The 112,645-nt window shown below is 72.2% G+C and carries 103 protein-coding genes, 1 tRNA gene, 2 pseudogenes and 1 riboswitch (2 of these 107 running past the window's edge); of the genes and pseudogenes, 52 read left to right on the forward strand and 54 right to left on the reverse strand.

From position 1 onward, the window contains the following. Positions 1-483, reverse strand: partial view of a hypothetical protein gene (locus AB0B40_RS06480; RefSeq protein ID WP_362263271.1) — the start only. The gene continues 864 nt to the left of window position 1, outside the view; the window shows 483 of its 1,347 coding nt (coding positions 1-483); it begins with the start codon at positions 481-483; the stop codon falls past the left edge of the window. Positions 484-707: 224 nt separating this feature from the next. Further along, on the reverse strand, positions 708-1,064 hold the full coding sequence (locus tag AB0B40_RS06485; protein ID WP_345060785.1) for an ArsR family transcriptional regulator: 357 nt from the start codon (positions 1,062-1,064) through the stop codon (positions 708-710). A gap of 136 nt (positions 1,065-1,200) precedes the next feature. On the opposite strand from AB0B40_RS06485, the pseudogene AB0B40_RS06490 reads away from it, so the two are divergent. Then, a pseudogene (locus AB0B40_RS06490) lies at positions 1,201-1,368 on the forward strand (MFS transporter); the annotation flags it as partial. 302 nt (positions 1,369-1,670) lie between these two features. Here AB0B40_RS06490 and AB0B40_RS06495 read toward each other — a convergent pair. After that, positions 1,671-2,786 carry a Ku protein gene (locus AB0B40_RS06495; protein ID WP_362263273.1) on the reverse strand — a complete coding sequence of 372 codons (1,116 nt, stop codon included), beginning with the start codon at positions 2,784-2,786 and terminating at the stop codon, positions 1,671-1,673. 53 nt (positions 2,787-2,839) lie between these two features. Here AB0B40_RS06495 and ligD point away from each other — a divergent pair, with 53 nt between their 5' ends. Next, positions 2,840-3,727: a non-homologous end-joining DNA ligase gene (ligD, locus tag AB0B40_RS06500; RefSeq protein WP_362263276.1), complete on the forward strand. Its 888-nt coding sequence runs from the start codon at positions 2,840-2,842 to the stop codon at positions 3,725-3,727. Positions 3,728-3,879: 152 nt separating this feature from the next. Here the strand turns inward: ligD and AB0B40_RS06505 are convergent, their stop codons facing one another. Beyond that, entirely contained in the window at positions 3,880-4,689 is an 810-nt protein-coding gene (locus tag AB0B40_RS06505; protein ID WP_362263279.1) for a nuclease-related domain-containing protein, read from the reverse strand. 100 nt (positions 4,690-4,789) lie between these two features. Here AB0B40_RS06505 and AB0B40_RS06510 point away from each other — a divergent pair, with 100 nt between their 5' ends. The 5 genes from AB0B40_RS06510 to AB0B40_RS06530 all read left to right on the forward strand — a co-directional run bounded on the left by AB0B40_RS06510 (position 4,790) and on the right by AB0B40_RS06530 (position 10,546). Then, positions 4,790-5,296: a protein phosphatase gene (locus tag AB0B40_RS06510; RefSeq protein ID WP_345060744.1), complete on the forward strand. Its 507-nt coding sequence runs from the start codon at positions 4,790-4,792 to the stop codon at positions 5,294-5,296. Between the two features lie 133 nt (positions 5,297-5,429). Continuing rightward, the gene (locus AB0B40_RS06515) at positions 5,430-6,188 is read left to right on the forward strand and encodes a hypothetical protein (RefSeq protein WP_345060745.1); all 759 of its coding nucleotides are present in this window, start codon (positions 5,430-5,432) and stop codon (positions 6,186-6,188) included. Further along, on the forward strand, positions 6,185-7,429 hold the full coding sequence (locus tag AB0B40_RS06520; RefSeq protein ID WP_362263282.1) for a HAMP domain-containing sensor histidine kinase: 1,245 nt from the start codon (positions 6,185-6,187) through the stop codon (positions 7,427-7,429). Before AB0B40_RS06515 ends, AB0B40_RS06520 begins: the two co-directional genes overlap by 4 nt. A 262-nt stretch (positions 7,430-7,691) precedes the next feature. After that, positions 7,692-9,053: an FtsW/RodA/SpoVE family cell cycle protein gene (locus AB0B40_RS06525; protein ID WP_345060748.1), complete on the forward strand. Its 1,362-nt coding sequence runs from the start codon at positions 7,692-7,694 to the stop codon at positions 9,051-9,053. After that, complete coding sequence (locus AB0B40_RS06530; protein ID WP_345060750.1) at positions 9,050-10,546, forward strand: penicillin-binding transpeptidase domain-containing protein; 1,497 nt, start codon at positions 9,050-9,052, stop codon at positions 10,544-10,546. Before AB0B40_RS06525 ends, AB0B40_RS06530 begins: the two co-directional genes overlap by 4 nt. Before the next feature lie 18 nt (positions 10,547-10,564). Here AB0B40_RS06530 and AB0B40_RS06535 read toward each other — a convergent pair whose 3' ends face one another. Further along, complete coding sequence (locus tag AB0B40_RS06535; protein WP_362263408.1) at positions 10,565-11,455, reverse strand: hypothetical protein; 891 nt, start codon at positions 11,453-11,455, stop codon at positions 10,565-10,567. A gap of 122 nt (positions 11,456-11,577) precedes the next feature. On the opposite strand from AB0B40_RS06535, the gene AB0B40_RS06540 reads away from it, so the two are divergent. Then, the gene (locus tag AB0B40_RS06540) at positions 11,578-11,853 is read left to right on the forward strand and encodes a hypothetical protein (RefSeq protein WP_345060752.1); all 276 of its coding nucleotides are present in this window, start codon (positions 11,578-11,580) and stop codon (positions 11,851-11,853) included. An 81-nt stretch (positions 11,854-11,934) separates the two neighbouring features. On the opposite strand, the gene AB0B40_RS06545 is transcribed toward AB0B40_RS06540, so the two are convergent. Beyond that, complete coding sequence (locus tag AB0B40_RS06545; RefSeq protein WP_362263286.1) at positions 11,935-13,956, reverse strand: S9 family peptidase; 2,022 nt, start codon at positions 13,954-13,956, stop codon at positions 11,935-11,937. Positions 13,957-14,129: 173 nt separating this feature from the next. Between AB0B40_RS06545 and AB0B40_RS06550 the strand changes: the two genes are divergently transcribed. The 4 genes from AB0B40_RS06550 (at position 14,130) to AB0B40_RS06565 (ending at position 17,288) form a co-directional block, all read left to right on the forward strand. Beyond that, complete coding sequence (locus AB0B40_RS06550) at positions 14,130-15,068, forward strand: diiron oxygenase (RefSeq protein ID WP_362263289.1); 939 nt, start codon at positions 14,130-14,132, stop codon at positions 15,066-15,068. Positions 15,069-15,151: 83 nt separating this feature from the next. Next, a complete protein-coding gene (locus AB0B40_RS06555; protein ID WP_345060758.1) occupies positions 15,152-15,802 on the forward strand; it encodes a TetR/AcrR family transcriptional regulator in 651 nt (216 codons plus the stop codon). A 10-nt stretch (positions 15,803-15,812) separates the two neighbouring features. Next, positions 15,813-16,115 carry a hypothetical protein gene (locus AB0B40_RS06560; RefSeq protein WP_345060760.1) on the forward strand — a complete coding sequence of 101 codons (303 nt, stop codon included), beginning with the start codon at positions 15,813-15,815 and terminating at the stop codon, positions 16,113-16,115. Positions 16,116-16,226: 111 nt separating this feature from the next. Further along, entirely contained in the window at positions 16,227-17,288 is a 1,062-nt protein-coding gene (locus AB0B40_RS06565; RefSeq protein ID WP_345060762.1) for a C40 family peptidase, read from the forward strand. Here the strand turns inward: AB0B40_RS06565 and AB0B40_RS06570 are convergent. The 5 genes from AB0B40_RS06570 to AB0B40_RS06590 are packed head-to-tail and all read right to left on the reverse strand — an operon-like array spanning position 17,261 to position 22,902. Then, the gene (locus tag AB0B40_RS06570; protein ID WP_345060764.1) at positions 17,261-18,514 is read right to left on the reverse strand and encodes a styrene monooxygenase/indole monooxygenase family protein; all 1,254 of its coding nucleotides are present in this window, start codon (positions 18,512-18,514) and stop codon (positions 17,261-17,263) included. The two genes, AB0B40_RS06565 and AB0B40_RS06570, sit on opposite strands and share 28 nt — an antisense overlap. A 24-nt stretch (positions 18,515-18,538) precedes the next feature. Next, positions 18,539-19,186 carry an ATP/GTP-binding protein gene (locus AB0B40_RS06575; protein WP_345060766.1) on the reverse strand — a complete coding sequence of 216 codons (648 nt, stop codon included), beginning with the start codon at positions 19,184-19,186 and terminating at the stop codon, positions 18,539-18,541. Beyond that, a complete protein-coding gene (locus AB0B40_RS06580; RefSeq protein WP_345060768.1) occupies positions 19,167-19,574 on the reverse strand; it encodes a DUF742 domain-containing protein in 408 nt (135 codons plus the stop codon). Before AB0B40_RS06580 ends, AB0B40_RS06575 begins: the two co-directional genes overlap by 20 nt. Next, positions 19,571-20,068 (reverse strand): roadblock/LC7 domain-containing protein, encoded by a 498-nt coding sequence (locus AB0B40_RS06585; RefSeq protein WP_362263294.1) that lies wholly within the window; start codon positions 20,066-20,068, stop codon positions 19,571-19,573. Before AB0B40_RS06585 ends, AB0B40_RS06580 begins: the two co-directional genes overlap by 4 nt. After that, on the reverse strand, positions 20,065-22,902 hold the full coding sequence (locus AB0B40_RS06590; protein WP_362263297.1) for a nitrate- and nitrite sensing domain-containing protein: 2,838 nt from the start codon (positions 22,900-22,902) through the stop codon (positions 20,065-20,067). The genes AB0B40_RS06585 and AB0B40_RS06590 overlap by 4 nt, the downstream gene beginning before the upstream one ends. A 385-nt stretch (positions 22,903-23,287) precedes the next feature. On the opposite strand from AB0B40_RS06590, the gene AB0B40_RS06595 reads away from it, so the two are divergent. Beyond that, on the forward strand, positions 23,288-24,076 hold the full coding sequence (locus AB0B40_RS06595; RefSeq protein WP_345060773.1) for a protein phosphatase 2C domain-containing protein: 789 nt from the start codon (positions 23,288-23,290) through the stop codon (positions 24,074-24,076). 3 nt (positions 24,077-24,079) lie between these two features. Here the strand turns inward: AB0B40_RS06595 and AB0B40_RS06600 are convergent, their stop codons facing one another. Beyond that, the gene (locus AB0B40_RS06600) at positions 24,080-24,571 is read right to left on the reverse strand and encodes a MarR family transcriptional regulator (protein ID WP_345060775.1); all 492 of its coding nucleotides are present in this window, start codon (positions 24,569-24,571) and stop codon (positions 24,080-24,082) included. Positions 24,572-24,810: 239 nt separating this feature from the next. On the opposite strand from AB0B40_RS06600, the gene AB0B40_RS06605 reads away from it, so the two are divergent. Together AB0B40_RS06605 and AB0B40_RS06610 are read left to right on the forward strand one after the other, a co-directional pair. Continuing rightward, on the forward strand, positions 24,811-25,653 hold the full coding sequence (locus AB0B40_RS06605) for a lysozyme (RefSeq protein WP_345060777.1): 843 nt from the start codon (positions 24,811-24,813) through the stop codon (positions 25,651-25,653). Positions 25,654-25,840: 187 nt separating this feature from the next. Further along, positions 25,841-28,198 carry a SpoIIE family protein phosphatase gene (locus tag AB0B40_RS06610; RefSeq protein ID WP_362263302.1) on the forward strand — a complete coding sequence of 786 codons (2,358 nt, stop codon included), beginning with the start codon at positions 25,841-25,843 and terminating at the stop codon, positions 28,196-28,198. 120 nt (positions 28,199-28,318) lie between these two features. On the opposite strand, the gene lon is transcribed toward AB0B40_RS06610, so the two are convergent. Next, complete coding sequence (gene lon, locus AB0B40_RS06615) at positions 28,319-30,748, reverse strand: endopeptidase La (protein WP_362263304.1); 2,430 nt, start codon at positions 30,746-30,748, stop codon at positions 28,319-28,321. Between the two features lie 242 nt (positions 30,749-30,990). Further along, positions 30,991-31,830, reverse strand: a complete 840-nt coding sequence (locus AB0B40_RS06620) for a rhomboid-like protein (protein ID WP_362263410.1) — start codon at positions 31,828-31,830, stop codon at positions 30,991-30,993. A 245-nt stretch (positions 31,831-32,075) separates the two neighbouring features. On the opposite strand from AB0B40_RS06620, the gene AB0B40_RS06625 reads away from it, so the two are divergent. The 4 genes from AB0B40_RS06625 to AB0B40_RS06640 all read left to right on the forward strand — a co-directional run bounded on the left by AB0B40_RS06625 (position 32,076) and on the right by AB0B40_RS06640 (position 38,853). Further along, positions 32,076-32,753 carry a spermidine synthase gene (locus AB0B40_RS06625; RefSeq protein WP_345053036.1) on the forward strand — a complete coding sequence of 226 codons (678 nt, stop codon included), beginning with the start codon at positions 32,076-32,078 and terminating at the stop codon, positions 32,751-32,753. Between the two features lie 112 nt (positions 32,754-32,865). Continuing rightward, positions 32,866-33,606: a response regulator transcription factor gene (locus tag AB0B40_RS06630; RefSeq protein WP_345053033.1), complete on the forward strand. Its 741-nt coding sequence runs from the start codon at positions 32,866-32,868 to the stop codon at positions 33,604-33,606. Beyond that, the gene (locus AB0B40_RS06635) at positions 33,603-34,727 is read left to right on the forward strand and encodes a HAMP domain-containing sensor histidine kinase (RefSeq protein ID WP_345053030.1); all 1,125 of its coding nucleotides are present in this window, start codon (positions 33,603-33,605) and stop codon (positions 34,725-34,727) included. The genes AB0B40_RS06630 and AB0B40_RS06635 overlap by 4 nt, the downstream gene beginning before the upstream one ends. Before the next feature lie 301 nt (positions 34,728-35,028). Next, the gene (locus AB0B40_RS06640; protein ID WP_362263309.1) at positions 35,029-38,853 is read left to right on the forward strand and encodes a multifunctional oxoglutarate decarboxylase/oxoglutarate dehydrogenase thiamine pyrophosphate-binding subunit/dihydrolipoyllysine-residue succinyltransferase subunit; all 3,825 of its coding nucleotides are present in this window, start codon (positions 35,029-35,031) and stop codon (positions 38,851-38,853) included. A gap of 144 nt (positions 38,854-38,997) precedes the next feature. Here the strand turns inward: AB0B40_RS06640 and fxsT are convergent, their stop codons facing one another. The 8 genes from fxsT to AB0B40_RS06680 all read right to left on the reverse strand — a co-directional run bounded on the left by fxsT (position 38,998) and on the right by AB0B40_RS06680 (position 51,972). Then, entirely contained in the window at positions 38,998-42,000 is a 3,003-nt protein-coding gene (fxsT, locus tag AB0B40_RS06645) for an FxSxx-COOH system tetratricopeptide repeat protein (protein ID WP_345053025.1), read from the reverse strand. 84 nt (positions 42,001-42,084) lie between these two features. After that, positions 42,085-43,317 carry an HEXXH motif-containing putative peptide modification protein gene (locus tag AB0B40_RS06650; protein ID WP_345053022.1) on the reverse strand — a complete coding sequence of 411 codons (1,233 nt, stop codon included), beginning with the start codon at positions 43,315-43,317 and terminating at the stop codon, positions 42,085-42,087. Between the two features lie 137 nt (positions 43,318-43,454). Then, positions 43,455-43,733, reverse strand: coding sequence for a hypothetical protein (locus AB0B40_RS06655; RefSeq protein ID WP_345053020.1), 279 nt, complete (start codon positions 43,731-43,733; stop codon positions 43,455-43,457). A 92-nt stretch (positions 43,734-43,825) separates the two neighbouring features. Further along, positions 43,826-47,137, reverse strand: a complete 3,312-nt coding sequence (locus tag AB0B40_RS06660) for an SAV_2336 N-terminal domain-related protein (protein ID WP_362263314.1) — start codon at positions 47,135-47,137, stop codon at positions 43,826-43,828. 7 nt (positions 47,138-47,144) lie between these two features. Continuing rightward, positions 47,145-48,158: a MoxR family ATPase gene (locus AB0B40_RS06665; protein ID WP_345053015.1), complete on the reverse strand. Its 1,014-nt coding sequence runs from the start codon at positions 48,156-48,158 to the stop codon at positions 47,145-47,147. Between the two features lie 185 nt (positions 48,159-48,343). After that, positions 48,344-51,124, reverse strand: coding sequence for a trypsin-like peptidase domain-containing protein (locus tag AB0B40_RS06670; RefSeq protein WP_362263317.1), 2,781 nt, complete (start codon positions 51,122-51,124; stop codon positions 48,344-48,346). Continuing rightward, complete coding sequence (locus tag AB0B40_RS06675; protein WP_362263320.1) at positions 51,121-51,510, reverse strand: CU044_2847 family protein; 390 nt, start codon at positions 51,508-51,510, stop codon at positions 51,121-51,123. The genes AB0B40_RS06670 and AB0B40_RS06675 overlap by 4 nt, the downstream gene beginning before the upstream one ends. Positions 51,511-51,792: 282 nt before the next feature. After that, the gene (locus AB0B40_RS06680) at positions 51,793-51,972 is read right to left on the reverse strand and encodes a DUF6104 family protein (RefSeq protein ID WP_003992906.1); all 180 of its coding nucleotides are present in this window, start codon (positions 51,970-51,972) and stop codon (positions 51,793-51,795) included. A 222-nt stretch (positions 51,973-52,194) separates the two neighbouring features. On the opposite strand from AB0B40_RS06680, the gene AB0B40_RS06685 reads away from it, so the two are divergent. Next, a complete protein-coding gene (locus AB0B40_RS06685; RefSeq protein WP_345059621.1) occupies positions 52,195-53,175 on the forward strand; it encodes a DUF4097 family beta strand repeat-containing protein in 981 nt (326 codons plus the stop codon). Position 53,176: 1 nt separating this feature from the next. Next, positions 53,177-54,208, forward strand: coding sequence for a helix-turn-helix transcriptional regulator (locus tag AB0B40_RS06690; RefSeq protein ID WP_345059623.1), 1,032 nt, complete (start codon positions 53,177-53,179; stop codon positions 54,206-54,208). A gap of 251 nt (positions 54,209-54,459) precedes the next feature. Here the strand turns inward: AB0B40_RS06690 and AB0B40_RS06695 are convergent, their stop codons facing one another. The 4 genes from AB0B40_RS06695 to AB0B40_RS06710 form a co-directional block, all read right to left on the reverse strand. Continuing rightward, complete coding sequence (locus tag AB0B40_RS06695) at positions 54,460-55,032, reverse strand: Clp protease N-terminal domain-containing protein (protein ID WP_345059625.1); 573 nt, start codon at positions 55,030-55,032, stop codon at positions 54,460-54,462. Further along, positions 55,032-55,241 (reverse strand): HTH domain-containing protein, encoded by a 210-nt coding sequence (locus tag AB0B40_RS06700; protein ID WP_030339104.1) that lies wholly within the window; start codon positions 55,239-55,241, stop codon positions 55,032-55,034. Before AB0B40_RS06700 ends, AB0B40_RS06695 begins: the two co-directional genes overlap by 1 nt. Positions 55,242-55,354: 113 nt before the next feature. Further along, entirely contained in the window at positions 55,355-56,320 is a 966-nt protein-coding gene (locus AB0B40_RS06705; protein WP_345059627.1) for a zinc-binding dehydrogenase, read from the reverse strand. A gap of 192 nt (positions 56,321-56,512) precedes the next feature. Further along, entirely contained in the window at positions 56,513-57,736 is a 1,224-nt protein-coding gene (locus AB0B40_RS06710; RefSeq protein WP_345059629.1) for an NADP-dependent malic enzyme, read from the reverse strand. Positions 57,737-58,280: 544 nt separating this feature from the next. Here AB0B40_RS06710 and AB0B40_RS06715 point away from each other — a divergent pair. The 3 genes from AB0B40_RS06715 to AB0B40_RS06725 are packed head-to-tail and all read left to right on the forward strand — an operon-like array spanning position 58,281 to position 61,018. Then, entirely contained in the window at positions 58,281-59,240 is a 960-nt protein-coding gene (locus AB0B40_RS06715; RefSeq protein ID WP_362263325.1) for an ABC transporter substrate-binding protein, read from the forward strand. Between the two features lie 39 nt (positions 59,241-59,279). Continuing rightward, a complete protein-coding gene (locus AB0B40_RS06720) occupies positions 59,280-60,215 on the forward strand; it encodes an amino acid ABC transporter permease (protein WP_345059633.1) in 936 nt (311 codons plus the stop codon). After that, positions 60,212-61,018 carry an amino acid ABC transporter ATP-binding protein gene (locus AB0B40_RS06725; RefSeq protein WP_345059635.1) on the forward strand — a complete coding sequence of 269 codons (807 nt, stop codon included), beginning with the start codon at positions 60,212-60,214 and terminating at the stop codon, positions 61,016-61,018. Before AB0B40_RS06720 ends, AB0B40_RS06725 begins: the two co-directional genes overlap by 4 nt. A 69-nt stretch (positions 61,019-61,087) precedes the next feature. On the opposite strand, the gene AB0B40_RS06730 is transcribed toward AB0B40_RS06725, so the two are convergent. Next, entirely contained in the window at positions 61,088-61,846 is a 759-nt protein-coding gene (locus tag AB0B40_RS06730) for a class I SAM-dependent methyltransferase (RefSeq protein ID WP_362263327.1), read from the reverse strand. A 99-nt stretch (positions 61,847-61,945) separates the two neighbouring features. Here AB0B40_RS06730 and AB0B40_RS06735 point away from each other — a divergent pair, with 99 nt between their 5' ends. Further along, entirely contained in the window at positions 61,946-62,575 is a 630-nt protein-coding gene (locus tag AB0B40_RS06735; protein WP_345059639.1) for a CGNR zinc finger domain-containing protein, read from the forward strand. On the opposite strand, the gene sodX is transcribed toward AB0B40_RS06735, so the two are convergent. After that, positions 62,479-62,913 carry a nickel-type superoxide dismutase maturation protease gene (gene sodX / locus AB0B40_RS06740; RefSeq protein WP_345059759.1) on the reverse strand — a complete coding sequence of 145 codons (435 nt, stop codon included), beginning with the start codon at positions 62,911-62,913 and terminating at the stop codon, positions 62,479-62,481. The genes AB0B40_RS06735 and sodX overlap by 97 nt on opposite strands. Positions 62,914-63,058: 145 nt before the next feature. Here sodX and sodN point away from each other — a divergent pair, with 145 nt between their 5' ends. Then, positions 63,059-63,454 (forward strand): superoxide dismutase, Ni, encoded by a 396-nt coding sequence (sodN, locus tag AB0B40_RS06745; RefSeq protein ID WP_345059641.1) that lies wholly within the window; start codon positions 63,059-63,061, stop codon positions 63,452-63,454. Between the two features lie 7 nt (positions 63,455-63,461). On the opposite strand, the pseudogene AB0B40_RS06750 reads toward sodN, so the two are convergent. Beyond that, positions 63,462-63,584 (reverse strand): annotated as a pseudogene (locus tag AB0B40_RS06750) (site-specific integrase); the annotation flags it as partial. Between the two features lie 7 nt (positions 63,585-63,591). Further along, the gene (locus AB0B40_RS06755) at positions 63,592-63,804 is read right to left on the reverse strand and encodes a hypothetical protein (RefSeq protein WP_345059644.1); all 213 of its coding nucleotides are present in this window, start codon (positions 63,802-63,804) and stop codon (positions 63,592-63,594) included. A 259-nt stretch (positions 63,805-64,063) separates the two neighbouring features. On the opposite strand from AB0B40_RS06755, the gene AB0B40_RS06760 reads away from it, so the two are divergent. From AB0B40_RS06760 to AB0B40_RS06775, 4 genes are all read left to right on the forward strand, one after another. After that, positions 64,064-66,625 (forward strand): tetratricopeptide repeat protein, encoded by a 2,562-nt coding sequence (locus tag AB0B40_RS06760; protein WP_362263331.1) that lies wholly within the window; start codon positions 64,064-64,066, stop codon positions 66,623-66,625. A gap of 18 nt (positions 66,626-66,643) precedes the next feature. Continuing rightward, positions 66,644-66,778 (forward strand): hypothetical protein, encoded by a 135-nt coding sequence (locus tag AB0B40_RS06765; RefSeq protein ID WP_345059765.1) that lies wholly within the window; start codon positions 66,644-66,646, stop codon positions 66,776-66,778. Positions 66,779-66,938: 160 nt separating this feature from the next. Continuing rightward, entirely contained in the window at positions 66,939-67,340 is a 402-nt protein-coding gene (locus AB0B40_RS06770; protein ID WP_345059648.1) for a helix-turn-helix transcriptional regulator, read from the forward strand. 34 nt (positions 67,341-67,374) lie between these two features. After that, on the forward strand, positions 67,375-67,791 hold the full coding sequence (locus tag AB0B40_RS06775; RefSeq protein WP_362263334.1) for a VOC family protein: 417 nt from the start codon (positions 67,375-67,377) through the stop codon (positions 67,789-67,791). Between the two features lie 125 nt (positions 67,792-67,916). On the opposite strand, the gene AB0B40_RS06780 is transcribed toward AB0B40_RS06775, so the two are convergent. From AB0B40_RS06780 to AB0B40_RS06800, 5 genes are all read right to left on the reverse strand, one after another. Then, positions 67,917-68,261 (reverse strand): DUF952 domain-containing protein, encoded by a 345-nt coding sequence (locus AB0B40_RS06780; protein WP_345059652.1) that lies wholly within the window; start codon positions 68,259-68,261, stop codon positions 67,917-67,919. Between the two features lie 9 nt (positions 68,262-68,270). Beyond that, positions 68,271-68,549: a hypothetical protein gene (locus AB0B40_RS06785; protein WP_345059654.1), complete on the reverse strand. Its 279-nt coding sequence runs from the start codon at positions 68,547-68,549 to the stop codon at positions 68,271-68,273. Positions 68,550-68,575: 26 nt separating this feature from the next. Next, the gene (locus AB0B40_RS06790; protein WP_345059656.1) at positions 68,576-69,160 is read right to left on the reverse strand and encodes a dihydrofolate reductase family protein; all 585 of its coding nucleotides are present in this window, start codon (positions 69,158-69,160) and stop codon (positions 68,576-68,578) included. A 249-nt stretch (positions 69,161-69,409) separates the two neighbouring features. Beyond that, positions 69,410-70,555, reverse strand: a complete 1,146-nt coding sequence (locus tag AB0B40_RS06795) for a family 2 encapsulin nanocompartment cargo protein polyprenyl transferase (protein ID WP_345059657.1) — start codon at positions 70,553-70,555, stop codon at positions 69,410-69,412. 112 nt (positions 70,556-70,667) lie between these two features. After that, a complete protein-coding gene (locus AB0B40_RS06800) occupies positions 70,668-72,074 on the reverse strand; it encodes a family 2B encapsulin nanocompartment shell protein (RefSeq protein WP_345059659.1) in 1,407 nt (468 codons plus the stop codon). Between the two features lie 295 nt (positions 72,075-72,369). Here AB0B40_RS06800 and AB0B40_RS06805 point away from each other — a divergent pair, with 295 nt between their 5' ends. Continuing rightward, positions 72,370-72,963, forward strand: coding sequence for an N-acetylmuramoyl-L-alanine amidase (locus AB0B40_RS06805; RefSeq protein WP_345059661.1), 594 nt, complete (start codon positions 72,370-72,372; stop codon positions 72,961-72,963). Positions 72,964-73,363: 400 nt separating this feature from the next. Then, a complete protein-coding gene (locus tag AB0B40_RS06810) occupies positions 73,364-74,308 on the forward strand; it encodes a pyridoxal-phosphate dependent enzyme (RefSeq protein WP_362263340.1) in 945 nt (314 codons plus the stop codon). Here the strand turns inward: AB0B40_RS06810 and AB0B40_RS06815 are convergent. Next, a complete protein-coding gene (locus AB0B40_RS06815) occupies positions 74,292-75,875 on the reverse strand; it encodes a Na+/H+ antiporter (protein WP_362263343.1) in 1,584 nt (527 codons plus the stop codon). The genes AB0B40_RS06810 and AB0B40_RS06815 overlap by 17 nt on opposite strands. A 60-nt stretch (positions 75,876-75,935) precedes the next feature. Here AB0B40_RS06815 and AB0B40_RS06820 point away from each other — a divergent pair, with 60 nt between their 5' ends. From AB0B40_RS06820 to AB0B40_RS06830, 3 genes are all read left to right on the forward strand, one after another. After that, a complete protein-coding gene (locus tag AB0B40_RS06820) occupies positions 75,936-76,196 on the forward strand; it encodes a UBP-type zinc finger domain-containing protein (RefSeq protein WP_345059667.1) in 261 nt (86 codons plus the stop codon). Positions 76,197-76,494: 298 nt separating this feature from the next. After that, entirely contained in the window at positions 76,495-76,911 is a 417-nt protein-coding gene (locus AB0B40_RS06825) for an anti-sigma regulatory factor (protein ID WP_345059669.1), read from the forward strand. A gap of 17 nt (positions 76,912-76,928) precedes the next feature. Continuing rightward, the gene (locus AB0B40_RS06830) at positions 76,929-78,077 is read left to right on the forward strand and encodes an RNA polymerase sigma factor SigF (protein ID WP_345059671.1); all 1,149 of its coding nucleotides are present in this window, start codon (positions 76,929-76,931) and stop codon (positions 78,075-78,077) included. 7 nt (positions 78,078-78,084) lie between these two features. On the opposite strand, the gene AB0B40_RS06835 is transcribed toward AB0B40_RS06830, so the two are convergent. Then, a complete protein-coding gene (locus AB0B40_RS06835) occupies positions 78,085-78,537 on the reverse strand; it encodes a hypothetical protein (RefSeq protein WP_362263347.1) in 453 nt (150 codons plus the stop codon). A 156-nt stretch (positions 78,538-78,693) separates the two neighbouring features. Between AB0B40_RS06835 and AB0B40_RS06840 the strand changes: the two genes are divergently transcribed. After that, positions 78,694-79,662: a diacylglycerol kinase family protein gene (locus AB0B40_RS06840; protein ID WP_345059675.1), complete on the forward strand. Its 969-nt coding sequence runs from the start codon at positions 78,694-78,696 to the stop codon at positions 79,660-79,662. 321 nt (positions 79,663-79,983) lie between these two features. Continuing rightward, positions 79,984-80,241, forward strand: coding sequence for a WhiB family transcriptional regulator (locus AB0B40_RS06845; RefSeq protein WP_003992873.1), 258 nt, complete (start codon positions 79,984-79,986; stop codon positions 80,239-80,241). 253 nt (positions 80,242-80,494) lie between these two features. Here the strand turns inward: AB0B40_RS06845 and AB0B40_RS06850 are convergent, their stop codons facing one another. Both AB0B40_RS06850 and AB0B40_RS06855 read right to left on the reverse strand, forming a co-directional pair. Further along, complete coding sequence (locus AB0B40_RS06850; RefSeq protein WP_345059761.1) at positions 80,495-81,961, reverse strand: PAS domain-containing sensor histidine kinase; 1,467 nt, start codon at positions 81,959-81,961, stop codon at positions 80,495-80,497. Between the two features lie 331 nt (positions 81,962-82,292). Continuing rightward, entirely contained in the window at positions 82,293-82,922 is a 630-nt protein-coding gene (locus AB0B40_RS06855; protein ID WP_362263350.1) for a TetR/AcrR family transcriptional regulator, read from the reverse strand. A 93-nt stretch (positions 82,923-83,015) separates the two neighbouring features. Here AB0B40_RS06855 and AB0B40_RS06860 point away from each other — a divergent pair, with 93 nt between their 5' ends. The 7 genes from AB0B40_RS06860 to AB0B40_RS06890 all read left to right on the forward strand — a co-directional run bounded on the left by AB0B40_RS06860 (position 83,016) and on the right by AB0B40_RS06890 (position 91,536). Further along, positions 83,016-83,768 (forward strand): SDR family oxidoreductase, encoded by a 753-nt coding sequence (locus AB0B40_RS06860; protein ID WP_345059680.1) that lies wholly within the window; start codon positions 83,016-83,018, stop codon positions 83,766-83,768. Positions 83,769-83,932: 164 nt separating this feature from the next. Continuing rightward, entirely contained in the window at positions 83,933-84,718 is a 786-nt protein-coding gene (nagB, locus tag AB0B40_RS06865; protein WP_345059682.1) for a glucosamine-6-phosphate deaminase, read from the forward strand. 206 nt (positions 84,719-84,924) lie between these two features. Next, a complete protein-coding gene (locus tag AB0B40_RS06870; RefSeq protein WP_345059684.1) occupies positions 84,925-85,686 on the forward strand; it encodes a GntR family transcriptional regulator in 762 nt (253 codons plus the stop codon). Between the two features lie 122 nt (positions 85,687-85,808). Then, complete coding sequence (locus AB0B40_RS06875; RefSeq protein ID WP_345059686.1) at positions 85,809-86,072, forward strand: DUF3311 domain-containing protein; 264 nt, start codon at positions 85,809-85,811, stop codon at positions 86,070-86,072. Next, positions 86,069-87,697: a monocarboxylate uptake permease MctP gene (gene mctP / locus AB0B40_RS06880; RefSeq protein ID WP_362263356.1), complete on the forward strand. Its 1,629-nt coding sequence runs from the start codon at positions 86,069-86,071 to the stop codon at positions 87,695-87,697. Before AB0B40_RS06875 ends, mctP begins: the two co-directional genes overlap by 4 nt. Before the next feature lie 176 nt (positions 87,698-87,873). Further along, positions 87,874-87,955, forward strand: a riboswitch (cobalamin riboswitch). A 145-nt stretch (positions 87,956-88,100) separates the two neighbouring features. Continuing rightward, positions 88,101-90,464: a ribonucleoside-diphosphate reductase subunit alpha gene (locus AB0B40_RS06885; RefSeq protein ID WP_345059690.1), complete on the forward strand. Its 2,364-nt coding sequence runs from the start codon at positions 88,101-88,103 to the stop codon at positions 90,462-90,464. 61 nt (positions 90,465-90,525) lie between these two features. After that, positions 90,526-91,536, forward strand: a complete 1,011-nt coding sequence (locus tag AB0B40_RS06890) for a ribonucleotide-diphosphate reductase subunit beta (protein WP_345059692.1) — start codon at positions 90,526-90,528, stop codon at positions 91,534-91,536. 56 nt (positions 91,537-91,592) lie between these two features. Here AB0B40_RS06890 and AB0B40_RS06895 read toward each other — a convergent pair whose 3' ends face one another. Then, complete coding sequence (locus tag AB0B40_RS06895; protein WP_345059694.1) at positions 91,593-91,820, reverse strand: hypothetical protein; 228 nt, start codon at positions 91,818-91,820, stop codon at positions 91,593-91,595. 93 nt (positions 91,821-91,913) lie between these two features. Between AB0B40_RS06895 and AB0B40_RS06900 the strand changes: the two genes are divergently transcribed. Further along, complete coding sequence (locus AB0B40_RS06900) at positions 91,914-92,876, forward strand: helix-turn-helix domain-containing protein (RefSeq protein WP_345059696.1); 963 nt, start codon at positions 91,914-91,916, stop codon at positions 92,874-92,876. 22 nt (positions 92,877-92,898) lie between these two features. Here the strand turns inward: AB0B40_RS06900 and AB0B40_RS06905 are convergent, their stop codons facing one another. From AB0B40_RS06905 to AB0B40_RS06950, 10 genes are all read right to left on the reverse strand, one after another. Further along, positions 92,899-94,278 (reverse strand): cytochrome P450, encoded by a 1,380-nt coding sequence (locus AB0B40_RS06905; protein WP_362263360.1) that lies wholly within the window; start codon positions 94,276-94,278, stop codon positions 92,899-92,901. Beyond that, positions 94,275-95,360 (reverse strand): epi-isozizaene synthase, encoded by a 1,086-nt coding sequence (cyc1, locus tag AB0B40_RS06910; RefSeq protein ID WP_362263363.1) that lies wholly within the window; start codon positions 95,358-95,360, stop codon positions 94,275-94,277. The genes AB0B40_RS06905 and cyc1 overlap by 4 nt, the downstream gene beginning before the upstream one ends. A 290-nt stretch (positions 95,361-95,650) precedes the next feature. Further along, positions 95,651-96,301 (reverse strand): peptide deformylase, encoded by a 651-nt coding sequence (def, locus tag AB0B40_RS06915; protein ID WP_345059703.1) that lies wholly within the window; start codon positions 96,299-96,301, stop codon positions 95,651-95,653. A 145-nt stretch (positions 96,302-96,446) separates the two neighbouring features. Next, positions 96,447-97,427, reverse strand: a complete 981-nt coding sequence (locus AB0B40_RS06920) for a hypothetical protein (RefSeq protein ID WP_345059705.1) — start codon at positions 97,425-97,427, stop codon at positions 96,447-96,449. A gap of 100 nt (positions 97,428-97,527) precedes the next feature. Beyond that, positions 97,528-98,808, reverse strand: a complete 1,281-nt coding sequence (locus AB0B40_RS06925) for an HD domain-containing protein (RefSeq protein WP_345059707.1) — start codon at positions 98,806-98,808, stop codon at positions 97,528-97,530. Then, complete coding sequence (locus AB0B40_RS06930; protein ID WP_362263367.1) at positions 98,805-100,109, reverse strand: HD-GYP domain-containing protein; 1,305 nt, start codon at positions 100,107-100,109, stop codon at positions 98,805-98,807. Before AB0B40_RS06930 ends, AB0B40_RS06925 begins: the two co-directional genes overlap by 4 nt. A 111-nt stretch (positions 100,110-100,220) precedes the next feature. After that, positions 100,221-100,532, reverse strand: coding sequence for a mycothiol system anti-sigma-R factor (gene rsrA / locus AB0B40_RS06935; RefSeq protein ID WP_345059711.1), 312 nt, complete (start codon positions 100,530-100,532; stop codon positions 100,221-100,223). Next, entirely contained in the window at positions 100,529-101,224 is a 696-nt protein-coding gene (locus AB0B40_RS06940; RefSeq protein ID WP_345059713.1) for a sigma-70 family RNA polymerase sigma factor, read from the reverse strand. The genes rsrA and AB0B40_RS06940 overlap by 4 nt, the downstream gene beginning before the upstream one ends. A gap of 255 nt (positions 101,225-101,479) precedes the next feature. Then, the gene (locus AB0B40_RS06945; RefSeq protein WP_345059715.1) at positions 101,480-102,109 is read right to left on the reverse strand and encodes an alpha/beta family hydrolase; all 630 of its coding nucleotides are present in this window, start codon (positions 102,107-102,109) and stop codon (positions 101,480-101,482) included. A 1-nt stretch (position 102,110) separates the two neighbouring features. After that, positions 102,111-102,926 (reverse strand): SOS response-associated peptidase, encoded by an 816-nt coding sequence (locus AB0B40_RS06950; RefSeq protein ID WP_345059717.1) that lies wholly within the window; start codon positions 102,924-102,926, stop codon positions 102,111-102,113. Positions 102,927-102,976: 50 nt separating this feature from the next. Between AB0B40_RS06950 and AB0B40_RS06955 the strand changes: the two genes are divergently transcribed. The 4 genes from AB0B40_RS06955 (at position 102,977) to AB0B40_RS06970 (ending at position 106,474) form a co-directional block, all read left to right on the forward strand. After that, a complete protein-coding gene (locus AB0B40_RS06955; RefSeq protein WP_345059719.1) occupies positions 102,977-103,699 on the forward strand; it encodes a M50 family metallopeptidase in 723 nt (240 codons plus the stop codon). A gap of 28 nt (positions 103,700-103,727) precedes the next feature. Further along, the gene (gene aroA, locus AB0B40_RS06960; protein WP_345059721.1) at positions 103,728-105,044 is read left to right on the forward strand and encodes a 3-phosphoshikimate 1-carboxyvinyltransferase; all 1,317 of its coding nucleotides are present in this window, start codon (positions 103,728-103,730) and stop codon (positions 105,042-105,044) included. An 11-nt stretch (positions 105,045-105,055) separates the two neighbouring features. Further along, on the forward strand, positions 105,056-106,066 hold the full coding sequence (gene rsgA / locus AB0B40_RS06965) for a ribosome small subunit-dependent GTPase A (protein ID WP_345059723.1): 1,011 nt from the start codon (positions 105,056-105,058) through the stop codon (positions 106,064-106,066). An 84-nt stretch (positions 106,067-106,150) separates the two neighbouring features. Continuing rightward, a complete protein-coding gene (locus AB0B40_RS06970; protein ID WP_345059725.1) occupies positions 106,151-106,474 on the forward strand; it encodes a multidrug efflux SMR transporter in 324 nt (107 codons plus the stop codon). Positions 106,475-106,610: 136 nt separating this feature from the next. On the opposite strand, the gene AB0B40_RS06975 is transcribed toward AB0B40_RS06970, so the two are convergent. Next, positions 106,611-107,216: a helix-turn-helix domain-containing protein gene (locus AB0B40_RS06975; RefSeq protein WP_345059727.1), complete on the reverse strand. Its 606-nt coding sequence runs from the start codon at positions 107,214-107,216 to the stop codon at positions 106,611-106,613. Between the two features lie 135 nt (positions 107,217-107,351). On the opposite strand from AB0B40_RS06975, the gene hisN reads away from it, so the two are divergent. After that, positions 107,352-108,152 (forward strand): histidinol-phosphatase, encoded by an 801-nt coding sequence (hisN, locus tag AB0B40_RS06980; protein ID WP_345059729.1) that lies wholly within the window; start codon positions 107,352-107,354, stop codon positions 108,150-108,152. 141 nt (positions 108,153-108,293) lie between these two features. Further along, positions 108,294-108,689 carry a CBS domain-containing protein gene (locus AB0B40_RS06985; RefSeq protein ID WP_345059731.1) on the forward strand — a complete coding sequence of 132 codons (396 nt, stop codon included), beginning with the start codon at positions 108,294-108,296 and terminating at the stop codon, positions 108,687-108,689. Between the two features lie 210 nt (positions 108,690-108,899). On the opposite strand, the gene AB0B40_RS06990 is transcribed toward AB0B40_RS06985, so the two are convergent. Continuing rightward, on the reverse strand, positions 108,900-110,354 hold the full coding sequence (locus tag AB0B40_RS06990) for a catalase (RefSeq protein ID WP_345059733.1): 1,455 nt from the start codon (positions 110,352-110,354) through the stop codon (positions 108,900-108,902). Between the two features lie 145 nt (positions 110,355-110,499). Between AB0B40_RS06990 and AB0B40_RS06995 the strand changes: the two genes are divergently transcribed. Beyond that, a complete protein-coding gene (locus tag AB0B40_RS06995) occupies positions 110,500-110,916 on the forward strand; it encodes a Fur family transcriptional regulator (RefSeq protein ID WP_345059735.1) in 417 nt (138 codons plus the stop codon). A 138-nt stretch (positions 110,917-111,054) separates the two neighbouring features. Here the strand turns inward: AB0B40_RS06995 and AB0B40_RS07000 are convergent. Further along, positions 111,055-111,128, reverse strand: a tRNA-Met gene (locus AB0B40_RS07000). Between the two features lie 155 nt (positions 111,129-111,283). Then, positions 111,284-112,645, reverse strand: the 3' portion of a protein-coding gene (locus AB0B40_RS07005; RefSeq protein ID WP_345059737.1) for a tetratricopeptide repeat protein. Its footprint extends 450 nt past the window's final position; 1,362 of the gene's 1,812 nt are visible here — the last part of the coding sequence; its start codon lies off the right edge, out of view — the gene reads right to left on this strand; it ends in the stop codon at positions 111,284-111,286.

Here is a 112,645-nt window from a genome sequence, read left to right on the forward strand (position 1 = left end):
GACGAGCGTGCCGTCGGGGCCGCCGGTGGCCTCCGCGGAGTACTCGATCGCGCCCTGGGCGCCCGCCGCGGCGCCCGCGGCGGCCCGTATCCTCAGCTGCACCTGGGCGCTGGAGCGGGTCGGCACGTCGCCGGTGTCGCACACGGCGACGGTGCCGGCCTCGTTCGGCGTGCAGTTGTCGGGCCAGGCCACCTCGGCGACCCCGGCGAGCCCGGAGACGTCGACGGTCAACCGCCCGTCGGTCACCGTGAAGTTGTCGTTGTCGTGGTACATGCCGAAGGCCAGCGATCTGTACTGTGCCGTGCCGCCGTCCGGGGCGACGGTGAGCGACTGCTCGTACGGCGCCTGGATCCACAGCTGATCGGTCTGCGTCTCGCCGTCGGCGAAGGCGACCCCGCTCCCGAGACCGGCGACGACGAGCGCCCCCACGACTCCGGCGCGTGTCCCGCCACGCAGCACACGCCTGATCAAGACAGAACTCATGACATCCCCAAGAACGATCCGAAACGGAACCCGTCGAAGTGACGAGCGCCGGGCTCCCGTTGGACGGTCCACGGGCAGGGAGGGTTGTAAGTGGAGGGGTGCGAGCCGTGTGGTTCTTACCGTCCTCTTGATGTGAGTGAGTCCGGCGCTCCGCGTCTCGTCTTGATGTGAGTGCGTCCGGCGCTCGGCGTCTCGTCGTCAACGGCCTTCGCGGTTGTGTCCGGTCAGTCCCCGGCCCGCGGTGTCCACGCGGCCACCAGGTCCAGCAGGCCGGGGAAGCGGGCGTTCAGGTCGGCCACCCGGACGTGGCTGCGGCGCTCCAGGCCGTACTGGCGCTGCCGGGTGATGCCCGCCTCGCGCAGCGCCCGGAAGTGATGGGTCAGTGAGGACTTGGGGCGGTCCAGGCCGAACCAGCCGCAGGTGTGGTCGAACTCCTCCGACTCCAGGAGCAGTTTGCGGACGATCCGCAGCCGCAGTGGGTCGCTGAGCGCGCCCAGCACCGTCTCCAGGCGCAGGTCGGAGACGGCCGGCTCGGGCAGCGGGTCGGGCAGACCGGCCGGTTCCGACAACACCTCGATCACGGCCGGGGCTTCCCCGGCGACTCCCCCGGCCCCCTGAGCCTCTTCGGTTCTCTGCCCGGTCAACTGCGGCACCCTCTCCCGGTGTCCGGCTTCCCACTCCTGTACGACTGCGATCGTACTAGGTGTCAGGTTGACGGTGCCGACGGGGCGGCTGGCCGAGGCCAACGCGGCGCTGGACGTGGGCGGTCACCTTCCCGCCGGGGTGCTTGCGGTCACTGCCGGTTACCTGAGCGACGGGGTGGGGCTGACGGCAGGAGCGGCGGTCTTCGGCGCGGTACTGGCGGCTCTGGCCGTGGCCGGGGGGCGGACTGGCGCTGCCGCGGGGACGCGGCCGGGCGGAGTCTGCCGAGTGACCGCCCGCTGCCGCGGCCGGGCTGCGGCCGGGTCGCGGTGGCCGGCCGGTCACCGGCGTCCGCCGGGTGCCAGCACGGCCACCGTGCCGCCGGCGCTGTGTCAGCGCGGCCGGCCGTAGCTCCCGGGGGCGCGGGGAACCGCGCGATCGGCCCCGGGAGCCCCGGCGGATCCGCAGACGCGGGGACCGGACCGACCGACACCCCGACAGCGCCCCTCCCCCATGCACGACGGCACGGTGACAGCCCACCCACCTCACGCCGACCGCTTGCGCGACGCGGCCTTCTTCGGCGTCGCCTTCTTCGCCGCCGCGCTCTTCGCCCCCGTGGTCCTCGTCCCCGTACCTTTCGCCGTCGCACTCTTCGCCGACGCACTCCTCTCCCCCGCCCCCTTCGCCGCCGTCGTCTTCCCGGTCTCCTCCTTCGCCCTGGACGTCGACTTTCGCGCGGGCGCGGCCTTCTTCGCCGCCGTCGTCTTCCTGGCGGACGTGGCCGTGGACTTCTTGCCCCCCGTCTCCTTCGGCGCGGTCCGGCTCCGGCGCAGTTGTCTGACCTCGGCCTCCTCGCCGGAGCCCGTGCGCGACTCGCCGGAGCCCGTGCGCGACTCCCGTGCCGCCCGCACGCTGTTCTCCAGCGCGGCCATCAGGTCCAGCACCTTGCCGCCGGCGGCGGGGGCCGGGCTCTCGGGCGGGGCCTCGCCGGACGCCTTGGCCGCGATGACCTCCTCCAGCGCCTCCCGGTACTCGTCGTGCAGGTCGTCGAGGTCGACCTCGCCGAGGGTGTCCATCAGGGCGTCCGCGAGGTCGAGTTCCTTGTCGCGGATGGTGACGTCGGTGCCGGGGGCCACGCCCTCCGGGGCCCGTACCTCGTCCGGCCACAGCAGGCCGTGCATGGCGATGGCCTCGCCGACCACCCGGAGCATGCCGAGGCGTTCCCGGCCGCGGAGCGCGTACTTGGCGATGGCGACCTTGTTGCTGCGTTTGAGGGCTTCGCGGAGCAGGGTGTACGGCTTGGCGGCGGGGGCTCCGCCGGCCGCGAGGTAGTACGCCGCACCCATCTGGAGGGGGTCGATCCGTTCGGCCGACACGAAGGCCACGATGTCGATGGTGCGGGCGGTCGGGATGGGCAGGTGGGAGAGGTCCTCGTCGGTGATCGGGATGATCGTGCCGTCGGCGTCCTCGTAGCCCTTGCCGATCTCGGACTGGCCGACCTCGCGCTCGTCCAGTTCGCACACCTTGCGGTAGCGGATGCGGCCGTTGTCCTCGGTGTGGATCTGACGGAAGGAGATCGCGTGGCTCTCGGTGGCGTTCACCAGCTTGATCGGGATGCTGACGAGACCGAAGGAGATGGCACCGTTCCATATCGATCGCACGTGCCGCACCCTCCCTTTCCCGAATTTTCCGTTTCGTCTGGGATTGTCATCCTATGACGCCTATCACAGAGGTGGAGGGGCGCCGGGTCGCGCTCAGCAATCTGGAGAAGGTGCTGTATCCGGAGACCGGCTTCACCAAAGGGGAGCTGCTGCACTACTACGCGACCGCCGCCGGGGCGCTGCTGCCGCATCTGCGCGACCGGGCGGTGTCCTTCCTGCGCTATCCGGACGGTCCGGACGGACAGCTGTTCTTCACCAAGAACGTCCCTCCGGGTACGCCCGACTGGGTCACGACCGCCGAGGTGCCGCGGTCGTCGGCGGACAGTCCGGCCCGGATGGTGGTGGTGCAGGATCTGCCGAGTCTCGTGTGGGCGGCGAACCTCGTCACCGAGTTCCACACCCACCAGTGGCTGGTGCGGACGCCGGACGAGGCGGACCGGCTGGTCTTCGACCTCGATCCGGGGCCGCCCGCGCACGTCGTGCACTGCTGCGAGGTCGCCCTGTGGCTGCGGGAGCGGCTCGCGGCGGACGGGATCGAGGCGTACCCGAAGACCGCCGGGTCGAAGGGGCTGCACCTGCTGGCGGCGGTGCGCGGGAGTTCCCCGGAAGAGACGTCCGAGTACGCCAAGGCGCTGGCGGTGGAGGCCGAGCGGGCCATGCCCCGGCTGGTGGTGCACCGGATGACCAAGAGCCTCAGGCCGGGGAAGGTGTTCGTCGACTGGAGCCAGAACGCGGGCCGCAAGACCACGGCCGCCCCGTACACCCTGCGTGCCCGCCGGGCTCCGCTGGTGTCCGCGCCGGTGACCTGGGAGGAGGTCGCCGCCTGCCGGAACCCGGCCCAGCTGGAGTTCCAGGCCGACGACATCGCCCCGCGCCTGCAGGACCTCGGCGACCTGATGGCCCCGCTGACGGACCCGGGCGCGGCCGTGCCCCTCCCCTGACCTACAGCCTTCGCGACCTGTCCGGGCGCCTGCAGCCCTCGCCACCCGTCCCGGGTACTCACAGCCCTCCCGGCCTGCCCCGGGTGACCTACAGCCCTCGCCGCCCGCCTGCCCCGGGTGACCTACAGCCCTCCCCACGTGTCCCGGGTGACCTACAGCCCTCCCCACGTGTTCCGGTCCCGCGCCATCCCGTGCAGCGCCTCCACGTCCGCCGGCTTGAGCACCCCGCCCAGCCGGGCCAGGCCCGCCAGCTCGGTGTCCCGCAGGATCCGCACCCCGCGCGGCTGCGCCGTCACGGTCACCTCGGCCGGGTCCACCAGGGCCAGCAGGGGGCGGACCTCGGCGGTCAGGGCGTAGGAGGCCCGGTCGGCGGCGGCACGCAGCCGGCGCAGCAGCGGCTCGGCCTCGCGGCGGCCCAGCGTGACCATCGGGTCGGCGACCAGGACCCGGGCCTTGCGGGCCTGGAGGGCGTGGACGGCGAACAGGCCACCGGGGCCGATCACCAGGTGGTGGATGCGGTCGCCGCCGGGCAGCGGGACGGAGTGCAGGGTGTGCCAGCCGGCGCCCTCCAGCCGGTCCAGCTCCTGGCCGACGGTCTGCTCGGCGGCCAGGGCGCGGCGGCGCGGGTCGGGGCGCAGCCGGCGGGCGGGGCCGGGGTCCCGCTCCAGGGCGACCAGCAGGGCCTCGCCGGGCCGGTTCGGGGCCAGGTCGTCGTCCGGGTGGAGGGTCAGCCGGGCCAGTTCGGCTGGGGTGGGGACGGGGGGCGGGCCCACGGTCACCTGGCCGGTGAGGAAGGGTTTCAGGGCGTTCAGTACGTCGTTGCCGTCGTCCTCGCCGAGCGCGAGCAGGTTGACCCGGCCCGTCTCCCGGTCGTACCAGGCGACATTGCTTCCGTCCTCGCGGCAGACGTACAGCCGCTCCCGGCCGTGCCGGTACGCCGGCACCACGCGCAGTCCGCTCATGCGCCATCACCCCTCGACCATGGGAACAGGCGGGGCGCTCCCGGGGCAAGACCGGTTACGGTGGAGGGCGGCCCGGTGAGGGGGAGTTGGGGAGGCGCCGTTGCGGACCCACGGAAAGCAGCCCGACGTACCGGCTCCGGAGAACCCCTGGAGCGAGATCCTGCCCGGCCTGTGGATGGGCGGGCACGAGTTCCGGGGCCGTTCCGGACGCCTGGAGCTCGCGGTCGTACGGGACGAGTTCGATGTGGTGCAGTCCCTGCTGCGGCTGCCGGGGTACGGGCCCGATCCAGGCGTGGAGCACCATGTGTGGCCGATTCCGGACGGGCCGCTGGACGGGACGCAGCTGGCCGGGGTGATCCGGCTGGCGCGCGCGGCGAACGAGGCGGTGGACGCCGGCCGCCGGGTGCTCGTGCGCTGTTACCACGGGTACAACCGTTCGGGGCTGGTCGTCGCGCACGCCCTGGTCCAGCGGGGCGACACGGCGGACCAGGCGATCCAGCTGATCCGGGCCCGGCGGTCGGCGTGGGCGCTGCACAACGAGCTCTTCGTGGAGTACCTGCGGGCGGGCCTGGCGACCGCCCGGCTACTGGAGGAGCTGGCCGAGTAGCCTCTCTCCCAGCCTTCGCGTCCGCCGTACGAAGCGCACAAAACGGATTTTCGTCGGAATCTGATAACACTTCCCTACGAACCCACGAATTAAGGTGTACGGGGCCCCACCGACCCCGACGCCCAGGAGTACCGTGCCAGCCCGTCGTCCCGCACGCACCGCCCTCGCCCTGGCCGCCGTCGCCCTGCTGTCGGCGACGGCGACGGCCTGCGGGGACACGGGCGGGCTGCGCGGCGCCGGGTCCACCCCGACCGCCGTCAGCCCCGCCAAGCTCTGGCCGGACCTCAGGCCGGCGTCCAGCCCGGCCTACCCGTACCAGGTGGCGACCCGGGAGGCCGTCAAGGGCGTCGCGGTCCCCGGTGACGACATCCGCAAGGTGGACCCGGTGGACGTCGTCGAGGCGGAGCTGAAGGCGCACCCCGACGACTACGGGTCCAAGGGGGCGTACCACGCGACCGAGCAGCGGATGAAGGAGTGCCGGCCGGGCGGGGACCGGGCCCGGTGCCCGCTGCTGAAGCCGTACTACCGGGACCTCACCGGGGACGGCCGGGCGGATCTGACGCTCGGTTTCCGGCTGTACCCGACCAACCAGACGGCGGTACGGGTCTACACCGTCGAGCGGCACCGGCTGGTGCAGGTGCTGGCCGACAACGACGCGATCACCGGGGTGGAGCTGGCCGGGCGGGCACTGATCGAACGCTCGCCCGCCGACATCTCCGGTTACGAGTACCGCACCACCTGGGTGTGGGATCCGGGCCAGCGCGCGATGGTGTTCTCCAGCGACGAGTACCTGCACGTCGGGGACGGCCGGCCCAGCAGGACACCGTCTCCCTCGGCCTCCCCCTCCGTCTCCCCGGGCCCCTCCGGCTCCGCCTCCCCGGGCGCGCGATGAGGCTCACGCTGCCCCACTGGGCCGGGGCCCTCGCCGTCAAGGCCGCCGCGTTCATCACGGTGATGTGCTGTGCGCTGGCCGCGCTGCTCGGTGTCCTGGTGCACGTGTCGGTGACCGACCAGACCGTCGGCCAGGCCCGCGACCTGGCACTGTCCCGGCTCGCGGACGCCACGCACGCGTACGAGGCCGGGGACACGCTGCTGCCGGGTGCCGCGGTGGACCCCGGGGGGCTGCCCGCGCCGCTGCGGTCGCTGGCGGCGGGCGGGCGCCGCGGCACGATGGTCGCCGTGCACCGGGGGCGCCCGACGATGTGGGCGGCGGGGCCGGTGGCCGGGCACCGGGCGCTCGCCGTGGAGGTCGACTACTCGCAGCAGTCGCGCACCATCACCGGTCTCGACCAGTCGATCCTGTGGTCCTCGGGGCTCGCGATCGGGGCGACCGTGCTGGTCGGCGTGTTCGCGGTGACCCGGGTGACCCGGCGGCTGCACGGCACGGCACGGGTGGCGCGCAGGATCAGCGCGGGCGACCTGGACGCCCGGGTGGACGACCCCCGCACCAAGGACCAGACCCGTCCGCAGGACGAGGTCGCCGCGGTGGCCGCCGCGCTGGACTCGATGGCCTCCTCGCTGCAGGGCAAGCTGCTGAGCGAGCAGCGGTTCACCGCGGACGTGGCGCACGAGCTGCGCACCCCGCTCACCGGTCTGCACGCGGCGGCCGAGCTGCTGCCGCCGGGCCGGCCGACGGAGCTGGTGCGGGACCGGGTGGCGGCGCTGCGCACCCTCACCGAGGACCTGCTGGAGATCTCCCGGCTGGACACCGGGCGGGAGAAGCCGGCGGTCGACACGGAGCGGCTGGGTGCCGTGGCCGAGCGGGTGGTACGGGCGTCGGGCACGGAGACGGACGTACGGATCGCGCGGGACGCGCGGGTGGAGACCGACCGGCGGCGGCTGGAGCGGGTGCTGGGGAACCTGGTGGCCAACGCGCACAAGCACGGGGCGCCTCCGGTGCTGCTGACCGTGGACGGGCCGGTGGTGACCGTGCGGGACCACGGGGGCGGATACCCGGACTACCTCCTCGCGCACGGGCCGCAGCGGTTCCGCACCGAGGGCGGGGCCAGGGGGCACGGACTCGGGCTGACCATCGCGCTGGGGCAGGCGGAGGTGCTGGGCGCCGCGCTGACCTTCTCCAACGCTGCGGACGGGGGCGCCGTCGCCACGCTGCGGCTGCCCGCGGCCGGTTAGCACCCGGGGCCGGCCAGCACTCGGGGCCGGTCGGCACCCGGCGCCGGTCAGCACCCGCGGCCGGTCAGCACCGCGGTCGGCCAGCACTCGGGGCCGGTCGGTACCCGGCGCCGGTCAGCGCCCGCGGCCGGTCGGCGCCCGGGCCTTCCGGGTGCCGCGGACCGTGGGTCCGCCATGATCGCTCGCGTGGTTGCCCGGGCCCCTTCGGGGCGCGCCCGGTGAACAAGGGACACAAGGCGCCCCATTTAGGTAGGTTCCGGGCATGACGAAGGCCGGAACCACCGTGGCGGCGGCCCCCGCTCCCCCACGCGCCGCGCGCCTGCCCCGGCGCCGGGGCGTCGAGCTGTCCCTGCTCGTGCTGGCCGTCCTGCTGTCGGTGTACGGCTACTGCGCGGTGGGGGTGGCACGGACCGGTACCGTCCCGCCCGGGGCCGCCGGCTACGGAGCCGGGCTCGGCGTGCTCGCCCTGTTCGCCCACATCGCGGTGCGGATCCGGGCGCCGTACGCCGATCCGCTGCCGCTGCCCATCGGTGTCCTGCTCAACGGCATCGGGCTGGTGCTGATCTACCGGCTGGACCTGGAGACGCCGGGCGACCAGGCGGCCCCCACCCAACTGGTGTGGTCCACGCTCGGGGTGGGCCTGTTCATCGGTGTCGTCCTCGTGCTGCGCGACCACCGGGTCCTCCAGCGGTACTCCTACGTCTGCGTGGTCGCCGCCCTCGTCCTGCTGGTGCTGCCGATCCTGTTCCCGGCGGTCAACGGCGCCCGGATCTGGATCCGGATCGCCGGGTTCTCGATCCAGCCCGGCGAGTTCGCGAAAGTGCTGCTCGCGGTGTTCTTCGCCGCCTACCTGGCGGCCAACCGCAGCGCCCTGTCGTACACCGGCCGCCGGCTGTGGCGGTTGCAGTTCCCGACCGGCCGGGTGCTCGGTCCGATCCTGACGATCTGGCTGGTGAGCGTGGGAGTGCTCGTGCTGGAGCGGGACCTCGGGACCTCGCTGCTGTTCTTCGGGCTGTTCGTGGTGCTGCTGTACGTCGCCACCGGGCGCACCGGCTGGATCGCGGTCGGGCTGCTGCTCGCGGTGCTCGGGGCCATGGCCGTCGGGCGGCTGGAGCCCCATGTGGGCGCGCGGATCGAGGACTGGCTGCACCCGTTCGCCACCATCGAGGCCGGTCAGGGCCCCAACCAGCTCTCCCAGTCCCTGTTCGCCTTCGCCGCCGGCGGGGTCCTGGGCACCGGGCTCGGGCTCGGGCACTCCATCCTGATCGGCTTCGCCGTCAAGTCGGACTTCATCCTGGCCACGGCCGGGGAGGAGCTGGGCCTCGCGGGCCTGGCGGCGATCGTGCTGCTGTACGCGCTGCTGGTGGAGCGGGGCTACCGGGCGGGCCTGGCGCTGCGCGAGCCGTTCGGCCGGCTCCTCGCGGTCGGGCTCGCCTCGATCGTGGCGCTGCAGGTGTTCGTGATCGCGGGCGGGGTGACCGGGCTGATCCCGCTGACCGGCATGGCGATGCCGTTCCTCGCCCAGGGCGGCTCCTCGGTGGTCACCAACTGGGCGATCGTGGCGCTGCTGGTCCGGGTGAGCGACTCCGCGCGCAGCCAGTACGACGGCCGGGAGGCACCATGACGGAGTACGGCGGGTTTCCCGAGGGCGGGCGGCCGATGGCGAAGTACATCCGGCACGCCTGCGTGTTCTGCGCGCTGCTGCTGGCGGCCCTGCTGGCCAACGCCATGCGCGTGCAGGTCGTGCAGTCCGGTGAGTACGACGGCAACCCGGCCAACCGCCGGGCCACCATCGCCCGTTACCAGCAGCCGCGCGGGAACATCCTGGTGGACGGCAGGCCGGTCACCTCGTCCGTGGACACCGGTGAGCAGCTGCGCTACGAACGCGCCTATCTGGACGGGCCGTTGTACGCGCCGGTCACCGGCTTCGCCTCGCAGACGTACGGCACCACGTTCCTGGAGCACACCGAGGACGGGGTGCTCTCCGGCACCGATCCGATGCTCGCGCCGCTGCCGCTGTGGAACGACGTGACGCGCGGGCGGGACCCCGGCGGTGACGTCGTCACCACCCTGAACGGGCGGGCGCAGGAGGCCGCGCACCGGGGGCTCGCCGGGCGCAAGGGGGCGGTGGCGGCGGTCGAGCCGGCCACGGGCCGCATCCTGGCGCTGGTGACCAGCCCGTCGTACGACCCGGCGGAGCTGTCCGGCAACAACGAGGCGGTGGCCTCGGCGTGGGCCCGCCTCAATCACGACCCGGAGAAGCCGATGCTCAACCGGGCGGTACGGCAGACCTATCCGCCGGGGTCGACGTTCAAGGTGGTGACCGCGGCGGCGGCGCTGGACGCGGGCGTGGTCACCGACCTGGACGCGCGGACGGACTCCCCGGACCCCTACCGGCTGCCCGGCACCACCACCCGGCTGACCAACGAGGGCGACGGCTGTGTGGACGCCTCGGTGCGGGACGCCTTCGAGTGGTCCTGCAACACGGTCTTCGCCAAGCTGGGCGTGGACGTCGGGGTGCGGGACATGGTGTCCACGGCCCAGGCGTTCGGCTTCAACGACTCCGGCCTGCGCGTCCCCTTCTCCGTGGCGCCCAGCACCTTCGACCCGCACGTGGACAGGGCCCAGCTGGCGCTGTCCTCGATCGGGCAGTACAACACGCGGGCCACCCCGCTGCAGATGGCGATGGTCACGGCGGCGGTCGCCAACGGCGGGCTGCTGCGCCCGCCGTACCTGGTGGAGCGGACCACCCGGCACGGCGGCGAGACGGTCGCCGGGAGCGGGGCCCGGCCGGGGCGGCAGGTGATGCGGCCGTCCACCGCGGCCCGGCTGATGGAGCTGATGGCCGGCGTGGTCGAGGAGGGCACCGGCACCAACGCGGCCGTCCCGGGCGCGCTGGTCGGCGGCAAGACGGGTACGGCGCAGCACGGGGTGGGCAACGCCGGGGTGCCGTACGCCTGGTTCGTCTCCTGGGCACAGTCCGCGAACGCGCCGGAGCCGCAGGTGGCGGTCGCGGTGGTGGTGGAGGACGCCTCGGCGGACCGGGGCGAGATCAGCGGCGGCGGTGACGCGGCGCCGATCGCCAGGGAGGTGATGCGGGCCGTTCTCGGCCGGTGAGACCGGGGCGGCGGGCCGTCAGCCGAGCGGGGTGAGCATCTCCGTGCGGACCTCGGCGGCGTCGCGGGCGGCGGCGTTCAGGTCCACGTCGGCGGGGGCGGTGTGCAGGGCGCTCGCGTCGATCCTGGCCACCATGGCCGCCGTGTTGCCGTCCGCCCAGGCGCAGAACGGGTAGGTGAGCGTCAGCGTGGACTGCTTCTGCGTCACGACCTCACAGCTGACCGCGATGCCGGTGCCCGCGGGGGTGATGTCCTTCGCGGGCACCTCCACCGTCACGCCGTCGGCGTCGCCGGCCCCCTGGAGCATGGCGTGCCGGCCGCCGGCCGGGTTGCGGAACCGCCCGTAGAGACCCGACACCACGAGGGTGCCCCGGCTCTCGTCGCCGCCCAGGCTGTAACGGCCCATCACGGCGTCGGTGACCTTGGCGTCCCAGGCGCCGTCGACCTCCTCCTCGATCTTCTGCCCCTGGCTGTCGGAGAGATCGGCGGCCAGTCGGTACTTCTCGCCGAGCAGCGCCTTGGGCAGGACGAGTTTGTTCCTCGCCTCGGGGAAGCCGCTCCCGACCGCCGCCCCGAGCAGCACCAGGCCGACGATGCCGAGCGTGACGACACCGCCCACGATGCCCAGCACCAGCCCGATCCGGCGCTTCTTCACCGGCGGGGCCATGGGCGGCACGCCCCAGCCCGGGTACGGCTGTTGCGGGTAGGGCGGCTGCGGAGGGTGGGGCTGCGCGGGGTGGGGCTGCTGGGGGTACGGCGAGCCGTACGGACCCGGCGCCTGCGGGGCCTGCTGCCCGTACGGAAGCTGCTGCCCGTACGGGGGTTGCTGCCCGTACGGGGGCTGCTGCCCGTACGGGGGCTGCTGCCCGTACGGGGGCTGCGGCTGGTTCGGGTACGACGGCGGAGGCATGGACACGTCGGCACGCTACTGCATGGCTTTGTTCGGCTGGCACCAGGGCGGCTTAGGGTGCCGTCTGGCCCGAACGGTGGTGGGACGCGTGACTAATAATCACTGGGGCCGTTGATCACGGCATGAAACCACGCACTGCACTCGGCGCCATCGTCCTCACCGCCATGCCCCTGCTCCTGGCGACTCCCGCCCAGGCTGCCGCACCCGGAACCCCGCACAAGCCCGCGCTCGCTGCCGCCCAGGGTCCCGTGGGCCCGGGGCTCAGCGATCTCGTCGCGATCGCAGAAGGCGTCCTGCGCGGGTACGGCATCACCAAGACGTTCGCGGACATCCTGGACCTCGACGCAGGGCAGATCGCCTTCGCCTCGGAAATCCTCGGCAACGGCCCTGCTAACTGACCATTTCACAATGAGACCCTGCGGTGCCCTTGGGGGCGATCCTCCGTCCACGTGTGCCAAAGCCACTTTGAGAGGGATCCGTCAAAGCATCGCGGGCCGGTGCCACTCCTGCCCGAGGACGTGGTGGTCGAGGAAGTTGAGCACCGTCTCGTACATGATCCGGATGTGGTTCGGTGCTTCGACGGTGTGGCCCTCGGTCGGGAAGTGCAGGAATCTGACCGGCACGCCGAGGCGCGCCAGGTCGCTGTGCAGGCTCAGCGCCTGGCCCATCGGCACACGGTAGTCCCTGCCTCCGTGCACGATCAGCATCGGCGTTTTCATCCTCGCTGCGTCGAGGTGGGGCGAATTGGCCTCGTACCGTTCCCGTTGGGTCCGCGGGTCGCCGAAGATCTTGCGGAAGTAGGCGTGCATGTCCGTGTCGGTCTGCAACGCCTCCAGGTTCCACATGGCGGCGGCCGAGACGATCGCCTTGAAGCGGTCGGTGAGGGTAGCGGCCCGGTTGGCCAGGTAGCCGCCGTAGGACCAGCCGGCGAAGGCGGTCCGGGTCTCGTCGAGGTCGGCGCGTTCCAGTGCCGCGTCTGTCAGCGCGATGACGTCACGGTAGGGCTGGCCGCCGTACTGGCCCAGGCCGCGTTCTTGCATCCGCTGCCCGTAACCGGTGGACAGGGCCGGGTCCGGCAGAAGCACCGCATACCCACGGGCGGCGAACGGCCAGGGGTTCCACGACCACGTCCAGGCACTCCAGGACGCCTGCGGTCCACCGTGCGGGACGACGAGCAAGGGGGCAGGATGCTCGGGCGAGGCGCCTGTCGGCAGGACGAGCCAGCCGCGCAGCGGGAAGCCGTCGTCCGCCGGGGCGCGCACCTCGGTCAGGGCACCGGGAAGCGAGCGGAGGTCGCCGGGGGCGTTGAGGAAGGCGGGCTGCTGATCGGGCGTGTCGGCATCGAGGCGGACCACTCGGGGCGGGCTGTCGATTGCGCTGCGCAGCGCGTAGAGGGTGGCCCCGTCGGGTGTCACGCAGAGCGAGGTGTAGGCGCCGGAGGCGGTCAGGCGTGTGATCGTGCCGTCCGCGTCGCGGCGGAAGACCGGGCAGTGCCCGCGTTCGTCCCCTGTGAACCACATCGTTGAGTCCGCGGGGATCGGTGAGAGGACTGCGCGTCCCGGCCACGGCCAGTTGCCGAAGTCCGGCAGCAGGTCGCTCTCTTCGCCGGAGTCCAGGTCGAACGCTACGAGTGTGACGCGCCATTCGGTGTCGTAGGTCTCCTCCCGCTGGCGCTGGCAGACCAGTGTCGAGCCGTCGGCCGTGAACGCCGGGCGGTAGTACTGATGGCCAGGGCGCGAGAAGGTGCGTTGCTGCATGCCGGTTGCCGCGTCGACGACGACCACGGTATTGCTGTCCGGGGCCCGGCCGGTCGCGGGCCGCGTGTAGGCCACCAGCGACCCGTCCGGGGAAAGTGCGGCGTCGGCGGAACCTGCCAGGCCCTGGCTGCCGGCGATCACTGCTGGCCCGTCGGAGTGCAGGACGAACGTGTGCGGTTCGTCAGGTCCAAGGGCTGCGCTCCAGGCAGCCGCCGCGGTCTCCTCGTACAAGGCCGCGGTGACCCGGGCACGTTCGCGCTCATGCCGAGCTGCGGCGTACGTCTCGATGTCCGCCGTGCCAGGAAGCAGATCGGCGGTGTAAGCGAGCACGTCGGCAGTCGCCGCGGAGGTGAAGGCGGCTATTCCCCCAGGGTGGCGGGCGATCTGCCTGGCCTCACCGCGCTCGGACAACGCCCACAGCGACACATCGTGACTGTCGGGCTTTTCACCGGTGGGATCTGCGTTCTCGCGGCCCGAGAGGAACAACAACGTCCCATCGGCAGCGAACGCGGGAGCAAAGTCACCCTCCATGCCGCCGACCACGAGGCGGCTGTCACCCTCCCCACAGGGATCAACCTCCCAGAACCTCGTAACGTGCTCGGATCCCTCCTCATTGATCGACTGCACCGACGCAATCAAGCGTGTTCCATCGGGCGACAGAAGCAAGTCGGTCAGGCGCGATTGTGCCGCCAGCAAGGCATGGAACGAGGCTGCGTCATCCGGGTCGTAGGTCATGTCGGTCATCCTGCCCGGCCTCCCCGATCTGTGGCAGGCCGTCCCAGACCGCCGCACCCACCCGGCGGGCCCGGCCGAGGACGGCGGGCCAACAAGTCCTGCGCAAGGGATTGACGGCCTTGCTGACAAGCAGTCTCATAAGAGGCAGGACGACTACCCCCGGGTAACGAGGTGAGGGAGCCATGACGACCCTGACGGAAGCGGACGCGCTGGACGGCCTGCGCGACGCGCTCGGCCTTCTCAAAGACCGGGAGCAGGTGGCCGAACGGCTGCTGGTCTCCTCCGCCAAGCACTCCTTCGACCCGGACAGGGAGCTGGACTGGGACGCGCCCTTCGAGGAGGGCAAGTGGTTCTGGCCGCCGGAGCTGGTCTCGCTGTACGGCACCCCGATGTGGAAGCGGATGAGCGAGGAACAGCGCATCCTGCTCTCCCAGCACGAGGCGGCGGCCCTGGCCTCGCTCGGCATCTGGTTCGAACTCATCCTGATGCAGCTGCTGGTCCGGCACATCTACGACAAGGCGGCGACGAGCGCGCACGTGCGGTACGCGCTCACCGAGATCGAGGACGAGTGCCGGCACTCGAAGATGTTCGCCCGGGTGATCTCGCGCGGCGGCACGCCCTGGTACCCGGTGAACCGCGTCCACCAGAACCTGGGCCGCCTGTTCAAGACGATCTCCACGACCCCCGGCTCCTTCACCGCCACGCTGCTCGGCGAGGAGGTGCTGGACTGGATGCAGCGGCTGACGTTCCCGGACGAGCGGGTCCAGCCGCTGATCCGGGGCGTCACCCGCATCCACGTGGTCGAGGAGGCCCGGCACGTCCGGTACGCCCGCGAGGAACTGCGCCGGCAGATGGTGACCGCGCCGAAGTGGTCCCAGGAGTTCACCCGGGTCACCTCGGGCGAGTTCGCCCGCGTGTTCTCCGTCGCCTTCATCAACCCCGACGTCTACACCAACGTCGGCCTGGACAGGCGGGAGGCGATGGCGCAGGTGAAGGCCAGCGGACACCGCCGCGAGGTCATGCAGAGCGGCGCCAGGCGGCTGACCGACTTCCTCGACGACATCGGGGTGCTGCGGGGCGTCGGGCGCCGGCTGTGGAGGTCGTCGGGGCTGCTGGCCTGACGCGGGCCGCGGGCGGCGGTGGCGGGCGCGCGAACCCGCCGTCGCCGACGGCCCGCGCACCGGGCGGCGATTAGGCTGACGGCATGACCCCGTCGGCCACCCCCGCCTACCGTCGGCTCAGTGTCGAGGAGCGGCGAAGCCAGCTCCTCGACTCCGCCCTCTCCCTCTTCGCGCACCGCGCCCCCGAGGACGTGTCCCTGGACGACGTGGCGGAGGCGGCCGGAGTGTCGCGCCCGCTGGTGTACCGGTACTTCCCGGGCGGCAAGCAGCAGCTGTACGAGGCCGCGCTGCGGTCGGCCGCCGAGGAGCTGCGGCAGTGCTTCGCCGAGCCGCGCGAGGGGCCGCTGCTGCCCCGGCTGTCCCGCGCCCTGGACCGTTATCTGGCCTTCGTGGACGAGCACGACACCGGCTTCAGCGCGCTGCTCCAGGGCGGCAGCGTGGTGGAGACGTCCAGGACCACCGCGATCGTGGACGGGGTGCGCCGGGCCGCCGCCGAGCACATCTACGACCACCTCGGGGTCGACGGGCCCGGCCCGCGTCTGCGCATGACCGTCCGGATGTGGATCACGGCGGTGGAGGCGGCCTCGCTGATCTGGCTGGACGAGGACAAGCAGCCCCCGGTCGAGGAGCTGCGCGACTGGCTGGTGGAGCAGTTCGTGGCCGTGCTCACCGTCACCGCCGGCCGGGACCCGCAGACGGCCGTCCTCGTCGGCGCGCTCGCCGGGGAAGGCTGAGACTGGAACCGTGAAGAGCCAGGACACCCCCTTCGAGGGCGGCCCCATGGACGGGCGCGTGCTGCCCGTCCTGCTCGGGCCCACCGGGCACCCCCCGAAGACGTACCGCATCCCCGTCCCGGACCCGGACGGCGGCCCGCCCACGGTGCTGGTCTACCACCGCGTGCCGCGCGGGCACAGCAGACGGCTCGGACTCGTCCAGGGCTGGAAGTACCGGTACGACCCGGACGACAGGTCCGGTGGCAGGCTCAGGTGGCCCTGGTCGAGACCGGATGCGGCGCCGTCCGGCAAGCCGGACGGTGCGAACGGGTGACAGCGTTGCGCCGAGCCGCGTAGATTCGCCCCGATTCCATCCCGACATGTCTGATTATCACGGTGCGACGGGAGGCGGAGAGCCCGCCCTTCCGGCACCGGAGGTGATGACGTGTCAGGAGTGCTTCTGCGTCTGGCCTGTACGGCGGCGGTGGCGGCCCAGGCCGTCCTCGCGCCCGCACCCGCCGTGGCCGCGCCCGCACCGCGGCCGTCCGTGGCCCAGCTGCTGACGGACCTCCAGCGGCTGTACCGGCAGACCGAACAGGCCACCGAGACCTACAACGCCACGACGGAGAAGCTGCGGCGGCAGCGCGCCGAGGTGGCCCGCCTGGACGACGAGCTGGCCCGCGCCCGGCTCACCCTCAGGTCCGGCCGCACCGACGCCGGCCGGCTGGCCCGGCAGCAGTACCAGAACGGCGGCGGCCTCGGCCCCTACGTCCGCCTGCTCCTCGCCCCCGACCCGCAGCACGCGCTGGACGAAGGCCATGTCATCGGCGAGCTGGCCCGCGAGAGGGCCCGTACGGTGGCCCGGCTGACCACCGCGGAGAAGCGCACGGACGTGCTGGCCCGCGCGGCCCGCAAGGCCCTCGACACCCAGCTGGGCCTCGCCGGCCGGCAGCGGCGGCAGCGCGACGACGTCCAGGTCAGGCTCGCCGGCGTGGAGCGGCTGCTGGCCACCCTCACCCCGGAGCAGATCGCGGCCGTGGCCCGGCTGGAACAGCAGGGCGTCGCCGAGGCCCAGCGGCGCCTCACCACCGCGGGGGCCCTGCCCGACGACCGCCCGGCCACCCCGCAGGGCGACCGCGCGGTCAGCTACGCCATGGATCAGCTCGGCAAGCCGTACCAGTGGGGTGCGCAGGGCCCCGACGCGTACGACTGCTCGGGCCTCACGTCACGGGCGTGGTCCCAGGCGGGGACCCCGATCCCGCGCACCAGCCAGGAGCAGTGGCAGCGGCTGCGTCGGATCCCGCTGAAGGACCTGCGCCCGGGTGACCTGGTCGTCTACTTCCCCGAGGCCACGCACGTGGCGATGTACGTGGGGGACGGCAGGGTCGTACAGGCACCGCGGCCGGGCGAGCGGGTGCGGATCTCACCGCTGGCCTCCTATCCGGTCCTCGGTGCCGTACGACCCGACGGCTCCCCCGGTCAGGCCCCCGACACGGAAGCCAGGTAGGCGCCCGTCCTGTCCGGCTCGTAGAAGAAGTTCTCGAAGTCGGCCGGGTCGTTGAACGCGTTGGCGAACCGGTCCGCCACCGGCTGCAGCTGCCCGGCCGCGCCGATGAGGTTCAGCACGTGCTCCGGCGGGGGCGCCAGCATGGCGTTCGTCCACTTGGTGACGTGCCGGGCGGTGGACCAGTAGCGGTCGAACGTCTGCCGCATCCACTCCTCGTCGAACGGCTTCTCCTCCCGCTCCAGGATGGACGCGAGGTAGGCCGCCGCGCACTTGGACGCCGAGTTGGAGCCCTGCCCGGTGATCGGGTCGTTGGCGACGACCACGTCGGCCACGCCCAGCACCAGCCCGCCGCCGGGCAGCCGGCCGACGGGGTTGCGGACGGTCGGCGCGTACCGCCCGGCCAGGGTGCCGCCGGCGTCGGTGAGTTCCACCTTCGTGGCCCGCGCGTACTCCCAGGGCGTGAACTTCTCCATGAGTTCCAGGGTCAGGGAGAGGTGCTCGGCCGGGTCCTTGACGCCCTTGAAGACGTCGAGCGGGCCGCCGGGTATGCCCTCCCAGAACAGGATGTCGGCGCGGCCGGACGTGGTCAGGGTCGGCATGACGAACAGCTCACCGACACCGGGGACCAGGTTGCAGCGGACCGCGTCGAACTCCGGGTGCTCGGGGCGCGGGCCGAGACCGTGGACGTACGCCACCGCCAGCGCCCGCTGCGGCTCGCTGTAGGGGGAGCGCTCCGGGTCGCGGGCGAACATCGACACCAGCTCGCCCTTGCCGGCCGAGACCAGGACGAGGTCGTAGGTGCGGGAGAAGTAGTCGAGGTCGCCGACCGCCGCGCCGTGGATGACCAGCTGGCCGCCGCGCTGGGCGAAGGTCTCCATCCAGCCGGCCATCTTCACCCGCTGGTCGACGGACTGCGCGTACCCGTCCAGCTTGCCCACCCAGTCGATGGCCCGCTGGGTGGGGCCCGGGTCGTGCGAGCCGGGGGCCGCGACCGAGACGCCGAGTCCTTCGATCTTCGGGGCCTGGGACTCCCAGAAGTTCAGCTGGAGATCACGCTCGTGCTGCAGTGCCGTGTGGAACATGCACTGCGTCGACATGACCCGGCCGGTGCGGATCTCGTCCGCGGTCCGGTTCGACATCAGGGTGACCTCGTAGCCGTGCGACTGCAGGCCGAGGGCGAGCTGGAGTCCGGACTGGCCGGCTCCGACGACGAGTATCTTCCGCATGCGGGTGAGGGCTCCTAACAGGGACTACTCGGGGGTTTCGTCCAGCGCGTGCCCGACCAGGGCCAACAGTGTCTCGATGACCGAAATTCGACGCCGCGCATCCATGATCATGACAGGGATGTGCGCGGGTATCGTCAGCGCCTCCCGGACGTCCTCCGGCTCGAACCGCTCGCTGTCGTCGAAGTGGTTGACGGCGACGACGTAGGGCAGTCCGCAGCTCTCGAAGTAGTCCAGTGCCGGGAAGCAGTCCTTCAGGCGGCGGGTGTCGGCCATGACGACGGCGCCGATCGCGCCGCGCACCAGGTCGTCCCACATGAACCAGAACCGCTGCTGGCCCGGCGTGCCGAACAGGTAGAGCACCAGGTCGTCGTCGAGCGTGATGCGGCCGAAGTCCATGGCCACGGTGGTGGTGAGCTTGCCCGGTGTGGCCGACAGGTCGTCGGTGCCCTCGCTGGCCTCGGTCATCAGCGCCTCGGTCTGCAGGGGCGTGATCTCCGAGACGGAGGTGACCAGGGTGGTCTTGCCGACGCCGAAGCCGCCCGCGACCACGATCTTCGTCGCGACGGGGGCGCGTGTCCGGTCCGTCTGCCAGGACCTCAGGTCCTCGTCGGGTTCGGCGAATCCGGCGACGAGGGGGGCGACGCCGGTGGCGTCAGAGACGGCGGAGTCCACTCAGCACCCTTTCCAGCAGAGCGCGGTCCGGGCGGCCGGTGCCGTGACCGGTTCCGGTGCCGTACACACGGATCTTTCCCTGGTCCGCGAGATCGCTCAGGAGTACGCGGACCACGCCGAGCGGCATCTTCAGCAGCGCGGCGATCTCGGCCACCGTGCGCATACGGCGGCACAGTTCGACGATGGCCCGCATCTCCGGCATGACCCGGGTGGTGAGCGAACCGCTCGTCAGTTCCTTGCGCTCCTCGGGAGCCTCCAGCGCGGCCACGAACGTCTCCACGAGGAGCACGTGGCCGAAGCGGGTACGGCCGCCGGTGAGCGAGTAGGGGCGGACGCGGGCGGGTTTGCGGTCGCCGCCGCGGACGGGGAGCCTCGAGGTGCCGCTCATCGGCTGCTCCCGGCCGGCCCGGACTCCAGTGACTGCCGCAGCTCGGAGCGCAGTTCCGGGGTGAGGACGTGGCCGGCGCGGCCCACGAACAGCGCCATGTGGTACGCCACGACGCTCATGTCGCACTCGGCGGAACCGTGTACGCCGAGCAGCGAGCCGTCGCTGATCGACATGACGAACAGACTGCCCTCGTCCATCGCGACCATGGTGTGCCTGACCCTGCCGTGGTCCAGCAGCTTGGCGGCGCCCACGGTGAGGCTGCCGATGCCGGAGACGATGGTGGCGAGGTCGGCGGAGGAGCCGCGAGGGCCCTTCGCCGGACGGGCCTGCCGGGACCGTTCGGTGTGTCCTGGGTCGGACGAGAGCAGGAGCAGACCGTCCGACGAGACCACGGCGACGGACTGGATGCCGGGTACTTCCTCGACCAGGTTGGTCAGCAGCCAGTGCAAGTTACGGGCTTCACTGCTCAGTCCGTAAGTAGTGGGCGCGGTCAACTGCTTGCCTCCTCGGCTGTGCCCCCCGTGGCTTCTTCGGCGTGTGCGTAGCGGGCCGGCCGCTGGTGGCCGGCCGTCCGTTCGGTGATCTCCGCCTCCACGTCGCGGTAGCCGGCCTCGGCGCCGCGGCGGAAGCCGCCGAGCCTGCGGCGCAGGGCCTCGGCGTCGACGCCTGCGGGGCGCTGGCGGGGCGGTGCGGCGGGTGCGGTGATCCTGGGCGTGCGCTTGGGGAGGCCCTTGCTGGTGAGCTGCTCCCCGGCCTCGGCTTCGCCTTCGGCGTCCGGGTGTCCCCCCGCGGCGGCCGTGCGGCGCTCGTCTTCGGATGCGGGCGGCCCCTGTGGGGCTTCCCCGCCGTCTGCGGCCGGCCGGTCGTGGGGCCGGGCCCCGGCCGGGTCCGTCGGCTGTGCCGGCGTCGTCGCCGGCTCCGCCGCGACTTCGGGCAGCAGGAGCTCCATCGTCGTCTCGGCGGGGGTCTCCGCGGGGGCCTTCGGGCGGGTCTCGGTGCGCTGGGCGGGGTCGTCGGCCTGTTCATGGGCCGGGCGGTCGCCGAAGACGTCCCCGGTGTCTCGCGCCGCGGCCGGCGCCGGGCCGCCGGACGCCTCGAGTACGGCCTGCTCCGCCAGGTCGACCAGGGGGTCCGCGGACTTGGCGCGGGCGTGCAGCACGTTGGAGTTGGCCTCGGCGTCGGCACCCGGGAGGGAGAAGGCGGCCGTGCCGCCGGGGGCCGTCCGGGGGGGCAGCGCCGTGGCCGGGGCCTCGGTGAGGAGGGACGCCGGCAGGACCACCACCGCCGCGGTGCCGCCCTGCTTCTGCTCGCGCAGCCGGACGCGGACGCCGTGGCGGTGGGCGAGGCGCGCGACGACGTAGAGGCCGAGGCCGAGGCCGTCGTCGCCCTCCTGGTCGTAGGGGGACTCGGGGTCGAAGTCGGTGAGGCGGCCGTTGAGGCGGACGAGGCGGTCCTCCGCCACGCCGATGCCCTCGTCCTGGACGGAGAGCATCACCTCGCCGGACTCCAGGAGCCAGCCGGAGACCTCCACGGGAATGTCCGGCGGGGAGAAGGAGGTGGCGTTCTCCATGAGTTCGGCCAGCAGGTGGGAGAGGTCGTCGGCGGCGAAGCCCGCGATGTGCGCGTGCGGGGGCAGGGCCGCGATGCGCACGCGCTCATAGCGTTCGATCTCGCTGACCGCGGCCCGGACCACGTCGACCAGCGGCACCGGGCCGGGGTGCTGCTGGACGTGCTCGGTGCCGGCGAGGACCAGGAGGTTCTCGCTGTGCCGGCGCATGACGGTGGCGAAGTGGTCCAGCTTGAAGAGCGTGGCGAGGCGGTCGGGGTCCTGCTCGCGCTCCTCCAGGCCCTCGATGACCGCCAGCTGGCGCTCGACCAGGCCCAGGGTGCGCAGGGCCAGGTTGACGAAGGTCGAGCCGATGCTGGTGCGCAGCCGCTCCAGCTGGGCGGCGGAGTCGGCGAGTTCCGCGCGGAGTTCCTCGCGGGCGTCGGCCATCTTCTGGCGCTGGCCGACCAGGTGCCTGCGGTCGGTCTCCAGGGTGCCCACGCGCTCGTGCAGGGCGGCGGCGTGTGCGTGCAGGGCGTTGACGGAACGGACCACCTGGGCGAACTCGTCGTTGCGTCCGGTGAAGCCGATCGGCTCCTGGGCCGCCGGGTCCTCGGCCTCGGCGAGGCGGGCCGAGCCGCGGCGCAGCACCGACAGCGGGCGGGTCAGGGTGCGGGCCATGGCCGTGGCGATACCGATCGCGACCAGCAGCAGCGCGCCGAGGACGGCGACGCGGATCTCCAGGGCGGTGACGTCGTCGTCGCGGAGCTTTTCCAGGTCCTTGACGCGGTGGTCGTAGAGCGCGGACTCGGCGCCGCGCATCAGGTCGACGCGGGCGGACAGGGCCGCGTCCAGCTTCTTGGTGCTGGTGGTCAGCTCGCTGTCGGCGAGGGTCGGCTCGTCGGTGAGGGTGGCCAGGTACTTCTCCGCCGAGTTCACCTCCGGGCCGGTGACCGTGGAGTCGTAGGAGTCCGCGGCCTTCGGGGGCGCGGTCTCGCGGAAGCCGGCGAGGGCCGCGTCGGCGCGCAGGCGTGCCTGCTGGGCGGCGGCGGTGAGCGCGTCGCGCTGCTTGCGGTCGGCGTCGCTGCTCGTGGCGGCGGTGGTGGGCAGGCCGGTGGCGGGGTCGATCACCGTCTGGGTGCGGCTGGGGATGTTCAGCGCGGCCAGCAGCAGGCCGCGGGCGGCGGCGGACTGCTGGACGGCGGAGTCCAGTTCGGCGAGGGCGTGGGCGCCGGAGCCGGCCCGCGGGGGCATCTGCTCGGCCAGCTGCTCGGCGAGCCGGTGCAGTTCGGTGATCGTCGCCGAGTACGCCTGGTGGGCCTGGAGGGCCGTGGTCTTGCCGGTGAGGGCGGCCCGGCGGACGCTGTCGATGCCGTCGAGGTCGGTGCGCAGGGCCGCCGGGGTGCCGGTGTCGGCGCGCAGCTCCTCGACCTGCCGGTCCACGCGGGCGCTGCGGTCCTCCGAGGGCGCCTTGGACTTGGGGCGCCCGGCCGCGACGTAGGAGGTGACCTCGTCCCGTTCGTCGGCGAGGGAGTGGGCGAGGGTGAGCGCGTCCTGGGTGCGCGTGGCCAGTGTCACCAGGTCCTGTGAGTCGCTGACGTCCCCCGACGCGGTGAGCAGCGCGGGCGCGCCGGCTCCGGCGACGGCTGCGGCCACCACGGCGACGGCGACGATCAGCCGGGTGCGCACATGGGTGGGACGGCCGGTGCCCACGGGGGTCTGGGGAACGGTCCCCTCGGGGGCCGTCTGCCTGCCTGTGCGCCGAGGCCGCTTTTTCTGCACCGGTGCTCGCATTCCTGAACTCGTCTACCCAGGGGCCCGGGTGGCACCCCGTCATGTCGGTGCCAAGTGGTGCGTACACCCGGTTCGTACGGTTCCCGACCCTCCCAGCGCCGGTGGGCAGTGGTCGCGCATCACCTGACCCGCCACCCGAAGGAGTGAACATCGGAGGGGAGTTGGCGGGCAAGTTCCTCTGGCGTGTGCGCGGGCCTTGTGCGGTGGGCCGGTTGGACGCGCGCGGCAGGCTTTGGCAGTATTCGCCACCACGCCTTCCCGGAGTGCCCCATTCCTGCCCAAAACAGGCGGCTGACCTGCGAGGTCGTGAGAATTCACCGGGTGCTTGCCAGCCTTTGGCGCATCGTGTGAAGGGCTCGTGCAGACTGGCCGGATGCGTACTGAACTCGTCTCGGAACCCGGCGATCCGGCCCGCCCCAACGAGGACTTCGCCGGTGTCGGGCTACCCGCCTCCGGACAGGGAGGCTGCATGATCGTCCTGGACGGAGTGACTCCGCCCAGCGGCGGGACGGGCTGTCTGCATTCCGTCCCCTGGTTCACGGCGCGACTGGGTGGCGCACTGACCGAACTGACCCTTTCAGGCCGAGATCTGACGCTCCCGGAGGTCCTCTCCCGGGCGATCCGCCGCACCGCCGACGCCCACGCGGACACCTGTGACCTTTCTCACCCGCGAACTCCTCAGGCCACCGTGGTCCTGGCCCGCTGGGACGCGGCCTCGGTCGAGTACCTGGTGCTGTCCGACTCCGCGCTGCTGGTGCGGGGCGCCGACGGGGCCGTCACCCCCGTACTGGACGACCGGCTCGCCCGGCTCCCCCGCGCCGCGCTCGCCACCGACGCCCTCGTCGACGCGAACCTGCGCAACAAGGAGGGCGGCTTCTTCACGGCCGCCGCCGATCCCGCCGTGGCCGCCCGGGCGGTCACCGGCTCCCTGCCCCGGCGCGAGGTACGCGCGCTGGCCGCGCTGACCGACGGCGCGACCCGCTGGACGGAGGAGTTCCGTGAGGGCGACTGGACTGCCCTGCTGGACGTGGTCGCCAAGGAGGGCGCCCGGTCGCTGGTCGAGCGGGTGCGGGAGCTGGAGACGGCGGACCGCGAGCAGCGGGCGTTCCTGGGGCGGGGCAAGACCCACGACGACGCGACGGTGGTGTACGCGGAGCTGTGACCGCTATTTCGCCATGACGCCGTTCAGCTCGTGGAGCAGCCGGGCCAGCTCGGAGACCTCCCTGCGGTCCCAGTGGGCGAGCTGGCGGACGTAACGGCCGCGGCGGGCCTCGCGGACGGTGCCGACGCGGCGGCTGCCCTCCTCGGTGAGGGTGACCAGCCAGGCGCGGCCGTCGGCCGGGTCGGGTTCGCGGGCGATCAGGCCCAGCTCCTCCAGCGCGCGCAGCTGCCGGGACATGGTGGCCTTGCCGACGCCGATGTAGGCGGCGAGTTCCGTGGCCCGCTGGCCGCCCAGTTCGTCCAGCCGGATGAGCAGGCCGTAGGCGGAGGACTCCAGGTCGGGGTGGACCTCCCGGGCCATCTCGCCCTGGTTGGCCCGGGCGCGGCGGAGCAGCACGGTCAACTCGCGCTCCAGCGCCAGGAACTCCTGGTCTGCACCACTGGGCGTCGCCTGGCCGGCAGCGTGGTGTCCGCCGCCGTTCGCGTCCTCGTGCACGTCAGCACCCCTGATCGGTTTCGCAGTACTGAAAGTTTCTGTCAAATGTCGTCATCGCCGCAGCTCCGTAAGTATTTCGCAGGCGTAGACCAACGGCGTCGACCGGACCCTCTTCCACGCCGTCATCTACGTGCGTAGCTTCTTTACCACGCCCCTGGTGGCATGCCCACGCCCAGCGGGCCCGGCGGTCAGCGCCAATCCCCCACGGCTCCCCCACCCCCACTCCCCGGAGGCACGTCATGACCGTGCTCAGACCCGGCTCCGCACGCTCCCCGCACCCGTTCCGCCCGCGCCCCCTCGCCGTCCTCGTCACGGCCCTGCTCGCGGCGCTCTCCTGCACGCTCCCCCTCACCTCCGCCCGGGCCGCGACCGCCCCCGGCCGCGGCTCCGCCTACATGGGCATGGGCGTCCTCGCCCACGACGGCCAGGACGGCACCCCCACCACGGGTGACGCCACCCAGACCGAGGGGGTGGACGTCTCCGCCTACCAGGGCAACGTCGCCTGGTCGACCCTGTGGGGCAGCGGAGTGCGCTGGGCGTACACGAAGGGCACGGAAGGCACGTACTACACGAACCCGTACTTCGCCCAGCAGTACAACGGCTCCTACAACGTGGGCATGATCCGCGGCGCCTACCACTTCGCCACCCCGGACACCACCAGCGGCGCCACCCAGGCCAACTACTTCGTCGACCACGGCGGCGGCTGGTCCCGGGACGGCAGGACCCTGCCCGGCGCCCTCGACATCGAGTGGAACCCGTACGGCGCCGCGTGCTACGGCAAGAGCGCGAGCCAGATGACCACCTGGATCGCCGACTTCGTCAACACCTACAAGGCGCGCACCGGCCGGTACCCCGTGATCTACACGGCCTCCAGCTGGTGGACCCAGTGCACCGGCGACTACGGCGGCTTCGCCGTGAACAGCCCGCTCTGGATCGCCCGCTACGCCTCCGACCCGGGGACGCTGCCGGCCGGGTGGCCGTACTACACGATGTGGCAGTACACCTCCTCCGGCCCGACCGTCGGGGACCACGACAAGTTCAACGGCGCGCTGGACCGGGTGCAGGCCCTGGCCAACGGCTAGCGTCCGGCGTGCCGGCGGCCCGGGCGGCAACTGCCCGGGGCCGCCGGACCGGTCCCGGGGCCGCCGGACCGGTGCGGACGCGGCGCGGCGGCCCGGTTTCCCCGGGCCGTCCCTGCGTTGGTGCTCCGCGCCGCTCGGGATCATGCTGGTCAGGAGAGCCTGCCGAGCTAGGGCGAGATGAGCGGCGATGGAGCGACAGTCGACGTACACGGCCACGGCCACCATCGATGAGCAGGGCATCCTGACCGGCTGGAGCGACGGCGCGCGGCGACTGCTCGGCTACGACTCCTCGGCCGTCGTCGGCCGGCCCGCCGCCGCGCTGCTCGCCGCCGACGCCGCCGCGGCCCGGCGCGCGCTGACCGGCCGGAACCGCTGGAACGGCTCCGTCCTCCTGCTCCACCGGGACGGCCGGCCGGTGGAACTGGGCGTGCTCGCCCACCGCCGGACCTCGGACACCGGGGTCACCGACTGGCTGGTGGTCAGCGCCGTGACGGCCCGCCCGCAGCCGCCGCGGGGCGAACCCCTGGAGGAGTGGACGTTCCTCCAGTCCCCCTTTCCCCTGGCCATCTTCGACGCCGACCTGCGGCTGGTGCGGGCCAACCGCCGGCTGGAACACGCCCTCGCCCTGCCCGAGGCGGCGATGCGCGGCCTGCGCCTCTCCCACATCGTGCCGGGGACCGGCAGCGAGGAGGCCGAGCGGTCGATACGGCAGGCGCTGGAGGCCGGCCGCCCGCAGGAGGCTCCGGGCCGCCTCGGCCCGCTCGGCAGGCCCGCCTTCCTCACCCCGCTGAAGGACGCCGACGGCCGGGTACGCGCCGTCTGTCTGTCCGTGCAGCAGCCGGACCAGGACTCCGCCGGCCGGCAGCGCCCCCCGGCCGACACCGGCTCGCGCGTGGGCACGGCGGCGGACCAGGCGCGCGCCGCACAGGAGCTCGGTGAGGTCACGGTCCCCCGGCTGGCCGACGTCATGGCGGTCGACCTGCTGGACGCCCCCTGGACCGGCACCGGCGCCGCCGGCCCGCCTCCGGACCCGGTCGTCCTGCGCCGGGCCGCACTGCGCGCGGTCCCGGACGGCGACGGGCCCGCCCACGGCACCGTCGCGGGCGAGGCGGTCGTCTGCGCGGCCGGCTCACCGCCCGCCCGCTGTCTGGCCGTGGGCCGACCGCTGCTGTACGACACGGCGGACCCGGACGTCGCCGAGTGGGCGGCGCTGGACCCGGGCGCCGCGTGGCTGCGCGCGTCCGGGGCGCGCTCGCTGCTGGCGGTGCCGCTGCTGGCCGAGGGCAGCACGCTCGGCGTCGTCCTGTTCGGCCGGCGTCCGTCGCGGGAGCCGTTCGGTCCGGAGGACCTGCGGCTCGCCGAGGAGTTCACCGCCAAGGCCGCCGCCGGCATCGAACGGGCCCGCGCCGACGCCCTGGTCCGGGCCACCACCATGACCCTGCAGCGCAGCCTGCTCCCGCACCCGCTGCCGGACCAAGGGGCGCTGGAGATCGCGACCCGGTATCTGCCGGGCGCGAGCCGGGCCGGTGTGGGCGGCGACTGGTTCGACGTGATCCCCCTGTCGGGGGCGCGGGTGGCGCTCGTCGTGGGCGACGTGGTGGGCCACGGCATCCGCGCCTCCGCCACCATGGGCCGGCTGCGGACGGCGGTGCGCACCCTGGCCGACGTCGATCTGCCCGCCGACGAGCTCCTCACCCACCTGGACGACCTGGTGCTGCGGCTGGCCGCCGACGAGGGCAGCGCGGACCCGGCCGCCGAGACCGCCAGCGGCATCGGCACCACCTGCCTGTACGCCGTCTACGACCCGGTCTCGCGCCGGTGCGCGGCGGCCCGGGCGGGGCATCCGCCGCCCGCCGTGCTGACCCCGGACGGCATCGTCCGCTTCCTCGACGTGCCCGCGGGTCCGCCGCTGGGGCTCGGCGGGCTGCCCTTCGAGGCGGTCGAGACGGAGCTGCCCGAGGACACCGTGCTCGCGCTCTTCACGGACGGGCTGCTGGAGGCCCGTGACCACGACATCGACGAGGCGCTGGACAAGCTGTTCGCCGCGCTCGGCCGTCCCGCCAAGTCGCTGGACTCGGTGTGCGACCGGGTTCTCACGGAGCTGCTCAGCCACCGTCCCGACGACGACGTGGCCCTGCTGGTGGCCCGCACCCGGGCGCTGCACACGGACCGGGTCGCGTCCTGGGAGCTGGACGCCGAGTTCACCGTCGTCTCCCTGGCCCGCCGGTACGCCGACGAGCAGCTGGCGGCCTGGGGCCTGGACGAGGCCACGTTCACCACGGAGCTGATGGTCAGCGAGCTGGTCACCAACGCCATCCGGTACGGCCGCCCGCCCATCCGGCTCCGGCTGATCTACCAGGGCACCACCCTGACCTGCGAGGTCTACGACTCCAGCGATACCACTCCGCACATGCGCCGGGCCCGGATCTTCGACGAGGGCGGCCGGGGCCTGCTGCTGGTCGCGCAGCTCGCCGACCGCTGGGGCACCCGGCACGACCGGATCGGCAAGACGGTGTGGGCGGAGCAGTCCCTCACCGCGGGCTGACCCGGCTCGGCTCCGAGTCGGTCCCCTCACCCGCCCGGCCGCGGCGGGGCGGGCGCGTGCCATGGCGAAGGCCCGGGCCTCCCGTAGGAACCCGGGCCTCCGCTCATCCCGCGACGTCCGTCACGCCGCCACGGGCACCTCCGGCGCCGCGCCGTTCATGGCGGGCGCGAGCGCCAGCTCCAGGACCTGGCGGACGTCGGTCACGGCGTGGACGTCGAGCTTGTCCAGCACCTCGGCCGGGACGTCGTCCAGGTCGGGCTCGTTGCGCTTGGGGATGATCACGGTGGTCACCCCGGCGCGGTGGGCGGCGAGCAGCTTCTGCTTCACACCGCCGATGGGCAGCACCCGGCCGGTCAGCGAGACCTCGCCGGTCATGGCGACGTCCGTGCGGACCAGGCGGCCGGAGAGCAGCGAGGCGAGGGCCGCGGTCATCGTGATGCCCGCGCTCGGGCCGTCCTTCGGCACCGCGCCCGCCGGGAAGTGGATGTGCACGCCCCGGTCCTTCAGGTCGGCCACCGGCAGCTCCAGTTCGGCGCCGTGGCTGCGCAGGAAGCTCAGCGCGATCTGCGCCGACTCCTTCATCACGTCACCGAGCTGGCCGGTCAGGGTCAGGCCCGCCGCACCCGTCTCGGGGTCGGCCAGGGACGCCTCCACGAAGAGCACGTCGCCGCCGGCGCCGGTGACCGCGAGACCGGTCGCCACACCGGGCACGGCCGTACGGCGCTCGGCCGGGTCCTGGGCGGACTCGGGCACGTGGTGCGGGCGGCCGATCAGACCGCGCAGGTCCTCGCCGCCGACGGTGAACGGCAGTGTCAGCTCGCCCAGTTCGTGCCGGGCGGCGATCTTGCGCAGCAGCCGCGCGATGGACCGTTCCAGGGTCCGTACGCCCGCCTCGCGCGTGTACTCGCCGGCGAGCCTGCGCAGCGCGCCCTCGTCGATGGTGACCTCGGCCGTGTCCAGGCCGGCCCGCTCCAGCTGGCGCGGGAGCAGGTGGTCCCGGGCGATCACGATCTTCTCGTCCTCGGTGTAGCCGTCCAGGCGGACGATCTCCATCCGGTCGGCGAGCGCCTCCGGGATGGCCTCCAGGACGTTGGCCGTGGCGAGGAAGACCACGTCGGACAGGTCCAGCTCGACCTCCAGGTAGTGGTCCCGGAAGGTGTGGTTCTGCGCCGGGTCGAGGACTTCCAGCAGGGCCGCGGCCGGGTCGCCGCGGAAGTCGGAGCCCACCTTGTCGATCTCGTCCAGCAGGACCACCGGGTTCATGGACCCGGCCTCCTTGATGGCCCGCACGATCCGGCCGGGCATCGCGCCGACGTAGGTACGGCGGTGACCGCGCACCTCGGCCTCGTCGCGGACGCCGCCGAGCGCGACGCGGACGAACTTGCGGCCCATGGCGTGCGCGACGCTCTCCCCGAGGCTGGTCTTTCCGACACCGGGCGGCCCCACCAGGGCGAGTACGGCACCGCCGCGCCGGCCGCCGATGACGCCGAGCCCGCGGTCGCTGCGCCGCTTGCGCACGGCCAGGTACTCGGTGATGCGCTCCTTCACGTCCTCCAGGCCGGCGTGCTCGGCGTCGAGCACCGCCTTGGCGCCCTGGATGTCGTGGGCGGAGCCGCTGTCATCGGTCCGTTCGTTCCACGGCATCTCCAGGACGGTGTCGAGCCAGGTGCGGATCCAGGAGCCCTCGGGCGACTGCTCGGAGGCGCGCTCCAGCTTGTCGACCTCCTTCAGGGCGGCCTCGCGGACCTTCTCGGGCAGGTCGGCGGCCTCCACCCGGGCCCGGTAGTCGTCGGACTCCTCGCCCTCCTGCTCGCCGTTCAGTTCGCGCAGTTCCTTGCGGACCGCCTCCAGCTGCCGGCGCAGCAGGAACTCGCGCTGCTGCTTGTCGACGCCCTCCTGGACGTCCTTGGCGATGGTCTCGGCCACGTCCTGTTCGGCGAGGTGGTCGCGCAGTTGCTGCGTGGCCGTCCTGAGGCGGGCCACCGGGTCGGCGGTCTCCAGCAGCTCGACCTTCTGCTCGGTGGTCAGAAACGGTGAGTAACCGGAGTTGTCGGCCAGCGCCGAGACGTCGTCGATGGCCTGGACACGGTCCACGACCTGCCAGGCGCCGCGCTTCTTCAGCCAGGTGGTGGCGAGCGCCTTGTACTCCTTGACCAGTTCGGCGACCTGGCCCGGCAGCGGTTCCGGGACGTGCTCCTCGACGCGGGCGCCCTCGACCCAGAGCGCGGCCCCCGGGCCGGTGGTGCCGGCGCCGATGCGCACGCGGCTCCGGCCGCGGACCAGGGCGCCCGGGTCGCCGTCGGCCAGCCGGCCGACCTGTTCGACCGTGCCGAGGACGCCGGTCCTGGCGTACGTGCCGTCGATTCGCGGCACCAGCAGCACCTTGGGCTTTCCGGGCGTGGACCGGGCGGCGGCCTGCGCGGCCTCCACCGCGGCCCGCACCTCGGCGTCGCTCAGGTCCAGCGGAACCACCATCCCGGGCAGCACGACCTCGTCGTCGAGCGGCAGCACGGGCAGGACGAGCGTGAACGCCGTGGACTCAGCAGCCATGATCTCCCCTTAGGCAGTCAACTTGAGCTATGCCGACTCAATGTTCTGGCTGCCTGCAATGTTCCCCACAGCGTGTTCGCTGTCAGCGATCACCGGATCTCCGCAGGTCGGAGGGGTGATGGGGGGGGCTCGGCGACACCGGGCCGCCGACCGGGACGGACAGGACAACAAGCGGAGGTCCTGGAGTACTCCCGTGGCGGGGTGCCGCCCCGGGGCCGCGACGGGGCCCGGCGGGGAGGTCCCTACGCGGCGCGGCCCGGGTGTTCCGGCGCGGCCGGGAGGAGCGCGGGGGCGGTCCGGCGCCCGCGCCGCAGCAGCGGCCAGCCGGCCACGCCGATCGCGAGGGCGATGAGATGACCCCAGTTGGTCATCGGGTCCTCGAAGGCGATCAGGTCGTCCAGCAGCAGGCCGCCCGCCAGGGCCAGCAGCGGCCAGCGCAGCCACGGGGTGAGCAGCCCGGCCAGGGCGCCGACGGTGGTGGCGACGCCGAAGCTGATGCCGTAGTCGAGGCGGTGCAGCGAGGTCGCCGGCAGGTGGCCGGACAGGACCGCCAGACCCACCGGGACCTCGGTGGCCAGGGTGGCCAGGACATGGCCGGCCAGGAAGACGCCGGCGGCCCGCACCCCGCCCGTCCGCCGTTCCAGCGCGGTCAGTGCCAGCACGAACGCGAGCGCGTACGGGGAGAGGATCCCGCCCGCGATCCACAGCGCGCTCGCCAGCAGCACCGGCACGGGCGCGCTCACCAGGTGGGCGACGTCCGTGCTGGAGCCCTGGTGGAGGGCGTACACCAGAGCGGGATCGGCCCGGTCGGCGACCAGGGAGGTGCCGGCGAGGACGGCCGCGTAGCCGAAGGTGAACGGCGTGCCCGCCGGAGTGGGCAGCAGCCGCCCCAGCCGCCGCGCCGCGGGGAGGAGCGGTACGGCCGGACGCGCCCGGCCGGCCGCGCGGGCCGCGGCGGACTCTGGCGCGGGGACGGCTCCCGGAGCGGTCGCGACGGCCGCGCCGCGCTGGCGCGGCATGCCGTCCAGCAGGCCGGCCGGCGGCGGGACGGCGGCCGTGCCGTCCGGAAGGGGCGTGGCCATGGCGGGCGGGGACGTGTGCGTCGCGGGGCCCGGCGTGATCCGTTCCACGGGTGAGGCGCTCCTTCCGTCGCGCCCCACCCTTCGTGTTCGGGGTGCCGCTGTCTATGACCGACGCCACGCGAGAGCGGATTCACAGCAACCTCATGGCTCCCACCCGCGTCCGGCCTCCCGGCCCGGGCCACCCGTCCGTGGGTGTCATGCACAATTCCCGTGAATGCCAGGCCGCGTTCGAGCAGGATGGGCGCATGACTGCCCTGTACGACACCCCCGTGGTCCTGGACCGGCACGACGGCCCGTACGGCGAGGTGGTGCTGCGCCGGCACGGCGCGCTGCTGCAGATCATCGTCAACGGCTGCTTCCTGATGGACACCTCCGACGGCCGCTCGGAGCGGCTGCTGGTCGACGCCGCCCGGGACGCGCTGGACGGGCGCCCGGCGCCGGAGGTGCTGATCGGCGGACTGGGGGTCGGGTTCTCCCTCGCACACGCCGTGGCCGATCCCCGGTGGGGGCGGATCACCGTGGTGGAGCGGGAGCCGGCCGTCATCGGCTGGCACCGGGACGGGCCGCTGGCCGAGGTGTCCGCCGGCGCGCTCGCCGACCCGCGCACCGCGATCGTGGAAGCGGATCTCGTGGCCTACGTCAATGAGACATCGGACACGTTCGACGCGCTGTGCCTCGACATCGACAACGGCCCCGGCTGGACCGTCACGGCGGCCAACGGCAGCCTCTACTCGCCGGCCGGACTCGCGGCCTGCGCCCGGGTGTTGAGGCCCGGCGGGGTGCTCTCGGTGTGGTCGGCGCAGCCCTCTCCGGATTTTGAAGGAACCTTGCGGAATGCCGGGTTCCGACAGGTGCGTACCGAAGAGGTGCCCGTTGCCCGGGGCGTTCCCGACGCCGTCCACCTCGCCGTCCGACCTGGATAGCGACAGCGCGGTGAGTCCCCGTAATGTGCTGCCCTGACGCGGATCATTCAAGCGTCAAACGCAGACATGGGATCACCCCACGGATTCCGGAAAGCAACAACAGGGGCGGGCGATGGAGCAGACACACACCTCCCAGAGCGGCGCGGCGACGACCACCCCGGGCGCACAGCGCCGGGTACTGGTCGTCGAGGACGACACCACGATCGTCGACGCCATCGCGGCCCGGCTCCGTGCCGAGGGATTTCTGGTGCAAACGGCGGCCGACGGTCCGGCCGCGGTCGACACGGCCGAGGCATGGCAGCCCGACCTGCTGATCCTCGACATCATGCTGCCCGGCTTCGACGGGCTGGAGGTCTGCCGGCGCGTGCAGGCCCAGCGCCCGGTGCCGGTGCTGATGCTCACCGCGCGGGACGACGAGACGGACATGCTGGTCGGGCTCGGCGTCGGCGCCGACGACTACATGACCAAGCCGTTCTCGATGCGGGAGCTGGCGGCCCGCGTGCACGTGCTGCTGCGGCGGGTGGAACGGGCGGCCATCGCCGCCTCCACACCCCGCTCCGGCATCCTGCGACTCGGCGAGCTGGAGATCGACCACGCACAGCGCAGGGTGCGGGTGAAGTCCGACGACGTCCACCTGACACCCACCGAGTTCGACCTGCTCGTGTGCCTGGCGAACACCCCGCGCGCGGTGCTCTCCCGGGAGCAGCTGCTGGCCGAGGTGTGGGACTGGGCGGACGCCTCCGGCACCCGCACGGTCGACAGCCACATCAAGGCGCTGCGCCGGAAGATCGGCGCGGAGCGGATCCGCACCGTGCACGGTGTGGGCTACGCGCTGGAGACACCGACCCCATGAGCGGCGGCGGGCGCCAGGCCGCACGGAGGAGCCCCGGGACCCTCGGCGAGGACCCCTGGGGCGGCGTACGCCCGTTCTCGATCAAGACCAAGCTGGGTGCCCTGGTCGTCATCGCGGTGCTGATCACCACCGGCCTGTCGATCGTCGCGGTGCACACCAAGACGGAGCTGCGCTTCATCACGGTCTTCTCGATGATCGCCACCCTGCTGATCACGCAGTTCGTGGCCCACTCGCTCACGATGCCGCTGGACGAGATGAACGCGGTCGCGCGCTCCATCTCGCAGGGCGACTACACGCGCCGGGTGAAGGAGAACCGCCGGGACGAACTCGGCGACCTGGGCCAGACGATCAACGTCATGGCCGACGAGCTGGAGGCCCAGGACAACCAGCGCAAGGAGCTGGTGGCGAACGTCTCGCACGAGCTGCGCACCCCGATCGCGGGCCTGCGCGCGGTGCTGGAGAACATCGTCGACGGGGTCACCGAGGCCGACCAGGAGACCATGCGGACGGCCCTGAGGCAGACCGAGCGGCTGGGCCGCCTGGTGGAGACCCTGCTGGACCTGTCCCGGCTGGACAACGGCGTCGTACCGCTGAAGATGCGCCGGTTCGAGGTGTGGCCGTACCTGTCGGGCGTGCTGAAGGAGGCCAACATGGTGGCCTCCGCGCGCGCGGGCATCGCCTCCGGCTCGGGCAGCCACACCCGTACGGACGTCCATCTGCACCTCGACGTCTCCCCGCCCGAGCTGACCGCCCACGCGGATCCCGAGCGCATCCACCAGGTCGTCGCCAACCTGGTCGACAACGCGGTCAAGCACAGCCCGCCGCACGGCCGGGTGACGCTGAAGGCGCGGCGCGGGCCCCAGCCGCAGTCGCTGCAGCTGGAGGTCCTGGACGAGGGACCCGGCATCCCCCGGTCGGAGTGGCACCGGGTGTTCGAGCGGTTCAACCGCGGGGCGGTGACCCGGCCGCACGGCCCGGGCAGCGACGGCGGTACGGGGCTGGGGCTGGCCATCGCCCGGTGGGCCGTGGACCTGCACGGCGGCCGGATCGGTGTGGCCGAATCCGAGCGCGGCTGCCGGATCATCGTCACTCTTCCGGGACTGACTTCCGTCCCGAGTTGACGTAGGGTCCGAACCGGAAGCACAAGATCCACGACGGCCGCTGCCGTTCCGCGCAGCTGGACACGTGTGATCAGGGCAGGCCCGCGCGATGCGTCGGACGAGGACGCGCCGGGTCCGGGCCGACGCACCCTCACACATGCGGAACCACGCTTGTTTCCCGCCATATCAAGCCCCGAAACAAGATTTTTGATGTGACTTACGCGACGATGAACCGGCCCGACCTGACCTTCACGGTCTTGGAGGCGTAGCCTTGATTCCCGCTGTCCATCACCTTGTGAAGCGGAAGAGGGCGGTTGCCGCCGTGTCGCCACAGTCCCCCAGTAACTCATCGAGCATCTCGACCGACCAAGCCGGGAAGAACCCCGCGGCTGCGTTCGGTCCGAACGAGTGGCTCGTCGACGAGATCTATCAGCAGTACCTCCAGGACCCGGATTCGGTAGACCGCGCGTGGTGGGACTTCTTCGCCGACTACAAGCCGGGCGCCCCTGCCACCCCGGCTCCGGCGGGCACTGCGGCCGCGGGGGCCGCAGAGACCACCACCGCGGCCCCGCAGGCCCAGCCCGCGGCCCCGGCCCCGGCCCCGGCTCCCCAGGCCGCCGCCCCGGCCCCCGCGGCTCCGAAGCCCGCGGCATCCGCTCAGGCTCCCGCTCCCGCCCCCGCGGCGAAGGCGGCGGCTCCCGCCCCGGCCAAGCCGGCGCAGCCCGCACAGGCGCCCGCTCAGCCGAAGGCCAAGGCCGCTCCCGCCACGGAGGCCCCCGAGGGCCCGGAGTACGTGACGCTGCGCGGTCCGTCGGCCGCCGTCGCGAAGAACATGAACGCCTCGCTGGAGCTGCCGACCGCCACCTCGGTCCGCGCGGTCCCGGTGAAGCTGCTGTTCGACAACCGGATCGTCATCAACAACCACCTCAAGCGCGCCCGGGGCGGGAAGATCTCCTTCACGCACCTCATCGGGTACGCGATGGTGCAGGCGATCAAGGCCATGCCGGCGATGAACCACGCGTTCGGCGAGAAGGACGGCAAGCCGGCCCTGATCAAGCCGCCGCACGTCAACCTCGGCCTCGCCATCGACCTGGTCAAGCCCAACGGCGACCGCCAGCTGGTCGTCGCGGCCATCAAGAAGGCCGAGACGCTGAACTTCTTCGAGTTCTGGCAGGCCTACGAGGACATCGTCCGCCGCGCCCGCGAGGGCAAGCTGACCATGGACGACTTCACCGGTGTCACGGTCTCCCTGACCAACCCCGGCGGCCTCGGCACCGTCCACTCCGTGCCGCGCCTGATGCCCGGCCAGTCCGTGATCATGGGCGTCGGCTCCATGGACTACCCGGCGGAGTTCCAGGGCACCAGCCAGGACACCCTGAACAAGCTCGGCATCTCGAAGGTCATGACGCTCACGTCGACCTACGACCACCGGGTGATCCAGGGCGCCGCCTCCGGCGAGTTCCTGCGCCAGGTCGCCAACCTGCTGCTGGGCGAGAACGGCTTCTACGACGACATCTTCGAGGCGCTGCGCATTCCCTACGAGCCGGTCCGCTGGCTCAAGGACATCGACGCCAGCCACGACGACGACGTCACCAAGGCCGCCCGCGTCTTCGAGCTGATCCACTCCTACCGGGTCCGCGGCCACGTCATGGCCGACACCGACCCGCTGGAGTACCGCCAGCGCAAGCACCCCGACCTGGACATCGTCGAGCACGGCCTCACCCTGTGGGACCTGGAGCGCGAGTTCGCCGTCGGCGGCTTCGCCGGCAAGTCGATGATGAAGCTGCGCGACATCCTCGGCGTGCTGCGCGACTCGTACTGCCGCACCACCGGCATCGAGTTCATGCACATCCAGGACCCCAAGCAGCGCAAGTGGATCCAGGACCGCGTGGAGCGCCCGCACTCCAAGCCGGAGCGCGAGGAGCAGCTGCGCATCCTGCGCCGGCTGAACGCGGCGGAGGCCTTCGAGACCTTCCTGCAGACCAAGTACGTCGGCCAGAAGCGGTTCTCGCTGGAGGGCGGCGAGTCCGTCATCCCGCTGCTGGACGCGGTGATCGACTCCGCGGCCGAGTCCCGCCTGGACGAGGTCGTCATCGGCATGGCCCACCGCGGCCGGCTGAACGTGCTCGCCAACATCGTCGGCAAGTCGTACGCGCAGATCTTCCGCGAGTTCGAGGGCAACCTCGACCCGAAGTCGATGCACGGCTCCGGCGACGTGAAGTACCACCTGGGCGCCGAGGGCACCTTCACCGGCCTGGACGGCGAGCAGATCAAGGTCTCGCTGGTCGCCAACCCCTCCCACCTGGAGGCCGTCGACCCGGTCCTGGAGGGCGTCGCCCGCGCCAAGCAGGACATCATCAACAAGGGCGGCACGGACTTCACGGTGCTGCCGGTGGCGATCCACGGCGACGCGGCCTTCGCGGGCCAGGGCGTGGTGGCCGAGACTCTGAACATGTCGCAGCTGCGCGGCTACCGCACCGGCGGCACGGTCCACATCGTCATCAACAACCAGGTCGGCTTCACCGCGGCCCCCGAGTCCTCGCGTTCCTCCATGTACGCGACGGACGTGGCCCGCATGATCGAGGCCCCGATCTTCCACGTGAACGGCGACGACCCGGAGGCCGTCGTGCGCGTGGCGCGGCTCGCCTTCGAGTTCCGCCAGGCGTTCAACAAGGACGTGGTGATCGACCTCATCTGCTACCGCCGCCGTGGTCACAACGAGTCCGACAACCCGGCCTTCACCCAGCCGCTGATGTACGACCTGATCGACAAGAAGCGCTCGGTGCGCAAGCTCTACACCGAGTCCCTGATCGGTCGCGGTGACATCACCCTGGAAGAGGCCGAGCAGGCCCTGCAGGACTACCAGGGCCAGCTGGAGAAGGTCTTCACCGAGGTCCGCGAGGCCACCTCGCAGCCGGCCGCCGGTGACACCCAGGCCCCGCAGGACGGGTTCCCGGTCGCGGTCCCGACCGCGGTCTCCGCCGAGGTCGTCAAGCGGATCGCGGAGTCCCAGGTCAACATCCCCGACCACATCACCGTCCACCCGCGTCTGCAGCCGCAGCTGCAGCGCCGTGCGGCGATGGTCGAGGACGGCACGATCGACTGGGGCATGGGCGAGACCCTCGCCGTCGGCTCCCTGCTGCTGGAGGGCACCCCGGTCCGGCTGGCGGGCCAGGACTCCCAGCGCGGCACCTTCGGCCAGCGCCACGCGGTGCTGATCGACCGGGAGACCGGCGAGGAGTACACCCCGCTGCAGTACCTCTCCGAGGACCAGGCGCGGCTGACCGTCTACAACTCCCTGCTCTCCGAGTACGCGGCGATGGGCTTCGAGTACGGCTACTCGCTGGCCCGCCCCGACGCGCTGGTGATGTGGGAGGCGCAGTTCGGCGACTTCGTCAACGGCGCCCAGACGGTCGTGGACGAGTTCATCTCCTCGGCCGAGCAGAAGTGGGGCCAGACCTCCGGCGTCACCCTGCTGCTGCCGCACGGCTACGAGGGCCAGGGCCCGGACCACTCCTCGGCCCGCCCGGAGCGCTTCCTCCAGCTGTGCGCGCAGAACAACATGACGGTCGCCATGCCGACCTCGCCGTCGAACTACTTCCACCTCCTGCGGTGGCAGGTGCACAACCCGCACCACAAGCCGCTGGTCGTCTTCACCCCGAAGTCGATGCTGCGCCTGAAGGCCGCCGCCTCGAAGGCGGAGGAGTTCACGAACGGGCAGTTCCGCCCGGTCATCGGCGACAGCACGGCCGACCCGGCCGCGGTCCGCAGGGTCGTCTTCTGCGCCGGCAAGGTCTACTACGACCTGGAGGCCGAGCGGACCAAGCGCGGTGCCACGGACACGGCGATCATCCGCATCGAGCGGCTGTACCCGCTGCCGGGTGACGAGCTCCAGGCGGAGGTCAACAAGTACCCGAACGCCGAGAAGTACCTGTGGGCGCAGGAGGAGCCGGCGAACCAGGGTGCCTGGCCGTTCATCGCGCTCAACCTGATCGACCACCTCGACCTGGCGGTCGGCGCGGACATCCCGGCCGGCGAGCGGCTGCGGCGCATCTCGCGCCCGCACGGCTCGTCCCCGGCGGTGGGTTCGGCCAAGCGCCACCAGGCCGAGCAGGAGCAGCTGGTGCGTGAGGTCTTCGAGGCGTAGGTCTCGCTGACGCCGAAAGGCCCGGTACCGGGTTCCGACCCGGTACCGGGCCTTTCGCCTGCCCAGGGTGTCTGCCGGGCCTCGTGCGCGGTGCGGGACGTTCGTGGCCGATCGCGCGGTTCCCCGCGCCCCTCTCGGGGCGCTTCAGCCTAGGTATGCCTCGAAGTCCCAGTAGGGGCGGACCCGTTGGCGGGCCGAGATGGTGTGGGGGTGCTGGGCGCCCAGGGAGCGGGTGAGGGCCAGGAGGGCGTCCTCCTCCAGCTTGCCCGCCTCCTCCTGCTCGTGTGCCGCCCGCAGATCCGCGGCGAGCGCCACCTGGCAGGACAGGGTGAGCGGATGCTCGTGCCCCAGGGTGTGCCGGACCCGGCGCAGGGTGTCCCGGCTCAGCTCGACCGCGTCCTCGATCCGGCCGTTGAGGTTGCGCGCGCCGGCCGCGTTGAGGGCACAGCCCAGGACCCAGGGGTGGTCCGGGCCGAGCGTGGCGGTGAGACCGGCGAGCGCGGACTCGAACATGGACAGCGCCTCGGCGCGCTCGCCCGCGGCCTGCATCACCAGCCCCGTGTTGGAGAGCATGCCGGTGGCCACGGGGTGCGCGGGGCCGAGCAGTGACCGGTAGCCCGCCTCCGCCTCGTCGATGAGGTCGCGGGCCTGGCTGAGGTCCCCGTGTTCGCGCAGGAAGTTGCCGTAGTTGGTGATGAACGACAGGGTGCGGTAGTGCTCACGGCCGTGCAGCTGGATCAGCTGGTCCAGCAGGGCGGCCATGGCCGGCCCGACGTCCGGGCCGGGGCCGCCCTCGCGGCGCCGGCACATGGCCAGCTGGGAGCGGGCTTCGAGGGTCTGCGGATGCTGCGGGCCGAGCACCTGCACATGGAGCCGTACGACCGGTTCCTGCCGGGCCAGCGCCTCCCGGTAGCGGCCGAGCAGCCGGAGGCTGTGGGTGACCGCGTTGCCGGAGTGGAGGGTGTTGATGTGCCGGGCACGCAGCACGCTCTCGCCCCGGGCGAGGGTCTCCAGGTCGAGGTCGAGCGCCTCGGCGTACCGGCCCAGCATGCGCAGGGTGACGGCGAGGTTGTGCCGGGCGACCAGCGTGGGGGGCTGGTCCTGGCCGAGCAGCCGCTCGTTGCCGTCGAGCACCTCGCGCTGCAGGTCGTACGCCTCCTGGTAACGGCCCAGGGAGCGCAGGCCGGACGCGATGGCGCTCTTGCTGACCAGTTCGCCGATCTCGTTGTGCCGGGGCGCGGCCCGCAGCTGCTTCAGCACGCCCCGGTGCAGCTCGTACAGCTCGCGGAACCGGCCGCGGTTGCGCAGCATGTTGCCCTCCTGGGTGGCCAGGTCGAGCATCGGCTGGTCGATCGGGTCCATGAACCGGGACCACCGTTCGCGCACCTGCTGCGCCAGTTCCAGGCCGCCGCTGTACTCGCCGCTGCGGGTGCAGTAGCGCAGACAGTTCAGCACCAGCTCCTGCACGCGTGGCTGGCGGCTCTCCAGGGCGCCGGAGGGCTGCAGGTGGGGCAGGAGTTCGGCGTAGCGCGGCCAGTTCCGGCTGTCGGCGGGGTTGCCCGGGTCGGCCTCGGCGAGCAGGGTGCGCACCGCCCGCCGGTGCAGGTCGCCGCCGTTGTCGCCGGTCAGCTTGGAGACGATGTCGTGGACCAGCCGGTGCATGTGCACGGACTCCTGGTGCGGGCCCGCCTCGGCGGCGAGCGGCCCGCGGGTCTCCCGGGTGAGCACCGAGTAGTTCACCAGGGTGTCCAGGGCCCGGGTCCAGGCGGGGAGGTCGGCGGACATCCAGCGCAGTTCCTCGGGCAGCTCCGCGCGCGGGTAGGCCCGGATGAGGCCGAGCGGGATGCGTCCGGGGGCGAAGGACGTGCACAGGCCGAGCACGTCGATGGCCTGCGGCTGGGAGCGGCGCAGCCGGTTGAGCAGTATGGCCCAGGAGGTGAGGGAGGACTGTGGGAAACCCTCCCCGGTGACGGGCTCGTCGACGGTGGACAGCCGCCGTTCGCGGACCATCCGCAGATACTCGTCCACCTCCATGCCGGACTCGCCGAGCCAGGAGGCGGCCTGCACCAGGGGCAGCGGCACGTCACCGAACTCGGCGGCCACCTCGTCGGCCTCCCGTGCGGTGATGTGCGGGGCGCGGCGCATCAGGTAGCCGGTGGACTCCGCGCGCACGAACGTGGGGATCTCCAGCACGTCGGTGTGCTCGCTCCAGCCCCGGTTGCGGGAGGTGACCAGGACGTGTCCGGTGCCCTGCGGGAGCAGCGCCGTCACGCCGTCGATGTCGTCCCAGCCGTCGAAGACCAGCAGCCAGTTCGCGTACGGCTCCCCGCGGCGCAGCGCGTTGCGTACGGCGCGGATGCGTTCGCCGGGCTCGCTGCCGATGCGCAGTCCGAGTTCGACGGCGAGTTCGCCGAGGCGGTCGCGCTGGATGGTGCGGTCGTCGCTGTTGACCCACCACACCAGGTCGTAGTCGGTGCTGAAGCGGTGCGCGTACTCGGCGGCCAGCTGTGTCTTGCCGATGCCGGACATGCCGACGAGGGTGCAGGCGGCGGCCCCGCGCTCGGCGTCGGCGAGCCGCTGGTGGAGTTCGCCCAGCAGGTCGTCGCGGCCGGTGAAGCGCGGGTTGCGGCGCGGCACCTCGCCCCAGATCTCGCAGCGCTCGTCGGGGTAGCGGATCCGGTCCGGCAGCGCGCGCGGGCGGGTGAGCGGCTCCAGGCCGAGCCGGCGCAGCAGCCGCTCCTCGGCGGCCTCCTCGCTCAGCGCCCACAGGCTGGCCGGTTCCAGTACGGCGGTGGCGGGCAGCAGCGGCCGGTTGGTGAGGTTGACCGCGGCGAACCGGTCGGCGTGCGCCGCGACGAAGCCGCGCAGCGCGTCGTTCCACTCGCCCGGCGGGCGCGGGCCCAGCTCGAAGAACCAGTCGTTGAGGACCAGCAGCACCCTTCCGCTGGCCAGCAGCAGATCGCCGAGCGAGTCCTCCAGCGCCACCTCGCGCGGCGGGTCCCAGCGCTGCAGCGTGGCCCGGTGCCCGTGCCGTTCCAGGCACTGCGCGATCCACGCCGCCCACGATCGGTGGTACCCCGGGAAGACCACGAGCACATGCTCGGGTACCGCCGCACCGTTCGCGCCCGGCCGCCGCTGTTCCGCCATCGCCGCTCCCTGCTCCCACCGCGGCCCCCGGTCTCCTGCGGCTGCCGCGTGCATAACGTAACGCAATAACCCCTCTACGGAGGGTCATCCCCGCGGCCGGGCGGTCACCCCGAGGTGCGCGTGGTGGCGGCCCATGTGCCGGACGAAGTCCCTCCCGCAGGGGGTCAGTTCATCGGACTCGGCCAGCACGGACAAGGCCTCGGCGACCTGGTCCCGGCACGTCTCGAACCGTTCCGCGGCGCGCCGCCGCCACGCCCAGGCGGGTCCGGTGCGGGCCCGCGACCACAGATCCAGCAGCGCCAGGTGCGCGTAGGCGCCCTGGAGGACACCCGGGACCGGGCGCGGGTCGCCCCGCCAGCCGACCCGGTGCAGGCTGCCGCCGGGCCGCCACAGCGGGACCAGCTCGTCCAGCACGGCCAGCTTCGTGTGGTGTGTCTCGTGCACCAGCAGCTCGGCCAGCTCCCGCCGGTCGGCCGGCAGCTGCGCCAGGACGGCACCGGGCGCGGTCCGCACGGTGGCACTGAGCGGCGGTCCGGCACCCGCCGGGGGCACGAGCGGGACGACGGCACGGACGAGCGCGGTGGTCTCGGCGGCCCGGGCGGGGTGGGTCGCGGCCAGCAGGGCGTGCGCGTCCCGCCACCGGGCGGCCCATGCCGCGTGGTCGGAGAAGGGGCGCTCGGCCGCGGGCAGCGCCGCCGGTCCGATGCCGCCCGCGGGCACCCGGCAGGGGTCCACGTCGTCGAGTACGGCGGTGCCGCCGGGCAGCGTGTGCAGCCCCGACCAGGCGAGCGCGCCGTCGGCGGTCCAGCGGGTGCCGGGGCCGGGCAGCAGCAGGGTCCGGCCCGCGCCGTCGGTGATCCGCATGGCCCCGGCCCGGCCGGACAGCCGGACCCGGCCGCGGACGCAGCGCAGCAGTCCGATCCCGGGCAGCGGCAGGATGCCGGCCGGCAGCGGGCGGGTGGTGGTGAACCGGCAGCGGGCGCGCAGGGCGGCGGCGACGGCCACCGCTCCCAGGCCGGCGAGGGCCTCCTGGAACTCCGGTCCGTCGGGCGCGGCGAGCACCGTGGCCAGCCAGGCGCCGGTGGTCGGGTAGTCGAGTACGGCGCGTACGGCCGCCGCGTCGGTCCGCTCGGCCCGCTCCAGCAACGCCCAGTCGCCCTCGAAGCGCCGCCGTACCGCCGCCGGCAGGGCACCGCGCACGGCGTCGACCCGGACCAGGAGGGACTTCAGCAGCAGCATCCGCCGCGCGTGCAGAGCGGCGCCCAGGACCGCGGTGACGGCGGCCACCGGCCGCGTACGGGCCAGATCGACGAGCATCCCCGCCGGAACCGGGCCCGGGACGGCCGGTCGGACGTCCCCCGGTGGGCCGGGCTCACGCCGAGGTGGCCAGGGGGCTTCCGGGAGAGCGGGGGCGGCCGGGCGTATGTCTCCCGTGGGCCCGACGGCTGCCGGGTTCATGCCACGGTGTCCTCGCCGTGTAAGGGCCGCCGCGCGGGTCCGGCCGAAAACGCGCGCTCGGGTCCGCCCGGCGCGATCCCGTCGTCGCCGCCGGTGGTGTACCAGACCCGGCGCAGCCCCTCCGGATCGGCGAGCACCCCGGCGACCGCCGCGAGCACCGCCGGATGGTCCATGGCACGCAGTGTCCGCAGGTCGACGTCGGTGAGGTCGGGCGGGAACACGGCCTCCGCGGCGTCCTCGCCGAGGCCGGCCCCCCGTGTCGTTGGCTCCCCCACCCTCGGCTCCTCCCCGCACTACGCCCGCCCCGCGCAGCCGCAGTGGCTGCCCACTTCTTCCCGACAGGCCGGAAGCAGAAACCCCGGGCGGCTCAACTCCGGTCAAGTTCGCCCGTGTCGACCCAGTCCTGGGACCACGGCCACCACGGCGGAGCCGTTTCCCGCCACGCCTCCCGCGGCAACGACCGGGCGTCCACGGGCGGCGGTTGCCGCTCCGCCCGCCGGGTCAGCTCGACATCGGCCCAGTCGACCTGGCGCAGCGCCCCGACGAGCCGCTGCCACTGTTCCCGCGCCGCCCGGAACGCACCGCCGGCCGCCCCGGGCCGTCCCATCAGCGCCAGCACCGCCCCGCACCCGTGCCGGGCCCGGGCGGCCGTCACCGAGCCGGGGTCGCCGCCGTGGGCCGCCGCCGCCTCCCGCTCGGCGTTCTCGTACGCCTGCAGCGCCTCCATCAGCACCGGCGCGCCCGCGTGGTACCAGCCCTCCAGCCGCACCCGGCCCAGCTGGAGCCAGGCCTCCGCCCGTACGGCCGCGTCGGTCGCCGCGCGTACCGCCTGGCCGAGCAGGTGCCGGCTCTCGAACAGGTCGGGCAGGAAGCCGAGATGGCGGAAGCGCTGGGCGAGCGCGCTGCCGACCAGGCCCTGCAGCCGGCCGCGGTGCGCGGACCGGGCGGGCAGCGACTTCAGCGCCTCGCGCAGCACGTACTCGGCCCGGTCCACCACGCCGGCGCCGTCGCCCGCCGAGGCCCGCCTGAGCAGCGACTCGCCCCAGGCGGTGAGGAGCTGGACGCGCAGGGGGCCGTCGGCGGGGGCGAGCAGCGCGGCACGCTCATAGGCCGCGTCGGCCTCCCCGGGTTCCCCGGCCGCGGCGTGGAACGCGGCGAGGGCGGCCAGGGTCGGCAGCAGCAGGGCCGGGTCGTCGCCGGCGGCGCGCCGGGCTTCGTGCAGGGCCTGCCGGGTCTCCGCGTCCTCGGCGCCGGCCGCGCGCAGCGCCCGTGCGAGATCGAGCAGTGCGGGCCCGCGCACGGTGTCGCAGGCCCGCTCCCGCGCCAACAGCGCGCACGCCTCGCGCAGTTCGGGTACGGCGGCTCCGGGGTGCCGCAGATCTAGCAGGATCCGCCCGCGCAGCAGCAGCCGCTCCCGATGGGCGACCACCTCCCAGGGCGCCCCCGCCGCGACGCCGCCTTCCCGGCCGTCGCCGTCGAGGGGCGACGCGTCCACGACGTCCCCGTCGGAGTCGCCCCCGTTCGGGCCGCCCGGGCGCTCGGCCCGTGCCACCGCGACGTCCGCGGGGGCGCCCGGCCGGCTGCGGGACGCGGAGGTGATCCGGGGCCAGGGCGGGGCGTCGGCGTCCAGGGCGCGGAGGGCCTCCGTCAGCTGGTCCGTCTCCGCCGTCAGGCGCCACAGCTCGCGTCGGCAGGAGGCGAGTTCCAGGGCGGCCTCGGCCCGCTCCCGGCCGTCGGCGGGGGCCGTGGCGTACGCGGTGGCGAGTTCGGCCGCGGCCTCCCGCAGCAGCGCGGCCCGCCGGCCCTCCGTGCGCGCGCCCGCCGTGCCCGCCTCCGCGCGCAGCACGCGGCCGAGGACCAGGCGGGCCCGGGTCGCGGTGCCGGGGGCGGCGTCCGGCGCGGTGCCGGTGCTCGCCGTGGCGGCGCGGGCCTGTTCCCGGGCCCGGCGCAGCATCTCCGGGTCGGCCAGCTGCCGCCACCGGGCGAGCAGCCGTTCGGCCTCGGTCAGCGGGTCGGGCGTGACCAGGTCCGGCAGGTAGAACCGCAGCACGCGCGCGGGGATGCGGGCGAACAGTTCGGCCTCCACGCTGCCGCCCTCCCGTCCCCCGCCCTCCCCGGCGAGCCGCCCGGTGCCGGCAGTGGGGTCGTGGTCGGCGAGCCGGGCCGCGGCGAGGGCGGCGAAGTTGCGGGTGCCCTTGCCGAAGTGCCGTTCCACATAGGCCGAGCAGTGCTTGAGGACGAGACCGGCGGTGTCCTGGTCGAGCGAGGACAGCAACAGGTCCTGCATCCGGGGCGAGTAGGCGAAGCAGGGCTGGTCCCCGGTGCCGGGCAGCTGCCGCAGCAGGCCGCCGAGCAGCACCTCGGCCAGTTCCATCGGTCCGGTGTCGGGCAGCATGGCCCGCTGGACCAGCTGCATCACGGGCAGGGTGAGGGGCGCGGCGGCGAGGTAGACGGCCAGCCGGAGGGCGCCGGACGAGGCGCCGGCGCGGAAGGCGCGCAGCCGGTCGTCGTCGCTGCGCTGCGGCGAGGCGGGGGCCGGTTCCGCGGGTGCCGTACCGGGGTGGGCGAAGCCGGCCCAGGCGTGCTCACGGGTCGGTCCGGTGCCCGCGAGCAGCCGGGCGAACGTCTCGAACGCCTCCGGGGTGGGCTGGAGGACGGGCACGGGCCGGGCGCCGGGCGGGATCTCCTCCCAGGGCTCGTCCTCGGGCAGGAAGTCGAGACGCCCGCCGGTCTCCCCGGTGCGGACCAGGAGTCCGGGCTCGGCGGGCAGTGCGGTACGGCCCCACAGGCGGGGCGGCAGCGGCTGGATCACGGCCAGCGGGGCGGTGCGCGGCCAGCCGTGCAGCAGGCGCTGCGCGGTGCCGTCCTGCCACAGCGGACCGACGCAGTCGCTGATGACGAAGGTGAGCCGGCGCCCGCTCGGGTCGTGCAGCTCGTCGGCGGGGCGCAGCCGGGTGCGCCGGCCGGGACCGGCGGTCGTACCGACGAGGGGGGTGCCGGAGTCGTCGGCGTACAGGTGGTGGACGCGGACGGAGGCGAAGGCGCCGGACTGCTGGCAGGCCTGGCGCAGTTCCTCGACCATCTCGCCCCAGACGGCCATGGCGGGGCCGGTGTCCATGAGCAGCTGGACGTCGCAGCGCCGGCGGCGGCCGGGCCGGGTGACGGGGAGCAGGATGCCGCTGGCGGCGGCCCGGTCGGCGGTGGCCGCCTCGTCGATCCGCTCGTCCCGGCCGCGTACGGAGGCCGTGCGGTAACGGCCGAGGGCACGCAGTGCCTTCTGCAGGCCGAGCAGTCCGGGCAGGGCGCCGGCGGAGGGGGCGCGGACCGGGAAGGCCACGGGGGCGTCGCCGGACCGTCCGTGGGAGGCGGGGCCCGTGGTGTGCAGCGGGACGGCGGGGGCGGGGGTGTCCGTGGGGGGCGTCGGCGGGGCGTCCGGGCCGGCCGGCGGACCGGCTCCGGGCGGTGGGGTCTGCGGTGGGGTCTGCGGTGGGGCCTGCGCCTCGGCGCCGGACGCGCTGTCCGGCCCCCCTGCGGGATCGCCTGTGCCGGGGTCGTCGCCGGGCGCAGCCGTGCCGAACCGCCGGGCCAGCCACAGCGCGTCCGCCACGTCCTCGGCGGTCGGCTGGAGACCACCCTGGCGCAGCTTGCCGATCAGCTCGTCCAGACGCATCCCCGGCATCCGCCTCTCACCTCGTGCGGTCGAGCGGTTGCATCAGCATCTCGGCGATCCGCTCCCGGGTGAGGCCCTGCGCGTGCGGATCGTGCTGGGTGAGGAACAGGGCGTTGAGGAGCTGATCGGCGGCGAGCACCTCACCGGGTTCGCGCTCCAGGAACCGGCGGATGAGGTCGGCGCCGGCGTCGGCGCCGTCCGCGCCGAGGTGCGCCTCGACCATGGCGGTGAGCTGCTCCTCACCGGGCGGGTCCAGTTCCAGTTGCACGCAGCGGCGCAACAGCGGGGCGGGAAAGTCGCGTTCGCCGTTGGAGGTCAGCACGATCACCGGGAACGCGGTGCACGCGATGCGCCCGCCGTGCACGGCGACCCGGTCGCCGTCGTGCGTGAGGACCTCGACGACGGGTTCCCGGTCCGCCAGCCGCTCCAGCTCGGGGATCGAGAACTCGCCCTCCTCCAGGGTGTTCAACAGGTCGTTGGGCAGGTCGAGATCGCTCTTGTCCAGCTCGTCGATGAGCAGCACGCGGGGCCGCTCGGCGGGCAGGAGCGCGGTGCCGAGCGGTCCGAGCCGGATGTAGGAGCCGATTCCGGAGGCGGCGGCACCGCTGTCGGCACCGCGGGCCCGCTCCAGCTGGACGTCCTGGAGCCGGGCTATGGCGTCGTACCGGTACAGCCCGTCCTGCAGGGCGGTGCGGCTGACGATGGGCCAGCGCAGCACCCTGCCCAGGCCGAGTTCATGGGCGACGGCGTACGCGAGCGTCGACTTGCCCGTTCCCGGGTTGCCGGTCACCAGCAGGGGCCGGCGCAGATAGAGGGCGGCGTTGACCGCGTCCACCTCGGCCGGCCGGGGCGCGTAGTTCTCGACCAGACGGCGGCGTACGCCGAGCCGGCGGGCGCTGCTCGGATCCTCCGGGCCGCTCCCGGCGCCCTCCCGGGAGGCGGCGAAGTCGCGCCAGGGCGGCGGCGCCGGCAACCGTCGCATGCCGTCGTGCGGCTGACCCACACCGCGGTAGATCCGCCAGTCGTTCACCTTGGGCTCCTCCCGGCTTTGGTGATCATGCAGCGGGCCCGGCCGTCCGACGTAGAAGGCTACCGTCCGCCGCCCGCGTCCGCCGAGGTTCGCGGCGCCCGGTGCCCCCCGCCGCCGTCCGCGAACATCCGTACGGCTCCATCGAGTTGACCCCGCGTCCGCCCGCAGGGCGGGACACCGGCGGGTCAGCCGCCGGGCGTGGCCAGCGGCGGCGGCCGCATGCTCTCGGTCCCGTACGGCGGCCGGTCCGGCGGGTCGAACAGTACGGCGATCTTCCCGCGCAGACCGTGCGCCCGGGCGGTGTCGGGGTCGGCCAGCCGGATGCGCAGGTCGCGGACCGGGCCGTGCAGCCCGTCGGCGTGCCCGGCGAGCCCCAGCAGCGCGGCGGCCTGCTGCTGGAAGTCCCCGCACTCCTCGTGATCATGCCGGTCGCGGCGCCACAGCACCACCGAGTGCCCGGAGCGCAGCGCGTCCCGCATCGCCGCGTATCCCTGGCCGCTGCCGACGGGACCGCAGTGGACGGGGACGGACGCGTCACTCAGCGCCGACAGGGCGCCGTAGTACGGGTACTTGCCCCCGGCCGGGGCACCCGGCGGATGAGACCCGGCCGGGGACCGCCCGTCCAGCGTCCCGTGCGCCAGCGGTCCGCGCAGGACGGCCTTCCAGCGTCGGCGCCACTCCGGGGAGGGCGGCAGGCCGTTGCGCCGGACGTCCCGGACGACGACGGTCCGCCGCATCCCGAGCGGCAGGGCCCGCTCGTCCACGAAGTCGTCGTCCTCGTCGTCCTCGTCGTCTCCGGCGCCGCCACCGCCGTCGCCACCCCAGCCGTCGTCGGGTGCGCCGGGCAGCAACTGCCAGTCGTCCACCGGGAGATCGAACAGCTTGCGGGGCAGGAAGACCTCGATCGCGGCGAGGTGCTCCCCGTGGTCCCCCTGGCTCAGCGCACGGGCCAGCGGCTCGCGCAGCACGGCCGCCAGCTCCTCGGCCCGTGCGCCTCGGTCGTCGCCGGCGACCGGGGTGACGTCCTGCCCGTCGTAGATCAGCTGCACGCTCCACGGGTGCCGGCCGTAGGTGGCCGGGGCGACCTTGACGAGGACGTCGGTGCGGGTGCCGGAGAAGGGGACGCCGGCCGGCCGTGCCGCGCGGCTGGGGTCGGCGGTGGACCAGGGGGGCGGTTCCACGGCGACTGCGGGGGTCCCGGCAGTCCCGGTCCCGGTGGGCGCGGGGGGCGCGGCGGGTCCGACGGGCGCCGGGGCGGGCGGCGCCGGTACGGGCACGGCGGTGAGCGGCGGCGTACCGGTGGACGACGGCGTACCGGCGCACCCGGCCGGGGGCGGCGCTTCGGCGGAGCCGGCCGGGGGCGGCGCTTCGGCGGAGCCGGCCGGGGGCGGCGCTTCGGCGGAGCCGGCCGCGGACAGCGCTTCGGCGGAGCCGGCCGCGGACAGCGCGTCGGGGGCCTCGGCCGGCGACGGCACTCCGGCCGCCCCGTCCTGGGGCAGGACGCCGGCCTCGTCCGGCACCGCCGCCCCGCTCACCATCGACGCCCCGTGCGGCACCTGCGGCCCGTTCGCCACCGGCGCCCCGCTCACCATCGGCGTCCCGTCCGGCGCCTGCGCCCCACTGTGTTCGACCGCGTGCGCCATCTCGCCGACGAAGGGCTGCCGGGCGTCCGGGATGGCCATCGGCGTCCCGTCCGGCGCCTGCGCCCCGGCGGACCGGCCGTCGGACAGCCCCCCGGCGGGACGGCCGCCGGGGGGCGGGGGCGCGCCGTCGGCCCGCTGCGCCCCGCCGGTCCCCTCCAGCAGCGCGCGGATCGCCTCGCCGACGGCCCAGTGGCTGTGCCCGGCGGCCTGCGCGGCGATCCACTCGGTGAACGCCCGCAGCCGCCGCGCGTCCACCTCCCCGGCGTGTTCCCGGTCGGTCCTGCGGGCCACCCGGGCCGCGTACAGCAGCACGGCGTCCAGGTCGACCAGCGTTCCGCCGCCGTCCGGCTCCAGCGTGCGCAGACCGTGGAGCAGGCCGGCGCCCTCGCGCCACGTCCGCACGTTGCGCAGCACCAGCGAGCGCAGGCGTTCGCCGCGCACCTGCTCCTTCACGTCCTCCACGAGGTGGACGACCTCTCCGGCGCCGGCCGGCGGCGGCAGGTGCGCGAGATGGCCGTACAGGCGCGTGCGCAGCTCGGCGGTGATTCCGGAGACGGACGTCACGTGCCCGGGCAGGGCGGTGTGGAAGGCGGTCCAGTCCGGGTACGGCGACGCGGTGCCGAGGAGGCTCGCGTGGTGCAGGTCGTGGGCGCGCAGCACCTCGCGCACCACGCGGCCGGCCTCGCGCGAGTCCAGCAGTTCGTACAGCGCGGTGACCGGGACGGCGACGCCCTCCTCCCGTCGGCGCCCTTTGATCACGCCGATGACGGATCCGTGCCGCAGGTCGAGCACCGGGCCGCCGGACAGTCCGCCGATCGGCAGGCTGCCGGCGAGCAGCAGGGCCCGCGCGTCGGATCCGGCGAGTTCACCGGTGCCGTGCCGGATGCCCAGCTCGCCGGTCTGCACCGACCAGCCGTAGAGGCCGAGGGGGGTGCGGGGGCCCGCTTCCCGGTCGCCGAGCCACAGGCAGCGGACCTCGTCGGCGCCGGCGACCCGGACGAGCGCGAGGTCGGGAAAGGGCCACGGGTCACGCGCCGGTCCCGCGCCCTCCGGCCGGGGCACCACGACGACGGCCGTCCCGGTGCCGGTGCGCGGCTCCCAGGCGCCGACGGCGGTGCGCTCCTGCCAGGTCACGCTCAGCGCGCTCTCCCCTCGGCACACCGCGGCTCCCCCCTTCCCCACGACGTGGGCGCAGGTCAACAGCCAGCCCGGGGCCACGAAGAACCCCGACCCCCAGTACGAGTCACGGTCCGTTGCATACCCGTCACCCGGTGCGCCGATGCGTGCGAGAGAGGGGCGCACCATCTCGTCGAAGGCGCTCATACGGCGCCGGGAGCCGGGGGCCGCGGCGGTACGACACCACCGCCCCGCGCCGCCCGATCCGCGCCGTCCGCCGCCGTGGCCGGCTCGGTCCAGGTCAGGGAGACGGTGAGGGAGGACGTGCCGCCGCCCTCCGCGATGGCGCTCACGATCTTGCCCGCCTGCGCCGTCAGTTCGATCCCGAAGCTGACGGAGACTTCGACGGGTGCCGGTGTGTCCAGTCCGGCGCGCAGGGAGCGCACGACGCCACCGACCGTGCCGGCCAGCCCCTCCGCCATGTCGATGACCCGGCCGCCGAGTCCGGTGTCCCAGTAGCCGCCCTCGTCCAGCGCCTCCTCGTCGGCCGCGCCGATCCTGGCCCAGACGACGGTTCCGTCGTCCAGGCGCACACGTTCGACTCCTCCGGCCATGACGCACCCCCGTTCGCCGATGGGAGGAGAAGGCTAACTCCCGGGGCCGAAGAGGGGGAGGGGAAGACGAGAGCCGGTGAACGATACGGCCGATGATCGCCCCTGAGGGGGCGGAAACGGCCGCGTCAACGGAAACGGCCGCATCACCGGGAACGGCCGCATCACCGGGAACGGCCGCATCACCGGGAACAGGTGCATCACCGGACCCCCGGCCCGTCGGCCGTCCTGGCGCGCGTCGCCCTCTCGTGGCCGCCCACTCGGTTACTCGTCGTCCTCGTCGTCGAGCCGCGCGAGCCAGGTGGCGAGCCGCTCCACGGGCACTTCGAAGTCCGGGTTGAGATCCACGAACGTGCGCAACTGCTCGGCAAGCCACTCGAAGGTGACCTCTTCCTCGCCGCGCCGCTTCTCCAACTCCTCGATACCGCGGTCGGTGAAGTACATAGGGGTGCGTCTCCTGCGTTCACGTCCAGCCGGGAATTAACTCCCACCAGCCTATGCGGCCCCGGCCGGGACGACGGCCCGGGAGCCCCGCACGGTCCGGGAGCCGCCGCACGGCCCGGGGCCGGTGGCACCACCCGGCCTTGACTTCCCGCCTCCGCGATATATCGTGTTTGGCGAGAGACGCGATATGGCGCGTCGCGAATGTCCGGCCGAGGAGGCCCCATGTCCGAGTGGTCCGTCGCCGAACCCCAGAAACTGACCTTCGACACCCCCGTGCGCGACCTCCACGTCCGCATCGTCAACGGCACGGTGAACGTCGTGGGCACGGACGAGGGCCGCGCCCGTCTGGAGGTGTCGGAACTCGAAGGGCCACCCCTGCTGGTCAGCGAGAGCGGCGGCACCCTCACCGTGGCGTACGAGGACCTGCCCTGGAAGGGCTTCCTCAAGTGGCTCGACCGCAAGGGCTGGCGGCGCAGCGCCGTCGTCTCCCTGGCGGTTCCCGCCGACACCCGGGTGGAGGTGGGGGTGGTCGGCGCGGGCGCGGTCGTCTCCGGCATCCGCGGAGCCGCGGTGATCAAGGGGGTGACCGGCGACACCACCCTGGTCGGCGTCTCCGGTCCGGTGCGCGCGGACACCGTCTCCGGGAACCTGGAGGCCCAGGCGGTCACCGGCGACCTGAGGTTCCAGTCGGTCTCGGGAGACCTGACGGTCGTCGAGGGTTCCGGCCCCGCCGTACGCGCCGACACCGTCAGCGGCTCCATGATCGTCGACCTGGACCCGGACGGTCCGACGGAGGTCGGCCTCACCAGCGTCTCCGGCGAGATCGCCATCCGCCTGCCGCACCCGGCGGACGCCGAGGTGGAGGCGAACACCGCGAGCGGCACGATCTCCAACGCCTTCGACGGACTGCGGGTGCACGGTCAGTGGGGCGCCCACAAGATCACCGGCCGCCTGGGCGCGGGCACGGGCAGGCTCCGGGCCAGCACGGTCTCCGGCTCGATCGCGCTGCTGCGCCGCCCGCCCCGGGAGGAAGAGGAGAGCGCCCCTGGGAAAAGCGGGCGCCCCCGGGCCGCCGGCACCGGCACCGCGCCCCGCCCGGCCGACCGCTCCCCGGCCGCGCCGGGGGACAATTCCGTCTCCGGCCAGGACGCCGGCGTCGGCGGCGCCCCGGCCGACGGCACGACCGACAAGAAGGTGCTCTGACATGGCCCCCGTCTTCGCCCACGGCCGCCTCCGCCTGTACCTGCTCAAGCTGCTCGACGAGGCCCCGCGCCACGGCTACGAGGTGATCAGGCTCCTGGAGGAACGCTTCCAGGGTCTCTACGCGCCCTCGGCGGGCACGGTCTACCCCCGCCTGGCCAAGCTGGAGGCGGAGGGTCTGGTCCGGCACACCACCGAGGGCGGCCGCAAGGTGTACGCCATCACCGACGCGGGCCGCGCCGAACTGGCCGGCCGCAGCGGCGAGCTGGCCGACCTGGAGCTGGAGATCCGCGAGTCGGTGGCGGAGCTGGCCGCCGAGATAAGGGCTGACGTGCGCGGTGCGGCCGGCGACCTGCGCCGCGAGATGCGTGCCGCCGCGACGGAGGCCCGCCGGGGAGAGCCGCCCTACGGGGAGTACGGCGAGACGGGCGAGAAGGAGGCGTGGAAGGCCGCCAAGGAGGAGATGCGCCGGGTCAAGCAGGAGTGGAAGGAGCAGGCACGGCGCGCCAAGGACGAGAGCCGCCGGGCCCGCGAGGAGGCCCAGCGGGCCCGGCGCCAGGCGCAGGAGGCGCAGACGCGGGCCCAGGAGGAGATGCAGCGCATCGCCCGCCGGGTGCAGGACCGGGTCCAGGACCACTTCACACGCGGTGACTGGCCGACGGGCGTCCGCGAGGGCCTGACCGAGCTGGCCAAGGAGTTCGGAGAGTTCGGGAAGGACTACGGCAAGGAGTCCGGCAGGGACCGGGGTTCCGGCCGCCCCACCGAAGGAACGCCGAAGTCGGCCCCCGCCGCTGAACCGCACCACACGCCCGCCCCGGAGGACTTCCCCGCCGAGTACGAACCCGCCTGGGCCCACGAGGACTCCACCGCGGACCCGGCCCGCGATCTGGACCGTCTCCTGGACCGCTTCCGCGACGACATCCGCGACGCGGCCCGCGACCACGGCGTCACCCCGGCCCAGCTCCGCGAGGCCCGCCACCACCTGTCCACAGCGGCGGCCCGCATCGCGGCGCTGCTCCACACCCCGACCCGCTGACACAGCCCCCGACCGAGCCGCCCGGACAACCCACCCACCCTCCATCCGACCGGAACGGCCGACCGAGGGGCGGGCAGGCACCCGGTGCCCCAGGCGAAGCCCCGGCCGCTCGCCCACCAACCGGAACGCACGGCCGACGGGCGGGCAGGCACCCGGAGTCCGAGACGGAGCCCCGACGGCTCACTCCCCAACCGGAACGGACAACCGACGGGCAGGCAGGCACCCAGGGCCCGCGGCGGAGCCCCGACGGCTCACCTTCCCGCCGACCCGGCGGCACGGAGGGGCGGGCAGACCCTCGACACCGCCTCGAAGGTCACCCCCTGGTCGGCCAGCACCTCCCCCGCCACTCCCGGCAACACGGTGAGCGCCAGCAGCAGATGCTCACCCCCGATGTGCCGGTCATGCCGGGCGAGAGCAACCCGCAGCGCCCGCTCCAGCACCTCCTTCGCCCCCCGGCTGAAGGCAGGCCGACGCCCGGCCCACCACCGCCGGTCCCCCCGGTCACCGGACATCGCTCCGACGCCGTGCACCTCCTCCACCCGCGCCACGATCTCCGCGACGTCGATGCCCAGCCCCGCCAGCGCGTCCGCCTCGGCGCGGGTGAGGCCGGCCTGCCGCCTCGCCTCCCGCAGGGCTCCGCGCACCACCTCCCGGCGCTCCGCGAGGCCGAGGGCGGACAGCGCGAAGGACGCCCGGCTGCCTTCGCCGTCGAGGAGCGCGAGCAGCAGGTGCTCGGCGTCGACGGTCCGCGCCCCGGCCTCCCGCGCATGGGCACACGCCCCCTCGACCACCCTCCGGGCGTCCTTCGTGAACCGCTCGAACATCAACGCCTCCCGTACTTCTTGTGCACGGCCTGCCTGCTGACACCGAGCTCCGCGGCGATCTCCTGCCACGACCAGCCCTGATTGCGCGCGCTGCGCACCTGCACCGCCTCCAGCTGCTCCAGCAGCCGGCGCAGTGCCGCCACGGCCCGCAGGCCGACCCGCGGATCGCGGTCGCCGGCACGCTCGGCGAGATCGGTTGCCTCACTCATGCTGTCAATGTAGGTTGACACACCCCCCTTGTCAACCATCATTGACAAGGGGGGTGCGCGAGAGGCGGGCCCGGCTCCCGGACCCGCCTCTTTACCGAACGTCCCGTCGTCTCTCAGTGGTTGGTGAGCACGATCTTCCCGAACTGCTCGCCGGAGGCCAGCCGCTCGAAGCCCTCGCGGGCCCGGTCCAGCGGCAGTTCCTCGTCGATGACGGGCCGTACGCCGGCCTCGGCGCAGAAGGACAGCAGGTCCTCCAGCTCGTCCTTGGTGCCCATCGTGGAGCCGACCACCTTCAGTTCGAGGAAGAAGATCCGGGTCAGTTCGGCGTGCGAGGGCCGGTCCCCGCTGGTGGCACCGGAGATGACGAGGGTGCCGCCGGGCCGCAGGGACTTCACCGAGTGGGACCAGGTCGCGGCACCCACGGTCTCGATGACGGCGTCCACCCGCTGCGGCAGCCGCGCCCCGGGCTCCACGGCCTCCACCGCCCCGAGCTCCATGGCCCGCTTCCGCTTCGCCTCGTCCCGGCTGGTGGCGAAGACACGCAGCCCGGCCGCCTTGCCGAGGATGATCGCGGCCGTGGCGACACCGCCGCCCGCGCCCTGCACGAGGACCGAGTCGCCCGGCCGCACCCCGGCGTTCGTGAACAGCATCCGGTACGCGGTCAGCCAGGCCGTCGGCAGACAGGCGGCCTCCGCGAAGGACAGCCCCGCCGGCTTCGGCAGCACGTTCCAGGTCGGTACGGCGACCTGTTCGGCGAAGGTGCCCTGGTAGCGCTCGGTGAGGATGGAGCGCGGCTCGCGGGGGCCGACGCCGTGGCCGGTCTGGCCGATGACGGAGTGCAGGACGACCTCGTTGCCGTCCGCGTCGATGCCGGCGGCGTCGCAGCCGAGGATCATCGGCAGCCGGTCCTCCGGCAGGCCGACGCCCCGCAGGGACCAGAGGTCGTGGTGGTTGAGGGAAGCGGCCCGCACGGTGATGGTGCTCCAGCCGGGACGGGCCTCGGGAGCCGGACGCTCCCCCAACTCAAGGCCGGTGAGCGGCTGGTCGCGGTCGATTCGGGCGGCGTAGACAGCGAACATGCTGCCGACGATAGGTGCGCGACGCGGTCGACGGAACCTCGGCGCCCTGTGACACATGCCCTCTTGCGCCGCGGCACTCGTGCGGCGCAGTCCGGCGACAGCGCCCCGGACATCCCGCCGTCACCCGGTCAGGCGGGGGGACGGGCAGCGAAACGGCCCCGTCCGAGCGGACGGGGCCGTTCCGGCGTGACGTCAGCGGCGGGCGACACCCGCGGCGCGGGCGGCGGCCGCGACCGCCGCGGTCACCGCGGGAGCGACCCGCTCGTCGAACGGCGAGGGGATGACGTAGTCGGCGGCGAGGTCGTCACCGACCACCGCGGCCAGCGCCTCCGCCGCGGCGATCTTCATGCCCTCCGTGATCCGCGTGGCCCGCACCTGCAGCGCGCCCGCGAAGATCCCGGGGAAGGCCAGCACGTTGTTGATCTGGTTCGGGAAGTCCGAGCGCCCGGTGGCGACGACCGCCGCGTACTTGTGCGCGACGTCCGGGTGCACCTCGGGGTTCGGGTTGGCCATCGCGAACACGAAGGCGCCCTCGGCCATGGAGGCCACGGCCGACTCCGGCACCGTCCCGCCGGAGACGCCGATGAAGACGTCCGCGCCCGCGAGGGCGTCCTCCAGCGTGCCGGTGAGGCCGGCCTTGTTCGTGAATCCGGCCAGCTCGCGCTTGACCGGGGTCAGGTCCTCCCGCCCGGCGGACACGACGCCCTTGCGGTCGGCCACCGCCACGTCCCCGATGCCGGCCTCGACCAGCATCTTGGCGATGGCGACACCGGCCGCGCCGGCGCCCGAGATGACGGCCCGCAGCTGCCCGATCTCGCGTCCGCTCAGCCGCGCCGCGTTGCGCAGGGCGGCGAGCGTCACGACGGCCGTACCGTGCTGGTCGTCGTGGAAGACCGGGATGTCCAGACGCTCCTGGAGCCGGCGCTCGATCTCGAAGCACCGGGGCGCCGAGATGTCCTCGAGGTTCACTCCGCCGAACGAGGGAGCCAGCCGCACGACGGTCTCGACGATGTCGTCGACGTCGGTGCAGTCGAGCGCGATCGGCACCGCGTCGACCCCGCCGAACTGCTTGAACAGGATCGCCTTGCCCTCCATCACGGGGAGGGAGGCCTGGGGACCGATGTCCCCGAGTCCGAGCACGGCCGTACCGTCGGTCACGACGGCGACCACCGACGACTTCCACGTGTAGTCGTTGACCAGCTCCGGCTGCTCCGCGATCGCGGTGCACACGCGCGCGACGCCGGGTGTGTACGCGAGGGACAGGTCGTCCTTGTCGCGGACCGGCACGGTGGCCTGCACGGCCATCTTGCCGCCGCGGTGCAGCGCGAACACCGGATCGAAGGAATCGAGGGGCTCGGCCCCGCCGTCCTGGTCCGTATTGCTGTCGCTGCGAGGATTGACGATCTCCGCTGCCACTTTGTCTTACCCCTTAGGTATGCATGGTTTGAGGGTCGACCACTCCTGGTGAGGGGTGGGCGGGCACCGCGTACGGCCCGTTTGCTGATACGTGCGAGGCCATACGCGACGGGCGCGCCGCACACGCGCCCTGAGCCCCGGATGAGGGGTGTAAAGAACCTTCTTACCGGACGGACGGCGCCCGCGACGAGTCCAATAGGTTCAAGGTCACACCCGGAGGTGGAGGGCGGCCGAAGGCGGGACACGGCGGAGGGGCCGCGACGGCGTGGGAGCGCGCGAGTCCGGCTGATCACATTCTGAGACACGCCGAAGATTTTCCGGCCGGAGCGCTTGATTCCCGCAGATGGTTCGGCGGCCAGGGACCAAGGATGTACCGACCTGATGCGGTTCGGGGTTCACCCGTTATCCGATTTTGACATAGCGAGTCCTCTGAATGGCGTAGTCCGAATGGCAAGATGCCGTAAACCCACGAGGTCGCGACACCCGAAGGTGTGTGTTTCCGTCGACCCATCGGCAACTCTTCCCATCCGCCGGAGGAACCACGATGACCGCAAGCTCCACCCGTCGTACCACCGCCGCGCGCTCCCGTCTGGCCGCGGTCGGTGCGATCGCGGTCGCAGGCACCCTGCTGCTCACCGGCTGCGGTGACCAGACCCAGGACAAGGACAAGAACTCCGGCAGCGCGTCCACCAGCACCGCCCCGCTCGCCGACAAGCTCCCCCAGGCCATCCGGAGCAAGGGCAAGATCAAGGTCGGTTCGGACATCGCGTACGCCCCGGTGGAGTTCAAGGACTCCTCCGGCAAGGTCGTCGGCCTGGACCCGGACCTCGCGGCGGCCATGGGCAAGCAGCTCGGGGTGACGTTCGAGTTCGAGAACGGCACCTTCGACGCCCTGCTCACCGGTCTTCGCTCCGGCCGCAACGACATCGCGATGTCGGCGATGACGGACAACAAGAACCGCCAGCAGGGCATCGACCCCGACACGGGCAAGAAGGTCGGCGAAGGCGTCGACTTCGTCGACTACCTGACCGCCGGCGTCTCCATCTACACCCGCAAGGGCGACACCCAGGGCATCACGAACTGGTCGGACCTGTGCGGCAAGAAGGTCGCCGTCGAGCGCGGCACCGTCTCGGAGGACCTGGCCAAGCAGGAGGCCAAGAAGTGTCCGGGCGGCAAGAAGCTCGCGATCGAGGCGTTCGACGACGACCAGCAGTCCCAGACCCGGCTGCGCTCGGGCGGTGTGGACGCGGCCTCCTCCGACTTCCCGGTGGCGGCGTACGCGGTGAAGACCTCCGGCGGCGGCAAGGACTTCCAGATCGTCGGCGACCAGGTGGAGGCGGCCCCGTACGGCATCGCGGTCGCCAAGGACGACGCCCAGCTGAGGGACGCGCTCCAGGCCGCGATGAACGCGATCATCAAGAACGGCGAGTACAAGAAGATCCTCGAGAAGTGGGGCGCCCAGGACGGCGCCGTCAAGGAGTCCGCCATCAACGGCGGCAAGTGACCCGCGACCGGCAGAAGCGGCCACTGAGAGGCATCATCCGTGACTGACATCCACAAGACGGCGGAGCCGGACGGCGCGCCCGCCGCCGGCGCCGAGGCCATCAAGGCCATCCCGGTCCGGCACTACGGGCGGTACGTCTCCGCCGTCATCGCGATCGCGCTGCTCGTCGCGATCATCTACGCGTTCGGCCAGGGCAAGATCAACTGGGGCGCGGTACCGGACTACTTCTTCGACGACCGGATCATGACCGGTGTCGGCAAGACCCTCCTGCTGACGGTCCTGTCGATGGTGATCGGCATCGTCGGCGGCATCGTGCTCGCGGTGATGCGGCTGTCGAAGAACCCGGTGACGTCGTCGATCGCCTGGTTCTACATCTGGTTCTTCCGGGGCACCCCGGTCCTGGTCCAGCTCGTCGTCTGGTTCAACCTGGGTCTGGTCTTCACGTACATCAACCTCGGTCCGCTGTACAAGGACGAGTGGTCGGACTTCATGACCCCTCTCCTGACCGCGCTGCTCGGCCTCGGCCTGAACGAGGCCGCGTACATGGCGGAGATCTGCCGCGCCGGCCTGCTCGCCGTGGACGAGGGCCAGACCGAGGCCGCCCACGCGCTGGGCATGAGCCACGGCAGGACCCTGCGCCGGATCATCATCCCGCAGGCGATGCGGGTGATCGTGCCGCCGACCGGCAACGAGGTCATCAACATGCTGAAGACCACCTCGCTGGTGTCGGTGGTCCAGTATCCGGAGCTGTTCCGCTACGCCCAGGACATCGGCCAGAACTCCGGTGCCCCGGTGGAGATGTACTTCCTCGCCGCGGCCTGGTACCTGGTGATGACCTCGATCCTGAGCGTGGGCCAGTACTACATCGAGCGCTACTACGCCCGCGGCTCCAGCCGCCAGCTGCCGCCGACCCCGTGGCAGAAGATCAGGACCAGCATGTTCTCCCTGGGCCGGCCCAAGGGAGGCATGGCATGACCGACAAGCTGAGCAAGACGCAGGACACCCCGGCCGCGGGGACCGTCCCGATGGTCAGGGCGCAGGGCGTGCACAAGTCCTTCGGCCACGTCGAGGTGCTGAAGGGCATCGACCTGGAGGTGAAGCCGGGCGAGGTGTTCTGCCTCATCGGCCCCTCCGGCTCGGGCAAGTCGACCTTCCTGCGCTGCATCAACCACCTGGAGAAGATCAACGCCGGGCGGCTGTACGTCGACGGCGAGCTGGTCGGCTACCGGCAGCAGGGCGACAAGCTCTACGAGCTGCGTGACCGCGAGGTCGCCACGAAGCGCCGTGACATCGGCATGGTCTTCCAGCGCTTCAACCTGTTCCCGCACATGACGGCCCTGGAGAACGTCATGGAGGCGCCGGTGCAGGTGCGGGGCGTGAACCGGTCCGAGGCCAAGGGGCGCGCCATGCAGCTGCTGGAGCGCGTGGGTCTGGCCGACCGGGCGGGGCACTATCCCTCCCAGCTCTCCGGCGGCCAGCAGCAGCGCGTGGCGATCGCCCGGGCCCTGGCGATGGACCCGAAGCTGATGCTGTTCGACGAGCCGACCTCGGCCCTGGACCCGGAGCTGGTGGGTGACGTCCTCGACGTCATGCGCGACCTCGCCGAGTCCGGCATGACCATGGTCGTCGTCACCCACGAGATGGGCTTCGCCCGGGAGGTGGGCGACAGCCTGGTCTTCATGGACGACGGTGTGGTCGTCGAGTCCGGTCACCCGAGGGACGTTCTGACCAACCCGCAGCACGAGCGGACGCAGTCGTTCCTGTCCAAGGTGCTCTGACCTTCACCCGGTACACGGGACAGGGGCGGTACGGGGATTCCCGTACCGCCCCTGTCCGTCATGGCCGGCTCACTTCACCGCCAGCACCAGGGTGTCCGACGGCGAGGACCACACCGGCCGCGCCTCGCCGAAGCCCCGGGCCCGCAGAGTGCGCACGTGCCACGCCGCCGACGGTGTGTCACCGTCCGCGTGTTCGCCGTAGATCGCGAAGCGGCGGGCGGTCGGCTCGGCGAGGGCCGGGTCCTTCGCCGCCAGCTGCCACCACTCGGCCCAGTCCAGGACGCCCTCCCGCTTGGCCTGATCCATGCGGGCGTGGCGCTGCGCGCGCTCCGCCGCGTTGATCCGCGGCGTGCTCTCGTCGATCATGTGGTCCGCGTTCATGAAGACACCGCCGTCGCGCACCAGCTCCGCGACCTGACCGTAGAGGGTGGCGAGGGGTTCGCTGTGCAGCCAGTGCAGGGCCGTGGCGGTCAGCACGGCGTCGTAGGAGTCGTACGGCAGTTTCGCCGGCCAGTCGGGGTCCTTGAGGTCGGCGGAGACGAGGTGGACGCGGTCGTCGCCCTCGAAGGTGCCGTGCGCGATGGCGAGCAGCGCCGGGTCGAGGTCGACGCCGGTGCTGGTGGCCTCGGGGAAGCGCCGGAGCAGCCGGGAGGTGATGCTGCCGGTGCCGCACGCGAGGTCGAGCACGCGTGGCGCTGTGCCGACGAGTGCCTCGACCATGTCGAGCATGACCCGGAAGCGTTCTTCGCGGTCCGGCATGTACCACTCCTGCTGCCGGTCCCAGCTCTCCTGCCAGGCCGCCCAGTCGGTTCCGGTACTCGTGGTCATGGAACCCGTCTCCCCTCGGTTCGCGTAATACCCTGGAAGCACGACCGGCTGTTACCCGACCGCTGACACGACGATAACGCGCCCCCGTAAGGACTACAAGTGGAACTGGCCTATTACTCGGATTACGCCGTCCGTCTCGTCAACAGCGAGGAACCGGCGCGGGGCAAGGACTCCCTGACCTCGGTCGAGGCCGTCCGTGACCTCTTCGGCGTCAACGCGTCGGCCGCCCGCCGCGCCACCGACGCCGACGTCACCCGCTTCCGCTCGGTCCGGGCACGGCTGCGCTCGGTCTTCGAGGCCGCCGACAAGGGCGACGAGACGCTGGCCGTGGACCTGCTGAACTCACTCCTGCTGGAGTTCCCGGTCAGCCCACAGATCTCCGGACACGACTTCCGCGACGACGACGGCCGCCCCCTCTGGCACATGCACCTGGCCGACCACCCCTCCAACGCCACCGCCGGTTACGCGGCCATCGCGGCGATGGGCCTCGCCTTCCACCTCACCGAGCACGGCGTCGACCGCCTCGGCCTGTGCCAGGCCTCCCCGTGCCGCAACGCCTACCTGGACACCTCCACCAACCGCTCCCGGCGCTACTGCTCGGACCGCTGCGCCACCCGCGCCAACGTGGCCGCCTACCGCGCCCGCAAGCGCCTGGACGCCGACCGGTCCGCCGGCAGCGGCCTCACCGCGGAGAGCGCCCAGCGCAGCAGCGCGAACGGCGAACGCTGACCGGCCCGCACCGGCCGGAACCGGAACCACGCCTTGCCGAGGATCAGTTCCTCGGGCACCACCCCGTAGTCGGTGCTGTCCCCGCCCGCGTACGGGTTGTCCCCGAGCACCCACCAGCCGCCGTCCCGCCGCTCCGCCGCCCGCTTGACCACCAGCAGGTCCTGCTGGAAGGGATGACGCAGGACCACCACGTCACCGGGCCTGACCACGCCTCCGTACCGCACCAGCAGCTGATCCCCGTGACGCAGGGTGGGCACCATGGACGGGCCCGTCACCTCGGCCAGTCCGAAGGGCGCCACAGCCCTCCCCCGCTCGGTCTCCTGCGACAGCTCCGGCATCCCCGGCACCTCCCCGGTCCGTTCCTCCACCAGTCTCAGTCTCACCCTGGACTTTTGTCCTAAGCCCCAGGGGGCAGCCGAGAAATCGACTTCCTCAGGGAGTAATGTCGCACCTGAGAAGACGATCACGAGGAAGGAATGCTCCATGCTTTCCCGCCTGTTTGCCCCCAAGGTTCAGGTCAGCGCCCACTGCGACCTGCCCTGCGGCGTGTACGACCCGGCCCAGGCCCGCATCGAGGCGGAGTCGGTCAAGGCTGTCCAGGAAAAGATGGCCGGCAACGACGACCCCCACTTCCAGACGCGCGCCACCCTCATCAAGGAGCAGCGCGCGGAGCTCGCCAAGCACCACGTCTCCGTGCTCTGGAGCGACTACTTCAAGCCCCCGCACTTCGAGAAGCACCCCGAGCTGCACCAGCTGGTCAACGACACCCTGAAGGCCCTCTCGGCCGCCAAGGCGTCCACCGACCCGGCGACGGGCCAGAAGGCTCTGGACTACATCGCCCAGATCGCGGAGATCTTCTGGGAGACCAAGAAGGCGTGATCTCTCCTTACGCGTTCTGACCTGCACGTTCTTCGATTGCAGTGTCTACCTGACCGCACCCGGTCCGCAGGCCGCCGAGCACGGCGCCCATGACGGACCGGGTGCGGTCTTGTTCTCCGGGCCACACATGCGTCCCGTCACCCGAGCGCGGCCCTCACCGCCTCCACCACCAGAGCGATGAGTCCGTTCACCAGGGCGGTGGACACGCCGCCGACTGCCGCTGCCAGCAACGCGTTTCGCTCGCTACGGGCCAGTCGCGGCCTGCGCCGGGTCCTGCGCCTGCCCTGCTCCTCCTCGCGCACCTGCGCCTCCGACGGAAGGTCCGGCGGGCCACTCTCCAGCCCGCTCACGTCGCTACGCTGCGGGGTCGCAGACGGCACACGACGAGTTGCGACGGCAGGATCACGGGTGCGGCCTGCGCCCGGCAGAAACCGGGACGGGGCGAGAGGGAAGCGGGATGATGCCGCGATGAGCCGAGACGCGGGTCGGCACGACGGGTCGAGCGGCGGTGGTCAGCGCCGGATCCCCGCACCACGGGTCGCCCCAGGACCGTTACGCGAGCTGAAGGCGCTGCTCTACCGCCTCTACCTGGAGGCCAGGACTCCGCCGGTGGCACGGATCGCCGACCTGATCGCCGCCGACCCGGACGACCTGCTCCCGGGGTGTCCTTCGAAGGACACGGTGCACAGGATCATCGGCTCGGGTGAATTCCCCGCGCAGCAGGCGAATGTCGTTTCCGTCGCCGCGGTACTGGCCCGCGAGGCCCGCTGGGACGTCGCGGACACGGTGGAGCGGGTCCGAACGGCATGGGTGGACGCGCTCCTCGCCGAGCCCCCGGGCAGGCCGTTGGGTGAACTCGGTCCCTACGCCCTCGAAGTGCACCGGTCCATCACAGTCCCCGAGGACGAGGACGAGGACGCACCAACGCTGCCGACCTATGTGGTGCGTGATCACGACCGGCGCGTGGAAGAGAAGGTCGACCACGCGGTTTCAGGACAGAGTGTGATCATCACCCTTGTCGGAGAATCCTCCACAGGGAAGACCCGCACCTTCTGGGAGGCGATCCAGCGGCTGCCCCCCGAGTGGCGCGTCTGGCAGCCTCTGGACTCCGCTCCGCACTCCGATCCGGCCTCGGACCTCGAGAAGGTCGGCCCGCACACGGTGGTGTGGCTGAACGAGGCTCAGCGCTTCCTCCTCACCGCCGACCCTGCGGAGGGGGAGCGGGTGGCGGCCGCGCTTCGGCGGATCATGCACGCCCCGGATCGACACCCCGTGCTGATCCTGGTGACCCTCTGGCCCGCGTACTGGGACCAGTTGACATCGGAACCGCGCGACGGCCAGAGAGACCTGCACCCCCACGCCCGCCATGTTCTCAACGGGAGTTCCCTTCGCGTCCCGGTCACCTTCGAGCCGGACGACCCGGACGACTTGACGGAGGCCGCCGCACGCGACGCCCGGCTCGCTCACGCCTGGGAACACGCTGAACAGCGCCAGGTGACCCAGTACCTGGCCGGAGTGCCGGCACTGATCCAGCGCTACCGGACAGCCCCGCTCCCGGTCAGAGCCCTCATCGACGCGGCGATGGACATCCGCCGGCTCGGATTCGGCGAGCATGTCCCCCTGGAACTGCTCGAAGCCGCGGCATACGAATACCTGACCGATCTGCAGTTGGATCACTTGCCCGAAGACTGGCTGGAGGCGGCTCTGGCGTACGCGGCGCGGCCTCAACGGGGGATCCGCGGGCCATTGACGCGGGTCCGCCCCCGGAGAAGAGGGGTGGCGGAGGGATCGGTGCGGTACCGCTTGGCCGATCCCCTGGATCAGCTGGGGCGGGAGGATCGGCGACGGCCGCCCCCTCCGCCGGGGCTCTGGGATCTCCTGGTGCATCACTCGACAGCAGCCGAGGCGCTGAGCATCGGGAGATCGGCGGAATGCCGCGGCCTGTTCCGCACAGCTGTCACCCTTTACCGGAAAGCCGCCGACTCGGGGAGCAGTGAAGCCGCCCTCGACATCGCCGAGATCCTCTCCATGACAAGCCGGCGGGAAGAGACTGTCGAGTGGTACGTGCACGCGCACACCCTCGGGGACCCCCGCGCACTGCGTTTCGCCGCAGCGACGTCGGTGACCTGCGAGGAGGCGGACTGGGATGCCGCGAAGAACCTCTACACGCGGGCGGCCCGCCGGGGAGACGTCTTCGCACTCGTCGACTGCCTGGACCGCATGAGGGAATGGGAATGCGCCGAGGACGCCGACGAGTGGTTCGACCGTGCACTCACGGAATTCTGGGACCATGTCTCCCTGGAATCCGCTCTGGCCTGGTGCGAGAGACACGGCACGGAGCACGACTTCGGCAGGCTTCTCATTGCGTCAGGTCAACGAGCGAGGGGACTGGACGTACTTGAGCGCTCGGTGGCCAAAGGGAACTTCACGTCCCTCTACACGGTCTGTGAAGAGAGGCGGCTGTCCGGCGGCATCGAATCCGCACTCGCATACCTGAAGGAGCTGGGGCACAGCGAGCACACGGGATCCCTCTTCGCCCCCATGGCTCTGAAAAGCATGCTGCTCCGGGAAGGGCGCGAGGAAGAATGTGCGGCCATCCTGAGAGAGATGATCACCGAGGGGAACAGTTCCGCGGCCGGTGACTTCGCGGAACTGATGCGCGGCCTGGGACGCAGCGACGAGGCCATCGACTTCCTCTCCTCCCGGGCGAAGGACGACACCCGGGTGACCTATGAGCTTGCAGAACTTCTGCGGCGGGAGTCCAGGCGCGACGAGGCGCTTGCCCTGCTGACTGCGATGGCGACTGCTGGAGACGCTCGGGCTCAGCACGCGTCAGCCCGTCTCCTCGAGGAGATGGGACGGCTCGACGAGGCGCTCATCCGGTACCGGAGGAGCGCGGAGGACGGCGGGCACGACACGACTTCCGGCGCCGTGAGACTGCTGTTGCGCGCGAAACGGGCGGACGACGCCCTGAACTGGCTGAGATCGATCAGTGCCCCTGACGGTTCCCATGATCGGATCGAGCGCGCGGTGTGGGTTCTGGAATCCATGGGCCGCGGCGAGGAGGCGAAGCGGCTGAAGGACTACGGCTGGGAACCGGACGGCACCGTCAGCGCCCCTTGGTCCATCCTTCCCCCCGGGGCTCAGGCCGGCTCAGGCGTGACGGCCTGATCCGGACGGGAGGCCCTGGTGGAACTGCGGCACGATGAGGTGGATCCCGTACGCCACCACCGCCGCGGCGCGGAAGCACAGCCCGGCCTGGGCCCGGCCGGCGGCGGACGCACCCGCGCCGTCGGCCTCGACGCCGGACAGGCCGAGGGCTGACCAGTGCCACCTCGGTGGACAGGAACGCGCCGACGATGTCGAGGACCCCGCTGATCAGGACCGCGACCCTCGGTTTGAGCGCGCCGGTGGCGATGCTGGAGGAAAACGCTCCGTCGAGCTCGGGGGACTCTGCTGTGCGGCCCTGTGCGAAGCTGAGCAGATGACCGCCCTGGAGGATCTGCGACGGCTGCGTCGTGTACGGGACCGCATGGACCGCGAGTACGCCGAGCCGCTCGACATGACCGCCCTGGCCCGTGACGCCCTGATGTCCCCGGGCCACTTCCAGCGCAGCTTCCGCAAGGCGTTCGGCGAGACGCCGTACAGCTATCTGATGACCCGCCGGATCGAGCGGGCCAAGACGCTGCTGCGCCGGGGCGACCTCACCGTGACGGAGGTGTGCCTCGCCGTGGGATGTACCTCGCTCGGTTCCTTCAGCTCCCGGTTCACCGAGCTGGTCGGCGAGACGCCGAGCGCCTACCGTGCCCGCGACCACGAGGAGAGCGCGGTGATCCCGTCCTGTGTGGCACGCAGGCTGACCCGGCCGCGCCGTCGTCCGTACTGAGGCGGGGCGCGCCCGCCGGATCTAGGGTGAGTCCATGGACGTGAAACTCGCGCAGTGTTTCCTCGCGGTGGACGACCACGACAAGGCCATCGCCTTCTACCGCGATGTGCTCGGCCTGGAGATCCGCAACGACGTGGGCTTCGAGGGGATGCGCTGGGTGACCCTCGGCTCCCCGCTCCAGCCGGACGTGGCGATCGTCCTGGAGCCCCCGGACGCGAGCCCGGACGCCTCCCCGGCGGACAAGCAGGCGCTCAACGAACTCCTGGCCAAGGGGCTGCTGCGCGGGGTCATCTTCACCACCCCCGACTGCGACGCGCTGTACGAGCGGGTGCGCGAGTCCGGGGCCGACGTCCTTCAGGAGCCGATGGACCAGCCCTACGGGGTGCGCGACTGCGCCTTCCGGGACCCGGCGGGCAACCAGCTGCGCTTCATCGAACGCCCCGCCGGCTGAGGTGATGCGCGACCCGGCCGGCGGCACGTACTGCCTGACCGGCCGCGATCCGGAGACGGGCCGGCTGCCGGACGGCGTCGGCCAGGAAGCCGACGCCGGGTAGCGCCCCGTCTCAGCACGCCGTCTCAGCGCCCCGTCTCACCCCAGGGCTCCACGTCCACCACGGCCTCGACCGGTACGGGGCCGTACACGTGGGGGAACTCCTCTCCGCCCGGCTCGGCGGACTCGTACCGCACCGGCACCCCGACCCGGGCCGGATCCACCACCAGGACGATCAGCTCGTCCGGGCCGTCGTAGCCGCCGTAGAGGAAGTCGGCGACGCGCGGAAGCTGCTCTCGGGTGGAGAAGTGGATGAAGCCCTCCTCCTGGAGGGTCCGGCCCCGGGTGGACCGCTCGTAGGCACCGCGCTCGCGCGCCGCCTCCCACAGGGAACGTTCGGTGACGTGCAGGATGTACGGCAGTTTCGGCATGCGCCCACGCTACGCCGTTCCCCCGGGCCGCCCGGGCGCCCGCACGGCGCCGTTCTCCGCGCCGGCCGCCGACGCACCCTCCGTGCCGCTCTCACCCGGCCGGGTCCGCACGTCGACGGGCCGGCCGGGCCCGGCGGGCCGTCCGGCGTCGGCGCAGGCCGCGCAGTCGGGGTTGCGGCACGGGGCCGGGCCCCAGACCGGCACCCAGGCGCCCAGGGTCTTGTGCCGCTTGACGACCGTTTCGACCGGCTGTCCGCAGACGGGACAGACGCGTTCCTCGCTGCCCATGCTCTCAGGGTAGGGCGGTCGCGCCCTCAGCGCTTCCTGCCGTACGTACGGACCAGGGCACCGTTGGCGAAGGTGCGCACGGAGTCCAGGGTGAACTCCTTGAGGTCCAGGCCGGTACCGAACATCGGCATGCCTCTGCCGTAGACGAGGGGGTAGGTCTTGACGACGATTTCGTCGATCTCGTCGAGCAGCGCTCCGGCGAGCCGGGAACCGCCGCACAGATAGATGTCCAGTCCGCCCTCCTCCGCCTTCAGTGCGCGGACCCGGCCGGTCAGGTCGTCGGCGATGACCTCGACGTTCGGATCGGGCGACGCGCCGAGCGTGCGGGAGGCGACGTATTCGCGCAGGTGGCCGTAGGGGCTGGTGATGCCCTCCCGCAGGGCCACCTCGTAGCTGGCCCGGCCCTGGACGACCGTGTCGAAGCGCTTGTTCTCCAGGTGGTCCACGCCGAGCGCCTTGCGGCCGTGGGTGGGGAGGGTCTCCGGCAGTTCCGCCGTGAGGAAGCCGGTGAACTCCTCGTCCAGGAAGCGGAGCATCGCGGAGGCGTCGCCGTGCTCGTCACCGATGAAGCCGTCGAGCGAACAGGCGACGACGTACGAGAGCTTGCGCAAGCGGATCTCATTTCGTTGAGGCGGGGAACGACCGGAGCGGACGGCTACGGTACCGCTCCAGCTGTAGTGCTTCATTTGTAGTACTCCAACTGTCGTGGTGCAAGGGGTTTGCAGGGACGACTCAGCGGCGGTCCCGCGCACGGTGAGGGTGCGCAGGGACCGCCTCACCGGAGTCCTCGGCGGCCCAACGGGGTCAGGAGCCGTACGGGCCGGGTACTCCGGGTTCCTCATGACCGCGGCCGGCGGTCCTCAGGCGGTCCGGCGGGTGACGAACTCGGCGAGGGCCAGCAGACCGCCCGCCGCCTCGGGATCGGGGACCGCACGGGCCAGCTCCTGCATGGCGCGGGCCATCCGGTCGGCCGCCTCGGCCTGTGCCCAGTCCCGGCCTCCGGCGCGCTCCACCGCCAGCGCCGTACGCGCGATCTCCCCGTCCTGCGCCCCTCCCTCGAGGTACGGCTCGCCGTACAGCGCGGCCAGTTCGGCCGCGGCCGGGGTGCCCGAGGTGAGCGCCGCCACCACCGGCAGGGACTTCTTGCGGGCGGCGAGGTCGGCACCGGCCGGTTTGCCGGTGTGCCGCGGGTCTCCCCATATGCCGATGACGTCGTCGATCAGCTGGAAGGCGAGTCCCGCCTGGCGGCCGAAGCCGTCCAGTGCGGCGACCTCCTCCGCGCTCGCGCCCGCGTACAGCCCGCCGACCGCGCAGGCACAGCCCAGCAGTGCGCCGGTCTTGGCCTCGGCCATGGCCAGCACCTCGTCCAGGGTGACCGAGTCCGGCGCGCGCCGCTCCATGTCGGTGTCCACGTGCTGCCCCTCGCACAGCTCCACGACACAGGCCGCCAGCCGGGCCGCGGCCGGGACGGCGGCCGGGTGCGGGTCCTCGGCGAGCAGCCGGAGGGCCAGCGCCTGGACGGCGTCCCCGGCGAGGATCGCGTCGGCGTCCCCGAACACGGTCCAGGCCGTCGGCCGGTGCCTGCGCGTGGTGTCCCGGTCCATCACGTCGTCGTGCAACAACGTGAAGTTGTGGACCAGTTCGACCGCCACCGCTGCCCGGACCGCCGCCGTCCGCGCCGCCGGGCCGCCGAGCGCGGCGGCAGCGGCCAGCACGAGCGCCGGCCTGATCGCCTTGCCCGCGTTGCCCGTCGCCGGCGTGCCGTCGGCGTGCTGCCAGCCGAAGTGGTAGAGCCCGACCCGGCGCATCGCGCCGGGCAGCGACTCCACCGCCGTGCGCAGCTCCGGGTCGACCAGGGCCCGGGTGCGCTCCAGTTGTGCCACCGCCTCCTGCCCGTCAGGCGCACCGGCGGCGGAGTCCTGGGCCTTCTCCCGAGGCTCCCCCGCCGTGCCGGGACGCGGCACCCCGGCAGAACGCTCGTCGGTCTCCGTCATGAAATCGGCCATGCTCCCCCCTTGCCTGATCCGCGCGGGCCGGCGGCACCGGCCCGCGCGGACGCATACCACGAGGGCCTACCCGCCCCGGTGGGCGGGGACACGGCCGCGACGTGCGGAAACGTCACCTCCAACGGCCGATCTCGACGTTCTCCAGGACACCGAGCGCGTCGGGCACGAGGACGGCGGCCGAGTAGTAGGCCGTCACCAGGTACTTGATGATGGCCTGTTCGTTGATGCCCATGAACCGCACGGACAGGCTCGGCTCGATCTCGTCCGGGATGCCGGACTGGCGCAGGCCGATGACGCCCTGCTCCGACTCGCCGGTACGCATGGCGATGACGGAGGTCGTACGGGCCTCGCTGATCGGGATCTTGTTGCACGGGTAGATCGGCACACCGCGCCAGGTGGGGATGCGGTTGCCGGCGACGTCGACGGTCTCCGGGACCAGTCCCCGCTTGTTCAGCTCGCGTCCGATCGCGGCGATCGCGCGCGGGTGGGCCAGGAGCAGCTTGGTGCCCCGGCGGCGGCTGAGCAGCTCGTCCAGGTCGTCCGGGCTGGGCACGCCGTCGTGCGGCTGGATCCGCTGGTCGTACTCGCAGTTGCTGAGCAGACCGAACTCCGGGTTGTTGACCAGCTCGTGCTCCTGGCGCTCCTTCAGCGCCTCGACGGTGAGCCGCAGCTGCTGCTCGGTCTGGTTCATCGGCTGGTTGTAGAGGTCGGCCACGCGCGAGTGGATGCGCAGGACGGTCTGGGCGATGCTCAGTTCGTACTCGCGGGGCCGCGGCTCGTAGTCCACGAAGGTGTGCGGGATGTCGGGCTCGCCGGAGTGGCCGGCCGCCAGCTCGACCTCCTTCTCGCCGTACTTGTTGGTCCGCTGCTCCGGGACCGCGCGCAGTTGCTCCAGGTGCCGGCGCAGCGAGTCGGAGCGCTCCGCGACCTGCTCGAAGTCCTGGCGGCTGAGGGTCAGCACCGTGCTCGCGGTGTCCGCGCGGACGGTGTACTCCCAGATGGCCTCCGGGTCGAGCAGCGCCTGGTCGCCGAAGTAGGCGCCGTCGGCGAGGACTCCGAGGACGGCGTCGTCGCCGTAGGGACCCGTGCCGATCTTCTCCACCCGGCCGTGGGCGAGGAGGTAGACCTCGTTCGTCTGGTTGCCGAAGTCGGCGATCACCTGACCGGGCGCGAACTCGCGCTGGTTGCAGCGCCGGGCCAGCTCCGTCAGCACCTCCTCGTCCTCGTACGACCGCAGGGCCGGCAGCTCACCCAGTTCCGCCGGGATGACCTCCACCTGGTCCCCGGTCTTCACGAAGGTGATGCGACCGTCGCCCACGGCGTAGGTCAGCCGCCGGTTCACCCGGTACGTGCCGCCCTGGACATCCACCCAGGGAAGCGTGCGCAGCAGCCAGCGGGAGCTGATCTCCTGCATCTGCGGAACGGACTTGGTGGTGGTGGCCAGGTTCCGCGCTGCCGCCGTCCCGAGGGACTGCTGCGGCTTGCCCTGATCCGTGCGGACCTCTTCGCCTACCGACATAGAGAAATGCCCTCCCATGTATGCCCGGTGCCGAACCGCACCGGGCACCGGTCTCGACCCGAGCCTTCCAGCGCGGAGCATGTGCGCGCCATTACCCGAAAGGAGGGGAATGGATCATCGGATTACTGGGCACGAAGAGGGATCCCGGCACGGCTCTCACGACATACGCCGTCTGTCCGGATCGGCTCGCACAGCATACGAACGATGTGTTCCCTGACGTCCGGTTTCGGTAGAAGCAGGCAGGACAGACGGCCGCGACCGGCGGCCGGACGGGCACGGCGCGAAGGAGTCGGGCATGGCCCCACCCATGTCGGCGAGCGGATTTCTGGACACGCTTCGAGCGGAGGGCGTCACGGTCGCCGAGGTCGGCGACTGGCAGGACCACAACCGCAACCACAAGGGGCCCTGGGGTCCCGTCCACGGCGTGATGATCCACCACACCGTGACCCGGGGCAGCGAGCACACGGTCCAGCTGTGCCGCGACGGCTATCCGGACCTGCCAGGTCCGCTGTGCCACGGTGTGATCACCAAGGACGGCACGGTCCACCTGGTCGGCTACGGGCGCGCCAACCACGCCGGGCTCGGCGACGACGAGGTGCTGCGGGCGGTCATCGCCGAGAAGGGGCTGCCGCCGGACAACGAGGCGAACACCGACGGCAACCGGCACTTCTACGGCTTCGAGTGCGAGAACCTCGGCGACGGGGAGGACCCGTGGCCGGACGAGCAGCTGGACGCGATCGAACGGGTCGCCGCTGCGGTGTGCCGCCACCACGGCTGGACGGAACGGTCGGTCATCGGCCACCGGGAGTGGCAGCCGGGCAAGGTGGACCCCCGGGGGTTCGCGATGTCCTGGCTGCGAGAGCGGGTCGCCGAGCGCCTGAAGGGGTAGCGCCGTCGGGGTGCGGGCCATGCGCGGTGCGGGCGCCGCGGCCCCGGGCCCGCGCGGGCCGTGCGCGAGTGCGGTGCGCGCGGGGTGGGGCGCGGTGCGCCGGGGGGTGGGGCGCCTCACGGCTGGTCGAGCGAGGCGCGGCACGGCAGACCGAGCGAGGCGCGTCACGGCTGGTCGAGCGTGGCGCGGCACGGCTGGTCGAGCGTGGCGCGTCACGGCTGGTCGAGCGTGGCGCGGCACGGCTGGTCGAGCGTGGCGCGGCACAGCAGACCGGGCGGGGCGCGGCACAGCAGACCGGGCGGGGCGCGGCACGGCAGACCGGGCGGGGCGCGGCACGGCTGATCGCCCCGGGCCCGTCACGGCTGGTCGCGCGGTTCCCCGCGCGGGGCACAATGGGGCCGTGACCAGCCCCGACCCGCTCACCCCCCGGCTGCCCTCGCCGCACCAGGAGATACGCGACGATCGTTTCGGCCGCCACGGGCTGCGGCTGCTGCTCAAGCGCGACGACCTGATCCACCCCGATCTCGTCGGCAACAAGTGGCGCAAGCTGGTGCCGAACATCGCGGCGGCACAGGGCCGCGCCCTGGTCACCTTCGGCGGGGCCTACTCCAACCACCTGCGGGCCACCGCCGCCGCGGGCCGTCTGCTGGGCGTGCCCACCACGGGCGTGGTCCGCGGCCAGGAGCTGGCCGACCGCCCGCTCAACCCGTCCCTGGCCCGGTGCGCGGCCGACGGCATGCGGCTGCACTTCGTCGACAGACCGACGTACCGCCGCAAGACCGAGCCGGACACGCTGGCCGGGATCCTGCGCGCGGCCGGTGCCGAGGGGGCGTACGTCGTCCCCGAGGGCGGCAGCAACGCCGAGGCGGTGCGCGGCTGCCGTGCTCTGGGGGTGGAACTGGGCGGCCACGCCGATGTCGTGGCGGTCGCCTGCGGCACCGGCGGCACGCTCGCCGGTCTCGCCGCAGGACTGCCGGCCGGCCGGCGCGCGCTCGGCGTACCCGTCCTGAGGGGCGGTTTCCTGGAAGCCGACGTCCAGGCCCTGCAGGAACGCGCCTTCGGCGCCCGCAGCGGCACCTGGTCCCTGGACGACCGCTTCCATTGCGGCGGCTACGCCCGTACGACTCCGGAACTGGAGGTCTTCGCACGGGACTTCGAGCAGCGCCACGGACTGCCCGTGGAACGTCTCTATGTCGCCAAGTTGCTGTACGGACTCGTCACCCTGGCCGAAGAGGGTGCCTTCGCGCGCGGGAGCACGATCGCGGCCGTCGTCACCGGGCGCCCGTTCCCGGAGGACCCCGACGGCCGCCCCGGGACGCCGCCCGGCCTCAACCGGCCTCTCTGAAGGCCGCCGCCTCCTCCAGGTCCAGTCGTCTGAGCAGGGCGCGCAGCATCTCGTCGTCGATGTACCGGTGGTCCCGGAGCCGGACGAAGACCTCGCGTTCGACGCTGATCATCTCGCGGGACAGCCGGCGGTAGGTGTCGTCCACGGACTCGCCGGTGATCGGGTTGACCTGGCCGAGACGCTCCCAGACGGCGTTGCGGCGGCGCTCCAGGACCATGCGCAGCCGGTCGGCGAGCGGCGGCGGCAGGGTGTCGCGCTCGTCGGAGAGGAGTTCGTCGAGCCGGGACTCCGCGGCCCGGGACGCCTGCGCCTGGGCGTTGGCCTCGGCGAGCGTCTCGGCCTGCCGGTCGCGGCCGGGGAACCTCAGCAGCCGGATCAGCGGCGGCAGCGTCACACCCTGGACGACGAGCGTGCCGATGACGGTCGTGAAGGTCAGGAAGAGGATCAGGTCGCGGGGGCCGGCGGCCATGGTCGAGGGGATGGCGAAGGCGATGGCCAGGGACACCACACCGCGCATGCCGGCCCACGACATCACCATCGCGCCGCGCCAGGTGGGGTTCTCCTCCCGCTCCCTGATCCGCGCGGACAGCAGCCGGGGCAGGAAGGTGGCCGGGTAGACCCACACGAACCGGGCCACGACCACGACCAGGAAGACGGCCGCCGCGTACCAGGCGGCGGAGGTCCCCTGGTACTCGCCGAGCCGCTTGAGGACGATCGGCAGCTGCAGACCGATCAGGGCGAACACCGCCGACTCCAGCACGAAGGCGACCATCTTCCACACCGCCTCCTCCTGGAGCCTGGTGGCGAAGTCGACCTCCCACGCGCGATGGCCGAGGTAGAGGGCGACGACCACGACGGCGAGCACACCGGAGGCGTGCGCCTGCTCGGCGACACCGTAGGCGACGAACGGGATCAGCAGTGACAGGGTGTTCTGCAGGAGGGGCTCGGTCAGATGCGTGCGCAGCCAGTGCAGGGGCGCCATGAGGACGAGGCCGATCCCGACGCCGCCGATCGCGGCGAGCGCGAACTCGCCGATCCCGCCCGCCCAGGTGGCGCCCTCGCCGACGGCGGCGCCGAGCGCCACCTTGTAGGCGGTGATCGCCGTGGCGTCGTTCAGCAGGGACTCGCCCTGGAGGATGGTGGTGATACGGGAGGGCAGCCCGACCCGGCGCGCGACCGCCGTGGCGGCCACCGCGTCCGGCGGTGCCACCACCGCGCCCAGCACCAGCGCGGCGGGCAACGGCAGCCCGGGGACGATCAGATAGGCGGCCCAGCCGACGACGAAGGTCGCGAAGAGCACGTAGCCCACCGAGAGCAGCGCCACGGGCCGCAGCTGCGCCCGCAGGTCGAGGTAGGAGCTGTCGCTCGCCGAGGTGTAGAGCAGCGGGGGCAGCAGCAGCGGCAGCACGACGTGCGGGTCCAGGGTGTACGACGGCACTCCGGGGATGTAGGAGACCGCCAGGCCCACGGCGACCAGCAGCAGGGGCGCCGGCACGGGAGTACGCCTGGCCGCCGCGGCCACCGCCGCACTGCCCGCCACCAGCAACAGCAGCGGCATCACGTCCATGGTCTTCCCCACCCTCTTTTTTCGCGCGGCCACCCGCACACCCGACGTAATCTGGCAATCATGAAACAGTGCACGCACTCCGACGCGCTGCCGCACCCCGAACCGGAGCCGCTCGACGAGACCTGCCCGGAGTGCCTGCGGGACGGCACACACCCGGTGCAGCTGCGGCTGTGCCTCAGCTGCGGCCATGTCGGCTGCTGCGACTCCTCACCGGGACGGCACGCGACGGAGCACCACGCGAGGTCCGGTCACCCGGTGATGCGGACCTTCGAGCCCGGCGAGGACTGGCGGTGGTGCTTCGTCGACCACGTGCTCGTCTGAGCGAGAGAGTCTCGCCCGACCGCGTTCTCGTGTGACACTGCTTGCGGTGGCTGCCGCACGACGGTTCGAGCGTCTGACGTCTGGGTACGTCAACCCGGCGCGCGCTCATCCCATTTGGGCCCGCAAACCCTCTAGACACGGAGCGTATCCACAGCTTTACTGTGAGTGACGCCAGGGGGTTGGGGTCCCGGGACAGGAACGTTCGGAGCGCGATAGCGTCACCGGTTGAACCACGTACGCGTTACCCCGGGGGGAGACCCTCGGCCCCCGTAAAGCTTGTACCACCATGGAGGTGAGGGTGTCCCAGATCGCAGGCGAGCCCGTGGCGAACCAGGACTTCGTGGAAGTCCGGCTTCCGGCTGCGGGTGCCTACCTGTCGGTGCTGCGGACGGCCACGGCCGGTCTGGCGGCCCGCTTGGACTTCACCCTGGACGAGATCGAGGACCTGCGCATCGCCGTGGACGAGGCCTGCGCGATCCTGCTCCAGCAGGCCGTGCCCGGCTCGGTTCTCAGCTGTGTCTTCCGGCTCGTCGACGACTCGCTGGAAGTCACCGTGTCGGCGCCGACGACGGACGGCCACGCCCCCTCGCGGGACACCTTCGCCTGGACCGTGCTGTCGGCCCTCGCGGGCAAGGTCTCGTCCGCGGTGGACGAGGACAAGACGGTGTCGATCAGCCTCTACAAACAGCGTGGCGTCGGCCCCGGGCCGGCGTGAGGAACGGGGACGGGCCGGTGCGGGACGAAGAGCGCGGCACACGGGAGCTGCCGACCGGAGACGGGGCTGCCCCCTGGTCATGGGAATCCCCCCGCTCGGGCGGAGCCGGGAGCGGGGGAAGCGCCGAGACCTCCGGGGCAGCCCCTCGGGACGGTTCCCAGCGCATGGCGGACGGCATCGACGGCATCCCCGAACAGGCCAGACCGCACCCGGAGGGCGACTCCACGCGGGTCGCCGGTGACGATGCCGGACAGGGCACGCCACCGGAGACACGCGACGGTGCCGGACCCGCCGTCCGCGCCGGGGCCAGGGCTCGGGGAAGGGCTACGGGCGGGACGATGAGCGAGCACGAGCGAAATGCCGAGGGCGACGCGCCGGGCGCGGAGCCCAGGCAGGCCGCGCACCACGACGCCCAGGACCGCAGCGGGGCGCGGGCGAAGTTCGTCGAGCTGCGCAAGCTGAACGCGGGCAGTGCGGAGTACGCGGAGCTGCGCAACCAGCTCGTCCGTATGCACCTGCCGCTCGTGGAGCACCTGGCGCGCCGGTTCCGCAACCGCGGCGAGCCGCTGGACGACCTCACCCAGGTCGCCACGATCGGCCTGATCAAGTCCGTCGACCGGTTCGACCCCGAGCGCGGCGTGGAGTTCTCCACGTACGCCACTCCGACCGTCGTCGGCGAGATCAAGCGGCACTTCCGCGACAAGGGCTGGGCGGTCCGCGTCCCGCGCCGGCTGCAGGAACTGCGGCTGGCGCTGACCACCGCGACGGCCGAGCTGTCCCAGTTGCACGGCCGCTCGCCGACGGTGCACGAGCTGGCCGAGAAGCTCGCGATCTCCGAGGAGGAGGTCCTGGAGGGCCTGGAGTCCGCGAACGCGTACTCCACGCTGTCGCTGGACGTCCCCGACACGGACGACGAGTCGCCGGCGGTCGCCGACACCCTCGGCGCCGAGGACGAGGCGCTGGAGGGAGTGGAGTACCGCGAGTCCCTCAAGCCCCTGCTGGAGGATCTCCCGCCGCGCGAGAAGCGGATCCTGCTGCTGCGCTTCTTCGGCAACATGACCCAGTCGCAGATCGCGCAGGAGGTCGGCATCTCCCAGATGCACGTCTCGCGGCTGCTGGCCCGCACCCTGGCCCAGCTGCGGGAGAAGCTCCTCGTCGAGGAGTGAGCACCGCCTACTCGGCCCGGCCCGGCCCCTTGATCCCGAGGGCCCGGGTCGTCTCGCCGTTGACGAGGAGCACCAGCGCCGCCACGGCGACCACCGCGAGGGCGATACCGGCCGGGATGGCCATGCTGTCGGCCTGGAGCAGGTTGTAGGCCACCGGAAGGGCCATGAGCTGGGTGATCACCGCGGGCCCCCGGCTCCAGCCGCGCCGCAGCAGCAGCCCGCGCGCGGCGAGCAGGGGCAGCATCGCGAGGACAACCAGGGTGATTCCGAGGGTCACGGCCTGCTGCCGGTCGTCGGGGTCACCGGTGAGCCCCAGGACGAGCACCCACAGGCCGCCGGCCACCAGGGCGGCGCCCTCCAGCGCGGCCAGCGCCGCCGCGTACGTCAGCCGCCGCGGGCGCGGCCCCGCGGTCGCGTCGGCCGTGGCGGTGTCCGGGGCGGGTTTCTGCTGACTGCTCACCCCAGCAGGGTAGCCGCCGGGCCCCGACGGCAGCTCATGGGTGCGGGCACGGGCGGGCCTCCCCGGACATCACGTGTCCAGACTCACGCCCCCGTCTCTTACCCGATCCCTAACTCGGTCTGGGCCGAGTACCCCCCAGTAGGTACGCTGCCTTGCATGCGTGCACTTCTCGTGGTCAATCCGGCGGCAACCACCACAAGCGCACGCAGACGCGACGTCCTCATCCACGCCCTGGCGAGCGAGATGAAGCTGGAGGCGGTCACCACCGAGTACCGCGGCCACGCACGCGACCTCGGCCGGCAGGCGGCCGAGAGCGACGACATCGACCTGGTGGTGGCGCTCGGCGGTGACGGCACGGTCAACGAGGTGGTCAACGGCCTCCTGCACGCCGGTCCGGCCCCGGACCACATCCCCGGTCTCGCCGTCGTCCCCGGTGGTTCCACGAACGTCTTCGCCCGGGCTCTGGGCCTGCCCAACGATCCGGTGGAGGCCACCGGCGCGCTGCTGGACGCGCTGCGCGACCGCACCGAACGGGTCGTCGGCCTCGGGCTGACAACAGGCCCGCCGGGCAGTGAGGACGAGGCGGCGCCGCCCCGCTGGTTCACCTTCAACGCCGGGCTCGGCTTCGACGCCGGTGTGGTGGGCCGGGTCGAGCAGCAGCGCGAGCGCGGCAAGAAGTCGACGCACGCGCTCTACGTCCGTCAGGTGGTCCGGCAGTTCGTCGGCGAGCCGAACCGTCGGCACGGCACGATCACGCTCGAACGACCCGGCGAGGAGCCCATCGGGGATCTCGTCGTGGCCATAGCCTCCAACACGTCCCCCTGGACGTATCTCGGCAATCGCGCCATGTACACATCGCCCAAGGCCTCGTTCGACACCGGCATCGATGTGCTGGGTCTCAGCCGCCTTTCCACGGCCTCGGTTGCCCGGTATGGCACCCAGTTGCTCACTTCGTCCCCCGAGCGCGGCCCGCACGGCAAGCACGCGGTCTCGCTGCACGATCTGGACCAGTTCACCTTGCATTCGAAGGCTCCCCTCCCCCTCCAGATGGACGGTGACCACCTAGGGCTGCGTACGAGCGTGACGTTCACAGGCGTACGCCGTGCACTGCGTGTGATTGTGTGAGCGGAACGGGCCAAAGTCCTTTCACTCGAACGTTTAGGCCAGGATCCACCCCATGGAAGTACGGCTGTGACCTAGTCGACACCGAGGAATCAAAAAAAACTTTCCGGAAGGGGTTGTATCCGCCGCTGAGGTTTGCGAGTCTCTACATGGCGATCGGGACGGCCCGCAACACCGGCCTCCACTGATCACCAGAACCCCTCTTCAAACCAAGGACCCCGCCGGGTGAAGACTCGGCGTTCGGCCCTTCACTTGTTGAGGGATTCGTGAAAGCGTTCACATTCACAAGCAACTTGCACGTAATACCAAGGAGAGGTAGCAGCCATGGACTGGCGTCACAACGCCGTTTGCCGCGAGGAAGACCCCGAGCTCTTCTTCCCCATCGGCAACACCGGTCCTGCGCTGCTGCAGATCGAGGAAGCCAAGGCCGTCTGCCGTCGCTGCCCGGTGATCGAGCAGTGTCTGCAGTGGGCGCTCGAGTCCGGCCAGGACTCCGGCGTCTGGGGTGGTCTCAGCGAGGACGAGCGCCGCGCCATGAAGCGCCGCGCCGCCCGCAACAGGGCCCGTCAGGCCTCCGCCTGACATATCCACCCCTGCTGACAGCCTGAGCTTGGCGGCGCGCACAGCCCGTACGCATCTCCCGCCCCCGAGCCGCAGCGCGCAGTTCCCCCGATGCTCCCCCACCTCTCGGCCACGCTCGAGATCGGGGGAACCCCATCGCGGTAAAAGCAGAGCAGTAACGAGCATCAGCCTCGGACCGACGGCGGTCCGGGGCTTTTTGCTGCGCCCACTCCCACCGTGGAGCCCTCCTCGCCCGCCGCGACACGCCTGTCGCTCATTTCTGCGCCCGCACCGGAATGTCGAGGATCACCCGGGTCCCCCGGACCGGCGCCGGCACCATGTCGAACGAACCGCCCAACTCGCCCTCCACCAGCGTTCGTACGATCTGCAGACCGAGGTTGCCCGAGCGGTGCGGGTCGAAGCCCTCGGGCAGGCCGACGCCGTCGTCCTGGACGGTGACCAGCAGACGCGCCTCCTTGGTGGTGCCGCCACGCACCGCGGAGACCTCGACCGTGCCGGTGTCACCCTCGCGGAAGCCGTGCTCCAGGGCGTTCTGCAGGATCTCGGTGAGGACCATGGACAGCGGGGTGGCCACCTCGGCGTCGAGTATGCCGAACCGTCCGCTGCGCCGGCCGGTCACCTTGCCCGGCGAGATCTCGGCGACCATGGCCAGCACCCGGTCGGCGATGTCGTCGAACTCGACCCGCTCATCCAGGTTCTGAGACAGCGTCTCATGCACGATGGCGATCGAGCCGACCCGGCGGACGGCCTCCTCCAGGGCCTCCCGGCCGCGCTCGGACTCGATACGCCGGGCCTGGAGCCGGAGCAGGGCGGCGACCGTCTGGAGGTTGTTCTTCACCCGGTGGTGGATCTCCCGGATGGTGGCGTCCTTGGTGATCAACTCGCGTTCGCGTCGCCGCAGTTCGGTGACGTCCCGGAGCAGCACCAGCGAACCGATACGCGTCCCCTTGGGCTTGAGCGGGATGGCCCGGAACTGGATGACACCGTCGTGGGCCTCGATCTCGAACTCGCGCGGCGCCCAGCCGCTGGCCACCTTGGCCAGTGCCTCGTCCACCGGCCCCCGGGTGGGGGCGAGTTCGGCGGTGGTCTGTCCGAGGTGATGGCCGACCAGGTCGGCGGCGAGGCCGAGCCGGTGGAAGGCGGACAGGGCGTTCGGGGAGGCGTACTGGACGACGCCGTCCGCGTCCAGCCGGATCAGGCCGTCGCCGACGCGCGGCGAGGCGTCCATGTCGACCTGCTGGTCGGGGAAGGGGAAGGAGCCGGCCGCGATCATCTGTGCGAGGTCCGAGGCGCTCTGGAGATAGGTGAGTTCCAGACGGCTCGGGGTGCGCACGGTGAGCAGGTTGGTGTTCCGGGCGATCACGCCGAGGACGCGTCCCTGACGCCGTACGGGGATGGACTCGACCCGTACGGGGACCTCTTCTCGCCACTCGGGGTCGCCCTCGCGCACGATCCGGCCCTCGTCCAGCGCCACGTCCAGCATGGGCCGCCGGCCGCGCGGGACCAGGTGGCCGACCATGTCGTCCTGGTAGGAGGTCGGGCCGGTGTTGGGGCGCATCTGGGCGATCGAGACGTACCTCGTGCCGTCCCGGGTGGGAACCCACAGCACCAGGTCGGCGAAGGAGAGGTCGGAGAGCAGCTGCCACTCCGAGACCAGCAGGTGGAGCCACTCGAGGTCGGAGTCGTCGAGGGCGGTGTGCTGGCGTACGAGTTCGTTCATGGAGGGCACGTGTGCGAGCGTACCCGCGGCCCGCGGGTGGCCGGAAAACACCCGCGGGCCGCGGCGCCTGGAAGGGACCCTCAGCCCTCCCGGCACCGCAGCCCGGAGCATCATCGGCCGCGGGGTGTGCGGTCCCGGTCGGCCGAAGGTCGAGGAGCCGGGGCAGTCAGGGCAGAGAGCGCCGGTTCCTCGATCCGCCTTCCTGTGCGGGGAAGACGGAGGCTTGTTGTTCTCGATTGTGGACTAGACCATGATGGCGTGTCCATGGTGGGGAAGCGTCCTCGCCGTGAAGGCGCCGGCACGCGATGCCACGCAGCCTAGCCCGCCCGGCTCAGTCGTGGGGCCAGATGGCCATGGCAATTTCCGCGAGCGCTTCCAGCTCCTCCCGGCGTGCGCCGTCGCGGGCCTGCTGGGACATGCCCTGGATCATGGCGCCGGCGTGCCGGGCGAGGGCGGCGGCGTCGGTGCCGTCCGGCAGCACCCCGGCCGCGATGTCCGCCCGGATCCGGGATTCGAGGGCGGCGATGTTGGCGTTGCGCCGCTCGCGCAGCAGTGCCTCGACGTCGGCGCTCGTGCAGTTGGTGGCGGCGTGCACGATCAGGCAGCCGTACGGATGGGTCGGGTCGGTGTATTCGGCGGCGGCCTCGCGGAGCATGCGTGCGATGCCCTCGCGGGCCGTGGGCTCCTCGGCGAGGGCACGCTCCCCGAAGGCGCCGTGGGTGCCGGCATAGACCCGGACGACCTCGTCGAACAGGGTCCGCTTGTCGCCGAAGGCCGCGTACAGACTGGGGGCGCCGATGCCCATGATGCGGGTGAGGTCGGAGACCGAGGTGGCCTCGTACCCGTGTTCCCAGAAGGCCATCAGCGCCTTCTCCAGTGCTGTGGCCCGGTCGAAGGAGCGCGGCCGGCCCCGTGTCCGGCCCGCACCGCCCTGCGCCTGTGTTTCCTGACCCGTCACCATGGAGACTATTTTATAGCGCGCCCTAGAAAATTGTCGGCGGGGTCGTGTACGGTTTTTGTGTAGCGACCGCTAGACAAATCTGGAGGGGCGGACATGGGTGCGCTTACGGGGAAGACAGCGCTGGTCACGGGCGGGAGCCGGGGCATCGGGCGGGGGATCGCCGAGCGGCTGGGACGGGACGGCGCGAGGGTCGCGGTGCACTACGGCAGTAACGAGACGGCCGCGAAGGAGACGGTCGCGGCGATCGAGGCGGCCGGCGGTTCGGCGTTCCCGATCGGAGTGGAACTGGGAGCACCCGGGGACGCCCGGCGACTGTGGGAGGAGTTCGACCGGCACGCGGACGGGCTGGACATCCTCGTGCACAACGCGGGCATCGGCGCCACACACCCGTTCGGGCAGATCAGCGAGGAGGAGTACGCCCGGCTCTTCGCGGTGAACGTGAAGGCGCCGTTCTTCCTGACCCAGCTCGGCGCGGAGCGGCTGCGGGACGGCGGGCGGGTGGTGAACATATCGTCCGGGCTGGCGCGGTCCGCCGCGATGCCCCACACCATCGCCTACGGGATGACCAAGGCCGCGCTGGACGTCTTCACCCGCGACCTGTCCAAGGTGCTCGGTCCCCGGGGGATCACGGTGAACTCGGTGGCGCCCGGCATCGTGGACACCGACGTCAACGCCTCGTGGCTGCGCGCGAGTGAGGAGGCGTGGAAGGAAGCCGCCGCGCACTCGGCGCTGGGGCGGGTGGGGACGGCGGCGGACATCGCCGACGTGGTGGCCTTCCTGGTATCGGAGGAGGGCCGCTGGGTGACCGGCCACTGGCTCGACGCGACGGGAGGATCGCTCACCTGAGAACGGGGCCCGTCCAGCAGGGGAACGGGAGTTCGCCGGGCGGACGCGAGCCCGCCGCGGGCCCGGAAAAGCGCGTTCTCGTCCACGCCCGCGAACCCCGATTCTGTTAGATTGGTCTAAACCACACAGACGCACAGAGCCCTCTTCAGAACGGCAGGCCCAGCGTGGAAGTTGTCATCGTTCCGGACGCCGCCGCGGGTGGCGAGCTGATCGCCGAGGCCATGGCCCAGCTGCTGCGACGCAAGCCCGACGCCCTGCTCGGCGTGGCCACCGGCTCCACCCCGCTGCCCGTCTACCAGGCACTTACCGCCAAGGTGCGCTCCGGTGCCGTGGACGTCTCACGGGCGCGGATAGCGCAGCTCGACGAGTACGTGGGGCTGCCCGCGGAGCACCCCGAGTCCTATCGTTCGGTGCTGCGCCGGGAGGTGCTGGAGCCGCTGGGTATGGACATGGACGCTTTCATGGGACCGGACGGCACGGCCGCGGACGTCCAGGCGGCCTGCGAGGCGTACGACCGCGCGCTCGCCGCGGCCGGCGGGGTGGACCTGCAACTGCTCGGGATCGGGACCGACGGCCACATCGGGTTCAACGAGCCCTGCTCCTCGCTCGCCTCGCGCACCCGGATCAAGACGCTGACCGAGCAGACCCGGGTCGACAACGCCCGCTTCTTCGACGGTGACATCGAGCAGGTCCCCCACCACGTCATCACCCAGGGCATCGGGACCATCCTGGAGGCCCGGCACCTGGTGCTGCTGGCGACGGGCGAGGGCAAGGCGGACGCGGTCGCCGCGACCGTCGAGGGCCCGGTCGCGGCCGTCTGCCCGGCCTCCGCCCTCCAGCTCCACCCCCATGCCACGGTGGTGGTGGACGAGGCCGCCGCGTCGAAGCTGAAGCTGGCCGACTACTTCCGGCACACCTACGCCGCCAAGCCGGAGTGGCAGGGGATCTAGTCCGGGGGGCCGCGGCGGGGCGGGCGTGCCGGTGTCGCCGCACGCTCCCCCCTGCGATGGACTAGACCAACAACTGGTGCGACGGTATATAGAGGGGATCACGGAGCGTGCGGGTGGAGTCCTGACACAGCAACCCGTGCCACGATGTGAGCCGTGGCCGATGGGATGTCGGTCGCTTTCGGCATTCGGAGCCGGGAAGGCAGAGCATGACCACCGACGTCAGCAGTGCGGAGAACGAGGCCGGCACCACCCGTACCGCGCGCGTGCCCAAGTACTACCGCTTGAAGAAGCACCTGCTCGACATGACGGAGACGCAGGCCCCGGGCACGCCGGTGCCGCCCGAGCGCACGCTGGCCGCCGAGTTCGACACGTCCCGCACCACGGTGCGCCAGGCCCTGCAGGAGCTGGTCGTGGAGGGCCGGCTCGAACGGATCCAGGGCAAGGGCACCTTCGTCGCCAAGCCCAAGGTCTCCCAGGCGCTGCAGCTCACCTCCTACACCGAGGACATGCGGGCGCAGGGCCTGGAGCCGACCTCGCAGCTGCTGGACATCGGGTACATCACCGCCGACGACCGGCTCGCCGAGCTGCTCGACATCACCGCCGGCGGGCGCGTGCTGCGCATCGAGCGGCTGCGCATGGCCAACGCCGAGCCGATGGCGATAGAGACCACCCACCTGTCGGCCAAGCGGTTCCCGGCCCTCAGGCGCTCGCTGGTGAAGTACACCTCGCTGTACACCGCGCTCGCCGAGGTCTACGACGTCCACCTCGCCGAGGCCGAGGAGACCATCGAGACCTCCCTGGCCACCCCGCGCGAGGCCGGCCTGCTCGGTACCGACGTGGGTCTGCCGATGCTGATGCTCTCCCGCCACTCGCTGGACCGCGAGGGCAAACCGGTGGAGTGGGTGCGGTCGGTGTACCGCGGGGACCGGTACAAGTTCGTGGCCCGGCTGAAGCGGCCGGCGGACTGACGGCAGGGCCCTTCGCCATATCGGTATACCGATATGCGGACGAGGTCTTCCGCTGTCACGACACCGTCACCTAGATTGCCTGCGCATTACACAGGTGATCAGCGAGGGGACGGAGCCGTGGCATGTCCGAAACGCCTGAAGTGAGGCCACCGGTGGTGACGCCGGGCCGGGTGATCATCGCCCTGTGTCTCGTCGCACCCTTCGTGGCGATGCTGTGGGTCGGCTCGTACGCCAAGACCGACCCCACGTTCATCGGGATCCCGTTCTTCTACTGGTACCAGATGCTCTGGGTGCCGATCTCCACCGCGCTCACGATGCTCGCCTACCAGCTGTGGAAGCGTGACCAGCGCGCCCGCAAGGGCGCGAACGGGGGTGCGGTGAAATGAAGAACGGCGTCAACGGCGTCGCGCTCGGCGTCTTCATCTTCTTCTTCCTGGCCGTCACGGTCATGGGCTTCCTGGCCGCGCGCTGGCGCCGGGCCGAGAACGAGCACTCCCTGGACGAATGGGGCCTGGGCGGCCGGTCCTTCGGCACCTGGGTCACCTGGTTCCTGCTCGGCGGTGACCTGTACACGGCGTACACGTTCGTCGCCGTACCGGCGGCGATCTACGCGGCGGGCGCGTCCGGCTTCTTCGCGGTGCCGTACACGATCCTCGTCTATCCGCTGATCTTCACGTTCCTGCCCCGCCTGTGGTCGGTCTCGCACAAGCACGGCTACGTGACCAACTCGGACTTCGTGCGCGGCCGGTTCGGCTCCAAGGGCCTGTCCCTGGCGGTGGCCCTCACCGGCATCCTCGCGACGATGCCGTACATCGCACTCCAGCTCGTCGGCATCCAGGCGGTGCTGGACGTGATGGGCGTCGGCGGCGGCGAGAACACCAACTGGTTCGTCAAGGACCTGCCGCTGCTCATCGCCTTCGGTGTGCTGGCGGCCTACACCTACTCCTCCGGCCTGCGCGCGCCCGCACTGATCGCGTTCGTCAAGGACGCCCTGATCTACATCGTCATCGCGGTCGCGATCATCTACATCCCGATCAAGCTGGGCGGCTTCGACGACATCTTCGCCAAGGCGGGCGACGCGTTCAGCCAGATCAGCCCGGTCACCCACAAGCCGCGCGGCGCGCTGGCCCCGCCGGAGGCGGGCCAGTGGACGTACGCCACGCTGGCGCTCGGCTCCGCGCTGGCGCTGTTCATGTACCCGCACTCGATCACTGCGACGCTGTCGTCCAGGAGCCGTGAGGTGATCCGCCGCAACACCACGATCCTGCCGCTGTACTCGCTCATGCTGGGCCTGCTCGCGCTGCTGGGCTTCATGGCGATCGCGGCCGGGGTGAAGGTCACCAACGGACAGCTGGCCATCCCGCAGCTGTTCGAGGACATGTTCCCGGACTGGTTCGCGGGGGTGGCCTTCGCGGCGATCGGCATAGGCGCCCTCGTCCCGGCGGCGATCATGTCCATCGCGGCGGCGAACCTCTTCACCCGCAACATCTACAAGGACTTCATCAAGCCGGCCGCCACGCCGAAGGAGGAGGCCCAGGTCTCCAAGATCGTGTCGCTGCTGGTGAAGGTGGGCGCGCTGGTCTTCGTCCTCACCATGGACAAGACCGTCGCCATCAACTTCCAGCTGCTGGGCGGCATCTGGATCCTGCAGACCTTCCCGGCCCTGGTGGGCGGCCTGTTCACCCGCTGGTTCCACCGCTGGGCGCTGCTGGCCGGCTGGGCGGTCGGCATGGTGTACGGGACGGTCGCCGCGTACGGGGTGGCCTCGCCCACGCAGGCGCACTTCGGCGGCAGCGCCAAGGAGATCCCCGGCATCGGCGAGATCGGCTACATCGGCCTCACGGCGTTCGTGGTGAACGTCGCCGTGACCGTGGTCCTGACCTTCGTCCTGAAGGCCGTGAAGGCGCCCGAGGGCGTCGACGAGACCTCCCCGGAGGACTACACGGCCGACGCGGGCGACCCGGGGGTCCAGGTGGAGCTCCCGCCCGCGACCGCCGGCGGCGCACACTGACGGGCGCCGGGAAGCAGGTCGGGCACCCACAGCGGGCCGCCGGGAAGCACGTACCCGGCGGCCCGCCGTGCTGCCGGGAGTTGACGCTCTGACACCACCGCGACACGCAAGAGACACTAGATGTGGGGGTGACACCCGGGCCCGGCACTAGATGTATGCTCGTCCTCGCTGTCGCCAAGGGGAATCCGGTGCGAATCCGGAACTGTCCCGCAACGGTGTACTCGCGCGCATCCGCACGCCTGTTCAGTCCGAGGACCTGTCGGCAGCCCACCCGGTCGTCCGGTCCGGGTGCGTATCGACGTCCGGGCCTCGTGGAGTGGGCCGGTGGACGCGGCGCCGTGCGCGCTCGTGGCTGCCCCCTGCCCTCCGCCAGGCCCCGTGCCGAGCGAGGGAGAGCCTCCACGTGACCATCGCGCCAGCCGATCCGGCTTCGGTCAGCGACCCGGAGACCGACGGTCCCGGGACCGCGCTGCTGCGGACCCTGACGGAACTGACCGCCGATCTGCCCGACGCCGACCCGGGACGGGTCGCCGCCGCCGCGCTGCGCGGCCGGTCCGCGCGGGCCGACGAGGCGGAGCTGCGCGAGCTGGCCACGGAGGCCGCCGCCGGCCTCATCTCCGAGGACCCCGCCTACTCCCGGCTCGCCGCCCGGCTGCTGACCCTCACGATCCGGGACGAGGCCGCCTCGCAGGGCGTGACGTCCTTCACCGAGTCCGTCGCGGTCGGGCACCGCGAGGGCCTCATCGCCGACCGCACCGCGGAGTTCGTCCGGCTGCACGCCGAGCGGCTGGACGCGCTGGTGGACGGCGCGGCCGACGACCGCTTCGGGTACTTCGGTCTGCGAACCCTGCACAGCCGTTACCTGCTGCGCCACCCGATCGCCCGCAAGGTCGTCGAGACGCCCCAGCACTTCATGCTGCGCGTGGCGTGCGGCCTGGCCGAGGACGACACCACCCGCTCGCTGGACGAGGTCGCGGCCCTCTACGGCCTCATGAGCCGCCTGGACTACCTGCCGTCCTCCCCCACGCTGTTCAACTCCGGCACGCGGCACCCGCAGATGTCGTCCTGCTACCTGCTCGACTCCCCGCTGGACGAGCTGGACTCCATCTACGACCGCTACCACCAGGTCGCCCGGCTGTCGAAGCACGCCGGCGGTATCGGTCTGTCGTACTCCCGCATCCGCTCGCGCGGTTCGCTGATCCGGGGGACGAACGGGCACTCCAACGGCATCGTGCCGTTCCTGAAGACGCTGGACGCCTCCGTCGCCGCGGTGAACCAGGGCGGCCGGCGCAAGGGCGCCGCCGCGGTCTACCTGGAGACCTGGCACTCCGACATCGAGGAGTTCCTGGAGCTGCGGGACAACACCGGCGAGGACGCCCGCCGCACCCACAACCTCAACCTCGCGCACTGGATCCCGGACGAGTTCATGCGCCGGGTCGACGCCGACCGGCAGTGGTCGCTGTTCTCCCCCGCCGACGTGCCCGAACTGGTCGACCTGTGGGGCGCGGAGTTCGACGCCGCCTACCGCGAGGCCGAGGCCGCGGGCCTGGCCAAGAAGACGATGCCGGCGCGGGAGCTGTACGGCCGGATGATGCGTACCCTCGCGCAGACCGGCAACGGCTGGATGACCTTCAAGGACGCCGCCAACCGCACCGCCAACCAGACCGCCGAGCCCGGCAACGTCATCCACTCCTCCAACCTCTGCACCGAGATCCTGGAGGTCACCGACGACGGCGAGACGGCCGTCTGCAACCTGGGCTCCGTCAACCTCGGCGCGTTCGTGGACACGGCGACCGGCGACATCGACTGGGCGCGGCTGGACGAGACGGTCCGTACGGCCGTCACCTTCCTGGACCGCGTGGTGGACATCAACTTCTACCCGACCGAGCAGGCAGGCCGTTCCAACGCCAAGTGGCGTCCGGTCGGTCTGGGCGCGATGGGCCTGCAGGACGTCTTCTTCAAGCTGCGGCTGCCGTTCGACTCCGCCGAGGCCAGGGCCCTGTCCACGCGGATCGCCGAGCGGATCATGCTCGCCGCCTACGAGGCGTCCGCCGACCTCGCCGAGCGCAACGGCCCGCTGCCGGCCTGGGAGCAGACCCGCGCCGCCCGCGGCGTCCTCCACCCCGACCACTACGGCGCCGACCTCACCTGGCCCGAGCGCTGGGACGCCCTGCGGGAGCGCATCGCGGTGACGGGCATGCGCAACTCGCTGCTCCTGGCGATCGCGCCGACGGCCACCATCGCCTCGATCGCGGGTGTGTACGAGTGCATCGAGCCGCAGGTGTCCAACCTGTTCAAGCGCGAGACCCTGTCGGGTGAGTTCCTCCAGGTCAACTCCTACCTGGTCCAGGAGCTGAAGAACCTCGGCGTGTGGGACGCCCGCACCCGCGAGGCCCTGCGCGAGGCCAACGGCTCCGTCCAGGACTTCGTCTGGATCCCCGAGGACGTGCGCAAGCTCTACCGCACGGCCTGGGAGATCCCGCAGCGCGGCCTGATCGACATGGCCGCCGCCCGCACCCCCTTCCTCGACCAGGCGCAGTCGCTGAACCTGTTCCTGGAGACGCCGACCATCGGCAAGCTCTCCTCGATGTACGCCTACGCCTGGAAGTCCGGTCTGAAGACCACGTACTACCTGCGCTCGCGCCCCGCGACGCGCATCGCCCGCGCCGCCCAGGCGCAGGCCACCATCCCCGTGCAGCAGGCCGCCGACCCCGACGCGGTCGCCTGCTCCCTGGAAAACCCCGAGTCCTGCGAGGCGTGCCAGTAGTTCCCGCCCGCCACCCGACCACCACCCCACCCCTGGAGGACGGCGCTTCGCGCCGACAGATATGAACCGCCCCCAGAACCTGCTCGACCCCGGCTTCGAGTTGACTCTCCGCCCGATGCGCTACCCCGACTTCTACGAGCGCTACCGGGACGCCATCAAGAACACCTGGACCGTCGAGGAGGTCGACCTCCACTCCGACGTCGCCGACCTCGCCAAGCTCTCCCCCGAGGAGCAGCACCTCATCGGCCGCCTGGTGGCCTTCTTCGCCACCGGCGACTCGATCGTGGCGAACAACCTGGTCCTGACCCTCTACAAGCACATCAACTCCCCCGAAGCGCGGCTGTACCTGTCGCGCCAGCTGTTCGAGGAGGCCGTGCACGTCCAGTTCTATCTGACGCTGCTGGACACCTACCTCCCCGACCCCGAGGACCGCGCCGCCGCCTTCGCCGCCGTGGAGAACATCCCCTCCATCCGCGAGAAGGCCGGGTTCTGCTTCAAGTGGATGGACTCGGTGGACAAGCTGGACCGGCTGGAGACCAGGGCCGACCGCCGCCGCTTCCTGCTCAACCTGATCTGCTTCGCCGCCTGCATCGAGGGCCTGTTCTTCTACGGCGCCTTCGCCTACGTCTACTGGTTCCGCAGCCGTGGCCTGCTGCACGGTCTCGCCACCGGCACCAACTGGGTCTTCCGCGACGAGACCATGCACATGTCCTTCGCCTTCGACGTCGTCGACACCGTCCGCAAGGAAGAGCCGGACCTGTTCGACGACGGACTCCAGCAGCAGGTCACCGACATGCTCAGGGAGGCCGTCGAGGCGGAGCTGCAGTTCGCCCGCGACCTGTGCGGTGACGGCCTGCCCGGCATGAACACCGAGTCGATGCGGCAGTACCTGGAGTGTGTCGCCGACCAGCGCCTCACCCGCCTGGGCTTCGCGCCGGTCTACGGCTCCGAGAACCCCTTCTCCTTCATGGAGCTCCAGGGTGTCCAGGAGCTGACGAACTTCTTCGAGCGCCGCCCGTCGGCCTACCAGGTCGCGGTGGAGGGCACCGTCGATCTGGACGAGGACTTCTGAGCCGCCGTTCCCGCGGGTCCACGGCGCCCTGAGCGGTCCGGCCCCTCTGTGTTCCCTCAGACGGGCCGGGCCGCTCCGTGGCGCCCGCGGGCCTCGTTCGTCCGCGGTGCCGCCGGCCGCTGGGCCGCCGGTGCCGTGGGCGCCGCGCCGCGCTCCGCCTCCCTGAGCTGCCGGTCGACACGCCGGTCGCGCAGGGCGCCGAGCACGGACGGCAGGATCAGGAGGACCAGGATCCCGAGGGTGACGAGCATTCCGATGAGACCTTCGATCTGGTTTCCGTTCATGGACACCACTGTCGCGCCGGATACTCCTTACCGTGAGCGGCAGGACTGCCGTAGACCCTCGAATTACTGCCACCGCTGAGGCACACTGGCGGCATGCTGGAGAACGTGGCCGTGGTGCTGCTGAACGGGGTGCATCCCTTCGAGCTGGGTGTCGTGTGCGAGGTGTTCGGCATCGACCGCAGCGACGACGGGCTGCCGGTGTACGACTTCGCCGTGGTCTCGGCGGAGGGCCCGCAGCTGAGTACGCACTGCGGTTTCTCCGTGTCCACGCCGTACGGCCTGGAGCGGCTGGAGGAGGCCGATCTGATCGCCGTACCGGCCGGTGAGACCTATGCGGAGCGCGAGTATCCGCGCGAGCTGCTGGCGGCGTTGCGGCGGGCCACGGACCGGGGCGCGCGGGTGCTCAGCGTCTGTTCCGGCGTGTTCGTGCTGGCCGCGGCGGGGCTGCTGGACGGGCGCCGGTGCGCGGTGCACTGGCACCACGCCGAGCAGCTCGCCCGGCGCTTTCCCCGGCTCACGGTCGAGCAGGACGTGCTGTACGTGGACGAGGATCCCGTGATCACCTCCGCCGGGACCGCCGCCGGGATCGACGCCTGTCTGCATCTCGTACGCAAGGAGCAGGGACCGGAGGTGGCGAACAAGATCGCCCGCCGGATGGTGGTGCCGCCGCACCGGGACGGCGGGCAGGCGCAGTTCATCGAGCGGCCCCTGCCGAAGGCACCCTGCGACACGGTGGGTGAGGTGCTGGCCTGGATGGAGGCCAACCTGGAGCAGGAGGTCACCGTCGAGCAGCTCGCCGCCCGCGCCCATATGGCGCCGCGCACCTTCGCCCGGCGCTTCCAGCAGGAGACGGGCACCACTCCCTACCGCTGGATCCTCCGCCAACGAGTGCTGCTGGCACAGGAGTTGCTGGAGGGTACGGACGAGACCATGGACGCCATCGCCTGGCGTACCGGCTTCGGTACGGCCGCCGCGCTGCGCCATCACTTCGTCCGGTCGCTGGGGACGACCCCGAACGCCTACCGGCGCGCGTTCCGGGGCCCGCAGGCCGCCTGAGCGCGCGCCGGTACCAGGTGGCCTACCAGGGCATGGCCCGGAGCAGCAGGTCGTGCGGGCGCAGCGTGATGCCCACGCGTGTGGCGTCGTTCGACCCGCTGACCTGCTCGAAGCGGTACTTCGCCGAGATCGCCGCGGTGATCAGGCTCAGCTGGGTCATGGAGAAGTGGTCGCTGGGGCACTTGCGGTTGCCCACGCTGAACGGGCTCATGGCGTACTTCGGTACCTCCTTGGACCGCTCGGGCAGCCAGCGGTCGGGGTCGAAGTCGAGGTGGCGGGCGTAGGAGCGGCCGTCGCGCTGGATCGCGTACGGGCTGTAGACGATGTCCGCCCCGGCCGGAATGCGATAGCCGCCGAGTACGGTGTCGGACACCGCGCGCCGCGTCAGAATCCAGACGGCCGGCCGGAGTCGCATGGCCTCGACGACGACATTGTTGGTGTGCGTGAGTGAGCGCACGTGCTCGAATCCAACCGGTCGGCCACCGGTCACGGATTCGACCTCGGTCCGTACCTTCTCGGCGTGTTCCGGGTGTTCGGCGAGGACCTGGAGCAACCACATGATCGTGGACGCGACTGTTTCGCTGCCCGGGGTGAGTATCGCGACGACCTGGTCGTGGATCTCCTGTTCCCCGATGGGGTCGCCATTGTCGTCCTTCGCCTCCAGCAATGCCGTCAGCAAATCGTCCGGCTTTTGACCAGATGCCCTGCGCTCGGCGACGATCTCGTCCACCAGCAGATGCAAATCGGCCAAGGCCCGGTTGAATTCGCGGTTGGCCGGGAACGGCAGCCGGTAGAGCGGCCCGAGCGGGATCACCATCCGGCGGTACATACCGCGGAAGACGGTGGCGAGGTCGGTGCTGAGCCGTTCCGCGCGCTCGTCCATGTAGTCACCGCGCAGCAGGCAGCGGGCGGCGATGCGGACGGCGACCCGGAAGGACTCCGAGGTGCAGTCGATGGTCTCGCCGGGTTTCCAGCGATCGGTCAGCGCGTGCGCCTCCTCCTCCATGACCGGGCCGTAGCCGGGTATCGCGTCGAGCCGGAACGCGGGCTGTATGGTGCGCCGTTGCCGGCGGTGCCGCGGGCCGTTCGCGGTGGCCACGCCCTCCTTGCCGAGGAGCCCTTCGAGGGACTCCCACAGCGGGCCGTCGATGCTGAAGTCGGGGCTCAGGGCCAGTGCGCCGGTGAGCGCCGGCGTGGTGACGGCGTACACCGTCTTGGGGCCGAGCTTCAGGCGCACGATCTCGCCGTGCTCGCGCAGCCCGGACATGAAGGCGAGCGGGTCACGGACCAGTTTCAGGCCGTGCCCGAGGACCGGTAGGGCTCCCCCGGCCAGGGGCGGTTCGCGCAGTTCGGACGCCTCGGGGGTCGCGGGGGTCGCGGGCTGCACCGACTCGACGGTCATTTCTCACCTGCCGCTTCGTTCGTGACGTACGGGGGCGTGGAGCGGTCCTCCCAGCTGTCGACCATGTACCGGCCGGACTCGTGGTGGAACCAGTAGACGGAGCTGAACCAGTTGCGCATATTGCCGACGCAGGACCGGAGGGCGGCGCTCAGTTCCTTGCCGCGCACCGTTCCGTCGTCGATTTCCTCGGCGAACCGCAGGGATTTCCGTTCGGCCACGAGGAATTCGGTGATGCACTCCTCGACGCGCCGCCTGACTTCGTCCACCGCTTCTTCCAGGGTCAGCCCCTCATGGGTGATGAGACTGATCCCCAGATTGTGCACCTCGTCGCCCGCTATTTCCTTCGGCAGCGAGCAGAGGTCGTTGTACCATGCGGCGAATTCCTGACTGAGGAGAGCCGCCCGGCGGTACGCCGGGTTTTTCCTTACGGACTCCGGGAGTTCACACCCGGCGCTGGGTTCCAGCAGGTCCGTCCATATCCAGTGGGCGAAGGTGTGGCGGCGCAGGGCGAGATACTCCTCGACGCCGGGTATGTATCCCTCGGTGCGGTTGCGGAATTCCCGGTCGTAAGCCTCGATCACGGCGTGGACGTGCCGGGCGAACCGCTGGTTCCAGGTGCGCGGCAGGAAGCCGTACAGCCGCAGCACGCTGTCCGCGAAGCCCGCCACCAGCGGGTCGGGATGGTGCAGATGGTGCCCGGGTGCGTCGAGGGCCGCGTGCAGCCGGTACCGCAGCCGCCGCCAGTCGCCCACTCGGCCGTGCACGATGTCCCGGTCGTGGCGGTCGTCCCAGACGAAGAACCAGGCGCTGTAGTCGGCTATGGCCTGCAGGACCTCGTCCGGGGCTCCTGTGTAGAAGCCCGCCATGAGGTCGGTGTAGCACAGGCCATCGGCATATTCCGTCACCTTGGCCGCCGGCATGAGCCGTTTTTCCAGCAGCCAGAGCCGAGTCTTCTCCTGAAGTCGTGGCCAATACGGATGCAGTTGCCGTGGAAAGGCCGATTCGATCACCGGGAGTGCCAGTGAGGGTGGTACTACGACCGCCGTCGGCGTCGCTGTGGTGCTGTGTGGGAAAGCTTGCACGAACAAACCCCTCTCAGCCGCCAGGAGCGCACGCGCCCTCCCCCTGTGCCGGGCGTGCGCCGTTGCGTATCCCCGCACTTACATTCAGCACCACAACTGACCGCCGTGGGAACGGATTTGCTCCACTCACCACCCCAAGGTGCCGAGATTCCCCCCTCGTGTGACTGATTAGGGATCACCAGGGGCACGGAAGGGATCGGTTGTACGACGCACGCGCGAGCGAACAGGGGCGACACGAAGGCGCCCGGCCTGGAGTGATCCGGCCGGGCGCCCCACGTGATCCGCGCGGGTCAGTCGTTGGCGACCACGGGGTAGCGTGGCTCGTTCTCGGCCATCTGCCGCAGCGCGTCCTTGCGGTCCCGCTTCGAGAGCCGGTCGATGTAGAGGTAGCCGTAGAGGTGGTCGGTCTCGTGCTGCAAACAGCGCGCGAAGTAGCCGGTGCCCCGGACCTTGATCGGGTTGCCCTGCTCGTCCTGGCCGGTCACCTCGGCGTAGTCGGGACGCGCGAGCGCCGCGTACGCCGTGGGCACGGACAGGCAGCCCTCGTTGCTGTCGTCGAGCCGGCGCTTCTCGGCGGGCAGGTCGACCAGCTTCGGGTTGCACACCACGCCGACGTGCCGGACGCCCTCGTCGTCCTGGCAGTCGTAGACGAACACCTTCCGGTCGACACCGATCTGGTTGGCGGCCAGGCCCACACCCTCGGCGGTGCGCTGGCTGGCGAACATGTCGGCGACCAGCTGCCCCAGCTCCTCGCCGAACTCGGTGACGTCCTTGCACTCCTTGTGCAGCACCGGGTTGCCGACGACCGTGATCGGCCGCGAGGTGCCGCGCTCACGCCAGGCCCTCTCACGCTCCTCGCAGTCCTCCGTGTCGACGACATAGCCCTCGCCGTCGACGGGGAGCACGCCCGCGTGCTGCTGATCGGTGTCCTGCTGCGCCATGACCGACGTACGCCTTCCTCAAAGAACAGGGGGAGATGCTGCTGATACAGGGTACGTGGGGCGCGGCCGGGAGGGGCGCGGGACGTGTCTGATCTGCGGCTCCGCCCCGCGGGCGCGATCAGCCACGACGGACCGCCGGACGGACTCAGCAGACCTCTTCAAGATCCCTCCAGTCCCGGGAATCGGGACTGTCGGCCACCCACCCGTCGAGCAGTCCCCGCACCAGCGAGGCCGGCGCGGCCACCCCGCACTCGCGCTCCGGGACCCACAGCTGCCCGTCGGTCCGGTGCCCCAGCGGCCCGGGGTGTCCCGGCTCGCTGTGGTCGTGCGGGTCGAGATGCACACCGTCACCCTCGTCCGACGGCATCCGGGACTCGGAACACATGCGGCACAGCAACCGCACCGACGAGGACCAGTCCTCGGCGGCGAACCCGGCGTCGGCCGCGAGCTGCTCCAGCGCCTCCCGGTCGGCCTCGGTGGCCGCTTCCAGCAGGACCACCCAGGTGGGGACGGGGGACGGCGCCCACAGCTCGATCTCGTCGAAGACCGGGTAGGCGTGCCCGGTGGACGTGGTGCGCTCGCCGTGCGGGACGCCGTCGTGCAGCACGACCTCGCCCCAGCGCCGCCCGGAGGAGGGAAGCGGGATGGAGAGGACCTCCAGCCGGGCCGGGTCCAGCCGGCGGCCCCACACGACCTCGGCCTCACCCTCCGGGGACAGCCGTACGGCCGCGCTGCCCAGCTCCATGCCCAGGGGCTCGGCGGTGGCCGCGGCATCCCCGGGCACCTTCAGGCCGTACGCCTGCCAGGCGCGGCGGGCCAGCGGCCAGTCCTGCAGGGCGGTGGCGGCGATGCCCACGTTCCACCAGTCCGGCGCCCCGGTCTCCCGGTCGAGCAGGGCGACCGCGCGCAGCCCGGCCGCGCGGGCCTGCTCCCAGTCGTGCCGGAACTTGTGCAGCAGAGCGAGGTTGAACCAGGACTCCGAGAGCCAGGGTTCCAGATCGGCAGCGCGTGTCAGCAGCTCTCCCGCGTCCTCGTACCGGCCGTCGCCGATGAGTGTGAACGCCCGGTCGGTGGCCTGCCGCCAGGAGGCGGAGGGCCGGTGCCGTCCCTTGCCGAAGATCCTCACGATTCCCGCCTGCCAGTTCCATTTCCCTACAGTGGGCTGGCTTGTGCCCCCGGACACCCTCTCCCTCGCATCCAACCACGTACGGCGGGAAAGGCGCTCATTACCCATGGGTTACCCAGCCGGGCGCGGGGTCAGACAGTCCCGTTCGTCCCGCGGGGACCCGCTCCCGCACGGCCTGGGGCTGGGCCAGCACCCGGGCGAGCGACTCCACGACCTCGGGAGCGTAGTCCCCCCCGGTGCCGAGGCGCAGTTCCTCCAGCGCACGCAGGGGGCCCTCGGGGCCGGCGTCCCGGGTCTTCTCCTCGTAGGCGTTCACGGCCCGGACGATGCGGGCGGCGAGCGGCTGCTCCGGGTAGGGATCGGCCTGCCGCTCCACGACGACGGCGACGGCCGCGTCGACCCCGGTCTGCCGGACGACGGCCCCGCCGAGCAGCGCGATGCGCCGCTGCTCGGCAGCGGGCAGGGCGGCGGTGGCGCCGGCCGGGACCGGGTCGACGAGGCTGAGCTGTCCGATGTCGTGCATCAGGGCCGCGTACTCCAGGACGGCCAGGTCCGCTCCGGTCAGGCCGAGGTCCCGGCCGACGGCGAGGCTGAGCGCGGCGACGCGGCGGGCGTGCCCGGCGGGGGTGCAGCCGGCGATCTCGGTGGCCCGGGCGAGGGAGGCGATGGTCTGCCGGTAGGTGGCCCGGACGGCCGCATAGCGGCGCACGGACAGCTGGACGAGCAGCATGGGCAGGCAGAACACGGGCAGCGCCCACAGGCCGACGACGGCGAACGCCAGCGCGATCACCGCGCCGGTCGCGACGACGGCTGAGCCGATGCCGCGCAGTCCGCGCAACTCCTCGCGCAGCCGCGGGCCGAACGGCCAGCCGGTGCGGCAGTGGGCCAGCGCGGCGGCCAGCACGGCGCCGCACAGGGAGGTGAGGGCGAGCAGGGTGAGCAGCAGCAGGGCGTAGGCGGGGCCGCTCCAGGAGCTGAAGACGCCCTCGTTGTACAGGGGTTGGAAGCAGACGGCGGCGAAGCCCACGGTGAGCACGCGGCGGGCCAGGTGGTCGGCGGTGCCGCCGCGGCCGGACCAGATGTGCGGGACGGCGCCGAGCAGGGCGGCGACGAGGACGACGGTGACGACCTGGGCGGCGCCGTGCTGGCTGGGCCGTCCGGCATCGGCGCCCAGCAGGGCGTACGACAGGGAGCCGGCGGCGCCCAGGGGCGCGGCCTGGCGGCCCTGGGCGTCGCTCCACCGGGTCAGCTCGCCGATGGTGACGAGCACTCCGAAGGCGAGCGCGTCACCGCGGTCGGCCAGGCCGGTCCACAGGGTGACGGCGAGGGAGCCCGCCGCGACGAGGGCCGCCGTGCCGTGGACGAGCCTCAGGACGGTCATCGGGGCGCTCCGGTGCGGGAGGCCCGCTCCGCGGGCGGGGGCCCGTACGCCGGTTCGTCGGCGGTGACCGAGGGATGCCAACCGGAGCGGCGCAGGGCACGGACGAGCGCGGTGACCATCCGGGGGTCGAAGTGCGACCCGGCACAGCGCTCCAGCTCGGCGAGGGCCGCCTCGACCGGGCGGGCCCTGCTGTAGGAGCGGGTGGAGGTCATGGCGTCGAAGGCGTCGGCGACGGCGACGATCCGGGCGCACTCGGGGATCTGGGCTCCGGCCAGGCCGTAGGGGTAGCCCTTGCCGTCGAGCCGCTCGTGGTGGTGGAGGATGGCCGCGCGGGCCTCGCCGAGGAAGGAGATCCCGCGGACCATCTCGTGGCCGTACTCGGGATGCAGTTCGATGATCCGCCGCTCTTCGGGGGTGAGCGGGCCGTCCTTGCGCAGCAGCCGGGTGGGCACACCCAGCTTGCCGACGTCGTGCAGGATGCCGGCGAAGCGCAGCACCTCGACGCGGTCGTCGTCCATGCCGAGTTCGCGGGCGATCAGCACGGACGCCTGCCCGACGCGTTCGCTGTGGCCGCGGGTGTAGCCGTCCTTGATGTCGACGGCCTGGACGAGGGCGCGGATGGTGGCCTGGTGGGCCGCGCGTTCGCGGTGGTACTGGGCGAACACCCACCAGGAGACGCACATCGGCAGCAGCACGAGCAGCGCGGACACGGGCCCGTAGGGGCTGCGCCACAGCACGGCCATCATCAGCCCGGCCAGTCCGTGCACCGCGACGGCGGCGAGGGAGCGGGCGAACAGCCCGCGCCAGGCCCGCCGCAGCGGCACCGGCCCGGCCGCCGCGCGCAGACCGCCGTCGAGCGTGGTGAGCACCAGGCAGAAGGCGAGGACCGCCGCTCCGGCGGGCAGCAGGGCGTACGGGAAGTCGGAGCCGACGACGGCGTCCCCGCCGTCGAGTGCCCCGTGCACCCGGGCGGCCGCCCACACGGCGAGCGCGGGCCGCGCGGCCCGCCAGACGCGCCGTGGCAGGGCGGGCCGGTGTTCGACCGGGGAGAGCAGGGCGGCGGGCACCGGCACGAGCGCGGCGGCCGACGGGGTCAGCAGGAACGCGCCGGCGAGCAGGACGGGGTAGAAGGGACCGCCGAAGCGGCGGTGCACCATGCGCTCGCAGGCCGCGTAGAGGGCGGCGAGCAGGACCGTCGCCGACCAGGGGGCGGGGGCCGTCGGCGGACGCACCAGGCAGAGTGCGGCCAGCAGGGCGACACCGGCCACATAGCAGCGCGCCCTCGCCGGTACCGCGTCCATCACGCCCCTCCCCGACCGTGCCTCTCCAGGCTCGGAGCCTAGGACGGCTGTCGGGGGGTGCGGGGCCTATGACCTGAGGATTAGCACGTTCGGGTGATATGCCCCGGCGTGTCAGGACTCCTGCGAGGCGATCGGGGCCTTGGTCACGTCGTGCTCCGGCACGGCCTGCCCGGAGCGGATCAGCTCGATCCGCCCCATGACCTTGGCCCGGAGGTCGGCGGGCACGTCGTCATGACCGCAGCACCGCTTGACGAGCTTCTTCACGGCCTGCTCCAGGCCGTACTTCTCCAGGCACGGCGAGCACTCCTCGAAGTGGTGCTGGAACTTGTCGCGGTCGACGTCCGGCATCTCGCTGTCGAGGAACTCGTACAAGTGGTCGAGGACCTCACCGCAGTCCGTCTCGTGCGGCTCTCCGCAGCTCATGAGCCCGAGCCTTTCGCTTCGTTCGACTCTCCGGCGCCCGCCGGGACCAGCCCCCGTTCCCGGGCGTAGTCCTCCAGCATGTCGCGCAGCTGACGGCGGCCCCGGTGCAGCCGGGACATCACCGTACCGATGGGTGTCCCCATGATGTCCGCGATCTCCTTGTACGCAAAGCCCTCGACGTCCGCGAGATAGACGGCGATGCGGAACTCCTCGGGGATCGCCTGCAGCGCTTCCTTCACGTCCGAGTCGGGCAGGTGGTCGAGCGCCTGCGACTCGGCGGAGCGCAGACCCGTCGACATGTGCGACTCGGCGCGCGCGAGCTGCCAGTCCTCGATCTCCTCGGCAGCACTGCGCTGGGGTTCGCGCTGCTTCTTGCGGTAGGAGTTGATGAACGTGTTGGTGAGGATCCGGTACAGCCACGCCTTGAGGTTCGTGCCCTCGCGGAACTGGTGGAAGGACGCGTACGCCTTCGCGTACGTCTCCTGCACCAGGTCCTCGGCGTCGGCCGGGTTGCGCGTCATGCGCAGTGCGGCCGAGTACATCTGGTCGAGGAACTCGAGCGCGTCCCGCTCGAAGCGCGCGCTGCGCTCCACGGTCGTCTCACCGGACGCTTCCGCTCGGACGCCCTGGCCCTCGGGCAGCTCCGCCTGGCCGTTGTCGGCCCCTGCGTCGGTCCCAGTGACCGGACCCACCTCCTCAAGATCCCGGGCAGGACCGAAACCGGCCCCACTCGTTTCGGAGGATAGAACACGACCCGTGCCTGCCGCCGCTCGAATAGGAGCGATCTTGGCCGCGTGCAGCACCGACCATTCGAGGTCACGGCTGTCGCTGCGAGCCGGGCATATGGTCGAACCCATGCGGCGGACTTCCTCTCCTTGACGTCGGTGCCGAGACCCTCAGCACTTCTGTCCGCCTCAACAGCGGGCCGCCGCGGGGCATTCCCGGTGTCACACGAGTGACGCGATCCACTCCCGCACCCCGCCGGTGATGATCTCCAGCACCCGCTCCGGGGTGGTCTCCGCCCGCTTGGGCACCGCGAACCCGTGATCGGCGTACGGCACCTGGACCATTCCGAAACCGCCCTGCGGAAACTCCTCGGGCCGCCCGAAGGGATCGCTGCCGCCCTGTACGACCAGCGTGGGCACACCGGCGCCCAGCAGTTCTTCCGCCCGGGACTTCTCCGGCCTGCCCGGCGGGTGCAGCGGGAAGCTCAGGGCGAGCACGGCGTGTGCGCCCAGCCCGGCCGCCGTACGGCAGGCGACCCGGGCGCCCGCGCTGCGGCCTCCGGAGACCACCGGCAGCCCGGGTTCCGCGAGCGCGGGCCACACCCCGCGCCAGCCGGTGTCCAGGGTCTTCGGGGCGGGCGCGACCTTCTTGCCGGCGACCCGCCAGGGCTGCTCGACGAGGGCGACGGTGACGCCGTGCCCCGGGAGCGCCTCGGCCAGTGCCCGCAGGTCGCGTGCCTCGACGCCGCCGCCCGCCCCATGGCCGAGGGCGAGCACCAGCCGTGGCCGCCCGGCCCTGTGCCAGGTGATCCGGGCGTCCCCCGCATCCGTACCAACGATCTCGGTAGTCACGTCAGAAGAGTGTGCCCTCTTCCGGTGCCGGCAGCTCTTTCAGCAGCTCCGGTCCGTTGTTGCGGACGTTGCTGACGGCCGTGGGGACGGGGTAGGCGCGCATCAGGCCGGCCGGGGGCGGGGCGAGCAGCTCGCGCAGCTCGTCGGGGTCGGTGCGGGAGGGGTCGAGCCAGGCGTCCCAGCGGTCCGGGGTGAGCATCAGCGGCATCCGGGGGTGGATGTCGGCGAGGGCGTGCGGGCCCTCGGCGGGGGCGACCGCCAGCGGGGTCCGCTCCGCCTCGGTGGTGATCACCGAGCAGGTCACCCACCAGGCCCCGGGGTGGTCGTCGGGCAGGGTCCGGTCGCGCCAGAACTCGTACAGGCCGGCCATCGCGAACACCGAGCCGTCGGCGGGCAGCACGAAGTACGGCTGCTTGCGCGGCCGCTTCTTCCTGCCCTCGGCCTCCAGCTCGCGCTCCTGCTCGCCGGTGACCCACTCGTAGTAGCCGTCGGCCGGCAGGACGCAGCGGCGGGCGGCGAAGGCGCGGCGGTAGGCCGGCTTCTCGTGCACGGTCTCCGCGCGCGCGTTGATCATGCGGGCGCCGCCCTCGGGCGTCTTGGCCCAGGACGGGACCAGCCCCCACCTCAGCTTCCGAAGCTGGCGAACCGGACGCGGAGATTCCGCGTCTTTCAGGGGGCGGTCCAGGACGGCGTAGACCTCTTTGGTCGGCGCCACGTTGTAGTCCGGCTCCAGGGTCTCCTCGGGATCCCACTTCTCGACCTCAAAGGTTGCTGCGAGATCCTCGGGCCTACGACTCGATGCATACCGTCCGCACATACGTGCCACACTGCCAGACTCCGTACCAGCAGAGGGAGCCACTCCGCCACATGGACAGCCTCGCCGCCATCGCGCTGCCCGGCCTCTGGGACCGGCTCACGGGCACCCAGCCCGACCCGGACCTGTGGGTGGTGCTGGCCACTCTGGGCGCGGCGCTCGCCGTGGTCGTCCCGCACCCGCTGTGGCGGATAGCCCGCAACGCGGTCACCATCGCGCACGAGGGCGGCCACGGACTGATCGCCCTGCTCACCGGCCGGCAGCTGACCGGCATCCGGCTGCACTCCGACACCAGCGGGCTCACCCTCAGCCGGGGCAAGCCGTACGGCCTGGGAATGATCCTCACGGCCGCCGCGGGGTACACGGCGCCCTCGCTGCTGGGGCTCGGCGGGGCCGCGCTGCTGGCGTCCGGCCGCATCACCCTGCTGCTGTGGGCGGCCACCGCGCTGCTGGTCGCGATGCTGGTGATGATCCGCAACGCGTACGGCGTACTGACCGTGGTCCTCGCGGGCGGGGCGTTCCTGCTGGTGTCCTGGCTGGCGGGACCGCAGGTGCAGGCGGCGTTCGCGTACGCGGTGGTGTGGTTCCTGCTGTTCGGCGGGGTCCGTCCGCCGTTCGAACTGCAGGCCAAGCGGTCGCGGGGCGGGGCCGGGGACTCGGACGCGGACCAGCTGTCGCGGCTGACGCACGTACCGGCCGGCCTGTGGCTGTTCCTGTTCCACGCGGTGTCCCTGTGCTCGCTGATCGGCGGAGGTCGCTGGCTGCTGGAAGGTTGACCCCGGACCCTCCTTATAAAGTGGCCCCATGGCCCCGAACAGCTCCTCCACCGCCCTCTGGCCCGCCCCGCACGCGAGCGGGCCCGTCGACGCCACGGTCCACGTGCCGGGGTCCAAGTCGGTCACCAACCGCGCCCTGGTCCTCGCCGCCCTCGCCTCCGAGCCGGGCTGGCTGCGCCGCCCGCTGCGGTCCAGGGACACCCTGCTGATGGCCGGCGCCCTCAGGGCCATGGGCGTGGAGATCGAGGAAGGGGTCGGCCCCGACGGCACCGGCGAGGCGTGGCGGGTGCTGCCCACGGGCCTGCACGGTCCGGCCACGGTCGACGTCGGCAACGCCGGCACGGTGATGCGGTTCCTGCCGCCGGTGGCCGCGCTGGCCGACGGTCCGATCCGGTTCGACGGCGACCCGCGGTCGTACGAGCGGCCCCTCGACGGAGTGATCGACGCGCTGCGCGTGCTCGGCGCCCGGATCGACGACGACGGCCGGGGCACACTGCCGCTGACCGTGCACGGCGGCGGGGCCCTGGACGGCGGCCCGGTCTCGATCGACGCCTCCTCGTCCTCCCAGTTCGTCTCGGCGCTGCTGCTGTCCGGACCGCGCTTCAACCAGGGCGTCGAGGTCCGGCACACCGGCACGAGCCTCCCCTCCCTGCCGCACATCCGGATGACGGTGGACATGCTGCGCGCGGTCGGCGCCCAGGTGGACACCCCGGAGTCGGGCGGCGAGCCGAACGTGTGGCGGGTGACGCCGGGCGCGCTGCTCGGCCGGGACCTGACGATCGAGCCGGATCTGTCCAACGCGCAGCCGTTCCTGGCGGCGGCCCTGGTCACCGGCGGAAAGGTGCGGATCCCGGACTGGCCGGCCCGCACCACCCAGCCGGGCGACCGGCTGCGGGAGATCTTCACCGAGATGGGCGGTTCCTGCGAACTCACCGAGTCCGGGCTGGACTTCACCGGTTCGGGTGCGATCCACGGCATCGATGTGGACCTGGGCGACGTGGGCGAGCTGACCCCGGGCGTCGCGGCGGTGGCCGCGCTCGCCGACTCGCCGTCCACCCTGCGGGGCGTGGCCCATCTGCGGCTGCACGAGACCGACCGGCTGGCCGCGCTCACCAAGGAGATCAACGAGCTGGGCGGTGACGTCACCGAGACCGCCGACGGCCTGCACATCCGTCCGCGCCCGCTGCACGGCGGCACCTTCCACACCTACGAGGACCACCGCATGGCGACCGCCGGTGCGATCATCGGCCTGGCGGTCGAGGGAGTGCGGATCGAGAACGTGGCGACGACGGCGAAGACCCTGCCGGACTTCCCCGAGCTGTGGACCGGGATGCTCGGGCAGTAGGGACTTGAGTCATGCGCCGCTACGGCAAGCACACCGACGAGGACGACATCCGCAGCCGTCCCAACCGCAAGGGCAACCGGCCGCGGACGAACATCCGGCCCAAACACGAGGACGCGGCCGAGGGCATGGTCCTCACGGTCGACCGGGGCCGGCTGACCTGCCTGGTCGAGGACCGGGTCGTCATGGCGATGAAGGCCCGTGAGCTGGGTCGCAAGGCGGCGATCGTCGGCGACCGGGTGGCCCTGGTCGGTGACCTGTCCGGCGCGAAGGACACCCTCGCGCGCATCGTGCGCATCGGGGAGCGGACATCGGTGCTGCGCCGTACCGCCGACGACGACGACCCCTACGAGCGGGTCGTCGTCGCCAACGCCGACCAGCTGGCGATCGTCACCGCGCTCGCCGACCCCGAACCGCGCCCCCGCCTCATCGACCGCTGTCTGGTCGCGGCCTTCGACGGCGGCCTGGAGCCGCTGCTGGTGATGACCAAGTCGGACCTGGCCCCGCCGGACAAGCTGCTGGAGCTGTACGGCGCCCTCGACATCCCCTACGTCGTCACCAGCCGTGAGGAGCTGGAGAACGGCGATGCGGCGGACCGGGTGCGCGCACAGCTCGACGGCAAGATCACCGCGTTCGTGGGCCACTCGGGCGTCGGCAAGACGACCCTGGTCAACGCGCTCGTGCCGGAGGAGCTGCGGCGTACGACGGGACACGTCAACGCGGTGACCGGCCGGGGCCGGCACACCACGACGTCCGCGCTGGCGCTGCCGCTGAGCGGCGACGGGGGCTGGGTCGTCGACACCCCGGGCGTCCGTTCCTTCGGGCTCGCGCACATCGACCCGTCCCGGGTGATCCACGCCTTCCCGGATCTGGAACCCGGCACGGAGGGCTGCCCGCGCGCGTGCAGTCACGACGAGCCGGACTGCGCGCTGGACGCGTGGGTGGCGGAGGGTCACGCGGACCCGGCGCGGCTGTACTCCCTGCGCCGGCTGCTGTCCACGCGGGAGCGCAAGGAAGGCGACTGAGGCCCGCGTTGTTTGCCCGGCCGTGAGTGCGGCAAGTGCATAATCGCACCGAGCCGGAGATCCGGACCAACGGGAGGACAGCGCATGGCGTGGCTGCTGGTCATAGTGGCCGGGATTCTGGAGACCGGTTTCGCCGTGTGCCTGAAACTCTCGCACGGGTTCACGCGCCTGTGGCCGACGGTCGCCTTCGCCTCGTTCGCCCTGGGCAGCTTCGGTCTGCTGACCCTCTCCCTGAAGAAGCTGGACGTCGGCCCCGCCTACGCCGTGTGGACCGGCATCGGCGCGGCCGGCACCGCGATCTACGGCATGATCTTCCTAGGCGACCTCGTGTCCACCCTGAAGATCGTCTCCATCAGCCTGGTCATCATCGGGGTGATCGGGCTTCAGCTGTCGGGGTCCGCGCACTAGGTGTATTGATCACGAGGAGAGCACCGGCCCGGTCCGGCACCGCGCCGCGCACCGAGTCCGCCGGCCCAGTCGTCAGGCCGGTGTACGACCCCGCTGCCGGAGGGTGAAGCGGCAGGCCGTCATACGGCGGCGGCCGTCACACCAGGTGCCGCGGGAGCACCGCCCGCACCAGTTCCGCCGTCCCGCCCTCCGCGGGCGGGGCCGCCACGCAGGACAGGGCGAGGCGTACGACCAGTTCGCAGGAGCGCAGCAGCTCGGCGGCGTCGGCCGGGGCGGCGCCGGGACCGGCCAGCGCGGTCACCGCGCGGTCCCGGACGATCCGCACGAAGTCATGGGGCGCCGGCAGCGGCCCGTCCGCCCGGCGCTGGGCCGGCACCGTGGTGGTGGAGGAGACGGCGGTGAGCGGCGGGGCCGGCAGCCGCTCGGTCCAGCAACCGGTGAGCATGGCCCGGACCAGCGCGTTCTCCCGGGCCACCGTGGCGGTCCACTCGATGGCGGCGGTGAGCCGGTCGCCCGCCTCGCCGGAGCCCGCCAGGGCCCGTTCGACACCGGCGAGGTAACCGTCGGCCTCCCTGCGCACCAGTGCCCGGGCCAGCCCGTCCTTGCTGCCGAACTCGTTGTAGAGGGTCTGCCGGGACACGCCCGCCGACGCGGCCACGTCGACCATCCGCACGGCGGACCACGGCCGGCGCGCGAGCGCGGTGTAGGCGGCGTCCAACAACGACTCCCGGGCAGCGGGCATCTCGCCTCCCTGGGCCACAGCGACATCTGCGCCCAGATTTGACGCGCTTGTACGCACTGTCAAGGGTTCGCGACAGTCGTTCCCGCGCGCGCCCCTGGTGGCTCCCGCACCCGACCGCCGGATACGGTTCCTCACATGCCGGAATACCTCGACGACCTCCGTCTCGCCCACGTTCTCGCGGACACGGCCGACGCCGCGACCATGGCCCGCTTCAAGGCGCTCGACCTGAAGGTGGAGACGAAGCCGGACATGACTCCGGTGAGCGAAGCGGACAAGGCGGCGGAAGACCTCATCCGCGGCCAGCTCCAGCGCGCCCGCCCGCGGGACGCGATCCTCGGCGAGGAGTACGGCGTCGAGGGCACCGGCCCCCGCCGCTGGGTGATCGACCCCATCGACGGCACCAAGAACTACGTCCGCGGCGTCCCCGTCTGGGCCACCCTCATCTCCCTGATGGAGGCGGTGGAGGGCACCTACCGGCCCGTCGTCGGCGTCGTCTCCGCCCCCGCCCTGGGCCGCCGCTGGTGGGCCGCGGAGGGCCACGGCGCCTTCACCGGCCGCAACCTCACCTCCGCCAGCCGCATCCACGTCTCCCAGGTCGGCAAGCTCGCGGACGCCTCCTTCGCGTACTCCTCGCTGTCCGGCTGGGAGGAGCAGGGCCGCCTGGACGGTTTCCTCGACCTCGGCCGGCAGGTGTGGCGCACGCGCGCGTACGGCGACTTCTGGCCGTACATGATGGTCGCGGAGGGCTCCGTGGACATCTGCGCCGAGCCGGAGCTGTCCCTGTGGGACATGGCCGCCAACGCGATCGTCGTCACCGAGGCAGGCGGCACCTTCACCGGTCTCGACGGCCGTCCCGGACCGCACAGCGGCAACGCGGCGGCGTCGAACGGTCTGCTGCACGACGAGTTGCTGGGGTATCTCAACCAGCGCGGCTGAGACACGGGAGTACTCCCGGTACGCCCTCAACTGGCGTCGCGCGCCCCCTTGTTGACCCGCCTTTTACCTGTCACTCTGAACCCACCCCCACTTGTGCATTTGTGAATCCCCGCACGGGGATTCGTAGGAGGTGGCCCAACCATGCTCGTCCGAGACGCCATGAGCACGGTGATCCTCACCCTCGGTCCCGCCCACACCCTCCGCCAGGCGGCCGCCCTGATGTCGGCCCGCCGCGTCGGCGCCGCCGTGGTCTTCGACCCCGACGCCGGCGGCATCGGCATCCTCACCGAACGCGACATCCTCAACTCCGTCGGCCTGGGCCAGAACCCGGACACGGAACGCACCCACGCCCACACCACCACCGACGTCGTCTTCGCCGCCCCGACCTGGACCCTTCAGGAGGCGGCGCGCGCCATGGCGCACGGCGGGTTCCGGCACCTGATCGTGCTCGACCGGGGCGAGGTGGCCGGGATCGTCTCGGTCCGCGACATCATCCGCCGCTGGGCCCCGGCCCGCGAGCCCGCCCCCGTGCCCTGAGCACACGAGCCGGGCCCGCCACGGAGCCCCTGGGGACCGCCCCGAGCACACGAACCGGGCGGAACCCGTCGTCGCCGGAGCACCGGGCAGCCGTGCCCTGAGCACAGGAGCCGGGCCGGACCCGGACCCCTGGGACCGCCCCGGGCACACGAAGCGGGCCGGACCCAGAGCACCGTGGGTCCGGCCCGCCCGGCCGCGAAGGCGGCCGGGTCAGTCGCGCAGCGCCCGCACCGCCGCCTCCAGCCGCTTGCCGAAGTCGGCGTCCGCGCTCGCGAAGTTGCCGATCGCGCGCTCGGCGATGTCCTCGCGCGAGACCTGCGCGAGGGAGCCGGCGAGGTTGGCGACCAGCCGCTCCTTCTCCTCCTCCGACATCAGCCGGTAGAGGTTGCCCGCCTGTACGAAGTCGTCGTCCTCGGCGTGCGCGGGCGTCGGGTGGTTGCCGGTGCCGCCGGTGAAGCCGTCGAACGGCTGCCACAGCGGCCGGCCGGTCTGCTGCGGGCCGCCGAAGCTGTTGGGCTCGTAGTTCTTCGCAGCGCCGTGCCGGCCGTCGTAGAGGAGGCCGTCGCGGGAGTTGGTGCGCGCCTCGGTGGCGCGTGGGCGGTTCACCGGCAGGTGGTCGGCGTTGATGCCGACGCGGTAGCGGTGCGCGTCGCCGTACGCGAAGAGCCGGCCCTGGAGCATCTTGTCGGGCGAGGGGCCGATGCCCGGCACGAAGTGCGCGGGGCTGAAGACCGACTGCTCGACCTCGGCGAAGACGTTGCGCGGGTTGCGGTTCAGCTCCAGCCTGCCGATCTCGATGACCGGGTAGTCCGCGTGCGGCCACACCTTGGTCAGGTCGAACGGGTTGAAGCGGTACGTCGCCGCGTCCGCCGCCGGCATGATCTGCACGCCCACGGTCCAGCTCGGGAACTCGCCGCGCTCGATCGCCTGGCGCAGGTCACGCTGGTGCGAGTCGGGGTCCTTGCCCGCGAGGACCTCGGCCTCCCCGGCGGTGAGGGTCCTGATCCCCTGGTCGGTCTTGAAGTGGTACTTGACCCAGAAGGCCTCGCCGGCCGCGTTGTTCCACTGGAAGGTGTGCGAGCCGAAGCCGTCCATGTGGCGGTAGGACGCCGGGATGCCGCGGTCGCCGAACAGCCAGGTCACCTGGTGTGTGGACTCGGGCGACAGGCCCCAGAAGTCCCAGACGTTGTCCGCTTCCTGGCTGCCGGTGTACGGGTCGCGCTTCTGGGTGTGGATGAAGTCCGGGAACTTGATCGCGTCCCGGATGAAGAAGACCGGGGTGTTGTTGCCGACGAGGTCGTAGTTGCCCTCCTCGGTGTAGAACTTCACCGAGAAGCCGCGCGGGTCACGGACGGCGTCGGCCGCGCCGAGGTTGCCGGCCACGGTCGAGAAGCGCAGGAAGACCTCGGTCTGCTTGCCGGGCTCGGAGAGGAACGCGGCCCGGGTGTACGGCGTGACGTCCGCGGTCACGGTGAAGGTGCCGTACGCACCGGCGCCGCGGGCGTGCACCACCCGCTCCGGGATGCGCTCCCGGTTGAAGTGGGCCAGCTTCTCCAGCAGGAGCTGGTCCTGGACGAGGACCGGCCCGCCGACGCCCGCCGTCTCGCTGTTCTGGTTGTCGGCGACCGGGGCCCCGGCCTCCGTGGTGAGCGGTCCCTGCGTCACGTGCGCCTCCTGCGTCATCACTGACTAGTCCTGTCCTGTGGCCAAAGCCGTCCTCGATCCTACAATGGACTTTGTCTAAGTCAAACAGCGATCTAAAGTCACACCTATTCCCGACCTGGTCCCTCTTCCTGTTAGGCTGGTAGCCATGAGCGACCTTCTGGAACGGCTGCGTGGACGCGGATGGCGGATGACCGCGCAGCGACGCGTGGTGGCCGAGGTCCTGAACGGCGAGCACGTCCATCTGACGGCGGACGAGGTGCACGCCCGGGCCGTCACGAAGCTGCCCGAGATCTCCCGGGCGACCGTCTACAACACGCTGGGCGAGCTGGTCTCCCTCGGCGAGGTGCTGGAAGTCACGACGGACAGGCGCGCCAAGCGGTACGACCCGAACGCGCACCGGCCGCACCATCACCTGGTCTGCGCCCGCTGCGGCGCGATCCGTGACGTGCACCCGATGGGCAACCCCCTCGCCGATCTCCCCGACTCCGAGCGCTTCGGCTTCACGGTGTCGGACGTCGAGATGACGTACCGGGGACTGTGCCCGGAGTGCGCGAGCGCCTAGACACGCGCAGGACATCCGCTTTTCCGGAGCCCCGGCACCCGCCGGGGCTCTTCGCGTAGGCCTGTCGGCTTCGCGGCTGTGCACCCGAAAACGCCGAGGGTCGGAACCCATTTCTGGATTCCGGCCCTCGGCGTTCAGTAGCGGGGACAGGATTTGAACCTGCGACCTCTGGGTTATGAGCCCAGCGAGCTACCGAGCTGCTCCACCCCGCGTCGGTAAACACGACACTACGTGAGCCCGGTGCCCAGATGCAAATCACTTGGGCGCGTGGTGACGGGCGTCACTACAGGGCCGCCCGATCAGGGTGGGCGATGGGGATTCCGTGCGACGAGTCGGGTGTAACGCCACGGCGTCCCCGGCCCGCCCGTCACGCCGACAGCTCTTCCCGCAGCGCGTCCCGCAGGCGCCCCGCCCGCTCGGCGACCTCCGCCGGCCCCAGCGCAACGGCCCGGTCGGCCCACCTCTGCCCTTCCGCCAGCTCACCGCGACGCGCGTAGACAAGGGCCAGCCGCAACGCCGCCCGGCCGTGGCCGGCGTCGGCGGCCCGGGTCCACCACACCGCCGCCTCCGGCTCACTGCCCTCACGGGCGAGCAGCAGCCCCAGGTTGAAGGCACCGTTGCGGGACCCGGCCTCGGCCGCCGTCCGGTACCACCGCGCCGCCTCCACCACGTCACCCCGGGCCGCCGCGAGCATGCCGACCCGCACCTGCGCCCGCCGGTGCCCCTGCGAGGCGGCCCGCTCGTACCACTCCTCGCACTCGGTCTTCTCCTGGACGATCTCCCCCAGCTCATGCGCGGGCTCCGGCGGCCGCCGCGCGTCGAGCAGGGCGGCCAGCCGGTATGCGCCCTCCGCGCTTCCGCCGCCCGCGGCACAGCGCAGATGGCGTTCGGCCTCCTGCTCGTCGCCCTCGCGCAGCCGGGCGATCCCGATCTGCAGCGCGGCCTCGGCGTGCCCGGCGGCAGCCGCCCGCTCGTACCAGCGCAGGGCCATCTCCTCCGCCCCACGGCCGGCGTAGAGGATGCCGAGATTGAACGCGGCGTCCACGCTGCCCGCCTCGGCGGCCTTGGAGAACCACGGCTCGGCGCCGGTGGTGTCGCCGCCCTGGAGCAGCAGGATGGCCAGCGCGTTCGCGGCCTCCCGGTGCCCGGCGTAGGCGGCCCGCCGGTACCACTGCTCGGCCTGCGCCGTCCGGCCCTGTTCCGCGCAGAGCAGCCCGAGGTTGTAGGCGCCGTTGTCGTCACCGGCGTCCAGCGCGGCCCGGTACCAGCGCTCGGCGGTCTGGGTCTCGCCGCGCTCGGCGTGCAGGGCGCCCAGCGCGTTGGCCGCGTTGCCGTCGCCCTCCTGGGCGGCGCGCAGCCACCACACGGCCGCGCTCTCGGTGTCACCGGCGTCGCGCAGCAGGAAGCCGAGCGCGCAGGCGGCCCGCGGCTCGCCGTCCTTGGCGGAGGTCAGGTACCAGCGCCCGGCCTCCTTCAGCTCCCCGCGCTTCTCCAGGATCGCCCCGAGGTGCAGAGCGGCCCGCTGGTGACCGCGCGCGGCGGCCTGCCGGTACCACTGCTCGGCCTCGGCGACAGCGTTGTCAGGGGCGGTCTCGTCCTCGGGTGCGCCCGTGCGGTCGAGCGCGCGCGCCAGCCGGTAGGCGGCCTCGCGGTGCCCGCGTTCGGCCGCGGCCCGCATCCAGTGCTCCGCACCGACGTCCCCGCGGTGCTCCAGCAGGTCGGCGAGCGC

This window comes from Streptomyces sp. NPDC042638, assembly GCF_040647235.1.
GTDB classification, from domain to species: domain Bacteria; phylum Actinomycetota; class Actinomycetes; order Streptomycetales; family Streptomycetaceae; genus Streptomyces; species Streptomyces rameus.

What these genes read in the sequence shown, in the direction of transcription:
- ligD (WP_362263276.1), top strand. Translation starts at nt 2,840, where the DNA reads ATGACGCCTATCACAGAGGTGGAGGGGCGCCGGGTCGCGCTCAGCAAT.
- AB0B40_RS06505 (WP_362263279.1), bottom strand. Translation starts at nt 4,689, where the DNA reads ATGAGCGGACTGCGCGTGGTGCCGGCGTACCGGCACGGCCGGGAGCGG.
- AB0B40_RS06520 (WP_362263282.1), top strand. Translation starts at nt 6,185, where the DNA reads ATGAGGCTCACGCTGCCCCACTGGGCCGGGGCCCTCGCCGTCAAGGCC.
- AB0B40_RS06525 (WP_345060748.1), top strand. Translation starts at nt 7,692, where the DNA reads ATGACGAAGGCCGGAACCACCGTGGCGGCGGCCCCCGCTCCCCCACGC.
- AB0B40_RS06530 (WP_345060750.1), top strand. Translation starts at nt 9,050, where the DNA reads ATGACGGAGTACGGCGGGTTTCCCGAGGGCGGGCGGCCGATGGCGAAG.
- AB0B40_RS06535 (WP_362263408.1), bottom strand. Translation starts at nt 11,455, where the DNA reads ATGCCTCCGCCGTCGTACCCGAACCAGCCGCAGCCCCCGTACGGGCAG.
- AB0B40_RS06540 (WP_345060752.1), top strand. Translation starts at nt 11,578, where the DNA reads ATGAAACCACGCACTGCACTCGGCGCCATCGTCCTCACCGCCATGCCC.
- AB0B40_RS06545 (WP_362263286.1), bottom strand. Translation starts at nt 13,956, where the DNA reads ATGACCGACATGACCTACGACCCGGATGACGCAGCCTCGTTCCATGCC.
- AB0B40_RS06550 (WP_362263289.1), top strand. Translation starts at nt 14,130, where the DNA reads ATGACGACCCTGACGGAAGCGGACGCGCTGGACGGCCTGCGCGACGCG.
- AB0B40_RS06555 (WP_345060758.1), top strand. Translation starts at nt 15,152, where the DNA reads ATGACCCCGTCGGCCACCCCCGCCTACCGTCGGCTCAGTGTCGAGGAG.
- AB0B40_RS06570 (WP_345060764.1), bottom strand. Translation starts at nt 18,514, where the DNA reads ATGCGGAAGATACTCGTCGTCGGAGCCGGCCAGTCCGGACTCCAGCTC.
- AB0B40_RS06580 (WP_345060768.1), bottom strand. Translation starts at nt 19,574, where the DNA reads ATGAGCGGCACCTCGAGGCTCCCCGTCCGCGGCGGCGACCGCAAACCC.
- AB0B40_RS06595 (WP_345060773.1), top strand. Translation starts at nt 23,288, where the DNA reads ATGCGTACTGAACTCGTCTCGGAACCCGGCGATCCGGCCCGCCCCAAC.
- AB0B40_RS06605 (WP_345060777.1), top strand. Translation starts at nt 24,811, where the DNA reads ATGACCGTGCTCAGACCCGGCTCCGCACGCTCCCCGCACCCGTTCCGC.
- AB0B40_RS06610 (WP_362263302.1), top strand. Translation starts at nt 25,841, where the DNA reads ATGGAGCGACAGTCGACGTACACGGCCACGGCCACCATCGATGAGCAG.
- lon (WP_362263304.1), bottom strand. Translation starts at nt 30,748, where the DNA reads ATGGCTGCTGAGTCCACGGCGTTCACGCTCGTCCTGCCCGTGCTGCCG.
- AB0B40_RS06620 (WP_362263410.1), bottom strand. Translation starts at nt 31,830, where the DNA reads ATGGCCACGCCCCTTCCGGACGGCACGGCCGCCGTCCCGCCGCCGGCC.
- AB0B40_RS06625 (WP_345053036.1), top strand. Translation starts at nt 32,076, where the DNA reads ATGACTGCCCTGTACGACACCCCCGTGGTCCTGGACCGGCACGACGGC.
- AB0B40_RS06630 (WP_345053033.1), top strand. Translation starts at nt 32,866, where the DNA reads ATGGAGCAGACACACACCTCCCAGAGCGGCGCGGCGACGACCACCCCG.
- AB0B40_RS06635 (WP_345053030.1), top strand. Translation starts at nt 33,603, where the DNA reads ATGAGCGGCGGCGGGCGCCAGGCCGCACGGAGGAGCCCCGGGACCCTC.
- fxsT (WP_345053025.1), bottom strand. Translation starts at nt 42,000, where the DNA reads ATGGCGGAACAGCGGCGGCCGGGCGCGAACGGTGCGGCGGTACCCGAG.
- AB0B40_RS06650 (WP_345053022.1), bottom strand. Translation starts at nt 43,317, where the DNA reads ATGCTCGTCGATCTGGCCCGTACGCGGCCGGTGGCCGCCGTCACCGCG.
- AB0B40_RS06660 (WP_362263314.1), bottom strand. Translation starts at nt 47,137, where the DNA reads ATGCCGGGGATGCGTCTGGACGAGCTGATCGGCAAGCTGCGCCAGGGT.
- AB0B40_RS06670 (WP_362263317.1), bottom strand. Translation starts at nt 51,124, where the DNA reads ATGAGCGCCTTCGACGAGATGGTGCGCCCCTCTCTCGCACGCATCGGC.
- AB0B40_RS06680 (WP_003992906.1), bottom strand. Translation starts at nt 51,972, where the DNA reads ATGTACTTCACCGACCGCGGTATCGAGGAGTTGGAGAAGCGGCGCGGC.
- AB0B40_RS06685 (WP_345059621.1), top strand. Translation starts at nt 52,195, where the DNA reads ATGTCCGAGTGGTCCGTCGCCGAACCCCAGAAACTGACCTTCGACACC.
- AB0B40_RS06690 (WP_345059623.1), top strand. Translation starts at nt 53,177, where the DNA reads ATGGCCCCCGTCTTCGCCCACGGCCGCCTCCGCCTGTACCTGCTCAAG.
- AB0B40_RS06695 (WP_345059625.1), bottom strand. Translation starts at nt 55,032, where the DNA reads ATGTTCGAGCGGTTCACGAAGGACGCCCGGAGGGTGGTCGAGGGGGCG.
- AB0B40_RS06700 (WP_030339104.1), bottom strand. Translation starts at nt 55,241, where the DNA reads ATGAGTGAGGCAACCGATCTCGCCGAGCGTGCCGGCGACCGCGATCCG.
- AB0B40_RS06705 (WP_345059627.1), bottom strand. Translation starts at nt 56,320, where the DNA reads ATGTTCGCTGTCTACGCCGCCCGAATCGACCGCGACCAGCCGCTCACC.
- AB0B40_RS06715 (WP_362263325.1), top strand. Translation starts at nt 58,281, where the DNA reads ATGACCGCAAGCTCCACCCGTCGTACCACCGCCGCGCGCTCCCGTCTG.
- AB0B40_RS06725 (WP_345059635.1), top strand. Translation starts at nt 60,212, where the DNA reads ATGACCGACAAGCTGAGCAAGACGCAGGACACCCCGGCCGCGGGGACC.
- AB0B40_RS06730 (WP_362263327.1), bottom strand. Translation starts at nt 61,846, where the DNA reads ATGACCACGAGTACCGGAACCGACTGGGCGGCCTGGCAGGAGAGCTGG.
- sodX (WP_345059759.1), bottom strand. Translation starts at nt 62,913, where the DNA reads ATGCCGGAGCTGTCGCAGGAGACCGAGCGGGGGAGGGCTGTGGCGCCC.
- sodN (WP_345059641.1), top strand. Translation starts at nt 63,059, where the DNA reads ATGCTTTCCCGCCTGTTTGCCCCCAAGGTTCAGGTCAGCGCCCACTGC.
- AB0B40_RS06770 (WP_345059648.1), top strand. Translation starts at nt 66,939, where the DNA reads ATGACCGCCCTGGAGGATCTGCGACGGCTGCGTCGTGTACGGGACCGC.
- AB0B40_RS06775 (WP_362263334.1), top strand. Translation starts at nt 67,375, where the DNA reads ATGGACGTGAAACTCGCGCAGTGTTTCCTCGCGGTGGACGACCACGAC.
- AB0B40_RS06780 (WP_345059652.1), bottom strand. Translation starts at nt 68,261, where the DNA reads ATGCCGAAACTGCCGTACATCCTGCACGTCACCGAACGTTCCCTGTGG.
- AB0B40_RS06785 (WP_345059654.1), bottom strand. Translation starts at nt 68,549, where the DNA reads ATGGGCAGCGAGGAACGCGTCTGTCCCGTCTGCGGACAGCCGGTCGAA.
- AB0B40_RS06795 (WP_345059657.1), bottom strand. Translation starts at nt 70,555, where the DNA reads ATGGCCGATTTCATGACGGAGACCGACGAGCGTTCTGCCGGGGTGCCG.
- AB0B40_RS06800 (WP_345059659.1), bottom strand. Translation starts at nt 72,074, where the DNA reads ATGTCGGTAGGCGAAGAGGTCCGCACGGATCAGGGCAAGCCGCAGCAG.
- AB0B40_RS06805 (WP_345059661.1), top strand. Translation starts at nt 72,370, where the DNA reads ATGGCCCCACCCATGTCGGCGAGCGGATTTCTGGACACGCTTCGAGCG.
- AB0B40_RS06815 (WP_362263343.1), bottom strand. Translation starts at nt 75,875, where the DNA reads ATGGACGTGATGCCGCTGCTGTTGCTGGTGGCGGGCAGTGCGGCGGTG.
- AB0B40_RS06820 (WP_345059667.1), top strand. Translation starts at nt 75,936, where the DNA reads ATGAAACAGTGCACGCACTCCGACGCGCTGCCGCACCCCGAACCGGAG.
- AB0B40_RS06840 (WP_345059675.1), top strand. Translation starts at nt 78,694, where the DNA reads ATGCGTGCACTTCTCGTGGTCAATCCGGCGGCAACCACCACAAGCGCA.
- AB0B40_RS06845 (WP_003992873.1), top strand. Translation starts at nt 79,984, where the DNA reads ATGGACTGGCGTCACAACGCCGTTTGCCGCGAGGAAGACCCCGAGCTC.
- AB0B40_RS06850 (WP_345059761.1), bottom strand. Translation starts at nt 81,961, where the DNA reads ATGAACGAACTCGTACGCCAGCACACCGCCCTCGACGACTCCGACCTC.
- AB0B40_RS06855 (WP_362263350.1), bottom strand. Translation starts at nt 82,922, where the DNA reads ATGGTGACGGGTCAGGAAACACAGGCGCAGGGCGGTGCGGGCCGGACA.
- AB0B40_RS06860 (WP_345059680.1), top strand. Translation starts at nt 83,016, where the DNA reads ATGGGTGCGCTTACGGGGAAGACAGCGCTGGTCACGGGCGGGAGCCGG.
- AB0B40_RS06870 (WP_345059684.1), top strand. Translation starts at nt 84,925, where the DNA reads ATGACCACCGACGTCAGCAGTGCGGAGAACGAGGCCGGCACCACCCGT.
- AB0B40_RS06875 (WP_345059686.1), top strand. Translation starts at nt 85,809, where the DNA reads ATGTCCGAAACGCCTGAAGTGAGGCCACCGGTGGTGACGCCGGGCCGG.
- mctP (WP_362263356.1), top strand. Translation starts at nt 86,069, where the DNA reads ATGAAGAACGGCGTCAACGGCGTCGCGCTCGGCGTCTTCATCTTCTTC.
- AB0B40_RS06890 (WP_345059692.1), top strand. Translation starts at nt 90,526, where the DNA reads ATGAACCGCCCCCAGAACCTGCTCGACCCCGGCTTCGAGTTGACTCTC.
- AB0B40_RS06895 (WP_345059694.1), bottom strand. Translation starts at nt 91,820, where the DNA reads ATGAACGGAAACCAGATCGAAGGTCTCATCGGAATGCTCGTCACCCTC.
- AB0B40_RS06900 (WP_345059696.1), top strand. Translation starts at nt 91,914, where the DNA reads ATGCTGGAGAACGTGGCCGTGGTGCTGCTGAACGGGGTGCATCCCTTC.
- AB0B40_RS06905 (WP_362263360.1), bottom strand. Translation starts at nt 94,278, where the DNA reads ATGACCGTCGAGTCGGTGCAGCCCGCGACCCCCGCGACCCCCGAGGCG.
- def (WP_345059703.1), bottom strand. Translation starts at nt 96,301, where the DNA reads ATGGCGCAGCAGGACACCGATCAGCAGCACGCGGGCGTGCTCCCCGTC.
- AB0B40_RS06925 (WP_345059707.1), bottom strand. Translation starts at nt 98,808, where the DNA reads ATGACCGTCCTGAGGCTCGTCCACGGCACGGCGGCCCTCGTCGCGGCG.
- AB0B40_RS06930 (WP_362263367.1), bottom strand. Translation starts at nt 100,109, where the DNA reads ATGGACGCGGTACCGGCGAGGGCGCGCTGCTATGTGGCCGGTGTCGCC.
- rsrA (WP_345059711.1), bottom strand. Translation starts at nt 100,532, where the DNA reads ATGAGCTGCGGAGAGCCGCACGAGACGGACTGCGGTGAGGTCCTCGAC.
- AB0B40_RS06950 (WP_345059717.1), bottom strand. Translation starts at nt 102,926, where the DNA reads ATGTGCGGACGGTATGCATCGAGTCGTAGGCCCGAGGATCTCGCAGCA.
- AB0B40_RS06955 (WP_345059719.1), top strand. Translation starts at nt 102,977, where the DNA reads ATGGACAGCCTCGCCGCCATCGCGCTGCCCGGCCTCTGGGACCGGCTC.
- aroA (WP_345059721.1), top strand. Translation starts at nt 103,728, where the DNA reads ATGGCCCCGAACAGCTCCTCCACCGCCCTCTGGCCCGCCCCGCACGCG.
- rsgA (WP_345059723.1), top strand. Translation starts at nt 105,056, where the DNA reads ATGCGCCGCTACGGCAAGCACACCGACGAGGACGACATCCGCAGCCGT.
- AB0B40_RS06970 (WP_345059725.1), top strand. Translation starts at nt 106,151, where the DNA reads ATGGCGTGGCTGCTGGTCATAGTGGCCGGGATTCTGGAGACCGGTTTC.
- AB0B40_RS06975 (WP_345059727.1), bottom strand. Translation starts at nt 107,216, where the DNA reads ATGCCCGCTGCCCGGGAGTCGTTGTTGGACGCCGCCTACACCGCGCTC.
- hisN (WP_345059729.1), top strand. Translation starts at nt 107,352, where the DNA reads ATGCCGGAATACCTCGACGACCTCCGTCTCGCCCACGTTCTCGCGGAC.
- AB0B40_RS06985 (WP_345059731.1), top strand. Translation starts at nt 108,294, where the DNA reads ATGCTCGTCCGAGACGCCATGAGCACGGTGATCCTCACCCTCGGTCCC.
- AB0B40_RS06995 (WP_345059735.1), top strand. Translation starts at nt 110,500, where the DNA reads ATGAGCGACCTTCTGGAACGGCTGCGTGGACGCGGATGGCGGATGACC.